The 115,343-nt window shown below is 40.8% G+C and carries 77 protein-coding genes and 1 pseudogene (1 of these 78 running past the window's edge); 26 read left to right on the forward strand and 52 right to left on the reverse strand.

Going from position 1 to position 115,343, the window contains the following annotated elements; genetic code table 11:
- The 3 genes from V7K50_RS23615 to V7K50_RS23625 all read right to left on the reverse strand — a co-directional run.
- Positions 1–304 (reverse strand): FG-GAP repeat domain-containing protein (locus tag V7K50_RS23615; protein ID WP_334964287.1); only part of this gene is annotated, 304 nt, incomplete at its 3' end.
- Between the two features lie 925 nt (positions 305–1,229).
- Complete coding sequence (locus V7K50_RS23620; protein ID WP_334964289.1) at positions 1,230–1,934, reverse strand: M10 family metallopeptidase C-terminal domain-containing protein; 705 nt, start codon at positions 1,932–1,934, stop codon at positions 1,230–1,232.
- Between the two features lie 338 nt (positions 1,935–2,272).
- Positions 2,273–5,389, reverse strand: a complete 3,117-nt coding sequence (locus V7K50_RS23625) for an MFS transporter (RefSeq protein ID WP_334964291.1) — start codon at positions 5,387–5,389, stop codon at positions 2,273–2,275.
- Between the two features lie 467 nt (positions 5,390–5,856).
- Between V7K50_RS23625 and V7K50_RS23630 the strand changes: the two genes are divergently transcribed.
- From V7K50_RS23630 to V7K50_RS23680, 11 genes are all read left to right on the forward strand, one after another.
- Positions 5,857–7,113 (forward strand): histidine kinase, encoded by a 1,257-nt coding sequence (locus V7K50_RS23630; RefSeq protein WP_334964293.1) that lies wholly within the window; start codon positions 5,857–5,859, stop codon positions 7,111–7,113.
- Between the two features lie 122 nt (positions 7,114–7,235).
- Positions 7,236–7,697 (forward strand): BON domain-containing protein, encoded by a 462-nt coding sequence (locus V7K50_RS23635; RefSeq protein ID WP_334964295.1) that lies wholly within the window; start codon positions 7,236–7,238, stop codon positions 7,695–7,697.
- Positions 7,698–7,878: 181 nt separating this feature from the next.
- Positions 7,879–8,313 (forward strand): CAAD domain-containing protein, encoded by a 435-nt coding sequence (locus V7K50_RS23640; protein WP_334964297.1) that lies wholly within the window; start codon positions 7,879–7,881, stop codon positions 8,311–8,313.
- A 352-nt stretch (positions 8,314–8,665) separates the two neighbouring features.
- The gene (locus tag V7K50_RS23645; RefSeq protein WP_334964299.1) at positions 8,666–9,073 is read left to right on the forward strand and encodes a hypothetical protein; all 408 of its coding nucleotides are present in this window, start codon (positions 8,666–8,668) and stop codon (positions 9,071–9,073) included.
- Between the two features lie 1,368 nt (positions 9,074–10,441).
- Complete coding sequence (locus V7K50_RS23650) at positions 10,442–11,209, forward strand: glycosyltransferase family A protein (RefSeq protein WP_334964301.1); 768 nt, start codon at positions 10,442–10,444, stop codon at positions 11,207–11,209.
- A gap of 35 nt (positions 11,210–11,244) precedes the next feature.
- Entirely contained in the window at positions 11,245–12,900 is a 1,656-nt protein-coding gene (hpsL, locus tag V7K50_RS23655) for a hormogonium polysaccharide biosynthesis protein HpsL (RefSeq protein WP_334964303.1), read from the forward strand.
- A gap of 10 nt (positions 12,901–12,910) precedes the next feature.
- Positions 12,911–14,062 (forward strand): glycosyltransferase family 4 protein, encoded by a 1,152-nt coding sequence (locus tag V7K50_RS23660; protein WP_334964305.1) that lies wholly within the window; start codon positions 12,911–12,913, stop codon positions 14,060–14,062.
- Positions 14,063–14,286: 224 nt separating this feature from the next.
- The gene (gene hpsN, locus V7K50_RS23665) at positions 14,287–15,267 is read left to right on the forward strand and encodes a hormogonium polysaccharide biosynthesis glycosyltransferase HpsN (RefSeq protein WP_334964307.1); all 981 of its coding nucleotides are present in this window, start codon (positions 14,287–14,289) and stop codon (positions 15,265–15,267) included.
- A gap of 52 nt (positions 15,268–15,319) precedes the next feature.
- Entirely contained in the window at positions 15,320–16,495 is a 1,176-nt protein-coding gene (hpsO, locus tag V7K50_RS23670; protein WP_334964309.1) for a hormogonium polysaccharide biosynthesis glycosyltransferase HpsO, read from the forward strand.
- A gap of 90 nt (positions 16,496–16,585) precedes the next feature.
- Complete coding sequence (gene hpsP / locus V7K50_RS23675; RefSeq protein WP_334964311.1) at positions 16,586–17,767, forward strand: hormogonium polysaccharide biosynthesis glycosyltransferase HpsP; 1,182 nt, start codon at positions 16,586–16,588, stop codon at positions 17,765–17,767.
- Positions 17,768–17,937: 170 nt separating this feature from the next.
- Entirely contained in the window at positions 17,938–18,576 is a 639-nt protein-coding gene (locus V7K50_RS23680) for a peroxiredoxin (protein WP_334964313.1), read from the forward strand.
- A 171-nt stretch (positions 18,577–18,747) separates the two neighbouring features.
- Here V7K50_RS23680 and V7K50_RS23685 read toward each other — a convergent pair whose 3' ends face one another.
- From V7K50_RS23685 to V7K50_RS23695, 3 genes are all read right to left on the reverse strand, one after another.
- On the reverse strand, positions 18,748–19,962 hold the full coding sequence (locus V7K50_RS23685; RefSeq protein ID WP_334964315.1) for an RNA-guided endonuclease InsQ/TnpB family protein: 1,215 nt from the start codon (positions 19,960–19,962) through the stop codon (positions 18,748–18,750).
- A gap of 231 nt (positions 19,963–20,193) precedes the next feature.
- Positions 20,194–20,469 (reverse strand): hypothetical protein, encoded by a 276-nt coding sequence (locus V7K50_RS23690; RefSeq protein ID WP_334964317.1) that lies wholly within the window; start codon positions 20,467–20,469, stop codon positions 20,194–20,196.
- 220 nt (positions 20,470–20,689) lie between these two features.
- Complete coding sequence (locus V7K50_RS23695) at positions 20,690–21,157, reverse strand: VOC family protein (RefSeq protein WP_334964319.1); 468 nt, start codon at positions 21,155–21,157, stop codon at positions 20,690–20,692.
- 77 nt (positions 21,158–21,234) lie between these two features.
- Here V7K50_RS23695 and V7K50_RS23700 point away from each other — a divergent pair, with 77 nt between their 5' ends.
- Together V7K50_RS23700 and V7K50_RS23705 are read left to right on the forward strand one after the other, a co-directional pair.
- A complete protein-coding gene (locus V7K50_RS23700) occupies positions 21,235–21,708 on the forward strand; it encodes a DUF4385 domain-containing protein (protein WP_334964321.1) in 474 nt (157 codons plus the stop codon).
- An 87-nt stretch (positions 21,709–21,795) separates the two neighbouring features.
- Positions 21,796–22,572 (forward strand): ABC transporter ATP-binding protein, encoded by a 777-nt coding sequence (locus tag V7K50_RS23705; protein WP_334964323.1) that lies wholly within the window; start codon positions 21,796–21,798, stop codon positions 22,570–22,572.
- A 107-nt stretch (positions 22,573–22,679) separates the two neighbouring features.
- On the opposite strand, the gene V7K50_RS23710 is transcribed toward V7K50_RS23705, so the two are convergent.
- Complete coding sequence (locus V7K50_RS23710; protein ID WP_334964325.1) at positions 22,680–23,342, reverse strand: GIY-YIG nuclease family protein; 663 nt, start codon at positions 23,340–23,342, stop codon at positions 22,680–22,682.
- Between the two features lie 228 nt (positions 23,343–23,570).
- Between V7K50_RS23710 and V7K50_RS23715 the strand changes: the two genes are divergently transcribed.
- Positions 23,571–24,500 (forward strand): carbohydrate ABC transporter permease, encoded by a 930-nt coding sequence (locus V7K50_RS23715; RefSeq protein WP_334964327.1) that lies wholly within the window; start codon positions 23,571–23,573, stop codon positions 24,498–24,500.
- A 190-nt stretch (positions 24,501–24,690) separates the two neighbouring features.
- Here the strand turns inward: V7K50_RS23715 and V7K50_RS23720 are convergent, their stop codons facing one another.
- From V7K50_RS23720 to V7K50_RS23800, 17 genes and pseudogenes are all read right to left on the reverse strand, one after another.
- On the reverse strand, positions 24,691–26,727 hold the full coding sequence (locus V7K50_RS23720) for an acylase (protein ID WP_334964618.1): 2,037 nt from the start codon (positions 26,725–26,727) through the stop codon (positions 24,691–24,693).
- 207 nt (positions 26,728–26,934) lie between these two features.
- Entirely contained in the window at positions 26,935–27,159 is a 225-nt protein-coding gene (locus V7K50_RS23725) for an MbtH family protein (RefSeq protein WP_334964329.1), read from the reverse strand.
- Between the two features lie 211 nt (positions 27,160–27,370).
- The gene (locus V7K50_RS23730; protein WP_334964331.1) at positions 27,371–28,807 is read right to left on the reverse strand and encodes an aspartate aminotransferase family protein; all 1,437 of its coding nucleotides are present in this window, start codon (positions 28,805–28,807) and stop codon (positions 27,371–27,373) included.
- Between the two features lie 124 nt (positions 28,808–28,931).
- Positions 28,932–29,684 carry a class I SAM-dependent DNA methyltransferase gene (locus tag V7K50_RS23735; protein ID WP_334964333.1) on the reverse strand — a complete coding sequence of 251 codons (753 nt, stop codon included), beginning with the start codon at positions 29,682–29,684 and terminating at the stop codon, positions 28,932–28,934.
- A 72-nt stretch (positions 29,685–29,756) separates the two neighbouring features.
- On the reverse strand, positions 29,757–34,130 hold the full coding sequence (locus V7K50_RS23740) for a non-ribosomal peptide synthetase family protein (protein WP_334964335.1): 4,374 nt from the start codon (positions 34,128–34,130) through the stop codon (positions 29,757–29,759).
- A 152-nt stretch (positions 34,131–34,282) separates the two neighbouring features.
- Positions 34,283–35,338: a TauD/TfdA family dioxygenase gene (locus V7K50_RS23745; protein ID WP_334964338.1), complete on the reverse strand. Its 1,056-nt coding sequence runs from the start codon at positions 35,336–35,338 to the stop codon at positions 34,283–34,285.
- Positions 35,339–35,346: 8 nt separating this feature from the next.
- Positions 35,347–36,924 carry a condensation domain-containing protein gene (locus tag V7K50_RS23750; protein WP_334964340.1) on the reverse strand — a complete coding sequence of 526 codons (1,578 nt, stop codon included), beginning with the start codon at positions 36,922–36,924 and terminating at the stop codon, positions 35,347–35,349.
- Between the two features lie 36 nt (positions 36,925–36,960).
- Positions 36,961–42,753: an SDR family oxidoreductase gene (locus V7K50_RS23755; protein WP_334964342.1), complete on the reverse strand. Its 5,793-nt coding sequence runs from the start codon at positions 42,751–42,753 to the stop codon at positions 36,961–36,963.
- A 174-nt stretch (positions 42,754–42,927) separates the two neighbouring features.
- A complete protein-coding gene (locus V7K50_RS23760; RefSeq protein ID WP_334964344.1) occupies positions 42,928–43,905 on the reverse strand; it encodes a cupin-like domain-containing protein in 978 nt (325 codons plus the stop codon).
- A gap of 77 nt (positions 43,906–43,982) precedes the next feature.
- Entirely contained in the window at positions 43,983–49,259 is a 5,277-nt protein-coding gene (locus V7K50_RS23765; protein WP_334964346.1) for an amino acid adenylation domain-containing protein, read from the reverse strand.
- A 450-nt stretch (positions 49,260–49,709) separates the two neighbouring features.
- A pseudogene (locus tag V7K50_RS23770) lies at positions 49,710–52,409 on the reverse strand (type I polyketide synthase); the annotation flags it as partial.
- A gap of 141 nt (positions 52,410–52,550) precedes the next feature.
- A complete protein-coding gene (locus tag V7K50_RS23775; RefSeq protein ID WP_334964348.1) occupies positions 52,551–55,808 on the reverse strand; it encodes a non-ribosomal peptide synthetase in 3,258 nt (1,085 codons plus the stop codon).
- 221 nt (positions 55,809–56,029) lie between these two features.
- Positions 56,030–56,794, reverse strand: a complete 765-nt coding sequence (locus V7K50_RS23780) for a class I SAM-dependent DNA methyltransferase (protein ID WP_334964350.1) — start codon at positions 56,792–56,794, stop codon at positions 56,030–56,032.
- Between the two features lie 38 nt (positions 56,795–56,832).
- The gene (locus tag V7K50_RS23785) at positions 56,833–65,625 is read right to left on the reverse strand and encodes a non-ribosomal peptide synthetase (RefSeq protein WP_334964352.1); all 8,793 of its coding nucleotides are present in this window, start codon (positions 65,623–65,625) and stop codon (positions 56,833–56,835) included.
- 22 nt (positions 65,626–65,647) lie between these two features.
- Positions 65,648–66,697, reverse strand: coding sequence for a TauD/TfdA family dioxygenase (locus V7K50_RS23790; protein WP_334964354.1), 1,050 nt, complete (start codon positions 66,695–66,697; stop codon positions 65,648–65,650).
- A 316-nt stretch (positions 66,698–67,013) separates the two neighbouring features.
- Entirely contained in the window at positions 67,014–67,892 is an 879-nt protein-coding gene (locus V7K50_RS23795) for a hypothetical protein (RefSeq protein ID WP_334964356.1), read from the reverse strand.
- A gap of 204 nt (positions 67,893–68,096) precedes the next feature.
- Positions 68,097–71,609 (reverse strand): condensation domain-containing protein, encoded by a 3,513-nt coding sequence (locus V7K50_RS23800; protein WP_334964358.1) that lies wholly within the window; start codon positions 71,607–71,609, stop codon positions 68,097–68,099.
- Positions 71,610–72,430: 821 nt separating this feature from the next.
- Here V7K50_RS23800 and V7K50_RS23805 point away from each other — a divergent pair.
- From V7K50_RS23805 to V7K50_RS23815, 3 genes are all read left to right on the forward strand, one after another.
- Positions 72,431–75,157 (forward strand): TonB-dependent siderophore receptor, encoded by a 2,727-nt coding sequence (locus tag V7K50_RS23805; RefSeq protein ID WP_334964360.1) that lies wholly within the window; start codon positions 72,431–72,433, stop codon positions 75,155–75,157.
- 113 nt (positions 75,158–75,270) lie between these two features.
- Positions 75,271–76,392, forward strand: a complete 1,122-nt coding sequence (locus tag V7K50_RS23810; RefSeq protein ID WP_334964362.1) for a PepSY-associated TM helix domain-containing protein — start codon at positions 75,271–75,273, stop codon at positions 76,390–76,392.
- Positions 76,393–76,403: 11 nt separating this feature from the next.
- Entirely contained in the window at positions 76,404–77,711 is a 1,308-nt protein-coding gene (locus V7K50_RS23815; RefSeq protein WP_334964364.1) for an MFS transporter, read from the forward strand.
- 181 nt (positions 77,712–77,892) lie between these two features.
- On the opposite strand, the gene V7K50_RS23820 is transcribed toward V7K50_RS23815, so the two are convergent.
- Positions 77,893–78,249, reverse strand: coding sequence for a Spx/MgsR family RNA polymerase-binding regulatory protein (locus V7K50_RS23820; RefSeq protein ID WP_334964366.1), 357 nt, complete (start codon positions 78,247–78,249; stop codon positions 77,893–77,895).
- Positions 78,250–78,515: 266 nt separating this feature from the next.
- Here V7K50_RS23820 and V7K50_RS23825 point away from each other — a divergent pair, with 266 nt between their 5' ends.
- On the forward strand, positions 78,516–78,974 hold the full coding sequence (locus tag V7K50_RS23825) for a sunset domain-containing protein (RefSeq protein WP_334964368.1): 459 nt from the start codon (positions 78,516–78,518) through the stop codon (positions 78,972–78,974).
- A 263-nt stretch (positions 78,975–79,237) separates the two neighbouring features.
- On the forward strand, positions 79,238–79,486 hold the full coding sequence (locus V7K50_RS23830; protein ID WP_334964370.1) for a hypothetical protein: 249 nt from the start codon (positions 79,238–79,240) through the stop codon (positions 79,484–79,486).
- 165 nt (positions 79,487–79,651) lie between these two features.
- Here V7K50_RS23830 and V7K50_RS23835 read toward each other — a convergent pair whose 3' ends face one another.
- The 3 genes from V7K50_RS23835 to V7K50_RS23845 form a co-directional block, all read right to left on the reverse strand.
- A complete protein-coding gene (locus tag V7K50_RS23835; RefSeq protein WP_334964620.1) occupies positions 79,652–79,930 on the reverse strand; it encodes an Hsp20/alpha crystallin family protein in 279 nt (92 codons plus the stop codon).
- Between the two features lie 35 nt (positions 79,931–79,965).
- Positions 79,966–80,568 (reverse strand): hypothetical protein, encoded by a 603-nt coding sequence (locus V7K50_RS23840; protein WP_334964372.1) that lies wholly within the window; start codon positions 80,566–80,568, stop codon positions 79,966–79,968.
- Between the two features lie 82 nt (positions 80,569–80,650).
- A complete protein-coding gene (locus V7K50_RS23845) occupies positions 80,651–81,700 on the reverse strand; it encodes a J domain-containing protein (protein WP_334964374.1) in 1,050 nt (349 codons plus the stop codon).
- Between the two features lie 351 nt (positions 81,701–82,051).
- Between V7K50_RS23845 and V7K50_RS23850 the strand changes: the two genes are divergently transcribed.
- Complete coding sequence (locus tag V7K50_RS23850; protein WP_334964376.1) at positions 82,052–82,888, forward strand: LssY C-terminal domain-containing protein; 837 nt, start codon at positions 82,052–82,054, stop codon at positions 82,886–82,888.
- Between the two features lie 146 nt (positions 82,889–83,034).
- Here the strand turns inward: V7K50_RS23850 and V7K50_RS23855 are convergent, their stop codons facing one another.
- The 13 genes from V7K50_RS23855 to kdpA (V7K50_RS23915) all read right to left on the reverse strand — a co-directional run bounded on the left by V7K50_RS23855 (position 83,035) and on the right by kdpA (V7K50_RS23915) (position 99,611).
- Positions 83,035–83,403: a hypothetical protein gene (locus tag V7K50_RS23855; protein ID WP_334964378.1), complete on the reverse strand. Its 369-nt coding sequence runs from the start codon at positions 83,401–83,403 to the stop codon at positions 83,035–83,037.
- 801 nt (positions 83,404–84,204) lie between these two features.
- The gene (locus V7K50_RS23860; RefSeq protein WP_334964380.1) at positions 84,205–85,938 is read right to left on the reverse strand and encodes an iron uptake porin; all 1,734 of its coding nucleotides are present in this window, start codon (positions 85,936–85,938) and stop codon (positions 84,205–84,207) included.
- Between the two features lie 620 nt (positions 85,939–86,558).
- On the reverse strand, positions 86,559–88,742 hold the full coding sequence (pabB, locus tag V7K50_RS23865; protein WP_334964382.1) for an aminodeoxychorismate synthase component I: 2,184 nt from the start codon (positions 88,740–88,742) through the stop codon (positions 86,559–86,561).
- A 455-nt stretch (positions 88,743–89,197) separates the two neighbouring features.
- Positions 89,198–90,658 (reverse strand): hypothetical protein, encoded by a 1,461-nt coding sequence (locus V7K50_RS23870; protein WP_334964384.1) that lies wholly within the window; start codon positions 90,656–90,658, stop codon positions 89,198–89,200.
- A gap of 83 nt (positions 90,659–90,741) precedes the next feature.
- A complete protein-coding gene (locus V7K50_RS23875) occupies positions 90,742–90,996 on the reverse strand; it encodes a DUF7219 family protein (RefSeq protein ID WP_334964386.1) in 255 nt (84 codons plus the stop codon).
- Complete coding sequence (locus tag V7K50_RS23880; protein ID WP_334964388.1) at positions 90,996–91,547, reverse strand: pentapeptide repeat-containing protein; 552 nt, start codon at positions 91,545–91,547, stop codon at positions 90,996–90,998. Before V7K50_RS23880 ends, V7K50_RS23875 begins: the two co-directional genes overlap by 1 nt.
- A gap of 37 nt (positions 91,548–91,584) precedes the next feature.
- Positions 91,585–93,285, reverse strand: coding sequence for a potassium-transporting ATPase subunit KdpA (gene kdpA, locus V7K50_RS23885; RefSeq protein ID WP_334964622.1), 1,701 nt, complete (start codon positions 93,283–93,285; stop codon positions 91,585–91,587).
- 51 nt (positions 93,286–93,336) lie between these two features.
- The gene (locus V7K50_RS23890; RefSeq protein WP_334964390.1) at positions 93,337–93,735 is read right to left on the reverse strand and encodes a hypothetical protein; all 399 of its coding nucleotides are present in this window, start codon (positions 93,733–93,735) and stop codon (positions 93,337–93,339) included.
- A 50-nt stretch (positions 93,736–93,785) separates the two neighbouring features.
- On the reverse strand, positions 93,786–94,082 hold the full coding sequence (locus V7K50_RS23895) for a TrkA C-terminal domain-containing protein (protein ID WP_334964392.1): 297 nt from the start codon (positions 94,080–94,082) through the stop codon (positions 93,786–93,788).
- Positions 94,083–94,550: 468 nt separating this feature from the next.
- Positions 94,551–95,189 (reverse strand): K(+)-transporting ATPase subunit C, encoded by a 639-nt coding sequence (kdpC, locus tag V7K50_RS23900; protein WP_334964394.1) that lies wholly within the window; start codon positions 95,187–95,189, stop codon positions 94,551–94,553.
- Positions 95,189–95,458, reverse strand: coding sequence for a potassium-transporting ATPase subunit F (locus V7K50_RS23905; protein WP_334964396.1), 270 nt, complete (start codon positions 95,456–95,458; stop codon positions 95,189–95,191). Before V7K50_RS23905 ends, kdpC begins: the two co-directional genes overlap by 1 nt.
- 7 nt (positions 95,459–95,465) lie before the next feature.
- Positions 95,466–97,604 (reverse strand): potassium-transporting ATPase subunit KdpB, encoded by a 2,139-nt coding sequence (gene kdpB, locus V7K50_RS23910; RefSeq protein WP_334964398.1) that lies wholly within the window; start codon positions 97,602–97,604, stop codon positions 95,466–95,468.
- Between the two features lie 261 nt (positions 97,605–97,865).
- Positions 97,866–99,611 (reverse strand): potassium-transporting ATPase subunit KdpA, encoded by a 1,746-nt coding sequence (gene kdpA, locus V7K50_RS23915; RefSeq protein ID WP_334964400.1) that lies wholly within the window; start codon positions 99,609–99,611, stop codon positions 97,866–97,868.
- Positions 99,612–100,398: 787 nt separating this feature from the next.
- On the opposite strand from kdpA (V7K50_RS23915), the gene gloA2 reads away from it, so the two are divergent.
- Positions 100,399–100,785 (forward strand): SMU1112c/YaeR family gloxylase I-like metalloprotein, encoded by a 387-nt coding sequence (gloA2, locus tag V7K50_RS23920; RefSeq protein WP_334964402.1) that lies wholly within the window; start codon positions 100,399–100,401, stop codon positions 100,783–100,785.
- Here the strand turns inward: gloA2 and V7K50_RS23925 are convergent.
- From V7K50_RS23925 to V7K50_RS23955, 7 genes are all read right to left on the reverse strand, one after another.
- Positions 100,742–101,443, reverse strand: a complete 702-nt coding sequence (locus tag V7K50_RS23925) for a nucleotidyltransferase family protein (protein ID WP_334964404.1) — start codon at positions 101,441–101,443, stop codon at positions 100,742–100,744. The genes gloA2 and V7K50_RS23925 overlap by 44 nt on opposite strands.
- A 12-nt stretch (positions 101,444–101,455) precedes the next feature.
- Positions 101,456–102,613, reverse strand: coding sequence for an XdhC family protein (locus V7K50_RS23930; protein WP_334964406.1), 1,158 nt, complete (start codon positions 102,611–102,613; stop codon positions 101,456–101,458).
- Positions 102,614–102,868: 255 nt separating this feature from the next.
- Entirely contained in the window at positions 102,869–104,461 is a 1,593-nt protein-coding gene (locus V7K50_RS23935) for an MFS transporter (protein ID WP_334964408.1), read from the reverse strand.
- Positions 104,462–104,465: 4 nt separating this feature from the next.
- Positions 104,466–105,782 carry a Gfo/Idh/MocA family protein gene (locus tag V7K50_RS23940; RefSeq protein WP_334964410.1) on the reverse strand — a complete coding sequence of 439 codons (1,317 nt, stop codon included), beginning with the start codon at positions 105,780–105,782 and terminating at the stop codon, positions 104,466–104,468.
- Positions 105,783–106,011: 229 nt separating this feature from the next.
- Positions 106,012–106,713: a DUF4142 domain-containing protein gene (locus V7K50_RS23945; RefSeq protein ID WP_334964412.1), complete on the reverse strand. Its 702-nt coding sequence runs from the start codon at positions 106,711–106,713 to the stop codon at positions 106,012–106,014.
- 92 nt (positions 106,714–106,805) lie between these two features.
- Positions 106,806–107,696: an NAD(P)-dependent oxidoreductase gene (locus tag V7K50_RS23950; RefSeq protein ID WP_334964413.1), complete on the reverse strand. Its 891-nt coding sequence runs from the start codon at positions 107,694–107,696 to the stop codon at positions 106,806–106,808.
- Between the two features lie 549 nt (positions 107,697–108,245).
- A complete protein-coding gene (locus tag V7K50_RS23955; RefSeq protein ID WP_334964415.1) occupies positions 108,246–108,389 on the reverse strand; it encodes a hypothetical protein in 144 nt (47 codons plus the stop codon).
- 66 nt (positions 108,390–108,455) lie between these two features.
- On the opposite strand from V7K50_RS23955, the gene V7K50_RS23960 reads away from it, so the two are divergent.
- The 4 genes from V7K50_RS23960 to V7K50_RS23975 all read left to right on the forward strand — a co-directional run bounded on the left by V7K50_RS23960 (position 108,456) and on the right by V7K50_RS23975 (position 109,911).
- The gene (locus tag V7K50_RS23960; RefSeq protein WP_193200542.1) at positions 108,456–108,710 is read left to right on the forward strand and encodes a UPF0175 family protein; all 255 of its coding nucleotides are present in this window, start codon (positions 108,456–108,458) and stop codon (positions 108,708–108,710) included.
- Complete coding sequence (locus V7K50_RS23965) at positions 108,700–108,855, forward strand: hypothetical protein (RefSeq protein WP_334964421.1); 156 nt, start codon at positions 108,700–108,702, stop codon at positions 108,853–108,855. The genes V7K50_RS23960 and V7K50_RS23965 overlap by 11 nt, the downstream gene beginning before the upstream one ends.
- 93 nt (positions 108,856–108,948) lie before the next feature.
- Positions 108,949–109,182, forward strand: coding sequence for a DUF3368 domain-containing protein (locus V7K50_RS23970; RefSeq protein WP_334964423.1), 234 nt, complete (start codon positions 108,949–108,951; stop codon positions 109,180–109,182).
- Positions 109,183–109,539: 357 nt separating this feature from the next.
- Positions 109,540–109,911, forward strand: coding sequence for a hypothetical protein (locus tag V7K50_RS23975; RefSeq protein WP_334964425.1), 372 nt, complete (start codon positions 109,540–109,542; stop codon positions 109,909–109,911).
- A 108-nt stretch (positions 109,912–110,019) separates the two neighbouring features.
- Here the strand turns inward: V7K50_RS23975 and V7K50_RS23980 are convergent, their stop codons facing one another.
- Genes V7K50_RS23980 through V7K50_RS23990 form a run of 3 tightly spaced genes read right to left on the reverse strand, consistent with a single transcriptional unit; the run spans position 110,020 to position 114,114 of the window.
- On the reverse strand, positions 110,020–112,233 hold the full coding sequence (locus tag V7K50_RS23980) for a xanthine dehydrogenase family protein molybdopterin-binding subunit (protein ID WP_334964427.1): 2,214 nt from the start codon (positions 112,231–112,233) through the stop codon (positions 110,020–110,022).
- Positions 112,230–113,213: an FAD binding domain-containing protein gene (locus V7K50_RS23985; RefSeq protein ID WP_334964429.1), complete on the reverse strand. Its 984-nt coding sequence runs from the start codon at positions 113,211–113,213 to the stop codon at positions 112,230–112,232. The genes V7K50_RS23980 and V7K50_RS23985 overlap by 4 nt, the downstream gene beginning before the upstream one ends.
- Entirely contained in the window at positions 113,200–114,114 is a 915-nt protein-coding gene (locus V7K50_RS23990) for a (2Fe-2S)-binding protein (RefSeq protein ID WP_442944659.1), read from the reverse strand. Before V7K50_RS23990 ends, V7K50_RS23985 begins: the two co-directional genes overlap by 14 nt.
- Before the next feature lie 47 nt (positions 114,115–114,161).
- Between V7K50_RS23990 and V7K50_RS23995 the strand changes: the two genes are divergently transcribed.
- Positions 114,162–114,536: a hypothetical protein gene (locus V7K50_RS23995; RefSeq protein ID WP_334964431.1), complete on the forward strand. Its 375-nt coding sequence runs from the start codon at positions 114,162–114,164 to the stop codon at positions 114,534–114,536.
- Between the two features lie 655 nt (positions 114,537–115,191).
- On the opposite strand, the gene V7K50_RS24000 is transcribed toward V7K50_RS23995, so the two are convergent.
- On the reverse strand, positions 115,192–115,343 hold the end of the coding sequence (locus V7K50_RS24000; RefSeq protein WP_334964433.1) for an O-antigen ligase family protein. The gene runs 1,270 nt beyond the window's last position; 152 of the gene's 1,422 nt are visible here — the last part of the coding sequence; its start codon lies off the right edge, out of view; it ends in the stop codon at positions 115,192–115,194.

A 115,343-nucleotide genomic window follows, 5' to 3' on the forward strand; every position in this document is an offset into this window, starting at 1 on the left:
TAATATCAGCTAAACCATCTCCGTTGACATCAGCAACCTGTCGAGGAAAGCGATCAAAGCTAGTCCATCCGCCACCGTTGACATTAAAACTATTACTTGCGACAAATGCCGAACCAAATGTTCCATTGCTTTGACCTAGAGATACAAAGACAGCATCCTGACCAAAACCGATAATATCAGCTAAACCATCTCCGTTGACATCAGCAACCTGTCGAGGAAAGCGATCAAAGCTAGTCCATCCGCCACCGTTGACATTAAAACTATTATTTGCGACAAATGCCGAACCAAATGTTCCACTGCTCATAAAATACTCCTGTAATACACGTCAGTTAAGAATGAAACAGTTTCAAGCATTGAATTTTTTAATTTCACACTTTTATTCAGCAACGCCGAGAAATAACGGGTGGGAAGATATAACTGAACTAGACCTGATTTGAATAGGTCTTTGCTGTTAAGTCTGAAGATTTGAGACGCACTAGATATATATATTGATGCCAACATCATCAATATATATTGTGCCAATAGTCATGTTAGATCCTTGTGCTTTAATCTTCACAGGTTCCAATACTAGGCTGCTAGGTAACAAGCAGATTCTCTCCTAGAAAATTGCATATATTTTAGGACATTTTTGCAGTATTCAGAATAACAATGGTATGATACTACATTTAGTAGTATTTTTTTCTTCTTATAAGAAATAATAAGTAAATTTCTTTTATTCCTATCGGCAGAACCTATCCGAAACCTTTGTTCAGATAAAGTTTTTTAATCTATATGGGAATTACAAGATCGTGATAGTATTGCCTAGGGTAGTTTGTTTTATTACCTGGTTTTTTCATGCATAGATGCCGCGATGAAACCAATGCAAATTGAAATGTGAAAAAATATGGTTATTAGAATAATTTGTAATGCCCCTCTCAACGAGACGCTGGGGGTAGCTTGCTTTTCCCCAATAGTACGCGGACAGGAAAAAGCATGAGCCAACGTAATTAAGTTTTGTGGCGGGGGTCTAAATCCCCGCCATAAAACTTGCCATTTTTGTGCGCTCATCCCCCACTAATTGATTCTGATTACGGTTGTAGTGTCTCCAGCTTTGCACCTGAATTCTTCTTCAATGCTGAACTTGCCTTGAAAATAGGGACTGGGGACTGAGGAATAGGAAGCGGGAAAGACATATTTTCATTCTCTCCTGCCTCCTGGCTCCTGCCTTATTTTCAAGGCAGGTCTATCTATTAAAGGATAAGGTCACTTGCCACTAGTTGTGGCGCTCCTAGAAGCCGAACTTGAAAATCAGCGCCAAGATTGGCATTGATATTAGCTTCGAGGATGCCTCCTTCATAACGGACTTGACCAGCTCCGGTGAATGCTTTTGACCCGATAAAAGTGAAGGCTTGATTGCCCACTTTAATGGAGTTAGCGTCAATCGCAGATAGATCGATTTTGTCACCTCCGAACTTACTCTTTCCAACAAAGTCAGTGATAATATCCCGTGAAACAGGAGTACTATCTGAAACTGAGTTGTACTTGAAAACATCGTTACCTGATCCTCCGGTGAGGACATCGTTGCCACTACCACCAATGAGGACATCGTTGCCATTACCGCCAATGAGGACATCGTTGCCATTACCGCCAGTCAGGACATCGTTGCCATTTCCGCCAATAAGGGTATCTTTGCCATTACCGCCAGTCAGGACATCGTTGCCATTACCACCAACGAGGCTATCGTTGCCATTACCAGCGTTAAGGACATCGTTGCTATTACCACCAACAAGGGTACTGTTGCCATTAATAGTCTTAACGTAAATAGTATTGCCATTAACAGTAGTAGTAGTAGTACTAGTAGTAGTATTGCCATTGCTACTACTAGAAGCAGAAGAACTGGAACTGCCGCTAATGTTCAAGCTGCTAATGCCGAATAAATCTATTGTGAGTGCCATTAATGAGTTTCTCCTAAACTTAGAGGTTAAAAAAACCACTTCATGATCACTTCATGATCGCTTCATGATCACTTCATGATCACCTTATGACCATAAAGTGATCACTTCATGATTACTTTATCATGACTTGATCATCAGAAAACTACGTTGCTGATTAAAAGTATAAATTTCCTTTTCCCAAAGGGGCAAAGGAAACAGTTTTAAGCATCAAAATTGTGCCTATATTTAGGTTATATCGTTGGGGATGATTTATTTTCTTTATAAAAAAAAGTGGCATTCGTTTGTAAAGACTGAATACCACTTTATATTTTCTCAAAATTTCCGATGAGGGAGATATTTTAGCCAGGTAGAGTTATGCCAGTGACAGCGATCGCACCTGCTATTACACTGGCACAAAGGGAAGTTATCGCTGTCCCAAATATCCACCAAGCAGCATTGGCAACGGTTTTTTTGGTTTCTTCGGCTTGCTTTTTAGCTTGCTCTTGGATTGCTTTCAGGCGTTTTTGGGTTTCTTGCTGGATGCGTTCGGCTCGTTGCAGTACACCATCCCGCGCCGCTTCTATTTGGTTGATGATCCTGTTAGCATCTTCCTCAGAAATATCCTCACGAGAACTGATGACAGCAACTAAGGTGTCACGATCGAATTGACTGAGGCGATCGCGCAATGCTTCAAATCCAGCTTGTGGATCGTCGAACACTTTCGCAAAGTCTTGCTTAATTCCTTCATAGTTGAGTTCTGAACGATCCAGCGAGTTGAGATAGTTACGAACTTTGGTAAAAACCCCATCTAGCACTGATTGCACTCTCTGCTGGATCTGCTGGAATTGTTCGACGATGGAACTACGAACAGACTCAATTTGATCCACAATCCGGTTAGCTTCCTCTTCTGAAATATCCTCTCGTTGGGATAATAGCGCCACAATTGTAGAACGATCAAATTTCGAGGCGCGATCGCTTAAATTCCCAATTCCAGCGCGGGGAGAAGATAGGAGTAATTGCAAATCGCGTTTGATTCCTTCTGGGTTGAGTTCTTCTTTATTGGTATTACGTAAGTATTCTTCGAGATTGCCTTCAAAATCTACAGCTTGTTGAGCAGTACGCTTTGCCAACCGTCGTGGCGCTCTCAGAATATCACCAATGGCATCTTGAGCGCGATCGATGATCTGATTAACTTGCTCTTGGCTCAAGTCTCCTCGCTGACTTACGAGTTTAACCAAGGTTTCTCGATCAACATGAGATAAGCGATCGCGCAGTGCTAAGGCTCCACCTTTGGGATCATCGAGTAGTTTTTCCAAATCGCCTTTGATCCCTTCTGGATCAAGTTCTTCCAAGTTGGTATTGCGGAGATATTGGGCGATCGCTTTGGTGGTTTTTTCGTACTGTTCTTTCGCTTGCTGCGGTGCTTGTAAAATACTATCTCGGACTGCTTCGAGCTGATCGAGAGTTTGGTTTACCTGTTCTTCGCTCAAGTCTTGACGCTGACTGAGCAATTGTACCAATGTATCGCGGTCAAATTGGGATAGGCGCGAAGTCAAAAGGCTAATTCCCGCTTGCGGATCGTCTAGCAAAACTCTAAACTCACGTTTGATCGCTTCGGGATTCAGTTCGTCTTTGTTAGTGTTCCGCAGATATTCTTCAACCCTTTGGCGCAGTTCATCAGCTTTCGCCTTTGCTTGTTCTTGCAATTCTCTGGCACTATTCAAGAGATTATCGCGGTTGCGTTCCAGTTGACTAACAATATTATTAGCTTCCTCTTCGCTGATATCTTGACGCTGTTGGAGCAATTGGACAAAAGTATCGCGGTCAAATTGCCCGAAGCGGCTACTTAAATCTTCAAACCCAGCTTTGGGATCTTCCAGCAACTTGGCAAAATCTCGTTCAATCCCTTCAGGATTAAGTTCTTCTTTCCCCGTTGAACGTAGATAATCTTCGATGCGGCTGCGGAAATCTTCCCCTTTTTCGCGCGTTTGAGCCTGTTTTACAGTTTCCAAAACTTCCGAGCGATCGCTTTCCATTTGTTCGGCAATTTCTTTCACCCTGGCTTCGCTGATATCACCCCGTTGCTTCAGCAAGTTGGTAAAATATTCTTGATTTAATTCTTCCAACTCCCGTCTCACAGTTGTCGGATCTGCGTTTACGTCATAGATGACTTCTTTAAATTCATCTACTAGGGTAATTCGGTTAAAGTGCCAAGGAAAGGAATTCAATATGTACTCTTCTACATCTGCTTTAATCGCGTTTTCAAGTGATATTGGCAATTTCGCAGATACTTGCTCAGTTGCTTCCTCTCTAAACTTTTTGAATTGTTCTGTAATTTGGTCAACATCGACATCTTGAACTTTTTCTTTCAGCTTTTGCAACTGAGTTGTAATTTTGTTCACATCGATATTAGAAAGGTTGACTCGCTCCAGAACTGCTGGTGCAGCAGCACTCAAGCCATATCGAATCGCTTGTTTAATCACACCATTGCCACCTCCGACTGTAACCAGTTCTTGAAGCCGTTCACCTAATTGCTCTGAATTCAGTTCTTCGGGAGTGGCAGACTTAAGCAAATTAATTACTTGTTCTGTGGGATTTTTGCGATTTAAAGCTTGTTCCCAAGCACCTTGAAATTGGTCAGCAATGCCATTAATATCTTCTTTCGATAAATCTGTCCGATTACTGATTAAATCAATAAAGGTTTGGCGGTTAATGTTTTGCAATAAATCACTATTCCCAACAGATTGTAAATCTGTATCTTTAAGAAGCTGGTCAAATTGATTGCGAATTTCTTTGATATCCAGCTTTGGTAGTTGCAGAGAACCTAAAGAACTTTTGAGCGTATTTGTAATACCTTCAGTATCAAAACCTGAAGTAAATTCCCGCCGTACTGCGGCTGTAATATCTTCAGCAGTAGAAACTAATTGTTTTTTCGCAGCATTAGCACCGATACCAGCAGTTGCTGTACCCATCAGAGCTTGAAAACCAGAAGTAACAGTATTAGCAATAGAACCAATAAAAGAACCTACCGCCGATGAACCCAACCATATTACCAGTGAGAAATAGGCAGACCAAATGACTACACCGATAATTGCTCCTAAAAATGCACTTTCAATTAAGCTAAGTTTTACTGCTAGAAAACAAGCAATAAATAATGCAATACTAGCGGTTATCAACGCCCAAGCACCAGCTTTATCTTGAACCTTCCGAATTGTCTTACCCAAACCTTCTGATTCATCATTAGAATCTGAGTCAATCTCCCAAGATGAAATTCCGATAGCGAGAGAAAAGTTTGTCAATAACAATTGAAAGGCCAATGCCATCAAAACCCCAGCCAGTAATGCTACCAAGAATTTAGGGCCAGAAAAAAGAAGTGATGTTTCTTCTGGAGTTAGTGCTTCTTGAGCTAAAGTTATCGGCGCTAATCCAAAAGGCAACCAGTTCCATCCCAAAATACTTAAAAAACTTTGAAACATAGGACTTTCTCACTTGCACTCAATTAAAAACCCATTTAGAAAATGGCTTATTTTTTAGCTTAATTATTAGTGATATAAGCTGACACTTTCTTAGGTAATAAGTTTATTGGCCAAAAGTCGTATTTAGAAACTAACTGAGTGACAAATCAAAAGATCCCCGACTTCTTCAAGAAGTCGGGGATCTTTGTCTGTTGGTATTTGGAAGATATAAAGCGATACTTTTGGGTGTGAAATTACCGCTAAAATCTTCAAGGGTAGAATCACTTATATCTAAATATTTTTGTAAACCGAATTAAATTGTAGACTTGAGATGAATTTACTCATTTAGATAAAAACACCTATGTCTAATGATAGAGATAAAAATTCTTCCAAGCGATTGATGAAAGTTAAATAGAAATATGTATTAATAAGGGTTATTAGGAGCTATAGATTAGTGAATAATTTATTTTGGCTGAGGAGAGAAGATAATGGTTGTAGGTTTACATAAACGTGGCGTAGGCGTATTTTCTAATCGTCGAGATGTAGAACATGCGCTACATGAATTGAAAAAAGTCGGCTTTGACATGAACCGAGTCTCTGTCATTACCCAGGATGGAGACAAAGATGATATTGCTGGGGCTGAAGTGCGCGATCGCGTCGGTGATAAATCTGACGATGGCGCTAGAGTCGGAGCAGCTACAGGCGGTGCTTTAGGCGGATTGACTGGCTTATTAGTTGGTCTTGGCACTTTGGCAATTCCGGGAATCGGGCCAATTATGCTGGCTGGAGCCGCAGCAACTACCATAGCTACCACCCTCGCTGGCGCAGGTATTGGCGCAGTCGCCGGTAGTTTGCTTGGTGCATTAATTGGTTTAGGAATTCCCGAAGAACGAGCCAGAGTTTACGACGAACGTGTAAGGCGCGGACACTATTTAGTCATCCTCGATGGCACAGATACAGAAATAGTTAGAGCAGAAGCAATTTTACATCAGCAGGGTGTGGAAGAGTTTGGCATTTTCGACAACCCAGATGCGAGCAATGTAAATGCTGATTATGTCACTCCAACCCCTGTTTATGGTGCTGTTACTAAACGTGCGATCGGGGTATTTTCTCATCGTCGAGATGCAGAAGCAGCAATTACAGAATTACGAGATGCGGGTTTTCCCTTAAATAGAGTCTCCATCATTGCCAAAGATACAAACGGTCAAGGGATCGCTGGTATAGATGTAGACAGAAACGTTGGTACTGGTAATAAAGCAGACGACGGTGCAAAAGCTGGAGCAGCTACAGGCGGAGTTGTAGGCGGCTTGACTGGCTTATTAGTTGGACTTGGAACTTTAGCAATTCCTGGAATCGGACCGGTGATTGCAGGTGGCGCAGTCGCCACAGCTTTGGCGACAACATTGGCTGGTGGTGCCATCGGTGCAGCAGCTGGGAGTATTGTTGGCGCACTGGTTGGCTTGGGAATTCCTGAAGATAGAGCGCGAGTATATAGCGATCGCTTCCAAAGAGGCGACTACTTAGTAATTATCGATGGTACGGAAGCTGAAATCCACCAAGCGGAAGCGATTCTCAAACATCGAGGCATTGAAGAATTTGCGATCTATGATGCTACTGAGATCAGTGAACATCGCCCAGGTTTCGACCGAATAACCCATAATAGCGATCGCACCAATTACTCAACAGAGCCTGATCTAAACGATCCTGCTGTAGTTATTGTTGACCGTCGTGATGAAATACTTTAACCCAAAGTAGTTTTAACTCAGATTAATTCTCCAAAATTGCCGAAGCAATAAGTTGGAAACTTTGCTCCTCACCTCTGCCGCAAATATCAACAAATTTCACTTTCCGATTCAGAATTAAACCTATGCAAAAGCTAACCCCCTTCTTAATTAGCGGTCTTTTGGTTTTTGGTGTCGCTGCTTGTGATAACGCTTCTAAAACAAGTGAATCTGCACCCAATAATGCTAATGATGCTCCCCAAACACCCACAGCACAAGTAACACAAGCATCTCAACAAGACGCACAAAGTGAAGTCCGTAGAAAACAACTGGATGCTGATATTCGCGCCCGAGAACAGCGCAATAATACCACTGGTGGCGATACAACGAGAGCTAAAGGTGATCTAGCAAGTGAAGTTCGCTCCAAGTTAGAGGCAAACATACCCAAGAGTCAACTAACAGTTAATGCCGCAGATGATGGGACTATCACCGTTGGCGGAACTGTGAATAATGCGAAGGAGTTAGCTAAAATTGAACCTTTATCTAAGCAAATTAAAGGTGTCAAAATTGTAGTTGTCAAAGCAACTATTGCCCCACCAAAAAGCTAAGGCAGCTAACAACAAATCAAACCGAGTAGGTAAGCATAAATAAATTTAGATGCTCTTACTCAATATTAGTGGTTAGTTATACTTATAACTGACTACTCATAATTAAAAACTGACGACATCAATAATTATATTTATTGATGTTCAGTTATACAAACTCTTGTAGTGGCCGAAAATAAAAACTATGGAAACCGAACAACAGCAACGTGAATCCATTAACCCTTCCTTATCACAAGGTATGCTAGCACTGGAAGGTACTGATACTGTAAACTTGCCAAAGTTACCACCAGCCTCTGAACCTGAATCTCAATGGCAGCAAATTAGCAGACAAATTTCTCAATTTTTGCAGCAACTGCCCGAATACTTAAGTAGCTTTTTTCAAGACTACAAGCAGCCTCTAATAACCGTTGCTTTAATTTTGGCGGCCATTGTTACAGCTAAGATAGTACTAGCAGTACTAGATGCAATTAATGATATTCCACTACTATCACCGCTCTTTGAGTTAGTTGGAATTGGTTACGCTACTTGGTTTATTTCTCGTTATCTACTGAAGGCTTCAACTCGACAAGAATTAGCTGATGAAATTCAATTCCTGAAAAATCAATTTGTGGGCGAATAAATTTCCTGCCCGTTAAACTAGTAAGCTAAAACACATCTAATCTGCATATTAAAATTTTCTCAACATCTTGTGGGGTGGGCATCTTGCCCACCTTGATTATGCAAGTTAAAATGCCGATTAGCTTAGTCTGTTAAGCAACCAAATTCTGAGTAGAGGCGAACAGTTGTTCGCCCCTAAAAATGAGAATCGCTATCACCTGAATTAATATTCTTATTTTAGATACATCAAAAGATAGAGAACATCACATTATATTTTAATTTAAGTCACTTCTAAAGATAGTAGCTCAGAGATAAAAAACAGCCTAATCTAGTTTTGAAGTTATTTAATACATTCTTTAACGAGGACATAAATTATGGCTAATGAAGCAGTTAATAAAGGTATAGATTCATCTGACCGAGCGGAAGTAGATACCTATGATCGCGGCATTATCCCAGCAGAAACAGCTGCTCGAATGGAAAGAGAAGGAGATAGGTATAAAACACTCCCCACAGAAGAAGGGGAGTCAGATGCATCTACTAATGACCAAACCGATCCAGAAAGTATCCGCACCACTGACGGCTATACCGTAGACAAAGAAGGTTTGTTAAACAACTATGCAGTTGAACCGGAAATGTACTATGAAGAACCGGGTGATGCACGCGAACAAGCAGCAGAAGATACGGCGGAACGTGTTGAAGAACTTGGAGAAATTAATCAGGACGAGGAAGGCAAGTTGACACAAAACGGGGACAAGCGCGGTAGAGGGCCAGGAATAATTTAATTAGCAACGCGTTAACAACGATGTTTTGCTGGGTGCATTGACACCTAATAAGGCTAAATAGGTGGTTTGTAGAGACGTAATGATTGCGTCTCTATTTATATGTATGGGCTAATATTTGCAGAAATATGCTAGAGGATGTTTGAAAAGCCCTCTTCTCAGTACCAAAGCGTTCTAGATCCTCCTAAATATTTTGCCCAATCCCCCAAGTAAGTATTTTCCCGGTCTTTCTTCACAAAATCTTTATATAAAAACTGGTGACAACCCTCATACCTAAAATGATATGCTGTGGTAAGTAGATGCACCCTGATGATCTGGAGAGCTGCTTAAGTGGCTCTCTTTTTTATTTTATTTCTGTGGTATTTACGGATAACTTCATAAAATTATTAGAAATAATTTCAGTAAATGCACCTTGATGATCTGGAGAGCCACTTGGGTTGTTCTCCTTTTTTGCTTTTGTCTTTCGTCATATTGAAGAAGAATTCAGCTATTCTGAATTCACGAGGGGAGCCGGAGACGCTCCGCCAAGGCGTCAGAATCAAGACGCTCGTTGCGCTAAAGCAGATTTCAGGTAAATGAAGTACATATATAAAACCCAAAACCTTGTAGAGACGTAGCACTGCTACGTCTCTACGTGTATTCGATTAGAGCGCAATCTGCTGTAAAGCGTCTCCCCTTCTCGCAAAGGGAGGCGCCTACCGTAGGATGCCCGTTCGCGTAGCGTCTCCTTTCGGAGAAGGGTTGTAGGCAGATGACTCGCTACCGCAACTCTTATACCATTTCTTTGTGAGGCTGCGCCAAATTTTCTTTCTTTGTGTCCAACTCTTACGAGACGCTGCGCGTAGCTTGCTTCGACCTAGGAGTATGCGCCCTTTGCGGTTCATTCCTCATGTAGTTTGGCGCATCTTCATACAGAATTGGTATTAGAGGATGTCTGAGAAGTATCAAATATTTGCTGATCCCCCCTAACCCCCCTTAAAAAAGGGGGGAATAAGAGTCTCAAAGTCCCCCTTTTTAAGGAGGATTTAGGGGGATCTCTAAGCATTCGCTGTATAGAAAAAACTTTTCAGACATCCTCTTAGAGACGCTCTCACCTTCGCTATCAGTCAGGGATTTAGACCCGCGACTGAATTATTGCACCACCAAATCTACGATTTGGTGGGGGTGCAACAACGCCGATTATTCATCCGCTTTTTCGGTCAAAATACCCAACTGAATTCTTACTCCTGACTCCTGACTCCTGAATTCTGTTTGATAAAGGTAAAAACAATTAGGCCAATCGCCAACTGGTGCATTCTTATTGGCAAGTCCTAGCGTCACTCGTAATGTGTTATTATCTACCTCGATATTCTTAGCTATTTGTATAATACAGTGCTTGTTTTTGTTATCCCACTCAAAAGTGCAAAGGCTTCCAATTCCTGGGAGCGTGTTACGCAATTATTTGAAAGATGCATTAAATCAGTTTGTAATCAAACCTCACCTAACTTTCGCGTTATTGTTGTTTGTCACGAAAAGCCCAGAATAGAATTCACTCATTCTCACATCACATATATTACAGTTGATTTTTCCCCTGCCAATGAGACTGACCCTGTAGCAAAGGGGGACACGGATAAAGGGCGTAAAATGTTAAAAGGATTGATTTATGCTCGTCAATTTTCTCCTACTCACACAATGACAGTTGATGCTGACGATTGTGTGAGTCAAAACTTAGCTAAATTTATTCAACAACACCCTGATTCTAATGGATGGTTTATAAATAAAGGTTATAAATATCAGGAAGGTAGTAATTACATATATATAAAAAGAAGCAACTTCTATAAAATGTGCGGCAGTTGTAACATTCTTAGATATGATTTGAATGATTTACCCGAAATCGGTGAATATAATCGTGGCTACGGATACTATAGATATTACATAGACCACGCCAAAGTCAGAGATATTTTAAAGAACAAAGCACAAGACATTAAATCATTACCATTTCCCGGAGCAGTTTATATTTTGGAAACAGGTGAGAATCTTTTTGATAACTCAAAAAGATTGAGATTTAGTATTTTTAATCGCAAATTACTAAATCAATCAGTTAGAGATGAATTCGGATTATACAATCTACAGCAATCCAAAGAAATTTGTCAACTATAATAGATTCTCTGAGAATGATCGGCTACAGTGCCAGTATGCCAAAATTCAAATCAAAATCTCAGCAATCTAAAAACTCGAAAAAGCAGGCTAAAAAGGAAACTTCTACCCTTAGCCTGAAAGAACAGTTAGCCCAAAAGCGCAAAGCAGCCCAAGGGCGTAAACAACTCACTAGTTTACTCACCACCGCCAGCTTTGTTGCTGTCTTCGTTGGTGTTCTGCTTTTTTTCGTCGCTGGAATTAAAGCAGCAGTTCCTGCTGCCTTGGGGATACTCGTGATTTCCCTTTCCTACAAATACCCGCGCCAAGCCCTATATGCCTTCATCGTTTACGTACCTATTGGGGGTACTATCACCTACTACTTGGGCAATAGTCCCATACTCCAATTAGCTAAGGATGCCTTTTATGTTCCAGCCCTAATTGGACTTTGGCAGACTTGCCGAAAACAGGGACTACCCATAATTATTCCCCAAGGCATTAAAATCCCACTTTACATTGTATTGGGTTGCAGTCTGCTAACACTATTGTTTGTTAATGGTGGCCAACAGTTTAACCCGCCTAGCGTCGGATTATTAGAAAAAGCAGAGAAAGAAATACCCTTAGGAATGGGAATTCTGGGACTGAAAGTATTTTTAGGCTATGTCCCCCTGATTGGTTGTGCCTACTATCTAATTCGCGATAAGCGGGATTTTCTATTTTTATCCCGTCTTCAGATTGCCCTGACGCTGATTTGCTGTGTGCTGGGATTGATTCAATACCTGTTACTAATAACTGGTGTATGTCATGGCACTAGAGGTCTTGAAGGAAATGCCCTATTTGTCACATCACTAGATGCCCGGTGTTATTTTGGTGGAGCGCTCTTATATAGTCCCGAAGAAGGAGTTGTTCGCCTACCAGGGACATTTGTAGCCCCTTGGCAGTGGGCATGGTTCTTAATTTCCAGCACCTTTTTTACCTTTGCCACGGGCTTCACCGATCCCTCCCTAATATGGCGGGTGGTCGGCTTAGGTTCTTTAGTTACAGTCTTTATCAATGCTGTAATCTCTGGACAAAGAATTGCCTTAGCTTTAGTACCAACCTGCTTCGTGATTTTGCTATTGCTTACTGGTCAAATTGGCAACCTGAAACGATTTATCCCCATAGGTGTAGGACTTGCCTTGATTTTGGGAATTGCAATGGTGACTAACCCTGTTCTCGTGCAAGAGAGAACCGAGAGTTTTACCAGTCGCTGGGATGCTTCACCACCTCAAGATTTTATCATCCAGCAATTTGCAGAAAATTGGAAAAACGTAGACGGTCCGTTGGGAAGTGGCTTAGGACGAGCAACGAACTCTGCCCGTGCAATGGGTCAAACTAAGCTTGTGGAAACCTATTACCCCAAAGTACTTTTTGAAGTGGGAATTCTTGGAGTACTCGCTTTTTTGGGTTTGGTAACAAGTTTAACAATTATGGGCTTTAAAACCTATCGCTCCATAAAGAACCGTAATTTCCGCAGTTACGGAGCAGCTTTGTGGGTGTTTATATTGTTTATTAGCTACAACACCTACTACTATCCTCTGGATGTCGATCCAGTTGCTGTCTATTATTGGTTTTTTGCGGGAGTTCTTTTTAAATTGCCAGAACTGGAGAAACAAGATAAGGAAGATGCCGACCCTCAGCCCAAAAACCAGAAAAAACGTCTAAAAACAATTTAAATAAAATCAAATGGCAAAAGTTATCATCGGAGGTCAAAAACACCTCAGCATTCCAAACTTACCTCGTAATTCTCGGCATACACTCATCCACCCCAAGCCTTTTCCCGCAGGCAGATATCCGATAGAAAAAATTTGGTATCCTTTAGGCAGCTTTATTGCGTGGCAACCTGTATGGGTAAGATACCAAGCAATTCATTCTTTCAACAAGATTTTATACACAAATAAACCTTGGTTTCTCACCTTTGAGGATCATCGTATTTTATATAGAAATCCTCAAAATCAAGGTGAAGCGGCAATTTATGAGTTATTAAATAATCGTTTGGCATTAGAAAACTGCCAAAAAATTATCGCTATCTCTGATTATGCCAAGTTGAGATTAATTAACCGAATAGTAGGTTGGAAGATAGAAGAAAAAGTAAGTAAGAAAGTGGATGTAATACATCCCAACTTTCCAGTCAGAGTTAACCAATCGAAACTTTATCAAGAACAGCAAAAACTCCAGCTTATATTTATCGGCAATCACATTGCCCGTAAAGGGGGGATTGTTGCTTTAAGACTCGCTAAAAAAGCAGAAAAATTAGGTTTGCCTATTACTCTACATATAATTTCGGGGCTGGGACGTGGTTCAGGAGTACCGACGGATTTTCCCGATGAGACCAAATACATAGAGGATTTAAAGTTACTTAATCTAAATAACGTTGTCTTTCATAAGAATATTTCTAATGAAAAAGTTATTGAGTTATTATCGCAAAGTCATTTTCAATTAATGGCGACATTACATGATACTTATGGCTATAGTATCATCGAAGGATTTTCTGTTGCCACTCCTGCAATTACGACGAATGTCTGCGCTTTACCAGAGTTTGTTCATCACGGGGAAAATGGCTATATTTTAGAATTACCAATTAATGAAATTAGGCACTGGAGTAATTGGCTACATGGAGAGAAAACTAAGAGTAATGAATATTGGGAAATTTTGAATAGCACCTACGATTATTTAGCAGAGCAAGCATTGCAACAAATCATCCAATTTCTTGATAGAAGCGATAAACGAGAACATTATGAATTTTTAAGTGCAGGAGCATTAGCTCAAGCGCAAATTGTCCATAACTCTGAAAAGCAAAATGAGTTATTTGATAATCTCTATGCAGCAGCAGTGTAAACAAGTTCGTAGTCAGGACTTTAGTCCTGATTTTCTAAGCACTAAAGTCCTGACTACAAACTATCAAAACTAGCTTGCCAAAAGCCGGGGAATGGAAGTGAGGTTTTCCAGAACCCGTGAAAAGTCAAAAAATGTAAATTAAAGCAATGGCAGCTTACTGAATTGGATGAAAATTAATTTTTACAAGGCTATTATAGAAGTAGTAAAATTACTTAATAAAAATCATGAATAATTGGCCATTAATTACTGTAGTAATCCCGACTTACGGGCGGGAGGAAGCGCTACGAGATAGTATTGTGGATGTTCTAAAACAGGACTATCCAAATTTTGAAGTTTTAGTTGTAGACCAAACCGCAAAACACCAACCAGAAATTCAAGCTTACCTAGAGGAAATGGCGGATGCAGGTAAAATTAAATGGTTGCGCTTAGATTGGGCGAGTTTGCCAGGGGCGCGGAATTATGCTGTTCGCCGCTCATCTGGTGAAATAATATTATTCATTGATGATGATGTTCAGCTAACCCCTGGATTGTTAGCAGCCCATGTGAAAAACTATTTGCAAAATCCAGAAGTGGGGGCTGTGGCTGGACGGGTATTTGACAGAATGAAATTAGGTGATTCTGGAGGAGATTTAGAGATTGAATATCTGCCTCCCGAAGCTATGGACCCAGGAATTGCTTGGTATCATATTGATTTAGTACATACCACCAAACCCCAGCAAGTGTTGACAACAAGGGGTTGCAATATGTCTTTTCGTAGCGAAATTTTTACTAAGTACGGGCTGAGGTTTGATGAGAGGTTTCGCGGTAGTGCAGTGCGCGAAGAGTCAGATTTTTGTTTGCGGGTGCGACAGACAGGGTATAAAATTTGGTACGACCCCGAAGCCCATTTGGTGCATTTAGGGGAAGAAACCGGGGGTTGTCATGATATTAGTATGCGATCGCTAAAATATCAAGTCACCTTTTACCACAATCATTTCTTACTGGGGCTGAAAAACCTCACTGCGACTCAAGCTTTACGCCTATACGCCCGTTTATTTGACTGTCACGTACTGGGACGCCCACCTTGTCACAAAAGCGGTTCCCCCATCAAAATTGCTACTCGCGCTATTTTCTACACTTTGGGTTTTTTCAAAGCCTTGGGTACTGTTATCCAATCAATATGGAATGATGGGCAAATTTACAGTCGATTGGATGAACAAGTTTAGGCATTTGTCATTGGTCATTAGTCATTAGTGAATAACAAAGAATAAATGAAAAATGAAAATTTTAGTTGCTAGTCACACTTATATCGTAGACCTCAACTGTGAAAAATTACGCGCTTTATCTCAACTGGAACCGGGAGTTGAAGTGACGGTTGTAGTTCCAAAGCGTTGGAAACCAGGTGGTGTACAAAACAAAATTATTGAAACGGAATACCGCGATGAAGGCACATTTAGAATAGTTCCAGTTTCTAATTTCAGTCAAAATCATCAAGGACTTCTTACCTTTGGTGCTGATTTAATATCTTTGTTAAAACAATTTCGTCCCCAAATCATCCAGGTAGAACAAGGCTCTAGAGCATTAGCTTATACTCAAATGATTGCCTTGAATAAACTCTTAGGACTGAAGGCAAAAAATTTGTTTTTTACCTGGTGGAACCTCCCATATAGTCTGAAACTACCAGTTTCTTTATTAGAAAAATATAACCTCAACCATAGCCACGGCATTATTTCTGGCAATCAGGATGGAGCAGAAGTTTTGCGACAACAAGGATATCAAGGGGCAATTAAAGTCATGCCACAACTGGGTGTAGATGAAAGTCTATTTACTCCCAAAGCTCAACCAGAACTAGCAGCTAAGTTGGGCATTAAAAAAGGAGATTTCGTTGTAGGTTTCGTGGGGCGTTTTGTGCAAGAAAAGGGGTTGCTAACACTTTTGCAAGCATTAATCACTTTGAAAAATAAACCTTGGAAATTACTATTACTGGGTAGAGGAGAATTACAAAGCGAATTAATCAAAATAGCGGCAGAAAACAATATTAAAGAACGGTTAATTTTGGTAGAAAGTGTCCCTCATGACGAGGTTGCAAACTATATCAATTTAATGAGTACTTTAGTACTGCCTTCAGAAACAACTGACAAGTTTAAAACCTTAACTTCTGTTGGTTGGAAAGAACAATTTGGTCATGTGCTAATTGAGGCGATGGCTTGCCAAGTGCCTGTAATTGGTTCTGATTCTGGTGAAATTCCCTATGTAATTGGTGATGCTGGTTTAATATTTCCCGAAGGTGATGTTCAAGCTCTTGCTAATTGCTTAGTTCAATTAATAGATAAACCCTATTATGCTCACACTCTCGGTGAAATGGGTCATCAAAAAGCAATGATTAAATACACAAATAAAGCTTTAGCTAAACAGCAATTAGAGTTTTATCGAGAATTGGTTAATAGTCATTAAGAGGATGTTTGAAAATGGCGCTTAGAAGTCACGGCTACACAGACAAAACCCACCTGAGTGGGTTAAAAGCCCTTGATTAATGACAAAAAAATGAAAATATTACAAATTGTCCCCTCAATTTCTCTGATTTACGGCGGCCCCAGTCAAATGGTACTAGGATTAGCTCCCGCGTTGGTAAAAGAGGGAGTGGAAGTGACAATTCTCACAACTGACAGTAATGGTGATAATGGCCAAACACCTCTGGATGTTCCTTTAAATCGCCCAATTAAACAAGATGGCTATGAAATAATTTACTTTCGTTGCGCCCCCTTTCGTCGCTACAAATTTTCCCTAGATTTATTAAATTGGCTAAAACTTCATGCTCACGAGTTTGATATAGCACATATTCATGCTCTATTCTCACCAATAATTAGTGCTGCTGCTATTGTGTGTCGTCAGCAAAAGTTACCTTATATTTTCCGTCCTTTGGGTACTCTCGATCCGGCTGATTTACGGAAGAAAAAGCAATTAAAACAGCTTTATGTCGCAATGATAGAACGTGAAAATTTAGCTGGTGCGGCGGCTATTCATTTTACCACCGATCAAGAAGCTAAAATATCAGAACGCTTTGGAGTATCTACGCCAGATTTGGTAATTCCCTTGGGTGTGATTCCCCCTCAATCTCGTCTTAAAAATATATGTAGTCAGTTGGAAATACCAGAGGATGTACCGTTGGTGCTGTTTATGTCAAGAATTGACCCGAAAAAAGGGTTAAATTTGTTGATTCCGGCGCTAGAGAAGCTGTTAGCGGTTGGTTATAAGTTTCGTTTTGTCTTAGCTGGGACTAATCCCCAAGATCCAGATTACGAACAAAAGATCGGATCTCAAATTCAAAATTCACCACTGCGATCGCACACTACAATTACTGGCTTTGTCACTGGTGAACTCAAAGTTAGTTTACTACAAGCTGCTGATTTATTTGTCTTGCCTTCCTACTACGAAAATTTTGGGATTGCTGTAGCTGAAGCGATGGTAGCAGGTGTACCCGTAGTCATTTCTGACCAAGTGCATATTTGTCAACAGATACGTGATAGTGAGTCGGGTTGGGTGGGCGCAACAGATGTGCAAGTGCTGGTAGAGTTACTGCAAGAAGCTTTGCAAAATCCCGCAGAACGCCAAAGACGGGGATTAAACGCCCAAAGATATGCATTAGAAAATTTTAGCTGGGATGCGATCGCAAAGCAAACAATTCAAGCCTACCAGAAAATTCTGACGAATTCATCCGCGCGATAAAGAGTCCCATTACCTTTTATTAATTTTTACCACCTCGATCCCTAATATCCGAGAGTGCTGACAACCTAACATTTTGTTTCTAACCGCTAAAGCCCGATTGGGGAATAGGGGTTTTGTGTCATGATTGCATACTAGAATATATATGCTTTTCTAACTACAGGGAATCTCACATGGCTCTCCGTCTAGGTGACACAGTACCCAACTTTACGCAAGCCTCAACACACGGCGACATCGATTTTTACGAATGGGCAGGTGACAGCTGGATTGTGCTGTTCTCTCACCCTGCTGATTTTACACCTGTTTGCACAACAGAACTCGGCACAGTTGCCAAGCTCAAACCAGAATTTGACAAGCGCAATGTCAAAGCGATCGCACTCAGCGTTGATGATGTAGAATCTCACAAAGGCTGGGTGGGAGACATTGAAGAAACTCAAAGCACCACCCTTAACTACCCAATTTTGGCAGATGGCGATCGCAAGGTTTCTAACCTTTACGACATGATCCACCCCAATGCTAATGCGGCTGTGACAGTGCGATCGGTTTTTGTGATTGACCCCAAGAAGAAACTCCGTCTGACTTTCACCTACCCTCCCAGCACGGGACGCAACTTTGATGAACTTTTACGGGTGATTGATTCTCTGCAATTGACTGATAATTATAGCGTGGCCACACCAGCTGACTGGAAAGATGGAGAGGATGTCGTAATTGTCCCCTCACTCAAAGATCCAGAAGTACTCAAAGAGAAATTTCCCAAAGGTTACAAGGAAGTTAAACCCTATCTGCGGCTAACTCCTCAGCCTAACAAGTAAATCTGAAAATGATTTCGGATAAAAAAGCAAAGGCGGAAAGTTATTAGCAGTTCTTAGTTGAGTTCAATACATACCTAATCCCCACCCCTTCCCTACCTCTCCCTAACCCTCTCCTACGAGGCTACCGTGTATACACATCTCTGTTCCAAATCAAAATCGTTAGAGATCCCCCTAAATCCATGCCACTTGCTCTACTTGGGGAGACCCCAAGACCGCAGTGGCTCCCCTTAAAAAGGGGGACTTTGAGAGGTTTTTGCCCCCTTTTTTAAGGGGGGTTGGGGGGATCATAAGCTTGTGGAGTAATGTTAGAAGACTTGTGTGTACACCATAGCTCCTACGAGGAGAGGGAAGCGGAAAAACTTTTGTTGCTGTCAGGAGAGTAACCTTTTGGGTGGTAGATGTGTAGAAAAATATGCACCAAGGGATAATGAAGTAAGACTCTTTGGCAGAGCAGAAAATCATGGTCAACCTATCACTCAAGCAGCGAATTCCTCCTTTTTGATTTTTGAGGCAGTGGTCAATAATCAACTTTGCACTTTTGTTGATCCCATCTCTCATTTGATGGTTTCGTTTTCTGGTAACTCGATCTAACCAACTGTCCCAGTAGTCACTTGATTTACCTTCTTTTTTAGTAGATACTCTTTTATTCCAGAGTTGATTGTCAGCTTTTAGTTTTCTTGAGTCAATTAAAAACGAATTTCCTAAAGTGTCTACACAGGCTGCTAAATTATCAGCAGTTCCCAAGTCAATCGATAGGGCTTCACTAAAAGTGAAATCAGCAATTTTTTGCTCAACCAAATAAGATAATTCCAGGTAAAAAGCCCGATTTTTGCATAAAATAGTAAACTCTTTGACCTTTGAGAAATCTAAGTTAATTGGCATCTGGAGAAAGAATTCAGATATCCCAAACCATCTTTTTACTGTCAAACCTAAAGGAAATCTAATTTGATTATTTTCAAGAGTTGGCTTACCCGCGCCAGTGTTGGGAAACGCAACTTTAAAAAGTTTAGATCCTTCGAGATAACTAGGAGGCTTAGGTTTAAAAAGCAACTCACCTTTCAAAAAATAGTTTTTTAATTCTTTGAAGGATCTAAAAGCCTCACTCACTGACATTAGTGTTTGTTGAGCAACTACCGAAGGTAGTGAGCTTGCTAATCTGGTCTTGCTAACAGTTGACTCATATATTAGGTCGAATTTACCAGTGAGTAACTTACCAGTTTTGAAGAGTGTTTGTCTAGCAAAATAGACCCCGGAATTATAGAGTTTCCCTGATTGTTGACAAAGATACTCCAATATCGCTTTAGTATCTTTATCAGGGGATAATAGGACTTGTTGAACTCCCATTAAGGGCTTAATTTTGACCATAGTTTGTATTTTTTTTACCATATCTATGGTCTCATAAGATTATAAATTAATCAAGAAAAACGCAGGCGACTAAAGCCGCACGAGTCGCTTATATCTCAGGTCTAAAGACACTCAGTTTTACGCTTACCGAGAGGTTTATAAAATCCTAGTTCGTAGTGAGTGATGAATCACTCAAAGCAAGGATTATCAGGACTTTAGTCCTGACTACAAACTTGAATTTATTTAGGCCTAGCTATTTATTTTGGCATCAGTCTATTTTTGAATAATGAGACTGGCATTTTTAGTTGCACTATCCCAAACAATCCAATTAATAGAATTATCTAAATCATCGGCGCTATTTGAAACTTTAAAATACAGCTTCTCTGCGCCTTTAGTTTCAATGGCAAAGTCGGCATTTTGGGCATAAACGACTTTAAAACCTTTGTCTCGTAAACAATACATCGCCCAAGCTTTCAATGATTGCTTGTATGCTTCGTGTGGAATTGGCGGTTTTGTAATTGTCTCTTCGATGACTTTAAATATTTGCATGAGTTTAACGCTCATAGTAGATTAACTATTGTCCTTTGTTGTTGCCTAGATCCCCGACTTCTTAAATAAGTCGGGGATCTAAATCCAGTTTCAGTTAAGTGACATTCTACCCTATCGTGTGTTTTATCCAAGCATTTTCAAACATTTTAAGAATAGAATTAAGGTTTAATGTCAGTGCTGTCATAGAAGTACTTCCCGTTTTTTGCTGACAAATAATTATTTAATGAACATCTGGATCGCAACGAATTTCAATCATAAAGCCATCTGGATCGTAAAAATACACACCTCTACCAGTAGGACGAGTGACTGGGCCATGAGCGATCGCTATTTTATTTTCTCTGATCACTGTCACCGCGCGATCGAATAACTGCGGATCTATGTCAAAGGCTAGATGGTAGGCTCTGGTGAAAGTCTTTTCTGGGTCTGGATTTGGTGGTGTTAAATCGGGTGACCCAAATAAATCCAATATCGTCCCATCTGGGGTGATGAAGTTGGCTACTTTCCCGGATGCGACAAGTTCCAGCAGGGTTGTGGGTACTTCCTCGCCTGTAAGTTCATGCAAACCTAAGATTGTGCCATAAAAGTAGCGGGAAGCTTGCATATCCTGGACGTTGAGGGCGATATGATGCACTTTACGCAGATTTCCTGGTGCAAGGACACTGTTCACAGATTGGGTGCTAGATAGCATAGTAGAACCAACTTTTTTTACTAAGATAGAAGTTGAACTTTTTTCTTAAAGTTTATTATTCCTAATAAAAATCTATCATGCCATTTGATTATTCTTTAGATTTTAAAAATATTGATTTTCGCCAACATCCTGAACTCTATCGGGTTGGTAAGGGTGAGCAGGGTGTACTTTTGGTTGAACCATACAAATCAGAAATTCTTCCCTATTGGCGGTTCAAAACTCCTGATATTGCTAAAGAGTCAAGTGAAAAAATCTACTATATGTTCCTTGTTTACCTAGAACAAGATGATTTTGTTGGCGCAGATATGGCACGAAAGTTTATCCAAATGGGTTATACTCGCTCTCGACGTTATGCTAATCATAAAAGTGGTAGAAAATATAAACACAATTCGGAAACTTCCGATTCCAAAAAAGAGATTCTTCCTGATGAAGTAGACCCAGTAAAAGCAGAATCAGCAGCAATATTTAAAGCCAAGTGGATATTAGCAAAGACAAATGATAAATATCAAGAGCTTTTAGTTAAACATAAGCAGATGTACGAGTTACACTAGTACTTTGTCAATGCGTAAGTCCTAAAGAGTGTTAAATAATCCACCCAAATCTTGTAAGATGAAGTTTCTCATTTGGGAATTTTGGAAATGCCATTAGAACTACAAAATCTCACAGGCGGTTATGCCTTAGTGCCAATTGTCCAAGACATTAACCTCACGCTGCAAACAGGAGAATGGTTGAGTTTAGTTGGTGCTAATGGCTCAGGTAAATCTACTTTACTCAAATTGCTGAGTCGTATTTTATCGCCCCAACAGGGAACAGTGCTACTTGATGGCAAAGCAATTCACTCTCAACCGCCAAATCTAGTTGCACAGAAATTGGCATTATTACCGCAACAACAAACGGTTCCCGTTGGCTTAACGGTGCGACAATTAGTAAGTTTAGGACGCACGCCACATCAATCTTGGTGGCAATGGGAATTAAAAGCCCAAGATTGGATCAAAGTGGAAGCTGCAATTAAAAAAACGCAACTAGAAAAATTAAGTGATCGCTTAGTAGAACAACTCTCAGGTGGTGAAAGACAACGGGCTTTTTTAGCTTTAGCATTGGCGCAAGAACCAAAAGTTTTACTATTAGATGAACCGACAACTTTTTTAGATATCAACTATCAATTGCAACTATTAGAACTGCTTAAAGAACTGAATCAGCAACAGGAATTAACTATTGTCACAGTTTTACACGAACTGAATTTAGCAGCTCGGTATAGTTCTCGCATTGCACTATTAAAACAGGGTCGTATTTGGGAAGTTGGTACACCTGAACAAGTTCTGACACCAAGTGCGATCGTTCAAGTTTTCGGTGTAGAATCAGTGATTATTCAGACGCCTGTGGGATTACAAGTTTGTGCTATTTCTGCTGTTTAAGATTCTAGTCTGCTAAAGTTTTCATCATAAAAAACTCTTGGATACCCCATCCTGTAAAGAGATGGAGTATCCAAGTTGGGAAATAACGCGAAAACTCAACACTTATCCTAAGACTTAGTTTCCTGTGTCTGTGCGTCAATAATTATACTCCAGTCATCGTTTTTCACAGCCGCTTCAAGTAGACGCTGACGTTCGGCTATACTCGCATCTGCTGTTTCTGACTCTTTAGAAAGGGTTGTGTCAGCCATTGCTTTCCGCAGTTTTAGCTTTTTCTCCTCGTAGGCTTGAAGTTGGGCTTCTGACATTACTGCCTTAGTAGCTTCGCCTACTGTGCTAGCCCACATTTCGCAATCGGTTGCGTTACCAGGTGGCGTACTTTGGAGTTCTGCTATCCACGCATCTCGCAAATCCTCCATTTCTTGACGCTTGGGGAACTTGAATGCTTGCACACGCACAAAAGTACACTTTTGCTCACCATTTTGGGTGACATGACTGTTTAGCGAAAGCAACACATTTCGAGAATAGCCAATGTACTGGGTGAGGCGTTCTACGTCCAATACTGCGTAAACACCTGCAATTTTTGCATTCTCAGCAGCCGCACACCAAGCTTCAAGGTCAATGATTTCAGCGCTATTGTTTGGCAGTTCAGGAGTTATACTCACCTCAATGGCGGCGTGTTCATCCTCAGAACTGTACAAAAATTCATGTAGTCCACGGTGGTTTATGGGGACATTTTGATGTTCAATTGGCGCGTTGTGCTGAGTTTCCATCGCAGTTGATCTCCGAGTTATAAATTAGCGATCGCAAAGCAAATATATGCCCTTAAAATATTGAAGCTTAAATCTACTCACATTTCCAAATTCTTTAGGACTTACGCAAGAGTTATGGAATAACGAACCGCAGAGGCACAGAGGACACAGAGAAATCAGAGTTTGAGAGATATTTTGCGTAAGTCCTATCCTTGTTCTGACAAAGCCAAAACAACTATTAAACTTCCTATGAATCAATTTACACCTAAAAATTTGATGTTCATCCAACAAAGACTAACCCCTTATTTATTTTTGCTACCTGCCTTAGTTCTTTTGGGGTTAACTGTCTTTTGGCCTGCATTGCAAGCGTTTTACCTCAGCTTTACCAGCTACGAAGATATTGCTCAACCGCCGCAATGGATAGGTTTCGCCAACTTCCTCAAGCTTTGGAAAGATGCAGTTTTTTGGAAAACCTTAGAAAACACTTTTCTATATCTTGTGGGTGTAGTCCCAATTTTAGTAATTGCTCCTTTAGTACTGGCAATTTTGGTAAATCAGAAACTACGGGGGATGAATTGGTTTAGAGCAGCATACTATACCCCAGTAGTAATTTCAATGGTGGTTGCGGGAATAGCTTGGAAATGGCTGTATGCAGAAAACGGATTACTGAATCAGTTGCTAAAAGTTTTAGGTATTTTTCCAGAAGGTATCCCTTGGCTAACTAGTCCAACAAAAATTCTTGGTATTGTACCAATTTCTCTAGCCAGCGTGATGGCTGTCACCGTGTGGAAGGGACTAGGCTACTATATGGTGATTTATTTAGCGGGGTTGCAATCAATTCCCTCTGATGTGTACGAAGCCGCAGCCATTGATGGCTCGGATGGTATTAACAAACACTGGGATATCACCATACCTTTGATGAAACCATATTTAGCATTAGTGGCGGTGATTTCGGCTATTTCTGCGACCAAAGTGTTTGAAGAAGTATACATTATGACTCAAGGAGGACCACTCAATAGCTCGAAAACGATTGTTTATTATCTATATGAGCAAGCCTTCAACAATTTGGAAATTAGCTATGCTTGCACAATTGGACTAGTGCTATTTTTGATAATTTTAGGGTTGTCAATTTTGCGATTAGTTATTAATCAGCAGGGAGACGATAATATCAGAATTTGATATTGGCCACAATGACTAAGTAATGAGTAATAAGTAATAAGTAATGAGTAATAAGTAACAAGTAATGAGTAATAATGAGTAATAAGTTTTTCATCTACTCATTACTTATTACTCATTACTCATTACTTTTCAAGAATCTCAGTCACTTTTAGTGCTGAGAGTGTCAACACTAACTGAACCAGATTGGATTTTAGAATATCTTGCGTTCAGCTAAATGGGATAGAATATCCTGGTGCGATCGCCAAACTTGTCGCAACTGCTTGCGGGCTAAAAATTTCAACTGGTCGCTAACATGGGGTGAACCTGGTTGAGTTGCATTACCGTAACTGGTAAGCGCCATCGCTTTTACAGGTTGAGAAAATTCAATCGCCGCAACATAAGAATCACCAGAAACAGATTTGAAGCGCCCGTCTGACAGTGGAACAAAGTTGAGGACGCGGAAAATACCAAGTCCGCCATCACCACCATTTGCAGGCAAATCGACATCACCAGACTGTAGCCGAAAAACATCTCCCCAGGCTACATCTAGGCTTCCATAAGTTTTTTCCACTTTAGCTGCAACAGTTAAGAGTGTTGTGACTGCACTTTGAGGATTAGCCAAGCCATCAGGTGTAGTCCGTGGAGCGTCTTCACTCCAGGGTTTGCTAAATACACTATCGAAGTCTATCGCATCCACCCAAGCTGCGAATAGTACTGCACCTCGGCTATCTGCATTGGTTTGTCGATCCCAAGCTGATAGTACATCAGCAGTTCGATGAGCTAATTCGCCTCCGTACTTTCGGGCGGCTGGAATTAAGTCATCCAAAAGCCGATCTGCCAGTTCCAGACGTGTTGAATGTTTATCGGAAACCATTTCAGCAAAAGAGATTTTGTCATCCTCTGCTAGCATCCGCACCGAACGTTGCGATCGCAATTCCATTGGCCCGCGCGGTGCCATATAAGGGGGATAATTATCTGGGTTGAGAACCTGGGGAAAGGTTGTTGTCCAAGGTGGGTCATTTGTATTTTGTAACCAGCCGCTTTTGGGATCAATTACGCGCGGTAGATCCTGATATGGATGAGTTTTTGTCCATAAGGTTTTAGATGTGTCGCCAGGAATTAAACCTTGCCAGTATTCAAAATCGCCTTGTTGACGAATTGGCACTTGACCATTAAACAGGTGCATAATATGCCCTTCCCTGTCTGCATACATCACTGTGAACATCGGCAGTTGTAATCGTTGCAGTACAGCTTGAAACTGGGTGAGGTTTTGGGAACGTGCCATATCCCACCACTGTTGTAGTACACCTGGTTGGTCAAGACCCACTACGCGCAGTGCCACAGTTTTACCATCTTTCCGTGAGCTGACTGGCCCGTGGATAGAACTTTCCACTACAAGTTTTTTTGAGCGTAGCGTACCGTCTTTTTGTTTCACTTTCAAAGACAGGGTTTTGGTCTTAAAAGCTCGGACTTGACCATCGAAGCGATAACCACCATCAGCTAGTTTTAGTTCGTAGGCATCCCAGCCATCAAGGGTATTTACTGTATGAGTCCAACCCAAATTATCATTAAAGGCGATCGCTAAAACGGGAATTCCCACCAGTGTAGCTCCGTAAGCATCAATTCCCGGTGCAGTAATTTGTGCTTCATACCACAGAAATAAATCTGACCAAGGCAGGTGGGGATTAGCCAGCAGCATAGCATGACCATTTTCAGAATGTGATGGTGCGATCGCCCAACCATTAGACCCTGCTTGTGACTGATTTTTTGTGACACCTGCGGCTTCTTCTGGATTGACAATAAAAGTAAAATTCATTACCCGCATCAGGTGAGCCAGCACGTCTTCGCCTTTAACTGGTAGCACAATTTCAACTTCATCAGCAATCAAATCCTGATGTTTCTCAGCATAAGTATTAATTCCAGTGGCAAAAGCATCAAGATAACGCCGGAACTTGGGATTTTGTGCTAAGTACCAAGAATGCGATCGTTCTGGTACTCCCATAGTTTGTACCCAACGATCTGATTCTAAATACTTTTCTCCCCAATATTCGGCAGCACGTCCCCGTGCTTGACCGTAGAGATGCAAAAGCAGGTTGCCATGACTCTGCATCTGTGCCCAACCAAAAGCTTGAAAGGCACTTTGGTTATCCTTGCCATAAATATGCGGCACACCATAAGTATCCCAAAGTATTTCAGTTGTTTTTGGCGAAGAACTAAAGCTTTGGTTTCCTACTACCAAAACAAACATGAGGGCGAGTAAAAATGGTAAAACTCTCAAGATATAGTGTTTATTGCCATTCGACTTTAAACCTATAAAACCAAACAACTGTATTTTGCTAATAAACATTAGAGTTAATGAATGGGGATTGTTGAATAATCCCCAATAATTTAGACTGCCAATTTCTCTAGATAGGCTAAAAAAGAGGTAATAACTTATAGCCGCTTCAAACAACGCCTAAGTCTGATGAGCAGATTCTTCCATTTTCTTCTTGAGGCTTAAAGGTCTCATATCTGTCCATACTTCCTTAATATATTCAAGGCATTCTTGCTTAAGACCAGTTTTGCCTGCGTCTCTCCAGCCCAGGGGGTTTTCTCGGTTAGCAAGCCAGATTGAATATTGTTCTTCGTGATTTACGACAACTTTGTAAATTGTCATGTCTTCTGTTTCGTTCTGATACATTTTTATTGCCTGGTAATTGATTATTTATGTTCTCTTAAAACCTGAAAATCTATATTAAACCAGCATTCTATAAATAAAATACCTCTTAATACTATTTAATTCACCTTGATAATTGAAAATACAGAATGCAATAGTTGCCATATTTTAAATACCACCAAAACTGTTAGTTCAAGTATTGATAACTCTAAAATTACAATATCCCAGCTTAAAATTATATAAAGCCACCTTCCCGCAGATTACTGACGCTATCTTTAACGACTTGAATAATGTAGTTAATATCTTCATCTGTATGGGCTGTTGATAAATAACCGCTTACACCTAATAGGTGGACTCCTCTGTCGAGAAGATGATATTTTAACAAGCTCATTGCTACAGAAGCAGCAGAATTTCCCTCAGAAAGCTCTAAAGATGCAGAACCAAATAGTGAGCCAAAATTCGCCATCTGTAGCGGTATTCCATCAGCTGCAAAATAATTATTCAAAGCTGTAACAAATTGCGTTGTCCGTTCATTCAAATTCTGTTGGAGAGAAGACCCCGAATTTTGCATATATATTAGTACAGCTTTTGCAGCAGCCAGCGCTAACGGATGCTTACAAAAAGTACCTGCAAAAAACGTCTTTTTTACCAGAGGATAAGAAGCATCGCCATAATTCCACATACCTCCATCAATTGCATCCATATAAATATTTTTACCAGCAATCACCCCAATTGGTATCCCACCGCCAACAATTTTTCCATAGGTGGCTATGTCTGCTTGTACATCAAAATAAGCTTGGGCGCCACCAGGATGAATCCGAAACCCTGTTACCATTTCATCAAAGATTAAGGTAATTCCAGATTCTTGTGTTATTTTCCTCAATTCCTGAAGAAATTCTCTTGGTTGTAAAGCCGGTCTAGCAGTTTGTACAGGAACTACTAAAACTGCTGCTAATTCTTGCTTATGTGCTTTAATAACTTCTAATGATTGAGGATTGCCATAATCTAAAACTAAAACATCATTGACAAAGTTTTGTAATACTCCAGGTGCTAAGGGTATAGCATATTGATTATCTTCTGCCTTATTTTTTTTAACTAAAGTGCCATCAAAATGACCATGATAAGAACCTGAAAATATGACAACTTTCTGACGTTCTGTAACGGCTCTAGCAATGCGGATAGCGGTCATTACTGCTTCAGTACCAGTATTACTAAAACAAACCCGCTCCATTCCTGTAAGTTGAGAAATTAACTCAGCTACCTCGCCAACAATTTCTGATTGAGGGCCAATTTGAATTCCTTTATCAAGTTGGGCGATTAAGGCTTCTTTAATAAAGGGGGGGTTATGACCAAAGAGATTTATTCCCAACCCCATCATTAAATCTACGTATTCATTTCCATCTACATCCCAGATTTTGGAACCCAGAGAGCGATTAGCAACAATGGGGTAATACATTTCCTTGAAGAGTAAATTGAACTCTCCTAAGTTTTTATCATCAGAGAGAACTGGGCGATAAGATTGGGAAAGATGTTTTGATGTTTTGGTGCGATCGCTATAGCGATTGATAAAATATTGTAAATACTTTTGCTGCTGATTAGTAAGTCCTGCTTTCGCTAACAATTCGGTTAAAATGTCTGATTTTTGATGTAATGTAACTGGTTGTGTATTCATGCAATTATTTCGTATTTTAGGTTAATTTTTATGGACCTACAAATTGTATTTAAAACGACTTGTAAATTGCTTTCAAAGAATGAGGGGTTTACCAAAGCACATTTTTTGATTTTAGAGATTTCTATCAGTGCTTACGGCAAACAAAATAGGTAGTACCAGCTTCTCCAGTTCTTCCAAAATCACGTTCTGCATCATAAAAATTAATTTCGACGAATCCCACACTTGACAGAGCAGAAATCACGTCTTCCTTCGAGTAACATTTTTCTATTACAGTATGGTCAAAACGCCGCCAATTTTTGTTTTCTACTAAACTAAATATTGTAAATTTGACTTGACTAGTTTTTTCTTCTAGGTCATAAGTTCTTAGTGCAGCCCAAGCAAATTCATCTTTGACATTGCCTGATAGAGAACCTTGTAAGAAGTGTTTATACTGCTCTTCCGTATCTAAATCAAAGATAAAAATTCCGTTTGCTAATAGTGCTTTATATACATTATCAAAGACACCTATTAATTCCTCAATATTCATCATATAATTGACGACACAAGTTGCTGAAACAACGCCATCAAACATAGATGGCATTTCAAATGAGCGTGCATCACCAAGTATGAATTTGCCACCAGGGGCATTCTCTTGAGCATAATGTAACATCGACTCGGAGCCATCGAGTGCAGTTACTTTATATTCCTTTAGAAGTAGCTGTTTTGTTAGCTGTCCTGTACCGCAACCTAAGTCAAGAATATGCGCTCCCTTTGGTAAATATGGTAGAAATAATTTTTCTGTGCATAGCAGTGCTTTCTCACCAAGTGAAGGTGCCCAGTCCTCGTTATATAGTCTGGCAATAGGATCGTAACCAACATAACGGTTTGTAGAAGACATAAAATCATTTTCCTTTCTGTATTATGTATGTGTTTTTTTAGAGCAATTAACTCACAGCTATTGCATTTTTATTTATTTAGCTGTTAAATAACCATTTTCAATTAAATATAAAAAGTAAATCTTCAATAACTGCTCATCAATTTCTGGGCAAATGATAGACGAACTAGAAAGACCATTAATTGTATTTTTGGAGTCAAATTGTAGAATCCCTGAGTTAGATGTTTGCTTCTCTGACTCTCTTGCAGGAAAGAATGAAACAAGTGGATATAAAGGATGCTCTAATGAACCTTCAGTAATATTGAGTAATTTTTCTCGCCATTGCTCATAAGAATCTTGATCAATTGAATAACCCAATGAGCGAATATGGTCGATAAGTGTATTTGAGTGGAGGGTTTGAGGATGAACTAAGTGAAAGGTTTTCCCTAAAGATTCTTCCTGTTTCGATAAATGAACTATTGCTTTGCTGACATAATCTACAGGAACTATATTTTCTCTAATATCTATATCTGGCGCACTTCCCAATTGCACACAACCGATTATCAGTTTATACAGAAAGTCATTACTATTAAAGACCCCTATCTGGCTATGTCCCGATATACGTGATGGTCGATAAATAGAGATGGGAATTCCTCTTTCAGCCGCCGTTTGTACTAACTTCTCAGCTACCCATTTAGTTTGACAATATCCGTTATTAGGAAATTCCTTTTCATTCAGACTATCCTGTTCTCTAGCTAATTTAATTCCCGATTCAAGTTTTGCAGATACAACACCAGAACTAGAAATAAAATGTACTGGTTTAGTTTTAATTTTACTAGCTAATTTCAGAATTTCTTGTGTACCCAATACGTTTGTAGATTTCAGGATAGAGTAGGGATAAATATGATGTACCCAAGCACCATTATGGTAGATCACATCAATAGTGCTTGCCAATTGTTGGAATTTTTCAGTTTCTAATCCCAAAAGTGGCTTTGACAAATCGCCAGAAATCAGAATAATTCGGGAACTCCAAAGTTTGTTCCAAATTCCATAAGATTCTAGGTTAATTTGTAGCTTTTTATGACTATCCTGAAGGTTTTTGGAACGAACTAAGCAATAAATATCTGCTTTGGTTTGCTGTAAAAGTTCAGCTAGTAAAAATACTCCTAAAAAACCTGTGGCTCCAGTCAATAGAACAGCACTGGGTTCAAGGATAAACTTAAAGACATTTTGGGGATGAATTGTTGAATCTAAAACAGCTTCAGCTTTGAGATCCAAAAGTGGGTAATCAATTTCTGTTTGACAAACTCGATCAATATTCTCCGCTAAACCCGCTACAGTCGGTTTTTCTAACAAACTGCGTAAAGATATATCTAAGTTGAAAGCTTGTTTAACTTTGCTAAGTAGTTGAGTTGTTAATAAAGAATGTCCACCCAATTCAAAGAAGTTATCGTAAATACTAACTTTCTCAACTTTTAAGACTTCAGCCCAGATTTGAGTCAGCATTTCTTCTACAGGGGTGCGAGGAGAAACAAAATCTCCGATCAAGTCTGCTCTAATTTGCTCTGGTGCGGGTAGGGCTTTTCTATCAACTTTACCATTGGCACTTAGAGGTAATTCTTTTAACAGCACTATAGCCGATGGTATCATGAATTCTGGTAATTTTTCTTTTAAAAAGTTGCGTAGTTCATTAACTGTAATGGCTGATTTTGGCTGGGGAACTACATAAGCAACTAAGCGTTTGTTTCCTGGTACATCTTCACGAGCAATAACTGCTGTTTCTTGCACTCCAGGATATTGATTTAGTGCTGTCTCAATATCGCCTAACTCAATTCGGAAGCCACGAATTTTTACTTGGTTATCAATACGTCCCACAAACTCAATATTACCATCAGTGAGATATTTTGCTAAATCCCCAGTTTTATATAGGCGCATTCCTGGTTTTTCACTAAAGGGATGGGGAATAAATTTCTCAGATGTAATTGCAGATTGATTTAAATAACCTCTAGCTAAACCTTCACCACTAATATAAATTTCGCCAGGAATACCAACAGGAACCGGATGTAAATGAGAATCAAGTATATATATTTGTGTATTGTTTATGGGACAACCAATAGATATTTGAGTTTCTCTTTCTGGGGTATGACAATAATATACACTACTCCAAACAGTTGCTTCTGTCGGTCCGTATTCGTTAAATAAAGATGCTTCTGATTGTAACTGAGAATGATGTTGTACCAATTCTAACGGACAAGATTCACCAGCAACTATGACAGCACTAAGAGAATTTAAATGTTCTGGTTTTGCTTGTTGCAAAATTAGATCATACAGAGAAGGAAGGCTTAATAAATGGGAAATCAGATTTTGGAAAATTAGCTCTATGAGTTTAGGTACTTCCCGTTGCATACCTTCTTCTGGTAAGTGTAGAGTTCCGCCACAACAAAGTGTCCAGAAAATACCCGCAACAGAGCTATCAAATGCAAAGGATGAGAGTAACAAGAAGTTGCTGACAGGTTGTTGATAGTAGGTAATACGTGCAGTTGTTGAATTGACTAAGTTCCGATGTGCGATCGCAACTCCTTTCGGTTTACCCGTAGAGCCAGAAGTATAAATTATATAAGCTAAGTTTTCAGCATCTACTGTTATCAGGGGGTTTTCCTGACTTTCGCGCGTGTAGGCGTAGCCCGCACTTCGGCTGCGCTCAGTGACCGTCGTAGACATCGCTTCCCAATCGGTATCTAAGCAAATTATCTGTGCATTGTGGTTGGGTAAGCCTTCCAGTAAATGCTGCTGAGTCAATAATATAGATACCTGAGTATCTTCTAGCATGAAAGCTAAACGCTCTTGGGGATAGTGCGGATCGAGGGGAACATAAGCACCACCAGCTTTAAGAATGCCCAAAATACCAACAATCATGTCGAGCGAACGCTCGACACAAATTCCCACTAATACTTCTGCACTTACACCCAAATATTGGAGATAATGAGCTAATTGATTTGCCCGTGTATTAAGTTCAGCATAAGTTATTTGCTGATTGTTAAATGCCACAGCAATATTGTTTGGTGTGCGTTCTACTTGTTCTGTAAATAAATCGTGAATGCACTTATTTTGGGGATAATCTGCATTAGTTTGATTGAACTCTAAGAGAAGTTTATTTAGTGTGCGATCGCTTAAAATTTCTAATTCCCATATTGCAGTTTCGGGATGATGTACAGCACTTTCTAATAAATTCTGAAATTGCTCTGCTAAACCTGCAATATCCTCTGAAGAAAATAGATTACAGTCATAATGAAATTCTGTATTTAAATAATCATTCTTCTGTCTACAAGAAAGCTTAATTTTGAAACGCTCAGTACAGCTATCAAGCTTGTAAATAGAAAATAATATATTATCTGCACAATGTTTTGGATCTTCTTCTGTAAAATCAAAACCCACAGGACAAAAAGGCAAAATATCTGATATTTGTTCCCAATTAAAGCACTCTTGCCATTTGTGGATAGATTCTACAGACTCATGAACTTGCTGCAAAAATTGACTAAATTTGAAATTATCTTCTAAATGACAATAAACTGGTAAATATTTAGCAAATAGTCCTAATGCTCCTTTAAGTTCATCATATTTTCTGCCATTAAATTCCCTGGCAACGAGCATTTTTGATTGTCCATTTAGTCGTTGAAGTAAAATCATCCAGCAGGTTAGATAAAAGGTAGAAACAGAAGTATTATACTTGTGAGCTAATATTTCGATATTAGCTACCAGTTCCGGGGTAATGATTGAATTTACTAATTTTGGCTGAAATTTATGTTTTTCAGAGAGCCGGTTTTCAAAAGGAAGCTGGAAAGTGTCAAGAGTAGAGAAGTCTTGCTGTTGCCAATATTCTCTGCCTATTTTCGTTTCTTCTGCTTCTAGTATTTGATTTTGCCATTCTGAAAAGTCTGCATACTGGAGTGGTTCTTTAGATAATTCTTCATCGAATTTTCCTAAATAAGAAGTAGCTAGTTCCCGTACTAAACAATTAAAGGTTACTCTGTCTGCACAGAGAGCAGGTAAACTAATAAACAATAAATGCCGTTCTGGTGAAATATTTACTAGGGATGTATGTAAAACTAAACCTTGTTCAATCTCAAATTTTTGTTGTTCAAATTCATGAAATATTAATTTGATTTTCGCCTCTTGTTCTGGAACTGTAAAATTACTAATATTGCATTTCTTATCTAATATAACCTTCCTATCTGTAATTACCTGTACTGGAATAGTCATTCCAGGTAGACAAATAAAATTGGTGCGGAGAATCTCATAGCGATTGACAATATCTTGCAATGCCAATTCTAAATTATTGACATTAATATTTCCTTCAATCAAAATTATACAATCGCTACGATAAGCCCAAGTTTGATCAATTTGTTGTAGCAACCATAAATGCTCTTGTTGAGGTGAAAGTCTAAAACCCTCGATATTTTCTACTTGCATATTTCTACCTTGGTATTACTATAAATGCTTTGGGGTGTATAAGGCAATACGCTTGGGGAGCCAATGCGTTGAACAGGTTTCCCGACTTAAAGCAAGTGGCGTTTGAGGAACGAAACCCAACATTTTCGGTGGTTTGTTGGGTTTCACGACCTTCAACCCAAGGGTATTGGTGTATAAGGTTCGGCCATCCCCACTAAAACTTTTCTGGGGGGAACAAATGGCTTACGAGCATGGATTGATAACATATTATCTAGCATCAATACATCTCCTTTCTGCCAAGAAAAAGTGACCATTTCTTCTTGATAAGCAGTTCGCAAACTCGCTAAGACTGATGGCTCAATTGCAGAACCATCCCCGTAATATGTGTTAGTTGGTAAATCTTCTTCTGGCAAATTTTTCAATAACGATTCGCGTATCGTTGGTTCCAATGTGGAAACATGAAAAAAAGTTGCGTGATTGAACCAGACCATTTCACCTGTTTGAGGATGTTTGAGAATGGCTGGCCCAACTTGTCGAGTTCTTAAGCGTAAACCGGAGGGGTTGCCATAGGCATCGCCTACTTTCCATTCAACCTCAATTCCATTGTTTTTGCAATACTCTTCTACCTTAATTTTGTCTGTTGTTTGAAATACAGTTTGCCAAGGAAGACCAAATCCATCGCCAAAGTTACGCATATACATAACTTGCTTTTGGATGAAGCGATCGCGGATAATTGGATCAATTCGCTCAAAAACCTTTCGACAGCTACCAATCGGGGTTTCCCCTCCCTCCGGCGCTGGACTCATACAAAAAAAGAAGATTTTCAACGGAAAGGTAGGCGAGTAAGCGTGTTCATTGTGAGGAAAAATACTTTGATCGGCTGGGTAGTCAGTTGAAGTATAAATTCTCCCACCTACTTGAGTTCGCGGAGATGCCCGATAACGATATTCCATCGCTTCTCCACAAATTGCTGCAATAATTTGCTCAAATTCTTCTATGGAATTAACTTTGAAATCACGAAAAAGTATTGCTCCATATTTTAATAATTCAGCTTTCAAATATTCCCGATTATTATTAGCCCAGTTTTGCAGATTAACTCCCTTTACACTAGGCTTAATTACTAAAGGAAAATTAGTATCTGGCTTGAGAAATTCAGTTTTGATTAACTCTTCTGTGGATATATTAACAGCTTTTCGTCTCACATAACCTAGAGATTCAATCTTTGTCATGATTTTTATTATCTGTTATTTGCTCTACGTTTAACGTTGATTAATTTCTGCTCGATAGTATTTTGATAAACTTCTTCTCTAGCGAGATGCTGATTCTTCTCTACTTCATTAAGAATTATTTTTAAGTCACTTAATTTAGTTTCTGGATGCGTTGCAATCTTATTGAGAAGGGTTGCAAAATTATTCGATAACCTAACAATTCTGCCACGATCAAATAAATCAGTGTTATATTCCCATACACCAAATAGTCCCTGATCTGTTTCGTTTAACTCCAATAATAAGTCAAACTGCACTGTTTTGTTTTCCACCTTAAAAGATGTGATAGTTAAACCTGGAAGTTCCAAAGACGGGGTTTGAGTATTTTCCAAAACAATCTTGACTTGAAATAACGGTGTACGGTTCAACTCCCGTTTTGGATTCAGAACATCTACCAATTTATCGAAGGGCAAATCTTGGTGAGCATAAGCTTCCAAAGTCATTTCGCGGACTCGTTCTAATAACTCTAGAAAAGTAGGATTTCCTGATAAATCTGTACGCAATACTAATTGATTAACAAAAAATCCGATCAATTCTTTAGTCTCGGCTTGATTGCGGTTGGCAATATCAGTACCGACAACAATATCTTCTTGATTGGTGTACCAATGCAGCAAAGTCTGAAAAGCTGCTAGCAGAATCATAAACAGTGTGATGCCTTGGCGCTGATTTAGAGTCTTCAGCTTCTCAGATAATGTTTTGGGTAGAACCAGAGCTTCCCTGCCTCCTGAGAAAGTCTGGCTAGGCGTTTGCGGAGCGTCTCGGAGAGAAGCTCCGGGACGCTCCGAAACGCTAGGGAGTTCCAGAACAGGTAGTTTACCGCCTAATTTTCTTTGCCAGTAAGCAAGTTGAGTTTCTAATCGTTCTCCCTGTAACCACTGTCTTTGCCACACAGCAAAGTCTGCATACTGGATGGATAGTTCCGAAAGCGGTGATAGTTTGCCAACAGAAAAAGCTTTGTACAAAGTTGCGATTTCCTGAATCAACACACCTATAGCCCAGCCATCAGCAACAATGTGATGCATAGTCAACAATAATGCATATTCTGCCGCCGCTAATTGCAGTAAAGTAACTCGCAATAAAGGCTCTTTGCTTAGGTTGAAAGGCTGTTGGGCTTCCTCACTCGCCAGTCTCAAAACTTCAGCATCTCTATGCTTTTGAGAAAGTTTTTGTAAATCTAATATTGGTAGTTTGAAGCTCAAATTAGGAGCAATAACTTGTAGAGGTTGTCCATCAACTACTGTGAATGTAGTTCTTAAAACTTCGTGCCGTCTCACAACTTCATCAAAGCTTTGCTCCAGCGCCGCCACATTTAGCGCTCCGACAATATGCATGGGCTGAGAGATATTATAAGCGCTGCTACCAGGTTGTAATTGGTCGATGAACCACAATCTTTGCTGGGCAAAAGATAGAGGGAATAAGTTGGAATCTCGACTTTGAGAGCATATTTTTGATCCTGAAAAAACAATCTCTTTTTTCTTCTGAATGTGTTGTGTAAGAAGCTGAAGTTTCTCTGGAGAAAGACGCGCAATCCGTTGCGAAAGTTCATTCATATTTGCCAATTAAAGAGATTTAAAAAAATTCATTACTTACTTTTGCAAAGCAATTAATGCCTGTACCTCATCTTGTGATAGTTGTTCAATATCTGCTAAAGCTTGAGCTAATTCCTCTAAATTTGTCTGTTCCGCCAGTTTTTGGATAATAACTTCAGCTAAGTCAGCTATATTCGGGCTATTAAAGAAGCCTTTGTAAGAAAGTTCTATTTGAAAAGTTTTACACAGTTCAGAAACTAATTGAGTAGCAAATAAAGAGTCTCCTCCTAACTCAAAGAAGTTGTCGTGAATCCCGACTTTTTCAATACCTAGAAGTTGTTGCCAAATGTCAGCAAGGGTTCGCTCAATTTCATTACTAGGAGCGATATAAGCATTCGCCAAGTTAGGGCGGGGGTGATTAGGTTTGGATTGACGAAGCTGGGCTAATTTCTCTTCCAAAGATTTAGCAGATTCTTTTGCCTTAATTAAGCTGGTAAAATATTGTGTTGATACAATGATTTGAGGAAATGTGCTAGTACTCAGAATACGTTTAAATGCCTCTATGCCCTCAAAATCAACTATTCCTGCTGTTAAATTTTCCCCCGTGATTTCTTGATGGCGGGCTTCAACAGCAATTGCCATTCCGACACTGTTCCATCTATCCCAGTTAATAGATTTAATAAATTTCCATGTTACATATTTAGAGGCGCTGTAGTGAGCAAAGGAGTCAAGGAAGGCATTTGCAGCTGTATAATCTGCCATTCCAGATGTGCCAATAAATGAATTTAGTGATGAACAGAGTACAAAGAAATCCAGGTTATTCTCCTTAAATAGAGTTTCAAGTATTCGTGTTCCTTGCACTTTTGGGGCTAAAGCTTTGGCTACAGTTTCTTTTGTTGTGAGTTGCATCATTCCCCCACCGGAAACTGCGGCGGAATGAATTACTCCATGAATCTCACCAAATTGCTGATTACTTTTGTTAAGCACTGCTGACATCTGCTCAAGGTTGGTAACATCGGCACTAACTACCATTACCTCTGCACCTAATGCTTTCATCGCCTGCAATTTTTGGATCTTTTGGCTAATGCTATCTTGCTGGTTATGAGTCGATAACCATTCAGACCAATTTTCTTGGTCGGGAAAAGCTGAACGCCCCAATAATATTAATTTTGCTTGCACAGTCTGTGCTAAATATTCTGCCAGCAGCAGACCAACACCTCCTAATCCACCAGTGATGAGATACACTCCCTGTTTTCTGAGGCGAAGATTTTCAGTAATGGTTTCATCTAATTGAACAGGTTCAAAATCTTGTACCCAGCGATTACGTCCACGGTAAGCAATAATTTGGTCAGATGTAGGAGTCGTAAGTTCCGCTATTAGGGTTTGGATGAGTTCTTCTTGGCCACTTTCTACAGGAACTACAACATCAATACTACGACAGTTTATATTTGGGTACTCTAGCGGCATAACTTTGCAAGTTCCAAGAACCAGCGCCTTTTCTGGACACAGTATTTCTGAACCTGTTACTTCCTGCAAATTGTTGGAGAGAATACTAATTTCTAAAGCATCTGTTTGATTATTTTCTGTAATAGCTTGTGCTAAAAACAATAGACTCGACCAGCCTAAAGCTTCAATTGCTGAGTTGGTGTAACTATTTGGTGTCACACTCCACAGATGAACAATCCTTTTGGGAATCTTACCCAAACTCCGAAGTTCTTTGAGCAGGGTGTTATAGTCATCATCTTTTTCAGGATTAATCGTATATGTGCGTTGAGGATATTCGCTACTCTGTTGAAATTGCTCTCCAACTTTGACAGTAATAACATCTTGATTCTCAAGTAATAGCCGTTTTACCAAGCTTTCACCCAAGCCGCACTCATCCACAAACACTAACCAGCATCCTGATTTTCCCTCAAGTCCAGGTTGAAAAGACTGCGGTGGCATGGTACGTTTCCAAGAAGGAATGTAAAACCAGTCAGCAATATGTGACTTTTTAGCCAATAAATCTTGGTTCTGTTTTTGCTTCGTGATGGTAAATGCTGTAGTTGCTGAGTCAGTTACCGATGCAGCAATCTGAGCCACCAAAACCTGTTCGCCGAAAGCTTCAGTTTCCGAGACAGCCACTACCTCAACGAACCCATGAGAACGTAGTGCTTCCTGCCATTGCTTTTGTGATAAAAATGGATTACCACGGCTGCGTCCTTCATCCTCTAAAGGATTCATCAGCAGACCATCGGTGAGATCAAAGTCTAATTGTGGTTGAGTTATTTCCCACAATAGCAGAAATCCTCCAGGAGCTAATAGCGATCGCACGTTCTCCAGAGTTTTTGCCATATTCCGGGTTACGTGCAACACATTCACAGCTACCACCACATCAAAACTGTGGTTATTGAACCCTTGTTCAACCGGAGGTTTTTCAATATCTAGAAAACGATACTCAACAAATGGATAAGCGCTAAACCTCTGTCTGGCTTTATTCAAAAACAAACCACCGACATCTGTAAAAGTGTAGTTGGTGCCCTCAGATGGCAACACAGGCAGCAATTCTGTTGTCGCAATACCTCCTCCGCCACCAATTTCTAGAATTCTCAAGTTGACATCTGGCGGTAATAACTTTACCAGATGTTCCACAGCTGTCCGCATGATCCCTTTTAAATGGGTATACAGAGGCAATTCAGAATTGGCAATTTCTGATTTGTTGTCTTTTACTGCAAAGTACAACTCTAAGGGTTCTTTTTCACCAATTAGTACAGCCGGCAGATTCTCGCCACATTCCCGGACGATATTTAGCTCATGGGGTGTATCTACGTATCTGAGTTTAACTTCTTCTATCAGACTATTAATAAAGTCTGTAGAACAGGGAACAAGGTTTGTAAATAAATCCTTTTCTTGTTGTAATTGACCTTGTTCTACGAGTACATCTAAAAAGCGATACAACAATTGCCGATAACGAGGAATAATTTTAAATTGCTCATACAGCGCCTCAAAAGAATATCGTTCATTAAGGTTGCTAAAAGCACCTAGACGCTGGAGGGTGAGGTTTATATAAGCAGTACACAAACTATCTAAGTATTGTTTTTTTAGCAAATAAGTTTGCTCATCCAGTGCGGTGATGCTAGCACGAGCCTGGATTTTACAAGCCTCTACGAGAGATTTACCTAACTCAACTGCCGTTTGTTTTGGCTGTTTTTGGGCTTCAATCCAGTAACGCTGGCGTTCAAACGGATAGGTCGGCAAGGAAATACGATCGCGTTGTTCATGAGCATAAAAACTAGACCAGTCTATTTTGACACCACAAAGCCAGAGTCGCCCCAAGGAGTTGAGTAAAAATGTTACATCTGACTGTTGCTCTTGCGGATGGCGGATTGAAGTTAGTACCACCAGTTGATCTTGATGGTGTTGCTTGACAAAAGTACTTAAAGTTCTTCCTGGCCCAACCTCTAAAAAGATCCGCTCCTGTGTTTTGACTAACTCAGTTATCCCTTGGCTAAAGCGCACTGTTTGCCGTAAATGCTTGACCCAATATTTGGGATCTGTTGCTTCGGCTACAGTGATCCAAGTGCCACTGACGTTGGAGATAAACTCAACCTTCGGGGGATGAAGTTGGAGTTTTTGTAACTGCTCTGTAAATGGCTGGAGAATTGGCTCCATCATAGGAGAATGAAAGGCATGAGAAGTATGCAACTTCCGACAGGCTACACCTTTGGCTTCTAGCTGTTGTTGGAATTGTGCGATCGCTTCACTTACACCAGAAACTACGCAGTATGAAGGCCCATTACTTGCAGCTAAAGACAATTCCCTATTTAGTAATGGTTGTATCTCTGATTCGGGAAGTTGGACAGAAAGCATTTCCCCAGTAGGAAGTTGCTGCATCAGTTTTCCTCGAATTGCGACTAGCATTAGAGCATCTTCCAGCGAGAAAACTCCAGCTAAAGTAGCCGCTACATACTCTCCGATACTGTGACCAATCATCGCCTCTGGGTGTACACCCCATGTCATCCACAATTGAGCTAGGGCGTACTCGATGACAAATAATGCTGGCTGGGCGACAGATGTCTGCTTGAGTTGCTCTGTTGCCTTGGTTGCCTCATTTGGATACAGTATATGGCGTAAATCAAAACCTAGATGTGGTTTCAGCAATTCACAGCAACGATCAACTGCAAGTGTAAAAGTTGGCTCACTTTCGTAGAGTTCTCTACCCATATTCACATACTGTGTTCCTTGCCCAGAAAACATAAACACTATAGGACGATTGCAAGGCTGTTGATATTGAGTGAAAACTCGTTGTGTATCTAAAGTAGAAAGCACCTGTACCGCATCATTGATGTCTTGGCATACCACCATCCGGCGATGCTCAAAAGCTCGACGACCGACACCAAGGGTATGAGCCACATCAGCTAAGTTAATATTAGAATGCTGTTTGAGATGATGAGCCAGATTCGCCGTAGCTGTTTCTAGTGCCGATTCCGTTTTTGCAGAAAGAACTAAGAGATGATATTTCCTCCCCTGCCTCTCCTGCTGCTCCTCCACAGGTGCTTCTTCCAAAATTACATGGGCGTTGGTGCCGCCAATCCCAAAAGAACTGACTCCGGCACGGCGAGGAATCCCGTTTGTTGTCCATTGGGCAAGTTTGGTGTTGACATAAAAAGGACTGTTGGCAAAATCAATCTGCGGATTAGGTTCTTGAAAGTGCAAACTAGGCGGTATTTGTTGATGCTTCAGGGCTAGGACGGTTTTGATTAGACCTGTTACCCCAGCAGCAGCATCTAAATGTCCAATGTTAGTTTTGACTGAGCCAATAGCGCAGAAGCCTTTCTTTTCAGTGCTGGCTCGGAAAGCTTGCGTTAATGCCGCGATTTCAATGGGATCTCCTAATGATGTTCCTGTGCCATGAGCTTCAATATAGGTAATCGTTTCAGGTTCAACCTCGGCAACAACTTGAGCAGTTTGAATTACCTTGGCTTGACCGTCTATTCGTGGTGCTGTGTAGCTAACTTTGAAAGATCCATCATTGTTAATAGCGGAACCTTTGATGAGGGCATGAATGGTATCTCCATCTGCTAGAGCATCCTCTAATCTTTTCAAAACTACGATGCCTACACCTTCGCCACCGACAGTCCCCTGGGCTTGAGCATCAAAAGCGCGGCAATGTCCGTCAGGCGAACTAATTCCCCCTTCTTTATAAAGATAGCCAGTTTTTCTAAAAGAACTGATGGAAACGCCACCTGCCAAAGCCAGATCGCATTCTCCATTTAGTAAGCTTTGAGTGGCTAAATGCACAGCAACTAATGAGGTAGAGCAGGCGGTTTGGACAGTGAAACTCGGCCCCTGTAGATTCAGTTTGTAAGAAACGCGGGTAGTTAAATAATCTTTATCACCTGCGATCGCCAGTTGATGATTATCTATAGATCCAATGATATCTTTGTTTAAATAAACATTCAGTAAGTATCCACTGAAGCTAGCCCCGGCGTAAACTCCAATAGAACCTTGATAATTTTCTGAGTCATAGCCAGCATCTTCAAGGGCAATATATGCACATTCTAAAAATAAACGATGTTGTGGATCGGTAATTTCAGCTTCTCTAGGATTAAAGCCAAAAAATGCAGCATCAAAAAGTTCTACATCTTCTAATACAGCCCGTGCTTTCACAAACTTGGGGTTATTAAGTGTAGCTGCATCTAGCCCATAAGCTAATAGTTCTTCATCAGTAAAAACTGAAATTGACTCTGTACCATTTTGGAGATTTTGCCAAAAGTCATCAACATTTTTAGCCCCAGGAAACCGCCCTGACATGCCAATAATCGCTATTTCGGAACCAGTTCTATGAGCAGATACTGTCTGAGCATTCATGATTTTTTAAAACCTTTAATATTTCAGATTCATTTCATTTTTAGCAAACGCTTTTTTGGGTGAGCTTTACCAGGTATGACTTTTCTAGTTTGAATATTATGCTCACGAAAAGATAATATTTTGTTGACAGTAAGGCTCTGACATCACTGAGCATGAAACTTGGTAAATGCTTTTTTAAAGTAAACCCATAGCAAATAAAGCTCTGCCTAACCATGGGAACTCCAAAATCAATGGTAGGATTTTACCTTTTGTTGAATATTCTTGATTAATACAGGAGTAAACTATTTCTGAACTCCACTCATTTATCATGTTGGCGTTCATGGAGATGCTATTTTCAAGGTTTTTTACATGATGCCACCACTTTGGTGGTATGTAAATTATTTCTCCCGGTTCTAGTATAACTTCTACTGGGTTGGCGTTAGCATAAAGGGGAAAATTTTCTACATCCCCGTTAAAGGTTTCATCTTTTCCATAGGATAAAATATCCTTTTGATCTGGTATTAAGTCTGGTGTAAACAATACAATTTTTTTTCGTCCATCAATTAGTGCCACCCATGCAGGGGAATCTAAGATATCAGAGTGAAGACCTATCGATGTATCTTTACCTCCTATATAGAGATCATACAAATCCAGGCGATATTTTATTAAAAGCTTTTGTGGTAGTTTTTGTAACCAATCAGGAAAGTAAACAGGAATTTTGTAATCCTCATAAAGCTTAGGATTAGAAGAAATCCTCAAGCTTCGTAGATACAAAAAGTTATCACAAGCATCAGCACTCATCTGATCTAAATACTGAGCAACAGTCATGTCTACCTGAGTCTGATTCCTAACATCTGTCACAAGAAAATTGGTTGAACTGTACTCTGACCTAAAAAAATCTATAGTCCACTTTGTCATGGCTTTCCAATTTTTCATCGAGTCAGTTATGATGACAGGTTTGCCAATATTTGCATAATCTCGAACAAACTCTTCATAGGAGAGATTGCTGCGACGCTCAACAGAAGAAATTGGCGTCCATATCAACTTGTATTTGTTCTTACGCCACATTCTTTTCAGCACATATATAATTAAACGTGTGCTAAAAAACAATGTCACAAGCATCAAACTAAACAAAATTAGATTAGATAAATAAATCGGTGATTGTATAGTCATATAACTTCATTAAAAATCATCAGTTGTTACCTAAATTTGCTATTTATAAGCTTGGACTTAATAATAATTTTTAAAAATTATTCATTAAATCCTAAACTCTTGCTAATTGACTTCATTTTTTGCAGGCGTTTTTTTTGATTAGCTTTACCATCTTTGAGCTTATCAACTTGAATATCAGTTTTTTGAAAGGACGTTTTTTGATTTTTGATTGTGTTCAAATATTCTGCTAAAGAGCTTATAGTTGGATATCTAAACATATCGAGCATTGATAAATCGGTTTTGAATATTTCGCGTAATTGGCTATTAACTTTAACCATAAGTAATGAATGACCCCCGAGTTCAAAAAAGTTGTCGTGAATGCCGATATTCTCGATATTGAGAACTTTTTGCCAAATTGTAGCGATCGCTTGTTCTATCTCAGTTTGTGGCATCACATAAGCAGCTTCTAGCTCTGGGCGGAGAGTTTCTGGTGCTGGCAAAGCTTGGCGGTTTACCTTGCCGTTCGATGTCAGTGGTAGCACCTCCAGCATCATAAAGACCGATGGCACCATATACTCTGGCAGATGCTTTAAAAGGAAGTTACGTAGTTCACTGGTTGTCAGTGTTTGCTTGTTGCAGGGAACAACATAGACCACCAAGTTCTTGTCACCAGGTTGGGTTTCCTGAGCCACTACCACAGTCTCCCGCACACCTGGGTGTTGAGCTAGCATCGCCTCAATCTCCCCTAGTTCAATGCGGAAACCACGGATTTTAACCTGATGGTCAATGCGTCCTAAGTATTCAATATCTCCATTGGGTAGATAGCGGGCTAAGTCGCCTGATTTATAAAGGCGTGCGTTTGGTTTATCACTAAAGGAATGTGGGATAAACCTAATGGCGGTGAGTTCTGGTCGATTTAAATAACCTCGTGCCACACCAGCACCACCAATGTACATTTCACCCGTAACTCCAATAGGTACTGGCTGTCCATGTTGATCCAACAAGTAAATTTGCAAGTCAGGAATTGGACACCCAATAACACTCCGTGGAGCAATTTCTAAGTCTGCCATCGTCAATGGACGATATGTCACATGCACAGTTGTTTCTGTAATACCGTACATATTGACTAACTGTGGAAACCGATCGCCATGTCGTTCAAACCAAGGTCTTAAGCTTTGAAGTTCTAGAGCTTCTCCACCGAAAATGACCAGTCGTAGGCTCAACTTTTTGCTATCTCCCAACAATTCCTCTGCTTGTATGAGTTGACGGAAAGCTGAGGGTGTCTGGTTGAGTACTGTCACTTGCTGGGTTGACAAGAATTTGTAGAAATCTTCAGGTGAACGACTTAACGAGTACGGTACTATAACTAACTGTCCACCAAACAACAGGGCACCCCAGAGTTCCCAAACTGAAAAATCAAAGGCAATTGAATGAAAAAGTGAAAATACATCCTCTTGGTTGAAATGATACCAGGACTCAGTTGCTGCCAATAGACGTACAACATTGGCATGATTGACTAAGACACCTTTAGGCTGGCCTGTTGAGCCTGATGTGTAGATTATATAAGCTAGGTTATCACTTCTATAATTACTAATTAAATTTTGTTGACTTTCCTGAACTCTACTTTCCCAATCTGTATCTAGACAGACAACCCTGGTGTGATTTTTCGGCAAATTCTCTATCAAGCACTGCTGGGTCAGCAGTATTGCTATCTGTGCGTCCTGCAATATGAAAACTAATCTTTCGGGGGGATATGCTGGATCGAGTGGCACATAAGCGCCACCAGCTTTGAGAATACCTAAAATTCCTATGACCATTTCGAGCGATCGCTCCACACAAATCCCTACCAATACCTCTGGTTTGACCCCAAGTTGTTGTAGGTAATGCGCCAATTGATTTGCGCGGTGATTTAGCTCTCGATAGGTGAGGTGTTGGTCTTCAAAGGTTACAGCAATTGCATCAGGCGATCGCTCTACTTGAGCCTCAAATAACTCATGAATACAATACTCTCCAGGATAGTCAGTTTGAGTATTGTTCCATTCCACCAACAACTGATGCTGTTGAGTTTGTGTCAATATAGGCAATTCTGCAAGGGGTTGCTCTGGGTTGGCGACAACACCTTCTAACAAGGTTACGTAATGTCCGAGCCAGCGCTGAATTGTTTGGGTATCAAATAAATCGGTATTATACTCCAGTTCTATTACTAGTTCACTGTCTGTCTGAAGAATATTTAAATTAATATCTAGCTTAGTAGCACTGGTAGCATTTTTAGCTACTTCAAACTCTTGTTTTAAAGATTTGGACTCCAATTGAGCTTTGTCCAAATTAAACCCTGTGGTAAAAAGAGGGGTGCGGCTAGGGTCTCGTGGTAACTTTAAATTTTCAATTAGTTTAATAAAAGGATAAATTTGATACTCGTAAGCATCTAGCAAGACCTGCTGGATTGAACTCAAATAGTCTGCAAATCCGGGATTACCAATAACTTGGCTGCGTATGGGTAATAGATTAACACAGTGACCAACCAGATATTCATCTGCGATCGCAGATTGTCCAGCCGAAGCAATCCCAACAACGATATCTTGTTGATTCGTCAATCGTTGTAATAAAGTTATAAATGCTGTTAAAAGAATCGTAAATAAAGTATAACCACGTTGTAAACTTAAGCTTTTCAAAGCATTATACAGGGTGGAATCAAGGATAAGATTTTCTCGCGCTCCAGTGTAGGTAAATATCGCTGGTCGAGGATGGTCGGTTGGTAATTCCAATATAGGCACTGAATTGGCAAATTGATTCAGCCAATAAACTTCAGCTTTAGCCATTTCTGGACTTTGCTGCATTTCTACTTGCCACAGAGCATACTCACTCCATTTCATCGGTTGTGGAAGTTGGCTAGCAACACCTAGGCACTCTGCTGAATAAATTGCTGCTAGTTCTCGTAACAAAATACTAATTGACCAACCATCAGCAACAATGTGATGATTTGTCAAAATTACAAGATGATGATCTTCCTGCAACTTAACTATATGGCAGTTCAGTAATGGCCCTTTTTCTAAATGGAAAATTTGTTGAGCTTCTCGTACTAATAAATCCGATAGCTCTGCTTCTCGTTGACTTTTATCTAAAGTGGAAAAATCACTGAGAGGAATGTCTATAGTCAAAGTGGAATGAATTAATTGATTATCCCCCTCTGGGCTAAAAGTAGTTCGCAGTGCTTCGTGACGATTGATAATTTCCTGAACAGCCTGACGGACTGCCAATAAATTCCCAGTCCCTCGCAGATGGATAGACCTGGATTCGTTATAGGCGCGCGAAACTTCATCTCCCATCTGTGCTAAAAACCACAATTCTTTTTGTGCTGCCGTTAGGGGAATTTTGAGCGCTGTTGAAATCGGCGCAGGTGGTAATAATTCTCCTTGTTGCATTTCTACTACACTTTCTTTGACAGCCCTAATTACGTGTTCAATATCTGCATCGGTATGCGCCGTAGACAGATAAAATGTACGTCCTTCCCAGACATAAACGCCTTTTTCCAGTAAATGGTAGAAAAACAACTGACCAAACTTGAGGGGAGATGAGGCGATGAAACGAAACAGCGAACCAAAATGGACTACTTTAATTGGAACTTGCCTTTGTTGAAAGTAACTATTAAGAGTCTGGGCTAATTTCGTTGTTTTTTCAGATAATTCCTGCTGTAATTTCGGGCCACTGTTTTTAATATGATTGAGTGCAGCCCAAGCCGCAGCCATTACCAAAGGATGTTTGAAAAAAGTACCTGCAAATACTGTGGTTTCCGCTTGAGGATAAGATTCATCTCCATAGTTCCACATTCCACCGTCAAGGGTATCCATCAAAGCTGCCTTACCAGCTATGACTCCTATTGGCATCCCAGCCGCAACGGTTTTACCATAAGTAGTCAAATCTGCTTGAATATTCCACAATCCCTGAATCCCACCTGGATGCATCCGAAAGCCGGTAATCACTTCGTCAAAAATTAATACGGTTCCGGTTACTTGAGTTAATTGTCTAAGTTCAAGCAGAAACTCTTGAGGTTGCAAATCTGGGCGACTGCTTTGTATCGGTTCCACCAAAACTGCCGCCAGTTCGTGAGCATGAGTTTTCAGAATCTCTAGGGATTCAGGCTGCCCATAGTCAAGTACAATGACATCATCAGCAATGTCTGATGGAATACCTATAGCTCTGGGGATAGAACGCCGCTTTCCTTCGCTAGTTGTTACTCCTCTTACCAAAATCCCATCATAGATACCGTGATAAGAACCAGCAAATAAAGCAATCTTAGAGCGTCTTGTGGTAGCCCGTGCTAGGCGGATTGCTCCCATAACTGCTTCTGTGCCATCGTTACAAAAAGCTGCCCGTTCCGCGCCTGTCAACTCACAAATTAACTCTGCAACCTGACCGGCAAGACGCGATTGTGGGCCGTGTAATATACCTTGTTTTATTTGTTCTTGAATAGCTTCGATGACAAAAGATGGTGAATGACCAAATAAAAGCGCACCAAACCCCATAGAAATGTCTACATACTCTTGGCCATCAACATCCCAGAGCCTCGCTCCCTCACCACGCTGTCCATGAATGGGATACAACATCTCTTTAATGGAGGGTAGGAAGCCTGTTATTGCCCTGCTATTGGCATGGTAGGAACGATAAGCTTGAGTAAGTCGTTTAGATTCGGGAGTAAGCTTGACAAAACGTGCAATTAAAGCATCTAAATGTTTTTGTTGAGGGGGAGTTAACAGAGTCTTTGATTGTAACTGAAGAGGCTCAATTCTTTGGTGTATGAGTTGTTGATTAGACTCAGCCGGAATCGCTGATGAACTTTCTGGAAAACCAGAGTTATTAATTAAAGATTGAGCAACTTGTCTTACCTCATGCTCAACAGGGGGAGATAGGATTGCTTTTTGTAAAGATAATATCTTTTTAGATGAACCTGCTTTTTGCAAAATCTCTAGCTGTTTGGACATCAACTGAAGCTGCTGTTCGATTACCTGTTCGAGTACTGTACCTGTTACAGATTTTTCACCTTCTTGCTGCAATTTTTGTCTATCTGAAGTCTTTATATCAAGTGTTTGTTCATAGGGAAAAGGCTCTAGAATCAGATTTTCGGAAGGTAGTTTTTGAACTATATGAGTTACTAAGGCATGAATTGTTGATAAATCTTCAAGTAATAAGCGAAAAGGAACATCAATACCTAAATCTTGTTGAATCGCCCGGTTAATTTGCAATAAAATTAGTGAGTCAACACCCATTTGGAGAAAAGGAGTATAAATATCAATTCCAGATGATTTCACTCCCAATGACTCACTAACAATGGATTTAAGTCTTGATACTAATTTTTTATATTGAGAATCTTTATTCATAATATTTTACATTTATTGAAATTATTGCTAGCTAAAAAATAAATAACTCTTATATGACAATACGGTTGGGTTAAGGCTAGTACTATGAGTCAAGGTCATTTTTTTAACGTAGACGCTTCTCTACGAGACGCTACGCGAACGGCTTCCCGCAGGGTACCGCAGAGGCGCAGAGGACACAGAGAGAGGAGGAGGAAAAAATTGCTTAACTGAACTGTATTGGGTTATATGAAACTACATATCTTTTTCTAATAGTTCTAGCTGTTGAAACATAATAGAGATTTGACTAGTTATTATTTTTTTGGCAGGATGATCCCGGTGTTCATTTTTTTTACTTAGATTGAGGATATTATTTTGCTGAGATTCAACAAGCAAATGTTGTGATTTCTCTCCCAAATAATTTGGCTGACTACTAATTTGTTCATTGTCTAACTTTTGGTGATTATGAGAATTTTTTGCATTCAATCGATTTAAATCATTAGTTTTAGCAGACTCAACCCAGTATTTTTTTCGTTCAAAAGGGTAAGTTGGTAAAGGAATTCGGTGACGTTTTTGATTGGCATAAAATCCTGACCAATCCACTTGTATTCCATACAGCCATAAATGTCCCAGAGTATTTAATAAGAATGCAACATCAGATTGTTGCTCATGAGGATGACCTATAGAGCCAAGTACCAACTTTCCCTGGAATTTTTGCTTAGTTAAAGTACTTAAAGTATGACCAGAGCCAACTTCTAAAAAAATCCGATTTGGCTGTTTGCACAATTCACTAATACCATCAGCAAAGCGTACTGATGACCGCAAATGTTTAGCCCAATAACTGTTATCTGTTGCCTCCTCTGGAGTAATCCAAGTGCCAGTTACGTTAGATAAAAAAGGAATTTTTGGGTGATTAAGATTGACTTTTGCTAAGAATTTGGTAAACGGCTCAATAATAGAGTCCATCATTTGAGAATGAAAGGCGTGGGAGGTATGGAGAGAACGGCAATCAATCCCTTGCTCAGTTAAGCGGTTTTGCAAATCTTCAATCTCTGTGCTTGGGCCAGAAACTACACAACGCTCTGGTGCGTTAATTGCTGCTAAGGAAAGTTGCTCACCTAGCATTTGCATAACTTTTTTTTCGGGTAGCGCTACAGCCAGCATTTTGCCTGAAGGTAGTTGCTGCATCAGTTGCCCACGAGTAGCAACTAGCATCAATACATCTGCTAAAGAAAATACTCCAGCTAAACAAGCGGCAACATATTCTCCTATACTGTGACCAATCATTGCACTAGGACACACTCCCCTCGATAACCACAACTCTGCTAAAGCATATTCAATTACGAACAATGCCGACTGGGTAATATAAGTTTGTGTCAACTGCTGTGTCGCCCATTGAGTTTGTTCTTGGCTGGGATAGAGAATAGTACGTAAGTCTAACCCTAAAATAGCTTTGAGTTGTTCACAGCAATCATCAACTTTTTTCCGGAAAATTGGCTCAGTTTGGTACAATTCTCGACCCATATTTACATACTGAGATCCTTGACCGGGAAACATAAACACAACTTCTGGTTCAGCTGGTTCTTGATAGTGCGTGAAAACTCGTTGCGGGTCTTTTGTCTCTAAAACTTTGATTGCATCATCAATATCTTGACAAACTACCATCCGACGATAATCAAAAGCTCGACGACCTACTTTAAGAGTGTAAGCAACATCAGCTAAGTTTAAATCGGGATGCTGTTTGAGGTGATTAGCCAGATTTGCCGTAGCTGCCTCTAATGCTGATTCCGTTTTCGCAGAAACAACTAACAGATGATATTTCCTTCCCTGCACCCCCTGCTCCACTACCGGGGCTTCTTCTAAAATTACATGAGCATTAGTGCCGCCAATACCAAAGGAACTAACCCCTGCACGCCTGGGATGTCCGTTTGATTTCCATTCTGAAAGCTTGTCGTTAACGTAAAAGGGACTGTTAGCAAAATCAATCTGGGGATTAGGCTTTTGAAAGTGCAGACTTGGTGGTATTTGCTTGTGTTTAAGTGCAAGAACTGTCTTGATTAAACCTGCTACACCAGATGCGGTATCTAGGTGGCCGATATTCGTTTTTACCGAACCAATGGCGCAGAAATTCTTTTTCTGAGTTCTGGCGCGAAAAGATTTAGTTAACGCGGCAATTTCAATGGGATCTCCTAAAACTGTGCCGGTGCCATGAGCCTCTACATAACTGACCATATCGGGTTCAATTCTGCTGATGGCAAGAGCTTCAGCAATGACTTTGGCTTGACCATCGATACTAGGAGCTGTATAGCCAATTTTGGCAGAACCATCATTATTAATGGCAGAACCTTTAATTACAGCATGAATATGATCTCCATTAGCGATCGCATCGGCTAATCGTTTTAAAATGACTATACCGACACCATCACCGTTAACAGTTCCTTGTGCCTTGGCATCAAAGGCGCGGCAATGTCCATCGGGTGACAAAATTCCCCCCTCTTGATAAGCATAGCCAGTCTTTTTTAAGTTAGTTATAGAAACTCCACCTGCTAAGACTAAATCACATTCACGATCTATTAAGCTTTGGCAGGCTAAATGAACCGCAACTAATGAACTAGAGCATCCAGTTTGGACAGTGATAGCTGAACCCTTTAAATCTAATTTATAAGCAACTCGCGTAGTCAAATTATCTGTACGATTATGATGTCTAATTTGGTCAAGACCAATTAAGTTTATTAATTCGGGATTAGAAAAAAGATTGAATAAAAAGTAACTACTAATACTGGCACTACCATAAACGCTAATTCGACCTTGATAAGTTTTAGAATCATAGCCAGCACTTTCCAAAGCCTCCCAAGCTGTTTCCAAAAATAGGCGCTGCTGTGGGTCTATTATTTCTGCTGTTTTAGGAGAATAATCAAAAAATGCAGCATCAAATAGTTCTATATCTTCCAATACAGCATTTGCTTTGACATAATTTGGGTTATTCAGTGTAGTTGCATCTACCCCTATAGATTCTAGCTCTTGGTCTGAAAAAAATGAAATTGCTTCCAAACCATCTTTGAGATTCTGCCAAAATCTGTCCAAGTTACTAGCTTTAGGAAAGCGCCCAGACATACCGATAATAGCTATATCTAAATCGCTTATTTGATTCTCATTAAAGTCTTCATTTTTCATTGGTTTCAGTACTTCGTCAAATAATTTTACCGAAAAAATGGGTTTAGAGCTACGTGCTTCTAGCACGGCTTTAAAGTAATGAGTAATAAGTAATAAGTAATAAGTGAATATTCTTACTCATTACTCATTACTCATTACTCATTACCTGGATTGCGCTCTTGACTGCCTGGAAGCAGTTCGGCTCTCGGCGCGTTGAGTGCTTTCTTCAAAAGAAGATATTTTAGTCTGCTTTCGCGTTAAATATTTAGCTAAAGAGTTAATAGTTGGATATTCAAATAAATTAATTACAGATATATTGTTGCAGAAAATTTCTCGGAGTTTGGCGTGAGCTTGAACAAGCAGTAATGAATGACCACCGATATCAAAGAAGTTATCATAAATGCCCACTTTCTCAACAGGAAGCATCTGTTGCCAGATATTAGCGATCGCTCGCTCTACCTCAGTTTGTGGTGGTTCATAAGTTGTTGCCAATTCTGGGCGATCGCTATTTGATTCTGGGAGTGCATTACGATTAACTTTACCATTAGATGTTAGTGGCAAAGTCTTCAAGATGACGAAAGTTGAGGGCATCATGTATTCTGGCAGTTTCTCTCTGAGGAATCTTTGCAGTTCGCTAACACTGAGTGTTTGTTTAGGAACAACATAGGCTATTAAGGATTTGTTCTCATTGTCTTCTCGAACAGAAACTACAGCCTGTTGCACTTGCAGATGTTGACACAGTACGCTTTCAATTTCTCCAAGTTCAATGCGGAAGCCCCTAATTTTTACCTGGTGATCAACTCGCCCAATGAATTCAATATTGCCGTCAGGTAAGTAACGAGCGATGTCACCAGTTTTGTATAAACGCGAACCCATCTCTGCAAAAGGATTAGGAATAAACTTTTCTGCCGTTATATCAGGCCGATTCAGATAACCCCTAGCTAATGCCGCACCGCCGATGTACAGTTCACCAGTTACGCCAATGGGTACTGGTTGCAGTTGCTGATCCAGCAAATAAATCTGCGTATTGGCAAGTGGACGACCAAGGGGTACTGTCTGTGTATTAATTTGCTGATTTTCAACTGCAAAGGTAGTAACCCCCACGGTGGCTTCTGTAGGGCCGTAGTGATTGAAAATTAAGTTGGATGGCGCTTGCTGCCGAATCTGCTCAATAAGTTGCCAATTTGCAGCTTCGCCACCCAAAATTAGCTGCTGGCGCGGCAAGATGGAATCGGATGGTGCAGAGGCAAGAAGAGTGGCAAGATGGGAGGGGACAATTTTAAGACAGTCGATGGGATGGGTGCGGCAGTATTTTGCCAAGGTTGCTGAGTCAGTAGCACACTCGATAGATAAGATGTGCAGACATCCGCCAGTACAAAGAGCAGTAAAGATTCCGGTGTTACCCAAGTCAGCAGCTAAGGTGGAAACAGTGGCGAAGTTAGTTGTTGTTGATAAGTCTAACCTCTGTGTAATTCCGTGAAGGTAATTCAGCAGTTGTCGGTGTTCGATCGCAACTCCTTTCGGTTTACCAGTAGAGCCGGAGGTGAACAAGACATAAACTAAATTCTGGGTTGTGACTTCACTGATGGGATTTTCATCTTGGCGATCGCCAATGATATCCCAATCTGTATCTAAGCAGACTATTTGCCCTACATCTGTTGGCAGGTTATCGACTAATCGCTGTTGTGTCAAGATCACTGGTATTTCCATATCCTGCAATCGGCTAGCAAAACCTTCTTTGGGTAAGGTTGGATCTAGCGGTAGATAGGCTCCACCAGCTTTCAGGATGCCCAAAAGTCCAATAATCATCAAGAGCGATCGCTCTGTGCAAAGTCCGACTAAAACTTCCGGTTTGACTCCGCGTTGCTGTAAATAATTAGCAAGTTGATTGGCTTTGCTGTTCAACTCTGCATAAGTTAGTTGCTGATCTTCAAAGACAACGGCAATTTTATTTGGTGTTTTTTGTACTTGGGCTTCAAATATTTGGTGAATGCATTTGTCTTGTAAATTGTCAAGATGTGTTTGGTTAAATTCTAGTAGTAATTGCTGGCGATCGCTAAAGTTCAGAATCTCTAATCGGCTAATTTTCTCTTGGGGATTAGCCGTTACGCTCGTTAATAAAGTTTGAAATTGTCTGGCTATACGTTCAATAGTATCGGCTGCAAAGTAATTGATATCGTAGTAAAACTCTGTAGTTAAATAATGCTCGCGTTGAGTACAAGTGAGTTTTATTTTAAATTGTTCAATACAACTGTAATATTTCTCAAGAGAAAATGATACATTGCCAGCAACGAGTTTTTCTGGTAGTTGCTCAAACTCGAAACCGATAGGAAAAGCTAGTTGCTCGTGATTTTCTATCGGTTTTGGCACAAAATAATCTTGCCATTCTGCACCAGCTTCTATAGTCTGATTGGCTAGTTCTACAACTTCTTGAAAGCGCAAATCTGGTGTCAAATGGCTGTTAATTGGCAACCAAGTAGCAACGAGTCCTAATAAGTTGTATAGTTCTTCATAGTCTCTGCGATCGCTAGCCATCCCAATAACGATATCTGGCTGTCCTGTCAGTCGCCAAATCAGTGTTTGCCAGCAAGCTAGTAAGATGATAGCAGTGGAAGTATCATATTTTTGAGCTAAGTTGGCAATTTTGGCTGTCACATCAGGGGTAATATCTAATCCATAGCAGTTTACCTCAAACTTTGATGGCTGTAATGGCTGGCTTTCAAAAGGTAACTTCAAGGAAGCGAGTGGAGAAAGCTTTTGCTGATGCCAGTATTTTTTAGCTGTTTCTGCATCCTCATCTAAGAGTAATTGATTCTGCCATTCTGAGAATTGCAGATATTGTACAACTTCTTCTGATACTCTCTCACCTTCTAAACAGGCAGGATATGAATTGCTGATTTCAGTTACCAGATTCTTGAGTGTCCAAGCATCAGCACAAAGTGAAGGTAGACTAATAAGTAAAATATACTTTTCTACTGATAGCGTCAGTAGAGATATATGCAACAGTGTTCCTTGCTCAAAGTTAAAATTAAGGGCTGCTGCTTGGAAAATATCTACAATTTTGCTTGAGATTTCTTTGGGTTCACAATGACTAAGATTGATGTTATCCCACGATAGAATACTACTATTTTTTACATCCATCACAGGAATTTTCATTCCAGGTAGACAATGAAAATTTGTACGCAAAATTCCATGTCGAATCATGACTTGTTGTAAAGCAGCTTTTAATACTTCTTGTTTGAGATTGCCTTCAATAAGAATGGCACATTGAGCAAAATAAGCTGAACTATATTGCTGTAATGACCAAATACGCTTCTGTTGAGGGGAAAGCCGAAAACCCTGAATTATTTGATTTGGCATATATTTATCATTATTCTTTACCAAGAAAACACTATCTCGCTGAGTTAAGCTAATCGCCATTCATTTTTCCACAATGATTCGCTTGTAGTAAACGGCTCTAGCTCTGCTTTTATGCAACTTAAATGCCGATTAGCTTATATAGCAATGGACAAGGAGGTTAGGACATTAACTGATGATAAAACCATATAAAAAGACTTTCAACCCAGTCCCTAGTCCCCAGCGATGCACTGAGCTGTTGGCGCAGCCTCTCGTAGAGAAGTGTCCCCAGTCCCCTGCTATACCTACTTATTTAGCGGTTTACGACAAACGAAGCAGGTAGTTTCAGATGCTTTATCTACTCCCAAATCACGGTTTATATCATAGATGTTAATTTCTGTAAATCCTGCATTTTCCAGAGCCGATTTAACCTCTGCTTCTGAATGCAGTTTTAAGTAAAAACTTTTATCCGAACGTTCCCAGATGCCATTTATCAATTGTAATCTGGTAGTGTCTTTCCGACCTATTTTATTTTCTATATCGTAGCTTAAAATATCAACCCAGACATTATCATCATTGACACCTCCAGCAGACTCACTATTTTTCCAACTTGATTCACCAAATTCTTTTATATACAATTCAAAAGCAAAAATACCGTTTTCCAATAAAGCATTATAAACATTTTGCAATGCCTCCTGTAATTCTTCAGTGTTGAGGACATAATTCAAAACACCATCTGTCGAAATAATTGCATGAAAAGTTGGCGGTAATTTAAAAAAGCGGACATCATCTAGAATAAATTTAGCATCTGGCGCATTCTCACGAGCAACATTAAGCATTCCTTCAGAGCTATCAAGCCCAGTTACTTGATAACCTCTTTTTAGGAGCCGTTGGGCAATTTGTCCTGTCCCACAACCAAGGTCAAAAATATGCGCTCCTCCGGGAATATTTTTGAGGATTAATTTGTCTATACACTCCAGCGCCATGTCGTGGCGTTCTAGTAGACTTTTCAAGTCGTACATGGAAGCGATCGCATCATGATTAGTATTGCGTTCTTTTGAAGATATCAAGTATTTACCCTCCTTGTTAATGGAATTTATTTCTATTTCTAAAATTTTGATTTCTGAATCATTTCTGCCATTGCTACAACAAGTTTGCGATCACCTATATATGGATTTCGCCCGTGAGCAGTCAGCATATTATCTAACATCAAAATATCGTTTTGTTGCCAAGTAAAGCTAGTCTGAGACTGCTGATAAACTTCATTTATTTCTGCAATAGCTGAGTCTTCTATGGGAGTACCATCTCCGTAATAAACATTACGTGGTAGCTTTTTATCTCCAAATGTAGACAATAAAGATTCTCGAACTTCTGCATCTAAATAGGCTATATGGTGTAACTGAATTTGATTAAAAAATACAGGTTCACTCGTTTTTGGATGTATTGCTAAAGCTGGACGAACTTGGCGCGTAATTAGACTGTTATTATCATACCATTCAAAATCAATATTAGCATGATAACAATAATTTTCTACGGGAGATTTGTCATTGGTACGAAAGAAATTTTGCCAGCTTACATCTAGACCATTAGTGTAGTGACGGACATACATTAATTGTTTTTTAGCTAATCTTTCTCGCAGCTTAGGATTGATGATATTGTAAGCTTTACGACAGTCGATAATCGGCGTTTCTCCACCTTGTTCTGCTGGTTGGATGCAGAAAAACCAAATTTTCAGAGGCCACTGATCTAAATGAGAGCTTTCATTATGAAAAAGGATTGCTTTATCAGGTGGATAAGGAGTGGAACCATAAACTTTACCACCTTCACCAGTGCGGGGTAAGTCGCCATATTCAGCAAATAAATTGGGACAAATTGTTTGAGCGAAGTTTTCAAACTCTGAAACCGATCTTAGATTAAAACCTCTAAATAAAATCGCTCCGTGTTTTAATAACTCTGTTTCGAGATATTCTCGATTATTCTCTAACCAAGATAGTAAGTCGACTTCTGTGATATTTGGTTGAATTACAAGAGGAAAATTTTGTCCTGATTGTAGGTAAGATGTTTTTATTAATTGCTCTGCTTTTAAACTAACGGCTTTGGGAACAACGCTCATTAATTTTTGTCTTTTAGCAGCTTTACGCTCCTGTTGTTGCATAGTTTGTTGTGCCTTCTCTGCTTCTGTAAGCATTTCTAATGTATTGATGTGGCTTTGAGGTTGACTGATAATACTATTGATTAATGTTTGCCAACTATTTGTAAATAGAGTGATAGTATCTGCGGCAAATAAATCAGCATTATATTGCCATTTACCTACTATACCTTGCTCAGTTTCTGTGATAAATAAGGCTAAATCGAATCTGGCATATCGGGTTTCTAGTTCTAGTACATTTAAGCTAATTCCTGGTAATTTTAAAGCTGCTATCGGTGTATTTTGCAGGACAAATAATACCTGGAAGAAGGGAATAGTGTTATTTAAATGACGCTCAGGTTGTAATTCTCTAACTAATTCATCAAAGGGTAAATCTTGATGAGTATAAGCTGATAATGTCTGGGTACGGACACGTTGCAATAACTCTAGGAAAGTGGGATTATAACTTAAGTCAGTGCGTAGAACTAATAAATTAATGAAAAAGCCAATTAATGGTTCAATTTCTGCTTGGTTGCGGTTGGCCACATCAGTACCAACAACAATATCATCTTGACTGCTATAGCGTTGCAGTAAAATTTTAAAGCTTGCCAGCAATGTCATAAATAAGGTTACATTTTCTTGCTGGGCAATCGACTGCACTTCTTGCACCACTGACGCAGGTATCACAAAACTATAACTAGCACCCCGGTTAGTTTTCACTTCTGCACGGGGACAGATTGTGGGTAGTTGCAGTACAGGTAAGTTTGCTAATTGCTGCTTCCAGTAACTAAGTAAAGCTTCTCGTCTTTCACCTTGCAAGTCTTGACGTTGCCAAACTGCAAAGTCTGCATATTGGATGGGTAATTCTGGTAATTTGACGGTTTCTCCGGTGGTAAAAGCTGCGTATAAAGGTGCAATTTCGATCATTAGTAGCCCCATTGACCAACCATCAGTAATGATGTGGTGCATTGTGAATAACAAAATGTGTTCTGTTTCTGCCAATTGCAGTAAACTAGCTCGCATTAGAGGCCCATTACTCAAGTCAAATGGTTGAGCTTGTTCTTCTAAGATAAACTTAGGAACTAATTCCTCTGCTGAAGTTGGAGAAGAACTTAAATCTACTAAAGATAATTGCAAATTCCAGCTAGGAGCAATAATTTGGACTGGTTGCCCATCTAGGATATTAAAGGTAGTGCGTAAAACTTCATGACGTTTGATGATTTCGTTAATGCTTTTCTCTAGTGCTTCGACATTTAGCTGTCCATTGAGACGCAACACCACCGGGAAGTTGTAGATTGTACTACCAGGTTGTAACTGTTCAAGGAACCAAAGACGCTGTTGAGAAAAGGAAAGAGGAACGTGATTTAGTTGCGATCGCTTGGGAATAATTTGCTGTTGTTGAGATGGAGCGCTGATCATGGCTTCAACAATCTTCGCCAAGCTTTTAACAGTGGGAGATGTGAAGAGTTTTGGTAGAGGTAAATCTATATTAAAACTGGTGCGGATTCTGACTACTAGTTGCATGGCCGTGAGTGAATTACCACCCAATTGAAATAAGTTATCTTCCCGACTCACTTCTTCTACGGCCAGCAAATCTTGCCAGATATGGGCGATCGCTCTCTCAGTCTCGGTTGCCGGTACAGCATCACTAGTCTGCACTTGGTGACGCAGATTTTCGGGCGCAGGTAAGGAGCGGCGGTCTACTTTACCATTAGAGGTTAATGGTAAGGCATTTAGAAGCATATACGCAGCAGGTAGCATATACTCTGGGAGCTTCTGCTGTAAAAAGTTGCCTAATCGGGAAGACAAATCACCATCAGCAGGTAAAGCCTCTGGAGAATTCAGGACAATATAAGCTACCAATTGCTTATGATCTTGAGATTTACCCACGGTATTAACTACTACATCTTTGATGGCTGGATATTGCTGTATGGCGCTTTCAATTTCTCCTAGTTCAATGCGGTAGCCGTTGACTTTGACTTGAAAATCTTCACGTCCTAAAAACTCAATATTGCCATCGGGTAAATATCGTCCCAAGTCCCCAGTTTTATATAAACGCTCTTGAGTATCGGGATGAATAATAAAGCTGGCATTGGTCTTATCTGGATTTTTCCAGTAACCTTGAGCTAATCCAATCCCACCAATGTAAAGTTGTCCCGGAACCCAGACAGGACGCAGTTCAAAGGCGGCATCAAGTACATAAAAACGCTGATTAACCATTGGCCGACCGTAGGGAATGCTTTTCCAGGTCGGATCAACTGTCGTAATCGGATAAATAATTGACCAGATTGAGGCTTCTGTTGCCCCACCCAAACTAATAACTTGAGCATTTTCCCAAATCATCCGAATTTGAGCAGGTAAATTCAGAGGTAGCCAGTCCCCACTAAGTAAAACTAGGCGTAAGCAAGAATCTAACAATGTTTGGCGATCGCCTACATACTCCAATAGCATCTGCATCAAAGCGGGGACAGAGTTCCAGATGGTAACTTGATGTTGCACCAGCAATTTGACCCAATGTTCTGGGTTCTTGGCTGCATCAGCATCAGGAATGATGATTGTTGCTCCAGCTGCTAAAGTACCAAAAATGTCATACATCGACAGGTCAAAACTCAGAGATGAAAGGGCAAGTATCCGGTCTGTAGAGGTGACATGAAAACGGCGGTTAATGTCAACAATGGTGTTTACAGCGCCTTGATGGTCAATCATCACCCCTTTAGGCAATCCTGTAGAGCCGGAAGTGTAAATAATATAAGCTAAGGAGGTAGGAGAAGGGATAAAGGGAGGTGGAAAATCAGCAACAGAGGGTTCTAAGATGTCTGCACAGATGCGGTTGATGTTGTTTGGCCAGTCTAAAGTAGAGTCAAGCCATGATTGAGTAATTACCTGCTCAATTTCTGCTTCTTGAAGAAGGTAGCAACGGCGCTCTGCAGGCAGTTTGGGATCGATAGGTACATAAGCTGCACCAGCCGCCAAGATGCCCAAAGCAGCAACAATTTGTTCCCAGCCTTTATCCATAACGATCGCTACTTGTTGCTCAGGACAAACCCCTAATTGACGTAATTTTTGGGCTATATGTAAAGAGCGATCGCTTAATTCCTGATAACTCAGAGTGCGATCGCCAGCGATCGCAGCAGCTTTGTCTGCATATACACGAACTCGATCAAAAAATAAGTTGTGTAGTGCAGGAGTCTTTTCAATTACTGCATCAGTATCATTAATTCTGAGAATTAGTTCCTGCTGTTTTGCTGGCAACAATTGCCTTGTCTTGGTGTGCCAGATTTCCTCCTCATTAGCCAAACCGATCACAAAATTGCAATATATAGAAAAAGCATCATCCAATAATCCAGATGGGAAGATTTCTTCGACGGCATTCCAGTAAAAAACTAACTCACCTGCAACTTCTGAAACTACATGATCTAAGTAAACTTGCGGTGTTTGGCTGCTGCTGTACACACATTCTCCCAGCCAATCTAAGGGTGAGGTTGAATCACTCTGAGCATCTTGAGATAGAGTACTTGTAAAGACTACTGGCATTATTGCCCTTAAACTTCTTTCTTGTATCTGTACCAATTCCCGCAAAACTTGCACACCACTGACATAACGATGATCTAAATCATCCCAAAGCTGTTGTTGAATGCGTTGCGCTCGAACTGTAAAAGAATTGATTTCTGAATTATCTACTGCTAGCAGATTTAATGTTGTGAAATCACCGACAATTTGATTAATTTGGGGATGTAATGGCAGACGATTAAACAGGGTTAAATTGATAGTAAATTGTGGGCTTTTACTCCACATTGTCAATATTTCCGCATAGGCAGCTAACAAAATTATTGAAGGTGTGACACCAATTTGCCTTGCTTTATTTTGCAATCTTAGCCAAGCATCGGCTGCTAATTTTCCTGTGCGACGCTGAAAACGAGGGTTGTTAATAGCAACTAAATTCTTTGCCAAAGGTAATTCGGGAGATGATGGTAATGTGAGAATTCGACTTTGCCAATACTCTAAGGCGCGGCTATAAAGTTCGGTATTACGCAAAGCAATTTCACCTAATACGTAATCTCTAAATGAAATTTCTAGCGCCTTTAAAGGTGTATCTGGGTTTTGTACTAGTTCAGCCAATTCTCGACCGATAATTTGGTAACTCCAAGCATCACCAATCAATAAATCAAAACTTAAGTACAGTCTAATCTTGTTTTCAGGGAGTCTAGTAGCACAAATCTCGAATAGAGGCCATTTGTCAGCAGGTAGGACTTGATGCGACATGCGATCGCGGATTTCTGTCAATCGAAATTCTCTGATTTCCTCGCTTTCTCCCCGCAAATCTAAAACTTTGATTTCATAATCTGGCACTTGCGGTAAAATTCGCTGTTGCCCATTAGGTTGCACTATTGCCCGCAGCATATCATGACGTTCAATTAGTCGCTGCCAAGCTGTGTTAAATCTATCTAAGTCTAAATTTAAACAGTCAATTTCTCTATAAGCATGAGTGGCAACATTGCTCAAATCAAAAGCCCCATTCCTCCCAATCCAATATGCTTGTTGAATGTCTGTGAGGGAGAAAGATTGGTAACGTTCTTCTAGATTGGGTACGATTGATAGGTGAAGTACACTATCAATCCGATCCTGAGTGTTAGCAATATGTTCTGCTATGCCAGCTACAGTAGGACTATCAAATAAACTCCGCAAAGGTAATTCTATTTGCAATGCTTCCCGCATCTGATAAATTACCTGAGTTGCTAATAGCGAGTGACCACCCAATTCAAAAAAATTATCGTAAATCCCTACTTTTTGCACATTCAATAACTCTTGCCAAATTCCTGCTATTACCTCTTCTATCTGATTACGAGGGGCGACAAATTTTGTCTCTAAATGGTCTCTTCCTTGTTGAAGTGTCGGTAATAAATTTCGGTTTACCTTACCATTTGGCGTTAAGGGTAAAGCTTCTAGCGTTATAAAGCTAGAAGGTAGCATATAGTTAGGGAGATGATTTTTCAGGAAGTTATTTAAATCACTTAATTTTAAATTTGTGGTTTGATGTGCAACTAAATAAGCAACTAAATGTTTATCACCGTGTTCATTTTCTTGCGCTATGACTACAGCTTCTCGCACCTGTGCATATTCAGTTAATACTGCTTCAATTTCTGATAATTCAATCCGAAAACCACGAATTTTAACTTGATAATCACTACGTCCAATAAATTCTATTGTCCCATCTGGTAAATAACGTCCTAAATCACCTGTTTTATACAGTCTTGCTCCTGGTTCGTGGCTAAAAGAATTAGGAATAAATCTCTGAGCAGTTAGTTCAGGATGCTGCATATAGCATCGGGCTAACCCTGTACCACCAATATATATTTCGCCCTTGATTCCAATAGGAGTTAACTGTAAGTTATTGTCTAGAATATAAACTTGTGTGTTAGCAATTGATTTACCAAGAGGAACTGTTTTAGTTTTTAAATTTACTTCTGTAATTAAATAGGTCATGACACCAACAGTACTTTCTGTGGGGCCATAATGGTTAAATATCTGGCAATTGGGTGCATAATGGCGAATTTGCTCAATTAACTGCCAGTTAGCAGCTTCACCACCTAAAATTAGTCGTTGACGAGGCAGGATAGATTGAGGTGTGGGAGATAGTAGAAGAGAGCTAAGGTGAGAAGGAACAATTTTCAGGCAATCTATCGGATATTTGTGGCAATATTCTGTTAAGGCAACTGGATCGGTAGCGCGATCGTAAGAGATGATATGTAGACATCCTCCTGTGCAAAGAGCAGGGAAGAGAACGGTGTTGCCTAAGTCTGCGGCCAGGGTGGAAACTAATGCAAAATTGTAAGCAGAATTGGTAGGTAATTTTAAATTATCAATGATGGCATGGACATAGTTAAGAATTTGCTGATGTTCAATGGCAACTCCTTTGGGTTTGCCTGTGGAACCCGAGGTAAATAATATATAAGCTAGATGATTATTGTTTACCTTACTCCTCAGATTAATATCACTTTCAGTAGAAATTCTTTGCCAGATTGTATCCAAGCAAATAACTTGCAGTTGTTCTTGATTAGCAACTTCTACTAGTCTATTCGCTACACAAGTATTAGTAATCAAAAATAAAGCTTGGATATCTTGTAAACGTGATGCTAAACTCTTGGCTGGTAGTTCTGAATCTAAGGGTATGTATGCTCCACCAGCTTTGAGAATGCCTAAAATACCAACAATCATGTCAATAGAACGCTCTAGGCAAATTCCCACCAGTACCTCTGGTTTAACTCCTTGTTTTTGCAAGTAGTGAGCTAATTGATTTGCCCTTTGATTCAGTTGTTGATATGTCAGTTTTTCTTCTTCAAAGACTGCGGCAATTTGATGAGGTGTTTTTTCAACTTGTGCCTCAAAGAGTTGGTGAATTAATAAACTTTGAGAATAATCTTGCTGGTTATTATTGTTATCATAGAGGAGCTTTTTTCTTTCGATATCGCTGATAATTTCTAAATCAGAAATTGCTGACTCTGGATGAGCGATCGCACTAGCTAATAAAGTTTGATATTGTCTAGCTAAAGTTTCAATATATTTTGAATTAAATAAGGTTGAATTATACTGAAATTCTGCAATTAATTTGTCATTTTGACGAGTACATCTTAGTTTAATATTAAATCTTTCAATACAAGAGTATTGCTGATAAATCGAAAATTTAGTATCAGCATTTACATACTTAGCTGATTGTTCTAAAAATTCAAAGCATAAAGGTGAAAAACGTGAATTAAGCGGCGCTAAATATGCTATATTCTCCCAGCTAAAATAATTATGATATTTGAAGGTATCAGCCAGGTTATTTTTAAATAAAATTTCTAAAAATCTACTTTCTTTGTCTAGCTCAATATTAAGTGGTAAATATTTAGCAAATAAACCTATAGCACCTTCTAATTCTTGGTAATTACGTCCATCACAACCAATCCCAATAATTACATTTGATTGCTGGGTAATCCGCCAGATGAAAATTTGCCAGCAAGCTAATAAAACATTAAAGATAGAAGTATTATATTTCTGAACTAGTATTTCTAGTTCTACCACTAGTTCTGGAGTTATAGTGATAGATTGTATTTGCGGCTTAAATGTTGATTCTAAGGCAGTTTCTTGTTCACAAGGTAACTTTAAGGTTGCTAAAGCAGCAATATTTTGTTTAAGCCAATAATCTCTCCCCACTTCTGTATCTTCTGCCTCTAACAATTCGTTTTGCCATTCAGCTAAATCTGCATATTGTAGCGGTTCATTATCTAGCTCTGTTCCCTCGAAACATGCTCTATAAGATTGGCTAATTTCTCGCACCAAAACATTTAGTGATGCTGTATCTGCACAAAGGGCAGGCAAACAGATAAGTAAAATATACTTTTCTGAAGATAAAGTAACTAAAGATAAGCGCAACAAAAAATCATGTTGTAAATTAAATACTTCTTGGCTAAATTGCTCAAATAAGCTTGATAATAATTCTTCTTGCTGTTGATGGCTGCAACTACTAAAGTCGTAATTTTCACCCCAAGTAATATTGTTATTTGTAATTACTTGCAATGGGATAGACATCTCTGGCAAGCAATGAAAATTAGTCCGAAGTATTTCATGACGATTCACAACCTGCTCTAAGGCTTGCTTCAAGATTTTGATATCTATAATGCCTTCAATTAAAACAGCACATTGTGAACGATAAGGAAGGCTATTAATTTCTTGTAATTGCCACAAATATTTTTGCTGAGGCGAGAGGCGAAAGCCTTGTATTTCTTCTAACATGAATAATTCTCCGTAATTGGCACTAAATATTGTGAATACTAAATACTTCTGACATACCAACCGCCACTTTTCTTGTTCCTATAAATGGCTGTCTTCCGTGGGCTGTGAGCATATTGTCGAGCATTAAAATATCTCCAGTCTGCCAGGGAAAAATCACAGTTTCTTGTTGATAGATTGTCCGAATTGCATTTAAAACTCCCAGTTCAATTGGTGAACCATCACCATAATAGGTATTGTGTGGTAAATCTTCTTCGGAAAATTCTGCTAACAATGCAGTGCGAATCTTTGCATCTAAAGTTGTGACATGGAAGAAAGTAGCATGATTAAACCAAACAGTTTCATTCGTTTTGGGATGTATAGCAACGGCTTGTCTATGGGTACGGGTTCGCAAGCGATTTCCTTGTTTCCACTCGAATTCAATATTATTGCTACGGCAAAATTCTTCTACTTCGACTGGGTTTGTGGTTTGAAAGACAGTTTGCCAAGGTAAGCCAAAACCATCGCCGAAGTTACGGACGTACATCACGCCTTTTTCAATGAAGCGATCGCTAATTTTTGGGTTAATCTGTTCTAATAGTCTCCGCGTATCAGCGATAGGAGTTTCTCCGCCTTGCTGTGCTGGTGTAACACAATGAAAGAAAATTTTTAAAGGCCAGCTAGCAGCATAAGAGTTCTCACTATGCAGAAAGATACTTTGGTCAGCAGGATAGTCAGTAGACGTATAGATTTTACCTTGGATTGCACTACGAGGAGAAGAGCGATCGACATATTCCGATAGTTCCCCAGAAACCGTCTGAATAAATTTCTCAAACTCAACCAAATCTAAAAGATGAAAGTTACGAAATAAAATGCCCCCATGCTTGAGCAAATAACTTTTAATTAGGTCTTGATTATTTGCAGCCCAAGAGATTAAATTTATCCCCTGTACCACAGGCTCAATCAGCAGAGGTAAAAAACTGTCTAAAACTAAAGGTGTTGCTTTAATTAGTTCTGTCTGGGAAAAATTGACAGATTTTCGTTTAACAGACCGTAATTCGTTGAGGCTAAGTTTTGGGGACTCTGAAATTGACATAATTTTGCTCCACCAATTCCCTTTAGCTTTTAATATTGGCAATAAGGCGTTACTGAATACATCCGCGACTGAATTGTTAGACCACCAAATTGAAAATTTGGTGGGGGTCTTAAGCTGTTGCGCCTTTAATTTGTTTGCATTAATATTTGTTCAGTATGATTGTGGGGTGGCATCTTGCCCGCCCTGAGAATGCAAGTTATATACGTAACAGCTTAAACCCGATTATTCAGACGCGACGCTCGATTACTCGCCAGTTGTACAGAATACCCAACTGAATTCTGACTCCTGAATTCTGTTCGATAAAATGAGGATATATTCATTTGTTTCCTTGTTGCTCAACTTTAGAAAACTCTAGTTCCAAATCGTCCAATGACTTTACACCAAGTGTTTCTAAAACGAATGGATGTAATGTATTATTCTCAATAATATTGCTACCTTCGTTATTGTTGCCTTTATAAGTAATTACTAAGTTATGGTAAAAGTGCATGGCAACAATATGTTTATCGAAATAGGATGGAGAGTAGCCAGGATTCAAAAATTCTTGATAGTTTAATCCATCAGCTAGTCTTTTGTACATAGCCATTATGGTGTCAGAAGCATTTAAATCAAGGCTACCACCAACGTTCACATGATTAGCCAAAAAAACACTTTTTTCGCTTAGTTTTGACCATTTCTCTCCTAGACTAGGCCAATAAGATATATGAGTATTTTCTTCTGCATAAATACCACCATCGTTAAGCAAAGGAAACAGAATATTAAATGTTTTTATGCGATGCTCATTTACTGAGCTACCATCAACAATAATAATATCCATTTGTCCGGTTTTAGCTATAACTTTTTCGAGGAAATATTTATCCTCTTGACTACCTTGAAATATTTGAATCCGACTGGACTCTAATGACTTTTTCTCTACGATATCAATACCATAAATCATGCTGTTTGGGAAATAGCTTCTCCACATTCTTAAGGAATCGCCTCCAGCTTCTGGATCATCATAACCCCCTATACCAATCTCAAGTATCTTTAGTTTTTTCAGCCTCAAAGGAGCAAAATGCTTTTGATAATGTTGAGCAAATCGATGATTGTCACCCCATTTAGCATCGTCATATAGAGACGACAATTTTATTAAATTATTGCGGTAAATTAATTTTTTTAAATGATGCTGTAAATTCTGGAAAACCTGGATTAATTTCATTGATCTAACTCCCTATTTTTAAATTACCTTTGCAGCATTTTTATCTTATTTGAACTAATTAAATGAGCTTAAATCCCCCAGTTCTGTAATCGGCAAGTTTTTTCTTGGGGTTCAAATCCCCAGACGCGACGCTCGATTACTCGCTAATACAAAATTTAATTACGTATTACGAACTTGTGCCGAGCGAAGTCGAGGTATTACGAATTATTTAATGACTTTACGCTTGATGAATTTCAGCTTTTCCAAGGAAGTGTATTCCATTTGTTTCTCTTTAATTTTCTGCTGCTTTCTGTCAGATACAACAAGGATTTTAGCTAACTCACTCAGTCTAATATCTGGTTGTTCAACAACATTGCGTAGCAATATTTCAAAATGACCAATCATTCGTTTAATTGTCTTGGCATCAAACAAATCTGTTTTGTACTCCAATGAGCCATTAAAACCTTCCGAACTTTCCCAAATACTGAATTTCAAATCAAACTTGGATGTGCCGCTATCAACCTCCAGGGGGTGCAAGGTCAAATCTGGAAGCTCTATAGATGGAATGGGAGCATTTTGCAGAATAAACATTACTTGAAACAGTGGATTGTAGCTTAAGTCCCGCTCCGGTTGCAATTCTTCCACTAACTTTTCAAAAGGTAATTCTTGGTGAGCATAAGCGCCTAAAGCCACTTCGCGTACCCGCGCTAACAACGCCCGAAAACTCGGATTACCGGATAGATTGGTACGCAACACGAGGGTATTGATAAAAAACCCTATTAGCCCTTGAGTTTCTGCTCTAGTGCGACCCGCAACAGGCGAACCAACTAAGATTTCCTGTTGATTTGTATAACAGTACAACAACGTCTTAAATACTGCGATGAGTGTCATAAACTGAGTGACACCCTCTCGCTGATTTAATTCTTTTACTGCCTCACTCAGAGCTTTGGGAAACGCTAGAAATTGTTTTTTCCCAGTGAAGGTTTGTATAGCTGGTCGGGGTCTGTCTGTAGTCAGTTGCAGTACTGATAGATTACCGTTTAACTGCTGTTTCCAGTAATCAAGTTGGGTATGAAGAATCTCTCCTTGCAGCCATTTTCTCTGCCAATCAGCAAAATCTGCGTATTGGATAGGAAGTTTAGCAAGTGATGAGGGTAAACCATCAGAAATAGCTTGGTAAATCGCTGCTAGTTCTTGAATCAGAATACCAATAGACCAACCATCTGCAATAATGTGGTGCATGGTAAAGAGCAATATATGCTCCTCTGGTTTCAAATACAGAAGTTGAACTCGCAGCAGTGGCGACTCTGATAAATCAAAGGGTTTTTGAGCAAACTCCGTGGCGACGCGCAAAGCCTCAGCTAAGGTTGCTTCTGGTAATTCCAGGACTGGTAGTGTCAACTTCACGTTTGGAGCAATCACCTGAACTGGTCGCCCTTTGATAGCTAAAAAGCTAGTTCGCAAGGCTTCGTGACGCTCCACGACTTCGTTCAGACTTTGTTCTAATATTGTCTGATCAAGCTTCCCAGTTAAACGTACTGCAATGGGAACGTTATAGAAGGGGTTATCAGGTTCTAACTGATTAAGAAACCACAAGCGCTCTTGAGAAAGACATAGGGGTAATTCTTGATTGCGAGAAATGGGCTTTAGTGGTGGTTCTGAGGGTTCTTTTGTTGTTAATTGAGGCAGAATTTGCATTGCTAGCAGAACAACACTAGCATCATGGAAAAAATCCTCGACGGATATTGTTACCCCAAAGTCTACTTGAATTCGATTTTTTAAATCGAAGACTATTAAGGAATCAAGTCCCAAACTATTTAGTGGTTGCTCTGGCTTGACTTGTGATACTTCAACTTTTAATATCTGAGCAATTTGTTTTTGTAAGTAAGATATCAGCAATGGTAGGCGTGCTTCTGGTGCTGTTGCCATAATTGCTTCACGGCTCAGATTCGTCTGGTTCTCAAAGTCATCTGCACTATCTAAGATACTCTGGCTGATAACTTCTAGCTTGTTTGCCAAAAAATTTGCTTTTGTTGCACGGCGTTGAATTTTACCGCTAGAAGTTTTGGGAATACTACCTGCTTTGATTAAGATTACTGCATATACTTGCACCTCATGTACTTCTGCAACCGCCTGACGAATTGCTGTAGTAACTTCTTCAAAATTCGGTTTGGCACGAAACTCTAATTCCTGGACTACTACTAGCCGTTCTTCATGAGCAACTTCTACTGCAAAAGCTGCACAGCTACTTAAACGCAACGATGAATGACTGCGTTCTGTAGTTAGTTCGATGTCTTGTGGGTAAAGATTACGACCTCTGATGATAATTAAATCTTTGGCTCTACCTGTAATGAAGAGTTCTCCATTGTGCAAAAACCCTAAGTCGCCAGTACGTAAAAATGGCCCTGATGCTGTGCTAACTTCTGTGTCTTGAAGATAGGCGTGGAATATTTGCTCTGTCTCTTCTTGACGATGCCAATAACCTTGTCCAACACTAGAACCTGATACCCAAATTTCTCCAACTTCGTCAGGTTGACAATGGGTAAAAGTCTCTGGGTTGGCGATCGCAATTTGTTGTTGTGGTAAAGTTTGACCACAACTGACAAAACGTTGAATATTTTCACTATCAGTATTTGCTTCAACAACCCGGTTTCTGGAAAGTGCAGATTTGACAACTGTTTTGCAAGGAGGTACAGCTTTCTTGCTCCCGCCAGAAATCATCAGGGTTGCTTCCGCCATCCCATAACACGGGTAAAATGCTTCCGGGCGAAAGCCACACTCTGCAAAAGCCTCTGCAAATCGTTCTAAAGTATCCTGCCGAATCGGTTCAGCCCCATTAAAGGCAACACTCCAACTACTTAAATCAAGGGTTTCTTTTTGCTCAGGGGTAATCTTTTCAATGCACAATTCATAAGCAAAGTTAGGACTACCGCTAGTAGTACCTCTGTAACGAGAAATTGCCTGCAACCAGCGATAAGGCCGTTGTAAAAAAGCCGTGGGGGACATGAAGATGCAAGGAAATCCCCCATACAAAGGTTGCAAAATGCCACCAATCAGCCCCATATCATGGTAGACCGGTAGCCAAGAAACAAATTTACTACTAGGAGAATGTTCCATAATTTGGTAAGTCATGGCGGCATTGTGGAGCAAATTGCCGTGACTGAGCATGACTCCCTTGGGTTTCCCTGTAGAACCAGATGTATATTGCAGAAAACCTAAGGTATCTGGATTGATTTTAGTTGGTTGCCAAACATCTTCTACACCTGGCGCTATATCATCTGTAGTCAACCACTTGAGACTTTCTAGGTTTGTTGCTTGTGCAAATATGGATTGTAATGTGGGGAGCATCGCTGTTGTGGTCAGAGCAATGCTAGGTTGTGCATCTGTAGTAATAGCGCTTATTCTGGGTGTTTTGCGTTGATTGCGAGGTGGATAAGCCGGAACTGCAACAACTCCAGCGTATAGACAACCAAAAAAAGCAGTTAAGTAATCTAGTCCAGGTGGATAAAGTAATAAGGCTCGTTCTCCATTTAAGTTTAAAGCTTGGAGTCGAGATGCGATCGCCCAAGAGCGCCGATGGAGTTGTTCATAAGTCAGTGTTGATTGTTGGGTTTCTCCATCTTCAAGGAAGGTGAAAGCAATTGTATCTGGCTGCGTCAAGCTTCTTTGATGGAGAAGATCGACAACAGTGAAACAGTTACGGTTAATTTCTTTGAAGTCCTTGATTTCTATAGCCATTTGACTTTCCAGAACTAGATGCACTCTTGCTTAAACACTGCTGCAACACATTCAACTTGTATCCTGGCAAAATGAGAACGCGGATATCGATCGCATTTCACAGGTAAGTTTTCATCCCACAATTGGGACTTTCTACTAGCTAAGGCTTTTGACCTCTTTTAGGAGAACCTAAACAAGGGAGTCTTTAGGGAAATAATAGACGCTATTGCAAATCTCAACTCAATAAAATCTGAGTAATTTTATTGAGAGCTATTTTCAACTACTTTGCTTACTTTAGAGGAGACTATCTCTTTATGCAACTAGTAATTGATAGGGAATACTTATTAATCAAAGCAAAAAAATTAGGTTTTATTTTCAATAAACGCTGTTTTTGGTCAGCGATCGCAGCAAATGATCAGGTTTCCGCCTCTAAAAAGGCATTACTCGTCAGAGATTGGAAACGAGAGAAGCTCTCTGAGTTTGCTATGAACTGCCTTTACACCAATAGTTGCCACTGCAACCGGACTTTTATATTCAATTGCAGTGTATAAAATATACCTTTTCTTACCGAGTTAATTATTTAAAGGTCTTTCAAATGCTTACATAAAAAGCATTTTGCCTAAAAATATCTCTCTTATAGACGTATCATTTTAAACAAATGTACTTAGAATAGGATCTGTCTTATGGCTTTAGAGACTGAAAAAAATGATAATAACTCTCAAATATATTGCGATATATTCTCACTTTACTTTATGGCTAAAATAGTTTAATTTCAGATTTGAAATGAAAAAATTTTTATTAAGCTCTAAGACTACTAGTAGAGCGTGAGGATCTGAATTGGAATGAAACTGACAAAATTGCTTCCCTACCTGTTGTTAACAAGCTCTTTGACTGTATCGATCGCAACTGCTGCTAGAAGTGAAGAAGTAGGGATAGGTGTATCAGAGCATCCCAAGTCAACTCCCACAGATGCTAATTCCAATCAACCATTCACTGTCGAACCAATCAAAGAGATTCAGCGAATCAGTGAGCTAGTGCATCCTGCCAAAAATGCAGGAGTAAGTCAGATAGAACATCCAGCGAAGAACGCCTCCTTGTTAGTGCAGTCGCCAACATCACCAAACACACCACAAACTGAAGTTATACAAGTTACCTCAGTTAAAGCAAATCCCACTGTTAAAGGTCTGGAGATTATTTTGCAGACAACCAAAGGGGAACAGTTGCAACTAGTCAATCGCAGTGCTGCTAGCAATTTCATCACTGATATTCCCAATGCTCAACTGCGTTTAGCGAGTGGCGAAGCATTCACATTCCGCTCTGAAAAACCAATTGCGGGTATAAGTGAGATAACAGTTACTAACTTTGATGCCAATACTATTCGAGTGACAGTGATTGGTGAAGGGAGTGTACCAACAGTCGAGTTGTTTGATAGTCCGAATGAGGGTCTTATCTTCTCTGTGGCTAGTGCAGCATCGTCCGCCCAACAACCGCAAACTCAACCAACTCCTGAACAACAAAAGCCAGGGAATCAAACACAGCAAACTCAACCATCAACTTCGAGTGATGAACCGATTGAGTTGGTCGTAACGGGTGAACAAGATGGATATAGTGTACCAGATAGCACAACTGCGACTAAAACTGATACTCCTCAACGTGACATTCCCCAATCAATTCAAGTTATTCCCCAACAAGTTATCAAGGATCAGCAAATCACCCGGATTAGCGATGTTGCACGCAATGTCAGTGGTGTCTCACTACAAGGTAGTTATGGTGCTAACACAGATGCTTATATTATCCGGGGGTTTGTAACGTTCAATAGTTTGAGAAATGGTTTCCAAGCTGGAGATAACTATATCGATCCTAACAGCATTGAACGAGTTGAAGTTCTCAAAGGTCCGGCTTCAGTGCTATATGGTCAGTTTGAACCAGGTGGTGTGGTCAATTATGTCACCAAACAACCCCTTGCAACTCCCTATTATGCAAGTGAATTTACAGTGGGAAGTCACAGTGATTACAAATCCTCAATCGATATTTCTGGACCACTTACCCCTGACCAAAAGTTGTTATATCGCTTGAATGTTGGCTATGAAAATTTTGGGAGTTTTATCGATTTTGTTCACGGGCAATATTTATCAATATCGCCGGTATTGTCCTATAAGATCAGCGATAATACAAACTTGACTTTAGAATATGAGCATACTGCTCAAAACCGAACATTTTATGATGGGTTGCTACCGATTCGTGAATCTTTTCAAGTTCCCATCAGTCGTTTTTTAGGAGAACCAAGTGCCGATAAGTACAATGTTGACTCTAATGCATTTTACTTGACTTTAGATCATACCTTCAGCGAAAATTTACGGCTGCGTAGTGCCTTTTCAGCATACCTTACTACTTCTGATAATAATAACGTTGTCCGACCAAACTCACTGGAAGCGGATGGTCAGACAGTATCGCGAACGCTTGCTGGAGGTGCCGGTTCCAGTCAAACATTTGATCTGCAAAATGAATTAATCAGCAAGTTCAAAACTGGTTCCATTAATCATCAGCTGCTCCTGGGTTTAGAGTTAGGTTGGCAAAACGTTTTTTATGATTACCTTCGCACTGCGGCTCCTGGGATTAATCTTTTCAATCCAGTATATGGTGCGCCACTGCCAACCAGTTTCGTCGATACAGCTCAGCAAACAGAGTCTTATACCGACACTGTAGGTATTTACTTGCAAGATCAGGTGACATTACTTTCTAATTTGAAGCTACTGGTTGGTGGAAGATATGATTTTGTCAGCTACAACGATAGAGGCACAGACTTGAATAACAATGGTGCACTGGCTTATACAAATAACTTTTACGATGAAGCTTTTTCACCCCGTCTAGGACTGGTTTACCAACCGATAAAACCAATCTCCCTATACGCCAGTTATAGCGAGTCTTTTGTACCCAACAATACCAGAACAGCTAGCCAAGTTGCATTAAAACCTGCTCGTGGAACCCAGTATGAAGCCGGAATTAAAACCGAGTTATTTGATGGTAAGCTTGCGGCAACACTTGCAGCATACGAGATTAGAAAAACTAACGTACCTACAACCGATCCAAATAATACTGATTACTCAATTGCAGCTGGAGAAGTCAAGAGTCAAGGTATTGAATTCGATATTTCTGGGCGAATTTTGCCCGGTTGGAATGTGATTGCATCCTTTGCCCATAACGATACCTATGTCAGCCAAAACAGCCAAGATAATCAACTGCCTGTGGGTAATAGATTGGTTGGTGTGCCAAGAAATACTGCTAGCTTTTGGACAACCTATGAAATTCAAAGTGGTTCCTTCAAAGGATTGGGATTTGGTGGAGGACTGTTTTTTGTCGGCGATGTCGAAGCCAATCTCCCAAATGATGGAGTTGTTATTCCTTCTTACGTCAGAACTGATGCCTCTATTTTCTATAAAAAAGAAAATTGGCGATTTGGTCTCAACTTTAAGAATCTTTTCGACACCACATATTACTATTCTCAAGGTTACTATGTGCGTCCCGGAGATCCCCTGACTGTTCTGGCGACAATTTCCGTACAGTTTTGATTCCACCCTAACCCTTACCAATGCATTGGGGAGTTGAGGAGGGAGTCTAATTCTTCCCCCCAATGATCGGAAGGATTGAGAGCGGTAAAAATCCAACTTATAAAGTGGCGATTATGAATCGGAAAAAATTACGCTCTATCGTTTTTTACCTGCACAGATATATCGGCTTTTTTGTTGGACTATTGCTAATTGTCATTGGGGTAACAGGGAGCTTGTTAGTGTTCGAGCAAGATTTGGATCACCTTATGATTAGTCAACAGTATGGACACATTACTCCCCAACAGGTGCAGTTATCCGCAGAGTCTGTAGTGAATACAATTGAGGCGAAGTATCCCGCGCGAGGTGATTTCCATCTTTTTCGGATTTATTTGCCAGATAGTCCTTCTTCTCCCTATGTGGGGCAGTTGTCATCAACTGATGTGCAAAGGAAAGAGGTTTTTGTCAACCCTTATACAGGCAAAATTATCGGTGAGCGCATAACGGATAAAACCCTAATTGGTCTAATACTGAATTTGCACTACAGCTTGATGGCAGGCCAAATGGGAACTGTAATTGTTGGCATTGCTGCTTTTTTAATGTGTATACTCACCATCACAGGTTTAGTTCTCTGGCCTGGTTGGCGCAGATTGATTACAGGCTTCAAAATCAAGTTTGATGCTCATCCCAAGCGGGTGAATTTTGACATTCACAAAGTGGCTGGCATTATCACTGTAGTTTTTTTATTCTTTACTAGCTTTACAGGCTTTTGCTGGAACTTCTACGATTTGACTGAGCCGATTATTTACGCTGTTACATTCACCCAAAAACTATCCGAGCCAGTATCCAAGCCAATTCCTAGTAAATCAACCTTAGGATTGACAGAACAACTTAAAATTGCCGATGCTGCCTTATCTGGTGCTGTTACCAAAAGCATTTATTTTCCTAGTAAACCAGAAGAGGCTCTACGAATTAACATGAAGCTACCGCAGGAAAGTTCATATGACGCTAATAGTAATGTTTATCTCGACCAGTACAGTGGTGTGGTTTTGCGAGTTGATAATGCTTTGAAGATGTCATTGGGCGATCGCGTTCTCAACTCTTTTATTCCCCTACACTACGGTACATTTGGTGGTTTATTTACCCGCATTCTCTACGTATTTGTCGGCTTATCACCATTGATTTTATTTATAACTGGCTTTGTCATGTACCGACATCGCTACCAGGAAAAGTCTGTCCGCGATAAACCTATAGTTTAAGACTCATACAAGTGCGTATCTTCATTATTATTTGGCTTGGTCAAACCGTTTCTCTGATTGGTAGTGGGATGACTGGCTTCGCATTCACTATCTGGGTATGGGAACTAACACATCAGGTTACAGCAATAACGTTGTTTGGTTTGTTTGCACAACTACCACAAATGTTGATTGCCCCTATAGCTGGGTTAATTGTAGATCGTTGGAACCGTAAATATCTGATGATCGCTGGGGATACAGTGAGTGGGATTTTAGCGATCGCTGTTTTACTACTTTATTCAACTAGTCATCTGCAATTATGGCATTTATACGTAGCTGTCGCTATCCAAGGTACTTTTGGGGTAGTTCAAGAACTGGCTTACTCAACATCCATATCTATGATGATGCCCAAGCAGCACTACAGTCGTGTTAGCAGTCTGAGATTTTTAGCTGATTACGGTTCTAGTATCATCGCGCCAACACTGGCAGGCATCCTCTACTCAGTTATCGGGCTTGTTGGTATATTATTTATCGATATTGTAACTTTTGTATTCGCTGTCACCACAATTTTAGGAGTACATATTCCACAACCTAGTATGACAACAGTAAACACTCAAACTTTCACTAATTGGAAGCAGGAGATTTACTTGGGTTGGCATTACATTGCTGTACGTCCCAGTTTGTTTGCCATGCTAGTGTTAGCATTTGCATTTACATTTGCCTATGACTTTGGACTCTCAATCTCTTCACCGATGGTTCTAGCACTGACTGGCAATAACACTAAGATATTAGGCACTTTAGCCTCAGCAGCCGGAATTGGTGGAATAGTTGGGGTATTGCTCACCACTACCTGGGGTGGTTTCAAGCGTCGTATAGATGGGGTGCTACTTGGTATAATTGGTGTTAGTTTGGGCAAAATTGTCTTTGGTATAGCTAAGACACCATTAATTTGGATTCCAGCCCAATTCTGTTCATCTCTAAATTTTCCCATACTTGGCAGTTCCTGTGATGCTATCTGGCTAACCAAGGTTAATCCTCAGATCCAAGGACGTGTTTTTGCGACTTTAAAGGTTGTAACGGTGGTTGCTTCAGCAGTTGCTTACTTGATAGCTGGGCCACTTGCCGACTACATTTTTGAACCTGCAATGATGCCAGATGGTAGTCTTGCACCTATATTGGGCTGGATATTCGGCACGGGAAAAGGTTCAGGTATGGCAGTTTTGTACTTCATCTGTTCGCTAGGTATGTTACTTATTGGCTTAAGTGGATATGCTTTTCGTACTTTGCGTGACGTAGAAACCATACTGCCCGATTATGATGCTACTACAGCAGGGCAGAAATAGAGTTCACCGTGCTGGTGTTACATCTGGGATTAGTGAAAGTTTGGGATCAAAAGCATCAGGATTGGTGGTTTTCCCCTCCGTTTTTATTGCTGGAGGGGGTTTTATGACTTTTGCAATCTCTTTTTGAGGTTGCGATCGCAGAGTACGGTGTTGAAGAAAGATAAGGCTTTGGGTAAGTGGTTTACGCTAAATCTAATTTTTCTCGGACTATTCCTTCATTTCTAAAGCCTACCAGTACTGCTGTTCCATCTTTGACTAAAAGGGGACGTTTGAGCAGCATGGCGTCGTGACTGAATGCCTCAATCCACTGTTCATCAGTCCAAATCTTCTTTTCATCTCCTAAAGCCCGGTAGGATTGGCCAGAGGTATTTCGCATGGGGGCAAAGCCCAAAGACTTTACCCAGCTCTGGATCTGCTCACGGGTTGGCGGAGTATCTTTGGTGTTGATGAACTCATAGTCAATGTTGTTGTGTTGGAGCCACGTCAAAGCTTTTTTGCAAGTGCCGCAGTTGGGAATGCCGTAGACTTGAATAGACATAAAGTAATTAAGCAACAATCTCCATATATGACATAGTTGGCGTAACTTCTGCCACCAATGCTCCTGCCCTTGAATATCTGCGGTAGAAATTACAGGTTAGCGATCGCTCAATTACTTGTCTCTCATGAATTTTACACTATTTTTAACCCCGCCTAATACCACGCTTGACAATTTCCCCTTTTACTTAACTTGTCACCAATGGAGTAATGAAGTCAGTATCGGGTAAAATATTGGGAATTAAATATTAGAATTAGAGAATTAACCGCATGAACAATCAACTTAAACCTCGTCACCTGAGCATTGTAGTGACGTTATTTACAGTACTGATGCTCGGTAGCTGTGGTAAAAAACCTGAAGAATCTACTAGTACTACACCTCAAACACCAACTGCTGTTGCTCCAGCTAGTCCTGCCTCTAATACAGCAGCTAGTCCTGTCCCGACTACAGCAGCTAGTCTTATCCCTGGAAATACAACTTCTAGCTCTAAAAAGCCAGCATTGGCGGGGAATAAAACACCAGTTTTAGCAGCAGCACAAAATCTAGGGGTGAAACCACAAAGCGAAACAACTTGCCCAAGTGATGCACTGGTAAAAGGCAAGATTACCAAGAAAAGAGGCAACATTTATCATGTTCCTAAAACCTTAGATTATGAAAAAGTAAAACCGGATATTTGTTTTAAAGATACTAATACAGCACAACTTGCTGGTTTCCGTGCGCCTAAGTGATCTAAACAGGGCAAAGGCAGTTGTTTTAAAACTGACCAAATCAATACATCCTGCTTTCGCTCCTCTTGCTACGTAAGTAGGAAGTGTAGTAAATAAATAGTGGCACTGATTGATGAGCGATTGTGCAAACTGCCTGCTGAAAAGCAATCGCACTCAGTGACTTTAGTCATGTTTAACTGGTGACATTTGCTAGATATCTTTTCTTGATTATGCAGAATATATTGGCAATATACAAGTTAAGTAAAACAAGGATTAAAGGATATATGAACCGCTTAAAATCTATTCTTCTTGGTGGTTTATTAGCTTCTGTTTCAATTGCTGCTCTTTCAACTCATGCTAATGCTTCTGTTGTGAATTTTCGCAATGAACATTTAAATACTAATACTATTGCTTTTAATAACGCTAAACTAATTCGTGAGCGTCAATTGCATGAACAGCAGCTTCGTGAACAAAAAGCTCGTGAACAAAAGGCTCGTGAATTATGTGAGCGCCAAGCTCGTCTTCATCACTAAAATTTGAATTTTTACTCGCTTTGCGATCGCCCCCACCCAATCAAGCCAGGAAAAAAGCGTAGGCGCAGCCGCAAAAAGTAGACATCGCATACAAAAGAGCTTGGTCATCTCATAACCAAGCTCTTAGCTATCTCAATCAATCATTGGAGGTAGAGTAATTTCAGACTATGTAGCAGGAAGTTCAAGATTAACCTTGACAACTTTGTTCTTTTCTTGCTCGGATTTGGGCAGTGTCAAATTCAAGATACCGTCTTTATAATCTGCGGTGACATTGGTATTTTGAACCCTAGCAGGTAGAGGAATTACACGTTGGAATTTGCCATAGTAGAATTCGCTCTTGGTAGTGCCATTGTTTTCGGTTTTAGTTTCAGACTTGCGTTCACCGCTAATGTGAACATTACATTGGTGAAATTCCGCTTCTGTCCTTACTGTGGTTTTCCCTATAAGGAGTCTGTTAATTCTGGTGTGACTTGAAAATTTTAAAAGTCATTATTTATAAAGGGAACTATGGATGGTGAAAACTTTTTTAGCGATGGGTAAAATTCTAACCTCGCAGCATAATCATCTGTTTGTGAGACTGACAGTTCAATTGTTTGCTGTTCTTTTTCATCAAAAAGCAACTGAATTTGATAATTTGTCCAGAATTGCTCACCTAGCTCATCTTCTAAATCAAAAAGCTGTTGTTCATCTCCCCATATATTTGACCAAAGGACTATCTTATTAGCCCGAAAATGATTTTGACCTGTTGTATCTGCAATGACAAAATATGCTTCAACATTTAAATCAAATCCCAAGTCATCGGCTTCTGTCTCTGCTATTTGACAGTTAACCACTATTAAGGTATCGGGGTTAACGTTTACTACCTGCTCTTGGCGCTTTAATAATTCTTGAAGCACGAAATTAGGTAATAACTGAGAACTCTCCTCAATTAGTTGTTTTTGAGTTTCTGGTGAGTAACGAGTTTTTAATTCTTGGGTTATTAGATTTAAGATATCACTCGTGGCTAAATTGACAACTATCTTTTTATTTGTGGAATTAAGGAAACATCCGTGATTAAGATTAATATGTTCTTTAATTGACATAGTTCTGTAAAATCCTTTGAATTTGATTAGATGAGCGGCAAGTCTACAAACCAAGCTAAAACTTGTTAAGAAAAATGAATTCCTATCTCATTAATTCTGACAACATCTGCTCAAGAATATCTGACATAATTTCCTCGTCTAAGGAGTGCAGAGTTGGTGGTCCACCAAGAAATTCTTTGATAGTGATCTTCTGTTCTCTAAAGTCCTTGACAAAATCCCGAATCTGAGAAACAACGTTAATTTGATTGTTTATTGTTTCTACCATAATAGCCATTGAGTCAATGCCTTTTTTAGCAGCTTTGCGAGAATCAGAAACCATAGATCCTTCGGGAGTATTTTTTACCAAACGTAGTTCGCGTTTCAAATTTTCATATTGAGTCAGGAGAATTTGATTTTGATGTTCTATCGTTCGACATTTACGAGTTAAATCATCTTCGCTATTAAGATCAATAATTTCTCCCACTTGGTGAAGTCGCTCAATTTCTAGAAGTCTTGCCAAATCGCCTTCTTGGTAGGCTTGATTGATTGATTTCATGATTTCTGTATGATCTGTCTGTGTCTCGCTGTCTTTTACCTTGTCAGGGTGGAAGATTTCAGCTAACCTCAGAAATGTTTCACGAATTTTTCTCTTATCCTCTGTTCTAGTTACAGACTGAGATTCTACAGATTCTTGTGCTTGCCAATGTTGATGGCGACCTTCAGCAGTTTCCCTGGAAAAATCTGATTCTGGTTCGGGGTTGTCAAACAATTCGTCTAACTCTTTATTGAATTGTTTGCCATTTGGTTTGAGACTAATGATTCCTGTCAACTGGAGATTGAGGTAAACTGCCTCTATGTTTTTTAGAGTTTGTTTCCCAAACTTTCTAGTAGTAAAGATTTCATCAAATAGAGCATGAATATCCTGGTCTAACTCAGCCATTTTTTGAAAGCTGGGACTAGCTTGATGAAATATTTCTGTGGCGAAAATTCGCGTCTGTTCAACAAAGTTATTCAGTTCTGTCCGTTTTCTCTTAATCTGCTTGAGTAGCGATTGGTGTGATTTTTCTAGAAACTGTAAGCGGATATGTAATTGAGAGAGAGCCAGTGGAGTTGTAACAGTCGAGTGGGATGAAGGTGGGGTTTTTCGAGTCATAGAAGATTTATGCTTTTTCAAGGGAAAAAACTCTAACGACAATTGACACCTTAATGATGATACCTGAATATGTACTGAGATTAATTTTCTGGAGATAGCTGTGCTTGTAATTGCTGCACTTGTTCTACTGTTAAATCTGTTACCATGTTAGCCGTATGATTACTTCAATAGACATCTCCGAAAAAGAATTGTTTTGACGTAGCAGTGCTACGTCAAAACAAGGGTTCTGGGTAACGCATATTTAATTTGTGGAAATGTCTAATGAACACTTGCAAAGTTTTTTCACAACATTGTTGACAAGAGTGCGATGATTAATTGAAAAAGTCAATATAGCTTGGTCGCCGAATTCAAATGCAACAAGCCCATAACTCAAATAGTGATGCCCGCCCCAAACATCGACATTGGTTTTGGTATATTTTTGGGACGTTAGTTGGTTTATTCGGCTTATATGGACTGGTGAGTTATATCGTTTTACCAGCGCTGTGGCGTCACTACGAACATAACCCCAACCTGGAACATTCTCCGAAAACGACGCAAACGGCAGAAGGGATCTCTGGAGATCCTTTGAATATTGGATTTGTGGGTACAACAGCAGAAGTGGTGCAGACGCTACTGGCAGCAGGCTGGTATCCGGCAGACCCGATCACCTTACGCTCAAGTGTTGGAATTGCTAAAAGTGTTCTCCTCAAGGATTCTTACCCAACTGCACCTGTAAGTAATTTATATCTGTGGGGACGCAAACAGGATTTAGCTTTTGAACTACCTATAGGAAACAATGCCAAAACTAGACATCACGTTCGCTTGTGGCAATCAAACAACCTGAATGCTGATAGTAGACCCTTATGGTTAGGTTCAGCAACATTTGACCAAAGCGTGGAACTTAGCCACCGCACAGGACAGATTACTCACCATATTAATGCAGACATTGATGAAGAAAGAGATAACGTAATTAAAAGTATTGATTTGACACACCAGATTGCCCAATTATATCAAGTCACAGGTATAGGGGCTACATGGGTTGGTCGTAACGGAGGAGGTGACAGATATTATACAGATGGCGAACTAACTATTTGTGTACTTTCAATGAATAATATTGCTCAAACAAAACCATCAACTTATTCACCATCACCAGAGCCTGTTCAGTTCAAAAATCAACTGTGGTCATGGCTGCGACACTATTTTAAATAGCTCAACTCAAGAAAACAGGATAATTTTATGCTGTTACATCTCCAATTTAAAAATATGCAGTTTTGCGTTGATCGCGTAGAGTGTAACTCGATGGATGGGCTTCGTACCTCAGCCCATCCTACCGCGCTTGAGTGCAAAGGACATTCTTATCTCGGTTTGCAGGTTGTGGTAAGTTCTACATTGTAGAAAGTTCCTGGTTTGGGATTAATTGAACGCAACTCCTGGATAAAAGCATTAAATCTTGTATTGCTTATGCCGAAGCCAGCTTCAGCACAAGCAGATAAACCTCCTTCGATGGGAATAGATCCGACACTGGGACTATATACAATGAATTTATCGACGGTGCTAGTGCCGACTGCAAACCCGATAACCTGGCGAACTGTTCGCAAAACGGCATTATCTAAGGAACCACCAATACTGCCAATACTGATATTAACCGCACGACTTTCAGCCACAGCCGGCGCACTAATGGACAATACTGCCCCGACAATCATGAAACAGGTGAACTTTTTCATTTTCCTCTCCTCCAAAAAATTGAAAAACTAATAATTAGGTTTAGTTACATAATCAAGGCGGGCAAGATGCTCACCCCACAAGATGCTGAAAAAATTTTAATATGCAAATTAGATGTGTTTTAGCTTATCAAACACTTACCAAATTACTGAAGTCTGCCAAATCCTTGCTCTTGACAATCCTGAACTAAGGGGAAAGGGCGGGTGCTGGGCGATTGTCAGTGCAGTGAACGAGTTCAGTTGCACCGTGAGAATGTGGAATTGTGAGTACGCCGTTGGGTTGGATGCTCTAATCTTGTCTGCTCTGCTTCACTTAAAGCTGGTAAATCTGCCATCCCTTCGGTAAAAAATTGACTATCACCACTCAGTCTTAACCCCAGTTTTTCCTCGACTTGGCGAAGGGTGGTAATTTTTTACCCTGTATACACAAGTCCTAAAAACCAAGCTGATAGGACTTTCCTCGTTCCCAGGCAAAGCCTGGGAACGCATTCATTGAGACTCTAACTCAATGTCTGACAGGAGGCAGCAGCCCCTAATCAGGCATTCCCATGCAGAACATGGGAACGAGATAAACGAAAAAACAATGGAAAATCAAGCTTTTTTCGACTTGTGTATAGTCCACATAACTAATTATGCGGACATGATATAGGGAGTCATTTACGGTCTCTAACTGTACTAAGCTAATCGGCATTCAAGTTGCATATTCAGGGCGGGCAAGATGCCCACCCCACAAGATATTGAGGAAATTTTAATATGCAAGTTAGATGTGTTTTAGCTTACCTTACAGCAAATGGTTGTAAACCTTTAGAAGGTGAAGGTAGTTCTTAGGGTACCAATGATTGCATCATCGTTGTTGCCATTAAGTTGACCAGGATTGGTTAACCAAATTACCCCAGGAGTAATAGAAATGTTGTCGCTCACGCGATACTTATAGAAACCTTCAAAGTGGTATGGCTTATCACCAGCGCTACCTCCAACATAAGGTTCAACACCTGCGAAAATTCCTAAAACATTGCCCTTCTTACCAAAGTCTGGCAGAGCTACCCCAGCTCCATAACTCCAAACTTCACCATTATTATTCACACCAAGTCCTGTGATGTCGCTGTAAACCGCAAAGCCACTAATAGAGATTTTGTCACTAGGTTTAAAAGCAGCCTCAAAACCGTAGGAATCACTTAAATATGGATTAGTACCATTTACAAAGTTGGCTTGTGCAGTACCGACTACACCAGTTGTTGTACTCGCAGAGCCGGCATCGAATAAAACAGTACCTGCATTATGATAACCGTGGACATAGGTTGCAGCTAAGGTGATGCGATCGCCTATTTTTAAGTTCAACTGTCCTAAAGCAGCATAGTTACCATCGAATAAACCCGTATTTAGTCCAGGGTTATTCGCCTGAGATCCCAAGTAACCAAAGGTTAATGAAGGTTGGAAGCCACCTTTCCCTTTACCAAAGGGTAAGTTAACGCCGATACCAGCACCGCCGCCAATCCGATAGATGGGGCTTTCAGAAGCAAAGGTAGACAAAGCACCGTTACCCCCATCATAATCCTCAAAGTATGGGTTGACGGTAGGAACGTAATCACTTTGAATACCTCCACTAGCAGCTACATAAATTTGGGAGTTGCCAAGGGGGAAGTAATAGGATAACCAGTCTATATAAACACCGTTGTTGGTGGAAGGTGACAGATTAAAGGTTTGAGTCCCTTCAAATGTGCCATTTCGTAAAGCCAAGGGATTTGCGTTACCAGCTGCAAGCCTAGTATGCAAAGTATCTTTACCTGTAAAGCTGGTTTGCAAGTCTAAACGCACCCTGTCTTGGAAAACAGTATTGTTGTTGTCGTTGTTGCCAAAGTTGTCGGTGACAGCAAAAATTGCTTCACCAACCAGCTTGGTTGTAGTCGAAAATTGATGTGCTTCTAGTTCAGCAGTCCGTGTTTCTAGAGAATCTACTCGACCACGCAGAGTTGCCAGTTCTCCCGAAAATTCCTCTTGCAAACGCTGGAGGGTTGACAAATCCTGTTTTGTCACCAAGCCCGAAGTTGCTGTCGCAATCAGTTCATTAACCCGATCTAAACAAGCATTCAAACCTGCGGCAAACTCATAACGAGTCAGTGCCCGATTGCCACGATAAGTGGAATTTGGGTATCCTGCGATACAACCATAGCGTTCAACCAGGGATTGCAAAGCTTGGAATGCCCAGTCAGTCGGTTGTACATCAGAAAACTGAGAAACTGATGTGACTTGAGATAGTGAATTCTGGTTATTGCCTTCGCTGCTGTAGCTGTTAACCTGTTCTAAAACTTTATTATCATCAGTCTTTTGGGCAACCAACTGGCGATTAACTTTTGGTTGCTCTGTTTGAATGAATATTGAAGCAGCAGAAGCTATTGGTGCTTCTGTTTGAGTAATTTTTGCCTTTGTATCTTCAGAAGAGCTTGCTACTTCAGTCGCCATAGCTCTAGCGGAAACCAACACTGTCACTCCCAAAACTACTGGACTTAGTACCAGAGTTTTCCACAATAGATAAGACATTTTTTATTTTCCTTTTCCAAAAAATACCCGAAATCAGTGGGCTGAAGAAAAAGAGAATAAGCGATTATTCTACTTATTAAAAATCTTATCAGATTGCTGTTACCTCAGCTATATCTAAGAGAATTTTCCCGGATGAAGAATCGTAAAGTTTTGCAGAAGGCTTGTTTGCCAAAGATAACGGTTATACAGGATTTTAGCTCAAACTTTTGGCATTTATTGACTTTATCTTCTTGTTTTTAGCCATGATTTGTGGTAAAAACTTTTTTCTTTAAATTATTCCTGAATCAATAAAGTGTGTTTATGAATGAGGCTTTAATTATCAATACACATCTCCGAAAAAGAATTGTAGAGACGTAGCACTGCTACGTCTCTACAAGGGTTCTGGGTAACACATATTTAATTTATGGAGATGTCTAGTAATTATTGATGATTAATTTTTTTGACCCTCCACTCTGCGGAATGTCGGATATAAATCAATGCCGTTCATTTCAGCCCAAAATCCTTGATATAGAAAGCCTAAAAAAAACGTGTAGGTTCGGTTGAGGAACGAAACCCAACCTACGAATATTCTTAACCGAGCAGTATGGATACACATTTCCATCCTTGTTTAACCCCCTGATTTACGCGGTTAATTTTTCATAACTATCAACAGTTGTTGTTTCTAATCCCAGAATGTAATACATATCTGCTTCAGATGTTCCGTGCATCGTCAGAACCAGAGCATCGATTAAGGCTTTGGCTTTAAGCAGCGTTTCCTGAAACTCCATTTCCGGCTCAGAAAGTGCTACGATGCCGCCACCGATACCAATGGAAGTTTGATCAGGAGTTAAAACAGCAGTGCGAATGACAATATTTAAGTCGGCTGAACCATTCAAACCCAAAAAGCCGATCGCACCTGAATACACTCCCCGCGCCTCTTGTTCGAGGCGATCGATGATTTGCATGGTGCGAATTTTGGGCGCACCAGTCATTGAACCTCCGGGAAATGAAGCCCGTATGCAATCTACCGCTTGTAAGTCTGAACGTAACCGTCCGCGTACCGTTGTCACCAACTGATGTACTGTTGAGTATGTTTCGACATCCATTAATTTTGGTACGTGGACACTACCAATTTTACAAACTCGTCCCAAATCATTGCGTAACAAATCGACAATCATCAGATTTTCAGCCCGATCTTTTTCGCTGTTGCGTAGCCTCTCACGGAGGACGAAATCGGCTTCGGGGGTTTCTCCTCGGTGTAGAGTTCCCTTAATGGGCTTAGTTTCTATCCATCCTTGACGATCAATTCGTAGAAACCTTTCTGGAGATGAACAGGCGATAGCTACGCTCGCCGCAGGCATCGCAATCTCACCAAAGCGTAAAAATGCAGAGTAAGGAGCAGGATTGATTTTACGTAATGTGCGATAGAAGGTCAATGGATCGGGGATTGTATCGGTGTAAAGCTGATTCGTCAGGCAAACTTGATAGGTTTCCCCTTCGTGAATTTCATCCAAGCACTGGTGAATATCTTGAATGTAATTTTGGTAATTGCGACTCAAACTGAATTTAACTGGCTGACAATTTTCCTGGGGTATAAGAGAAGAAAGAGGATTTAAAGTTTCGAGTTGTTGTTGGATAGTATCAAACCAAGTTTCTACCTGTTCTGTTTGTCCCTTTTTGATTAATTGCAGCAAATAAAGACACTGTTCTTGATGATCGATAGCAATCATGCGATCGGCAAGTAAGAAAATTGCATCAGGTAATGGTGAAGAATGCACCACTGACGATCCACACTCGGCTTTAACTTCATAGCCAAAATAGCCAACAAACCCACAATTAAAATCAAAAGGTAACTCATCAGATTGACAAAATCGGCAGTCTATTTCTCGCTTCAAATACTCAAAAATACTTTCGCTGCGACGAGTCACGGTATCTGACTGGGTGATGATAATTTCTTGGGTTTGGGTATGATATCGCACCAATAGACTGTTTACCCCGCTTCCATCACCCATAAATGAAAAGCGAGATAGACCAAATTCCACGCGACTGCTATCTAACCAAAAAGCATTCGGTGTATCCTCAAATAGTTGTACAAATATTTGTTCTGTATTTGGGCAGATATCTAATTTACGCGTATATAATTCAAATTTTTCTTCCTGTTCTTGGCAGGGTTCATCTATAGCAGGAGTAACAGATTCATATCCAATGCGATACTGTTTTTCTGGACTTCTTGAGAATTTTTCTGTAAATTGCAGCGTAATATCTCGAAAGTTTTCTAGTAATTTTTGTCCATATTCTGTACAGATAGATTCTGGGTGAAACTGCACACCCCAAAAAGGTAAATAGCGATGACGCAATCCCATCACCAATCCTTCTTCAGTCCAAGCAATTTTTTCTAGACACTCAGGTAGTTCATCAGCAACTAACAATGAGTGATAACGCACCACAGAAAACTGATTGGGAATGCCTTGGAATAATTTTGAATTATTATGATAAATTTTACTGAGTCTACCATGTCGAACTTCCGGTGCATGAATCACTCTTCCACCATGTAAATAGCCAAGCCCTTGATGCCCCAGACAAACTCCCAGCAATGGCACATCCACATTCTCAATTATTTGCCGGCAGACTCCAAAATCTTCTGATCTTTCTGGACGACCGGGGCCAGGTGAAATTACAATGTTGTCAAATGTAATTTCTTTCAATTCATCCCAGTTAAGCTGATCGTTACGAATTACCAGAGGTAGTTCCCCATTTATCTCGGCAATCATCTGGTAAAGATTAAATGTATAAGAGTCATAGTTATCAATAATTAGCGTTTGCATACATAGTCAATTATCTAGCACATAGAACATTTTTGCATCTAGAATAGCACCTAGATAATACCAATTCTATGTGAGGCTGTGCTTTATTGATGTAGGGGCAATTCATGAATTGCCCCTACATATTCAGGACTTACGCACAGGTAACGGAAAATCGAACCACAGAGGACGCAGAGTACACGGAGGAATAGGAGTTTAAGAAGTTTCTTGCGTAATACCAATTCTGTATCAAGATGCGCTAAACCATGCTTAAGTACAAGAAAGGAAAACGAATCGTAAAGTCCGCAAAGGACACAAAGTAAAGAAAGAAGTTAAAAGGGTTTGGCGGAGCCTCACAAAGAGATGGTATAAGTCCTAATATTGTGATTTGGCGTAAGTTCTATAGGCGCATCTTCAAAAAGAAAGGGTTTAAGAAAATTTTCCCGCATGAATGATGGCTTGTTTGCCAAAAGTCACATTTATACGAGAATTTCACTCGATCTTGTGCCATTTCTAGACTTTATCTTCTTGTTTTTAACCCGGATTTGTGGTAAGTCCTTTTTGTCTTTGTAAAAGTAACAGATTTCTACTAGAGTTGGCCAGATTTCTAGAGAACCGTGAAATTGGCTAATGACATCATCGATAATTCTGGAAACATTTTGCTGAAAGAAGTCTGGTTCAAATCCGTAAAATACTCTCGATAAATTCTCAGCAAATAATTGCAGAGACAGCTTACGTTCTTCATTCTGGGCAGATATTGAGGCTTTGATTACCTGTCTGTGGATAGCAGCGATTTTTTCCAGTATTTCCTCAGAGTCCTGCAATGTTACCTCGCCAGAATAATCAAACTTGATTCCCAAGTCATCAAGATGATAAACACTGCTTTTAATCTTCCTTTTGAGGAGGCTACATATTTCCTCATTAAAGAGTTCACTAGCGAGAGGGTTACGCATATAGTTATTTCTAATATGATTTTGGACAGCATCAACGTGTGCAGCCACAATCCCCTCTTGCTGTATCCAAATTCTATAGATATAATCTTCAAACCTGAGTCTAGTTGGGAAAAATGGTGGTAAACCTAGCTGGTTATCATATCCAGCTACTCCACAATCCATTCTCCAGTTTTTGTTAGTAATAACAGGTCTAAAATTAGTAAGAATATAAAAATCATTTAGGTCATTTGGACTAATTTGATTTTCATCATTGAGATACATGTGAATAAAATCAAGTGTATCGATATCATTAGTTCCGGTGCGAAAGGTCTGGGCAATTTTGACGATGGCATTATTCAATACTCTTCCTGGTTGTAATACCAGGCTGTTCTCTCGAAAATAACCCTTAGTGGTGTTGGTTTCTAAATCCATTGCTGTATCAACAACCAATTCTCCAGCCTCGAAGTTTTCTGGTACATGGCTGGCTTTTTGACCGAGAACATCACCAAAAGCTGTGAGTAAGTCAAAAGATTTATGGACGTAGCCACCTTGTTGGTTAGACTTAATTAATTTTCCTCGACATATTTCATCACCTGATAAAGATTCTGGGCTAGTTTCAATTAATGCATCTGGTCGCATATCGTCATCGGCACTAACCATTAAATGTCCAAGGGTATACATCAGCGTGAAGTTGCGATTTCCTCCATAGCTGGGTCGAAATAAGTTTTTGACTAGTGATTCTAGCTTGCGATCGCGCAGTCTTTCGTTTAAAAATGTAATAAACTGCTCTTTCTCTTGGGGTCCGACATAAAACAAGTCATTGACGGTCTTAGTCTGTTCTAAAAGTGGGTAATATTTCTCGTGGTTGGCAATGCTGGAATCATCAAAGACGATCATTTTTACAGCATGACCATTTGCCCAGAAATTCTCATCATACTTTTCGATGGTCTGTGCTACATCTCTCAGTCGATGAGTTGGAATCACAAATATTGTCTCTTTCTGTTTCATAAAATTTGTTCAGGTTTATCAAGTAACATGTCAAAAATTCAAGGTGATCAGCCAATGACTACATCTAGGATTAGTCAACTAAATTAAACTGATAAATCGCTACCAATTCCTAATTTATTTTTACTCACCTCCAACTGTTTCCAAAGTACTTCAATTTTACTTAAAGCTTCTTCTGGAGATAGTTTGCCGCCAGTCTCTAAACTAGTGATGTAGCTAATTCTTTGAGCAAATTCTTGGAGGTTGGCATTAAAAACTAAGTTCTTTGGCTCAAATTTACCGTGATAGCGATCGCGCGGGTAGAGAAAGCTATTTTTATCTTCATAATTAGGCTGTAGCATTAATTTATTCCTGATGAAAAGTTGGAGTTGTTAACTATTGCTGATCGATGGCAGCGACTTGATATCAGCCCATTTGGTAATACTGTTTCGCAGAGATTGACAGAATTATAACCCTGGATATCATTGTTTTTTGAAGCTTTGATAAGATTTGCATAACTAAGATTTGCATTTCTAAAATCGGTTCCTTCTAGGTTGGATGCTGACAAGTTAGCCTTTTGTAAATCAGCATCACTTAGCAATGTATTCTTGAGGATAGCTCCAGTTAAATCGGCTCCTTGTAGATTTGCTTGCCGAATATCTGCCCACTCTAAATTTGCATACCGGAGATTAGCATTTTTCAGGTTAGCTCCCTGAAGATTTGCCGATCGCAAGTCAACTCGCTCTAAGTTCGCTCCCGAAAAGTTCACGGACGATAAATTACAACTGAAACATTTTCTTGTTTCTTGAAGCTGTTGAATTCCATGTTGTCGAAGCAAATCATTACCTTGGCTAACCAAGGAGGGAGTCAGGACAAATGGTATCGGAATTAAAAGTCGAAAAAGGGGATTCATAAATACAAACTCTAGTCGAAAAGTGAGAAATTAAAGGTTATTTTCCTATGGCAATTTGGAAGGCTTCAGCAACAGGACCTAATACCAAAACAGGAAAAAATGTTAATGCTCCTAGAATCAAAATGGTGGCAGCAGTCACGCTCGTAAATAGTTTGGTATCTGTATTTAGGGTGGCAATTGAGGCAGCTACGGGTTGTTTGCACGCCAGGCTATCTGCTAGCAGTAACAAAGCAACGATCGGAATAAACCGTCCCATCCAGAGGGTAAATGCTGTTGTCAGGTTCCACCACAAAGCAGTCGGCGCAGGTTGGGTGTCTGCCAAGCCTTCAAAACCGGAACCGTTGCCGGCAGCTGCCGATGCATACTCATAAATCACCTGGGTAAAACCATGAAAGCCAGGATTGCTCATACCTGCAAGTTGTTCAGGAAAAGCTAGGGTAATAGCACTGGGGAGTAAAATCAATAACGGGTGGATCAGAATAATTACGCTTGCTAGGGTAATTTCCCGTTTTTCGATTTTTCGTCCCAAAAACTCTGGGGTTCGTCCCACAATTAAACCAGTCAGGAACACTGCCAAAAACATATACACCACCAAAGAAGCTGCCCCAGTGCCCATCGCTCCCCAAATCACTTGCAAAAACAAGTTGAGCAAAGCACAAAATCCACCTGAGGGCATCAGCGAGTCGAAGGCACCGTTAGCCGAACCAGTCATGGTTGCTGTTGTGGTGATGGCGAATAACGCAGTTTCTGCCCAACCCAACCGGACTTCTTTACCTTCCAAATTGGGCTGCTGACTACCTAGCAGGGCATTGACGGCGGGATTGCCCTGATATTCTCCGATCGCAGTTACGCTAATTAAGACTACAAAAATGGCAAATACCATCCACAATAGTCGGCGACTCTGTTTTAAGTTCCCGATGAAGATGCCGTAGGTATGAAGTAATGCTGTGGGAACCAGTAACATTGCCACCACTTGCACCAAATTTGTACCGCCATTGGGATTTTCAAAAGGATGAGCCGAGTTGCCACCAAAGAAGGCTCCACCGTTCTCACCCAGCATTTTGATGCTTTCAAAGTGGGCAATGGGGCCACGAGCGATCGCCTGAGTTGCTCCCTCTAAGGTGGTAAGATTTACAGTCCCGTTTAGGGTTTCGGGCACACCACCCAACATCAACAACACTGTACTGACAATAGCTAAGGGTAGCAATACTCGCGTCATCGAGCGAGTCAAATCGACATAAAAGTTGCCCAATTGTCTACCTGTTAAGCCGCGAATGAAGGCAATTCCCACCGCTAATCCCGTAGCAGGTGCAACAAACATTAAGAAGCCCAAGGCGGTGATCTGGCTCAGATAGGACATTGTGCTTTCTGGCACATAATGTTGCAAATCGGCAGCAACTAAAAATGAAATGGTGGAGTGTAACGCTGTGTCCCAAGTGGGTATGCCTAAATTGGTGGGATTCAATGGTAGTAAGCTTTGAAACATCAGCAGTAGTAGCGCCAAAGCTGCCATTGCTGTATTGCTCAGTAGAACAGCGATCGCATAAGTTTTTCCAGTCATGCTCTCTTGTGGTTCAATACCCATAAGCAGATAAATTAACCGCTCCAATGGGTTCATCACTGCATCGAGACAAGTTCTTTCCATGAAAAAGACTTCAGCTAGGTAGTGTCCGACGATTGGTACTGACACGACAACTAGGAACAGAGTGAGGAAGATTTGCACAAAACCTTGGAGCATAATTGAGAAGCATGACATCAAGCGATCGCTATAGTGTAGCGATAAACTCACCTATTTAGGGCTATAGTCAGAGCAATTGAGTGCTTGTTTCGTGAGAGCAATAGCGGGCTGTACTGCACACTTTAGATAACGGTTGTTGTTAAAAAACTGGCAGTTTTCACAGGGATATTGCTGTAAATGTTTGGAGCTTACTATCTCGTCTTTATATAGTGCTGCATTTCCTGGGGGATTTTCTAGCGCTTTGGAGAAAGATGAAACAAGATAAACGACCATTGCCCAAACAATCATGAAGGAAATGTGAGCCAAAAATATTGCTACAAAGGGGATGTCTCCGTTGTGTGGTTTGGTGTCATTCTGTGTTATCTTCACCAGGTTCGCTTCTAGGAGAGTGGACTGGTTAACACTTTTTTGGGCTGATACATCAAGTCGGAAAATCTCCGAAGTATGCATATTAAAAACCTTTAGTTAATCGAAGTCATATTCCGTAAATTTCATCTAAATTAAACAGCTTCTAGTAAGCAATTGTTGAGGGAATAGTAAACAGAATGAATTTTCTTGAGAGTGACTTTGAGAGCGGGAATCATCATGGGATGGGTTGCTATTGCTAAAATATAGTCTCCAGCAAAAATAGTCGGATTATCTGTCGTTGAGATTACTTGACTCTCTCTTAAAATCCCTAGAAAAACGCATCGGTCGGGTAAGTGAATTTCAGTTAAATTAAGACCGCAGTAAACGCTATTGTCTTCGATTAAAACACCAAACAGGCTTGGATCTAAAAGTTTTTTGTTTTCTAGCATGAAACATATTTTAACTCTAATAATATTGTCCAATATTTTAAAGATAAATATGTTTTTCCAGAGATATATTTTAAGGGTATATAAAATGTATTAAGCGAATAAAATATATGTTTATTGATTAGTTAAGTAGGTATATATTTAGAGATATAGTTATGATATAGAACAACAGGTTTTAGTTAAATAACGAACCGCAGAGGCGCAGAGAACACAGAGGAAGAGAGAAGGATTTTACCATGTTGATGTGGTGGACTGCTAGATGTGGAACAGTTGTAGGGGCACAGCATTGCTGTGCCCCTACCGCGTGGTCTATTTAACTGAAAATATCTGTAAAGTAATCCAATACGGTTCAGTTAAGGCTAAGACCCTTTTTTAACGAACCGCAAAGGACGCAAAGGACGCAAAGTAAGAGAAGAAAGATAAGGAAGAGAAGCTTAACTGAACTGTATTGTATTGATAAGTAATCTGGGTTTATTTCTTAATCTGATCGAGAGCTAAATTCAGCTTTAAAACATTAACTCCAGGTTCGCCAAAGATGCCGAGAAAGCGACCATCGGTATTTTGAGAAATCAAAGTTTCCAGTTGGTTCGGCTGAACTCCCCGGGACTTAGCTACTCGTGCAATTTGCGCTGCGGCGGCTTCAGGGGTAATGTGGGGGTCAAGGCTGGAAGCAGAACTGTAGACTAAATCGCCAGTGGGCTGCACACCTGCTTTTTTCAGACGAGGCAAGTCACCTTCAATTTTTTTGGTGGGATCGGGGTCATCTTTACCTTTGATCCGTTCTAGTAATGCGGGATTACTGGGAGCCAAATTACTAGCACCAGAAACTCCAGTTTTCAAAACTCCGCCATCGTCTTTTTTGGGATCGGCTGTGCTGTAGCTGGTGCTACTGGGACGACTGTTAAAATAGCGATCGCTAGTAAAAGGTTGACCAATTAAAGCAGAACCCACAACTTGACCGGCGCTATTTTTCAGTAGACTACCATTTGCTTGAAACGGAAACACAGTCTGCCCAATGGCAATCATCGCAAAAGGATAAATAATTGCTCCGATTACCCAGAGTACCAAGGTAGAACGAATAGCTCTACTAGCTTCGCGTGCAAAACTCATTAAAATTTCTCCGGTACAAACATGACAAAAAATAAATAGATGGAAAGCCCTAGCGTCGTCAGTCCTAACAATCCCAATCCCCAAGATTGACTGCGAGAAAGTTCTTCACCAGTAGCGGCATAGACTAGAGGTGCAACCACTAGGTTGAAACACATCGCCAAGAACAAATACAGTGGTAGCTTTTGTCTACGCCATTGATACCAGATTTCAGTTATTGCTTCTAATACTTGGGATGCAACGATCGTGCGTCGGAGATGAACGAGTTTCATAATCAATTTAAGACAAAGGTAGGATAATATCTATCAGTTTGATGGCAATGAAGGGAGCAATGATGCCGCCAAGGCCATAGATTAAGATGTTGCGACGTAGCAGTTGATCTGCTGTTAAAGGTAAGAACTTCACCCCTTTGAGTGCTAGGGGAATTAATGCGGGAATAATCAGGGCGTTGTAAATCAGCGCCGAGATGATCGCAGATTGGGCACTCTTTAATCCCATAATATTCAGTGCGCCGATGCCAGCAGCTGCAAAGATCGTGGGAATGATGGCAAAATATTTGGCGATATCGTTAGCGATGGAGAATGTTGTCAATGCTCCACGGGTAATTAGCAACTGTTTACCTATGGTTACTAAGTCAATTAGCTTCGTGGGGTCAGAGTCTAAATCCACCATGTTAGCAGCTTCTTTGGCAGCTTGCGTCCCAGAGTTCATTGCCACACCTACGTTTGCTTGAGCGAGGGCAGGTGCATCATTAGTACCATCTCCCGTCATTGCTACTAGCTTACCCTGAGATTGTTCGGAGCGAATCACCTCAATTTTATCTTCTGGAGTCGCTTCGGCAATAAAATCATCAACCCCAGCTTCTTCAGCAATTACTGAAGCGGTAATTCGGTTGTCACCTGTAAGCATGACGGTGCGAACACCCATGCGGCGGAGTTGGTCAAATCGTTCCCGCAGTCCAGGTTTCACAATATCTTTGAGGTAAATAACCCCATAAATATCGGCATCTTGGCAGACAGCTAAGGGTGTACCGCCTAAGCGGGAAACTCGCTCATAAGCTGCGTCTATATCATCAGGAACCTGGCCGCCACGAGAACGGACAAACCCTTTAATGGCATCTACCGCTCCTTTGCGAATTTGTTTACCATCAGGTAGATTCGTGCCGCTCATCCGGGTTTTTGCCGAAAATTCCACACCTTCGGCTTTGTCGATATTGAAGTCTACCCCAGCTTGAGACTTTTCTGCTAATATGACAATTGATTTGCCTTCTGGGGTTTCGTCAAACAAGCTAGCAGCTAGGGAAACTCGCGCCACATCTATTAGTGAGTGCTTATTCAAGGGAATAAACTCGTCAGCCATGCGATTACCCAAGGTGATCGTGCCAGTTTTATCCAGTACCAGGGTATTGATGTCGCCGCAGGCTTCTACTGCTCGACCAGAGGTAGCGATGACATTAAATTGGGCAACTCTGTCCATTCCAGCGATGCCGATCGCACTGAGCAAACCACCAATAGTTGTGGGAATCAAAGCTACCAGTAGCGAGATGAGAATAGCAACGCTAGCACCTGCACGCAAACTGTTTCCTGCCTCAGGGCCAAAGGCTGTGCTGATAAAGGTGGCAATGTAGCCAACGAAGGGAGGGATTGTTGACACCACAATCAAAAACACCTGTGTTAGTACTGCTAGCAATACCGTCAAGGCAATTTCGTTGGGAGTCTTGGTGCGTTGTGCCCCTTCTACTAGGGCAATCATGCGATCGATAAACCCTTGACCAGGATCAGCACTAATGCGAATTGTCAACTCGTCAGAGAGTAGGCGTGTACCTCCTGTCACCGAACTGGCAATATCTGTACCTGGTTGCTTCAGTACAGGGGCAGATTCTCCAGTAATGGCAGACTCATCTACTGAGCCAATACCTTTAATTACATCCCCATCGGCGGGAATCATGTTATTTGCAACCACCTGGACTAAATCGCCCCGTCGCAGTTCCGTAGAATTGACTTGTACTATAGAACCATCGGGGAGGATTTTGTTAGCGATCGTGTCCGATCGCGTCGATCTGAGTGAATCAGCCTGTGCTTTACCGCGTCCTTCAGCTACGGCTTCGGCAAAGTTGGCAAAAACGAGGGTGAAAAAGAGAATGAAGGTAATCAACCCGTTTAACAGACGTTGTTGATTGATATCTGCATGAATTGTGCCAAACAGATTTGGGTTAAGGGTAACCAGGAAGGTGACAATTGTCCCTACCCAAACAACAAACATAACTGGGTTTCTGACAGTAATTCGAGGATCGAGCTTGAGAAATGACTCACGAATTGCTCTCTGGTAAAGTCCCCGCATATCAGCTTTGGGGGTGTGTCTGCGCGAGTCACGAGTTCCAGATGGAATACGTGAAGGAGAATCAGCAGTAGTTGGCATACATTAAAGGATGGGGATTGGGGATTGGGGATTGGTTATTGGGGTTGGGGCATGGGGCATTGGGCATTGCTTACCTGACTTTTCACGGTATCTGGAAAACCTCTCTCTAAATCTCTCTCCTAAAAGGAGAGAGACTTTGAATTTTCCCCCTTCCCTTGCAGGGAAGGGGGTTAGGGGGTTAGGTTTTTCGTGGATTTTCCAGATAAGATAACGTGAAAAGTCAGCATTGCTTACACCCTCATCTCCCTCACTCCCCACTTTCTAGCCGATACCTTTGGAGATAAAGAAAGCTTCACCGATGGGGCCCAATGCCAGCACTGGGAAGAATGTTAGTGCGCCTAAGATTAAAATTACACCTGCGGTGACACCTGTAAATAGTCCGGTGTCGGTTCGTAATGTACCAGTTGTGTAGGGAACAGCTTGCTTACGAGACATACTATCGGCTAGGAGCAGCAGACCGATGATGGGGATATAGCGTCCAGCCAGTAAACTGAAGCAGGTACTCAGGTTCCACCATAGGGCGGTTACGGTTGTTTTTGTGCCTGTGGCGATCGCTAAGGGAGATGGTTGTGAATCTCCTAAACCTTCAAAACCAGAGCCGTTATTAGCAGCAGCTGAGGCATATTCGTAGATTACCTGAGAAAATCCGTGAAAGCCAGGATTGCTAATACCTGAGAGTTGATCGGCAAAAGCTAAGGCGATTCCCCCCGGTATCAAAATGGCGATGGGGTGAACCAGCAAAATCAGGAAGCTAGCAAGGACGACTTCACGCTTTTCAATCTTGCGTCCCAGAAATTCTGGCGTGCGTCCCACCATCAAACCTGTGACGAATACCGCCAGAATGCTATAGGCAAACAAGTAAGCTGTTCCTGTACCCTGTCCACCCCACATGATTTGCAGGAACATATTGGAGAGAAATATAAAACCGCCGGCGGGCATAAAGGAGTCGTGGAAACTGTTGACAGCGCCGCACATGGTGCCAGTCGTACTTACCGCAAATAATGCAGATTGTGCCCAACCAAAGCGGACTTCTTTACCCTCTAGGTTCGGTTGCTGACTGCCCAAAAGCGCATTTACAGCCGGATTACCGTTGTATTCTCCAATGGCGGTGACAATCAAAAATCCCAGAAAAATAACACCGACCATACCGTAGAGTAACCAGGCTTGTTTGATGTTATTTGCAAATAACCCATAAGTATAAATCAGAGACGTGGGAATTGAAAGCATTGCCACGATCTGAATTAAGTTAGAAAATGCGTTGGGATTTTCAAAGGGGTGTGCTGAGTTGATAGCGAAAAAGCCGCCGCCGTTTTCTCCTAGTTGCTTGATAATTTCAAAATGAGCAACTGGGCCAAGAGCGATCGCCTGACTAATGTTAGGGTCTTCTAAGGTGGGAAACACTGCTGGCCCCGCCAAGGTTTCTGGCACACCAAGGGCCATGAAGACGATGCCGCCGATAATACTAATGGGCAGTAAAATTCGGGTAATTGAGCGAATCAGGTCTACGTAGAAATTGCCCAAGGATCTACCAGTCAAACCGCGAATAAAGGCGATCGCTACTGCAATCCCCGTTGCAGCTGAAGTGAACATGTGGTAGCCTAGCCCCAGCATTTGACTACCGTAGCTCAAGTAGGTTTCACCAGAATAGTGCTGCTGGTTGGTATTGGTAATAAAGGAAATGGTAGTGTGTACGATAGTATCCCAGGTTGGGGCAGCTATCTTAGTTGGGTTAAGCGGTAGCCATTCCTGATTAGCGATCAGGAAGAAAATCAGCAACATCATGACTACATTGCTGTACAGGATTGCTCGCGCATACTGCCAACCCGTCATATTTTCTTGGGCTTGAACGCCAACCAAAGAGTAAAGCAATCGCTCAAGGGGATTCAAAATCACATCGAGAAAAGTTCTTTGCTCTAGGAATACACGCGCCATATAGCGCCCAAAAAAGGGAGTAATTACTACCACAATTAGTAGCGTTAATCCAATTTGAATCCATCCTTCTAGCATGAGTCAATCCAACTCCAATATGAGTAAATTTGAGATTAAGAGCAGATATTTTATTGCTATGAATCGGAAAAGTTTATGAAGTATATCGGCATCTTTATTAAGTAACTAACCTATAATTATGGGCTTTCCCAATCAATCATGGAGCTTTTTGTGAAAGAATACAAGGTATAAATTGATATTTAAACTAGGCTATATAAGAAATATATTTTTCTATATACATAAATCTTCAGAGCGTTTATCTTGATATATATCTGCAAGTATAGAAGAACATCTGAATACTAAAAAAATAGCTATTTGGCGCTAAAACTACTAAATTAAGACCAGCCCTTTCAAGGTGACTCGTAACATCTCTGTTTTTCTCTTTGCGCTGCGCGTAGCAAGATCCCCGGAGCAGTACAAGTCGGGTCACCGCAAGGGCACACTGACAACTCTATTGCCTCTGCGGTTTAAAAGTAATTTATTTAACCGCAGAGACAAGGCAGCGCGGTCTTGGGGGTTTCCCCGATGAGCGACTGCCGCGCAGAGAACACAGAGTTAAGAGATTAAAGAGGAATTTTTTGAGCAAAATTTTTACTCACCTTGAAAGGGCTAGTCCTATAAATATACAGGGTTCATCACGCTTAGGTAGCAAAAATCTAGGGTAGACTCTTCTTTCAAATACCATTTATCGCCTTACTTGTCAATGCTTTTAATGATGGTGGGAAGATTAAACAATTATTAAATAAACTTACTAATAAGTAATAAAAAATCATAAAATATTTTATTAAAATAAAACTGGATACAATTTATGAAAATTACTGCTATTCATCATATTGCTATTATTTGTTCTGACTACGATCGCTCCAAAAGTTTTTATGTAGAAATTTTAGGCTTTTCGATTATTCAAGAGACTTTTCGCGCCGAAAGAAGTTCTTATAAATTAGATTTAAAAGTGGCAGGAAATGCTCAAATAGAGTTATTCTCTTTCCCCAATCCTCCCGAACGCCCTAGTAAACCAGAGGCTTGTGGTTTAAGGCATATTGCTTTTCAAGTTGACGATGTTGAACAAACTGTTTTTTATTTAAAATCAAAAGGACTAGAAGTAGAAAATATCAGAGTTGATGAAATTACAGGTAAAAAATTTACTTTCTTTAAAGACCCTGATAATTTGCCATTAGAGATTTATGAACATTAGGCTTCAATACGCTACGAGTAGAATCAGTAGCTCTGGTAATTGATAGCAATTGTTCATAATCTTTTGGTGTGTCAATATCGATATCCCCTAGAGGAAACGGAATGGAAAACACTTCATTCAGGTTATTATTAATAACTTTTTTTGCTCCTGAAGTTTCTTTCAAAGCAGCAAGTTCTGAAAAAAATATCTGACTAAATAGAGCGGGTACACCTAATGTACCCGCATATTCGCAAACAATAATCGATTTTTTTGTCGAATAATATGCGTCAACCAGTTGATTAATAATTTGGTGAGAAACAAATGGCTGATCGCAAAGTGTAATAACTACTGCTTCTATTTGTTGAGGAAGATTATTTAACAATTCAATACCACTCTTGATTGAAGCACTCATTCCACAAGCCCAATCTGAGTTATTAACTACTGTAACGGGAAGCTGCTTAATTTCGGGATGAATCTGTTCTGCATTGGCTCCCAGTACTACTACCACAGGTTGACAAACTGAAGCGATCGCCATTTCTGTAATATATTGCAAAAAACTACGTCCTTGGTAAAGCAGTAGTTGTTTCGGTGTACCCATGCGAGTCGATGCACCAGCAGCAAGAACCATAATAGCTATGGTTGATTTTTCATTGTCTATTTGCTCAGTGTTAAATTCCATAATAGATAAAAATTATGTGGTAAGTTGCAAGTTTAAGTTGCTTTCATCACATTGGTGAATTGGTTGATTGCGATTTTTGAGAAAATTACCACTGCGGTTTGTTAGCACCGCTTGAATTTCTGCAATAATCGCGATCGCTATTCCTTCAGGTGTATCTGCACCAATATCAATGCCAATGGGGCCATGCAATCTTTTTAATTGTTCAGTATTATAAAATATTTCTTGCAATCGCAAATCTTCAAGCAATCTTTCAGTACGGGATTTTGGCCCTAAAACCCCTATGTATGGTGCAGGAGATGGCAACAACATTTTCAAAATTTCTAGGTCATCAAGGTAATTATGCGTCATCACCACTGCAACTGTGTGAGCATCGATAAATACCTGTTTATGTACAACTTCTCGTCGGCTAAGAATGACATCACAAGCTATTGGAAATCGCGCTCTAGTTGCCTCATTAGCTCGACAATCGACTACAGTAACGTGCCAACCTAATGCTTGAGCAAACTGGGCTACGGGTACAGCGTCATAACCTGCACCAAATATTAGTAAAGGTATGGGTGGTTGAATAACTTCGATGAAAACTTCCGCACTACCTAAAGGTAACTGATAGTTATTTACCCTTGACTTTTGATTAGCAAAGACTGCTTGACTATCTGTAAGCAGAGATTGAATTAAATTGGTATCTTTGATGTCAGTGATAATTTTACCATCAGGATACAGCAGTAAGCGCGACCCAATTTTGACATTTACTGCACCTTCCAAGGCAAAGACTGTAGCAATAATACCCAAATGTTTTTGATGAAAGCACTCTTGTGTAAATGCGATCGCATTTGGTGTGCTTTCTCTCTCCAGACGTTCGATGAGAACTTGCACTATCCCATTGCATCCCAAACCAAAGCCCCAAAGAATATCTTCCGAGGCGGTGTTATCGTAAGTAACAACAATTGGTTCGCCGTCTGACATTCGTTGTTGAGTATGCTCAAATACGTCGTTCTCTAAGCAACCAGCGCTAATTGTTCCGATTATCCGACCTGTATTTGTCATCAACATTTTAGCACCCGGTCGGCGATAGGTTGAACCTTGAGTTTTGACTACAGTGGCCAGGAAAGTAATTTCACCACTTTTTTGACTTGACTCGAAGCTTTCTAAGATTGCTTGTAATTCATTCATTTGATTGCTTATTTTTCTGTTGCTAGCAGTTTGTCAGTTTGAGCAAGCAGTCCCAATGAAAACAATGGTCTTTTCTCATTTCGTGCTTCTCATACCATTTCTTTATAAGGCTGCGCCAAACCCTTTTAATTTCTTTGTTTATTTCTTTGTTTCTTTCTTTCTTTCTTTGTGTCCTTTGCGTACTTTGCGGTTCGTTTTTCTTTCTTCTTTCTTGTACTTAAATATGGTTTAGCGCATCTTCATACATAATTGGTATTAGGATTGGTGAGCATAAATCATGTGAGAAATAACTGGGGGTTCATCGCCTTGATGAAAGGCAAAAACCTTTTCACGAATCTCTCGATCTGCCACTGTAAACCGTTCATACTGACGTAAATGATCCACCCAAGACTCGACGATAAATGTCTCTAAATAGCGATTCGGCTGAGATGTATCATGAAAGATGCCCCAGCGAATTGCACCATCTCGTAGTCGCACCACTCGCAGAACATGAATTGCTGCTATAAATTCTTCTGCTTGCTCTGGGTCAATACAATATTCAAGTGTGACTAAAACTGGCCCTTCTTCTGGTTGCAATTCAATTACTACTAGCGGTTCTGCCCGCCGTAATGCCGGAGCTAAATCAAGTTTTCCTGATAGCAACGGGTAACGCTGCGCTGTGAATGTTCCCCCGACTAAGCCGATGGCAGCAACGAATAAGGCACTCGGCGTTCCCCAATGTTCTGCCGCCGCACCCCAAATAATACTACCAATTGCTGAACCTCCTTGAAATACCATTTGATAAGTTCCTAGCGCCCGCGCCTGTACCCAAGCCGGAACAGCAAGCTGAACTGTAATATTCAAGCTGGATGTCATACTTGTCCAGGCAATTCCAGCCGCCACCAAAGCTAGCAACACCAAAGGTACGTTGTGAAGGAATGCCAGAATTAATATAGCGATCGCAAACACCAGAGTTGCTATAATCACAACTCCATCGGCTGTAAGATGTTGACGCACTTGTGGCATCAAAATCGCCCCGATAATCGCCCCAAATCCAAAACTACCGAGTAATAAACCATAGCCACCTGCTCCTTGTCGCAAATCCTGCTGTGCCACTAAAGGCAACAATGCAAACAAAGCACTGGTACAACTAGTTAAAACACCCCCTCGAATTAACACGGCTTGCAGGGCTGAAGAGAAACGGACATAGCGTATACCAGCCCGCATAGAACCTAATACTCGCTCTGCGGGGAGGGCACTTTCGTAAAATGGTTTGCGTTGCCAACGATAAAGGATGATAATTACCCCAATAAAAGAGAGGGCATTAATCAAAAAGACGACTCCCGCATTGGCTGCCACTAATATAAAACCTGCGATCGCAGGCCCAACGGCTCTTGCAATATTAAACCCAGCACTATTTAAAGCAATGGCGGCCATCAGTTCCGATCGCGGTACTAATTCTGGGACAATGGCTTGCCAAGCTGGGCCATTCATTGCCGCTCCCAAGTTAAGGAAAAACGTCAGCGCCAATAGTGACCACGGTGTAATTCTACCTGCAAAAATTAATCCACTCAACATGAGTGCAGCAATCAGCATCCAAACTTGCCAAAATATTAGTAACCGACGGCGATCAAAAATATCTGCTGTTGCACCTGCTGGTAATCCTAACAGCAGCACCGGTAAAGTTGCGGCTGTTTGCATGAGTGCCACCAATAGGGGAGAGGTGGTGAGAGAAGTCATTAACCAAGCTCCCGCCGTGTCCTCCATCCAACCGCCAATGTTGGAGACAATTGAGGCAATCCAGCGATCGCGAAACAAAGATTTACGGAGCGGACTCCAAGCAGAGGTTGTCATGACTGCGGTATGCACATATTTACTTCACCATTCTGGGAGCAGAGCCACGAGTGACATCCAATCCTGACACACGAGGTAGAGCGATCGTTTTGCCTGTTTGTGCGGCTTCGTAAATCAACGCGATCAGTTTTTGGTCTTGCAAACCTTCTTCCCCAGGGGTATGGGGTTGCTTATTCTGAATCACACAATCTGCAAAATGATCGATTTCTAAAGCAAACTGATTTTTCTCACCTATCCGCACTTCGCTGATGTTTTCTGCCATGCTATTGGTTGGCGATTTACGCGAAACCATCATCCGCAAACCGTTGTAGGAGAACGCCGGATCGAGTTGTGCCCAAGCATCAGAGCCGAAAATGCGAAACCGCCGCCCTTCGTGAAAGCCGTAGCTAGTGGAGCAAATGCCTAATATCCCACTGGGAAACCGCAGCTGGAAGGTGACACTTTCTTCTACTTCTTTGAAGCGCGGATCGCCAGGAGTGGTGAAGATTTGGGCACTAATTGCGATGGGTTCCTCTCCCGTCAAATAGCGAGTTGCATTCAAGCAATAAATTCCCACATCTGGTAAAGAGCCACCTCCAGCTAAAGCGCGTTTCAATCGCCACTGGTTTAAGTCACCGCCTTGGTTTTGCCCGTTATCTGCCTGAATTACCTTCACAGTTCCCAATTCTTTGCTGCGGATCATTTGAATCATGGCGCGATGGTGCGGTTCGTATTGGCAGCGATAAGCAATCATCAGCTTGCGATCGGCTTGTTTACACGCGTCGATCATCTGCTGACAATCTTCTACTGTGGTTGCCATCGGCTTCTCACAAAGAATGTGCTTTCCTGCTTTCGCACCACGCACCGTATATTCCCGGTGCATACTGTTAGGTAATACAATATAGATTACATCAACGTCTGAATTGTTGCGGAGATTATCGTAATTCTGATAGTTGTAAACGTTCTCCGGTTTGATGCCATACTGCTGTGCAACTTGATTTGCTTTGCCAGCATCGCCACTAACTAATGCAGTTGGCTTTGCTAATTTACATTCTGCAAAAGCAGGCATGATTTCTTCTAATGCCAGTCTGCCAAGTCCGACGATCGCAAATCCCAACCGTCGTTCTGGGGGTAATGCAGTTGGTGGCCCTCCTGTCTCAACTTCGGTGTTTTGCGAGATGGGCGGAAACTGAATCTGAGGCGGCAACTGGCCTCCACGTGGGATGGCTTGCCCAGTTGGTTGTTGAGCAACAACTTCTTCGCCCATACTACCAATTGCGGCGGCTGAAATGGCTCCTAATCCCGCAGTAGTCAGAATCTGACGACGAGAAAATTCTCCTTTAAACAATTCAGGCATCGTGATTTTTTAATGATGAAATGATCAAATTTTGGACTTAAGTACAGCAATTCCTTGCAAATTAAATTTGGCGATACCCTGCAATGCCAATGCATCAACCTGCAAGCACCTCGTTCCCAGCCTCCAGGCTGGGAATGTATTCCGAGAGGTTCTACCTCTTGTCAACAAAGAAGAAACGCCAGCCCCCCCAGAATGTGTTCCCAGCCTCCAGTCAACTGAACAGTATGCCTTACGGGGTACTGGTTGGAGTCGGGGTACTGGTTGAAGTCGGGGTACTGGTTGAAGTTGGGCTGCTAGTTGAGCTTCCAGGATTAACAATAGACTGAGCGTGTTGCAGGTGATCTTGGAGGGTTGGTAGCGCTTGAGCCGCAAATGCTTTTACATCTGAATCTTTTCCCTGTTGAGCTTCATTCTGAAATGCGGAGATATCTTTTTTATGAGCTTGAAGCATCACATTTATATATTGGCGATCGAAGTTAGCACCAGAAGCTTTGGATAAGCGTTGCTGGACTTGCTGATTTGTTCTGCCGATAGTAGTTGGCAGCGTCACACCTTTTTGAGTTGCCAACTGTTTGAGTTGATTGTTCACCACGGTGTGATCTTGAACCATGCGCTGTCCAAACTGTTTTACCGCCTCTCTAGCTCCCTTTTGTGATGCTAGTTGTCCTAGTTCAACTTCTGCTAAACCATCTTGAGCGGCTGATCTGATGAATTGTCTGTCTGAAGAACTGAGGTTATTTTGCCCTGATCCAGTTGGGGATGCAGTTGGTGATGCAGTTGATGATGGACTCTCAGTTGCTTGCACAGGTTGAGTTGTAGCAGGTGGAACTTCCGATGTATTTTGGTCATGGGGAGTAGTTGGTGTGCAACCAGTCGCCAGAGATAAGGCGATCGCTACTATCCCAGTAGAATATATTTTGAACTTGGACATAATCAATGCTTTCCTTAAGTAGAGTTGTATGTTGCAAGGTAAAATAAAAAACAAGCGCCATCAGCACAGTTAAGTAAGCTACAAACAAACAGTTATGATTTAATGGTTACTCCTGCTTCTAACTCCAAAGCTTTGATTAATGCCGAGGCATTTTCTTCTCCCCATCCTTGATTAACTGCTGTCTTTATTGTTTCTCTGACAACTGCCGCAGCAGGCGTGGGAGAATTTAAATCTTGGGCAAATCGAGCGATTAAATTGGCATCTTTCAGCAGATGCTTTAAAGCAAAACTCGGTGTAAAGTCTCGATTCAACAGCATCTTGCCCATACCGTCAAAAATCGGAGAGCGAAAATCTACCACATGCAGGACATCAAGAACGTCTTGTGGATTTAGTCCGGCTTTGGTTGCCAAAATCAGCGCTTCCCCTAAAGCTTCAATTTGGGTTGCCACAATGGAGTTACCAATGAGTTTCATTGATGCGCCTTTGCCAGTGTCACCCAGGTAATGGATCGTTTCGCTTAACGGCTCTAAAAGTGGTTTGACTTGCTCAAATACCTCCCGCTTGCCACCAACCACAATCCACAATCCCCCATTTGCAGATTCGTTTTTACTGCCGAAAACAGGGGCATCAAGAAATTCAACGTGCTTTTGGGCATAAGCTGCGGCTTCTTTGCGGGAGGTGTCAGGATGAACTGTACTCATGTCGATGGCAATTTGTCCCGATTGCACCTTTGATAAAATGCCATCTTGCCCAAAGACAACTTCTTCAACAGCATTATCATTGGCTAGCGAGTACATAATCACCTCGGCATTTTCTACAGCTTGTGCAGGTGTTTGTGCTTGGGTTGCACCTTGTTCGACTAGAGGCTTACAAGGCTCTGGGCTGCGATTCCAAACCCGCAGATCGTAACCAGCTTTGAGCAAGTTGGTTGCCATACCACTGCCCATGATGCCAAGTCCTAAATATGCAATGCGTTTGCTCATGATGTTCTCACATAGTGTTTTACTTCCAAAAAGCAGAAGCAGTTTTTAACAAGCTGCGTCTACTGATTTCCATAATTGTCTCCTACAAGCAACAACAGGAATGAGCCAAATAGTATCATGGCAATTTGGCTCAGAGAATCTAACTAAAGTGTGTTTTGAAACATACTCCGCAAGATGCATTCACAATGCAAGTCGATGTATTCACAATGCAAGTCAATGCATTATGAATGCTTACCTTTTGTTTAAGCTTGCCCAATTTAAAACTTTATCAAGAAAGATAGGAGTGAAAGGGCAGGAGGAAAACAGCCTCTAAGAGGATGTTTGAAAAGTCCTCTTCTCGGTATCAAATATTTTTTTACCCCACCCTAACCCTCCCCTTATCAAGGGGAGGGAACCGGATTTTATTGTTTCCCCCCTTTATAAGGGGGGATTAAGGGGGGTTCGGAAAAATTATGCAATCTTTTTAAGAGAAGCATATCGCTAACTGATCTGCACCCTTCTCACAAAATCACACCAAATTGATGCTACACAACAGTTGTAGTTTAAATTTTAGCAGCGATCGCCATCAATTGTAACTTGAAAAGGTGATCGCTCCCTGATATCTAAAGTACAGTGAAAAATAGAGCGTAGGCGTAGCCCGTTGTAGACATCGCTTACCCATTTCAAGTTCCAAACACCAAATTTGAGGTTCAAAGGTTCAATCTTAGCGCTCTTGACTCTAAACAGAGGAATGCTCTCTAATAAACTGAGGATAAATTTATGCGAACAGTACCAATTCAATTACCAGAAACAGTATTTTCAGCACTTCGTAAAAATCCTGAAGAATTTATCCAAGAAATGCGAATTGCAGCAGCAGTTAAATGGTATGAATTAGGTGACATTTCACAAGCCAAAGCAGCAGAGATTGCTGGACTAACTCGTGCTGAATTTATTAATGCCTTATCACGCTACCAAGTAGATTTTATGCAATATACTGCCCAAGAGTTAGCTCAGGAACTGGCAAATGTCGATTAATCGTGTAATTATTAACTCTTCACCTTTGATTGTTCTGTTGAAAAGTCAACAAGCAAATTTAATTCCACAATTATTCACAGAAGTTTTAGTTCCATTAGGTGTTTTTGAAGAAGTCACAACAAAAGATGATGTTGCATCAACATAATTACCCAGTATTTCTTGGACACAAATAGTAGAAGTTAATACTATTGCTCCTGTTGTAGCAGCTTGGGATTTAGGGAACGGAGAATCACAAGTATTGAGTTTGGCACTAAAAACTTCAGACTGTGCCGCTATTGTTGACGATAGGGCAGCACGGCGTTGTGGTCAAGCTTTAGGTATTACTACTATCGGAACAGGAGGTTTGCTGATATTAGCAAAAAAACCTGGAATAATCCCAAGCATATCTCCTGGAATTCAAGCTTTGCGTGACGCTGGTTTGTGGTTATCCGATAATTTGGTCAATTTGCTCAAAGAACAAGCAGGGGAATAGCGATCGCCCATCAATTGTAACCTCAAACAGCGATCGCCATTGCGATCGCGCTACTTGCTAATTAGTGTCGTCTTACGGTTTTGTAATTGCATCGGTCTGTTATGCCAATACATTGGTCTGTTATGCCAATACATCGGTCTGTTATGCCAATGCATCGACCTGTTATGTTAATACATCGGTCTGTTATGCCAATACATCGACCTGTTATGTCAATACATCGACCTGTTATGCCAATACATTGACCTGTTATCTTAAACTATCCTTTGTAACCTTGCCCTATCTGAAAATCTCATCTTACTGATAACTTTTTTTGTTGTAATGGGTACATTAAATGTACAATTTACTAAGTATGTATGTATGCCTCCCCAAAATACAACAAACCGTTTGCGTCCTCAAGCCATTAGTCAAGATATTGACTCATTCCACGGTTTACAAACCGTCAGCAACTACAATACAACTCGTGCTGATGCCTCAGCTGCAAACTTACAGGAAGTTTATCAGGCGATGTTGATTTCTCAGCAAACCGAAACCGAGAAACTAGCTTTATACCGTGCGGCTGCTGATGCTGCCCGATTAGCAGAGTGGGAATTTCATAATGCTGTATTAGCGATGAAAGAAGTTGTACGCGGGCAATATGGCTCAGATAGCGATCAAGCTCAAGCAGTAGGACTGAAGAAAAAATCAGACCGCAAACGTCCTTCGCGTAAAAAGCAAGTTGCGATGGCGTAACCGCCTGCTGGAAGCGATCGCAAGTTAATCAACTTAATTGAGTTTGAAAATTAGCGATGCCTACGGCTGGCTACGCGTAGGCATTTGCAGTATTTGGCGTTGCAATATCTACAGCAATTTATCTAATGTAATTGGCAAATCACGGACGCGCTTACCTGTGGCATGATAAACAGCGTTAGCGATCGCTGCCGCAGTGCCGGTAATCCCAATTTCACCAACTCCCTTAACACCAAGCGGGTTGATATGTGGATCGTGTTCATCGACAAACAACACCTGAATATCGGGAACGTCTGCATTTACTGGTACGTGATACTCAGCTAAATCATGATTAACAACGCGTCCTAGATTCGGGTCTATTACCGTATGTTCCATTAACGCCATACCAATGCCATAAATAATCCCACCAATCAGCTGACTGTTGGCTGTTTTAGCATTGAGGATGCGTCCAACACCAAAAGTTCCCACCCAACGCGATACTCGCACTTCACCCAAATCAGGCTCAACGCGAACTTCGGCAAACTGTGCCCCAAATGCGTGCATTGAGAACTTTTTTTGTTCGTCTCCCAACTTGGCATCTGCACGGGCTTCGATCATTTTCATTCCATGCCGTGCCAAGATAGCCTGATATGTTTCGCTTACAGACGATTTATTTTTTAACAAAAAGCTGCCATCTTGGGCAATCACATCTTCAGGATTGGAACTATAAAGGGGTGATTTTTGATCGGCGAGTGCTAGTTGCAAAAGCTGACTGCGAGCTTGATTTCCCGCTAAATGCACGGCTGAACTGACACTGGCGGCAGTTTGCGAACCACCAGAAACGGGGGTTTCTGGCATCTTGGTATCGCCTAGTTCAAAGCGAACTTTGTCAACTGGTAGACCGAGTGCCTCAGCTGCAACTTGAGTCATTACAGTATAAGTCCCTGTGCCAATATCTTGCGAACCACTCTGTACAACGGCTGTACCGTCTGCCATAATCTGAGCGATCGCCGATGCCGGGGAACGATTGGTAGGATAAGTAGCTGTCGCCATCCCCCAACCAATTAAATAATTGCCGTCTCGCATCGAACGGGGCTTGGGATTGCGCTTTTGCCAACCAAACTTTTCTGCCCCTAATTTGTAACACTCTCTGAGTGACTTGCTTGACCAAGGCAGTTTTTTACTAGGATCGACTTCAGCATAGTTACGCAGACGTAACTCGATGGGATCGATATTGAGCGCATAAGCTAGTTCGTCCATTGCCGATTCTAAGGCAAACGACCCAGAAGCTTCGCCTGGTGCCCGCATAAAGGTTGGTGTACCCTGATCCAGCTGAACCAGACGGTGACTGGTTTCGATCTGCGGGCAAGCGTAAATCATGCGGGCGCTTTTACCAACAGGTTCGATAAATTCATCAAAAGTTGAAGTTTGGGAAGTGCCAGCGTGTCGGAGTGCAGTCAATTTGCCCTCGCGGGTTGCACCGAGAGAAACTTGTTGAATTGTCTCTGGTCGGAAGCCGACAGGCCCATACATCTGTATCCGTCCCAAAACTAATTTTACTGGGCGATTAACTTGCTTTGCGGCCATCGCTGCTAGTGGCACGTGCGACCAAGCCGATCCTTTACAACCGAAGCCACCGCCCACAAAGTAAGACATAATGCGGACATTCTTGGGATCGATTCCCAATGCCCCCGCAACTTTTTGTTGAACCTGAAAGATTCCCTGAGTTGCGTCATACAGCAGCAGTTGATCGCCTTGCCAAACTGCTGTTGTGGCATGAGGCTCCATCGGATTGTGATTTTCGATCGGTGTCGTATAAGTTTGCTCGACGCGGACAGCCGCCGCCGCTAGTCCCTGGCTGACATTGCCGTGCGCTGAATCGGGCGGCTCCTCTTTGGGGATTTTACCTTTAGGTAAGTATGCCTTAGCGAGGTTTTCCCGCATATTAATGGTTGGTTTCTCTTCGTCATAACGAACTTGCACCAGTGAGGCAGCATACATAGCTCGTTCAAAGGTATCAGCAACTACAACACCTATGTGCTGACCGCTATACAAGACAACGTTATCTTGCAACACTTGCAGCTTGCGACCGCCGCCCTTTTCTCCAGACGCTTTGGGCGCGTTGAGGTGGGTAATAACTGCTAACACACCTGGTACTCGCTCCGCCGCCTTTGTATCGATTTGGGCTATTTTCCCTTTGGCGATCGTGCTTTGAATTGTCACGCCATAAGTCATTTTTGCTACCGGAAACTCAGCCGCGTAACGTGCGCCACCAGTTACCTTCAGGTATCCATCAACTCGATTGAGCGGTTTGCCGACAACTGTATTTGTGTCCCCTGTATTCATGCCATCCCTCCTACCGTGAAGAGCGCTTTCACAATTGTGCGTTTAGTCAGTTCGACTTTAAAGCCGTTGTATTTTTGAGGTTTAGCTCCGGCGATCGCAGCCAATGCTGCTGCTTGAAATGTTTTCTGGTTTGCGGGCTTGTTCAAAAGTGCTTTTTCCGCTTCAAAGGCACGCCAAGGCTTTGTTCCTACGCCACCAAGGGCAATGCGTGCCGAGCGAATGATGCCATTTTGAATATCTAATGCCGCCGCCACCGATGTCATTGCAAAAGCATAGGAGGCGCGATCGCGGACTTTTAAATAGTGCGATCGCTTCCCAAAGGTTGAAGCAGGTAAGTCAACAGCAACAATTAACTCTCCGTGTTCTAAAACCGTCTCTCTTTCTGGTGTATTACCCGGTACGAGATGAAAATCTACAAGGGGAATGCTGCGCTCTCCTTTGGGCCCCTGTGTTTGCACAACGGCATCAAGTGCCACCATTGCCACCGCCATATCAGAAGGATGGGTGGCAATACAGCGATCGCTACCGCCAAGAATCGCGTGAATGCGGTTGTAGCCCTCAATTGCCGCACAACCTGAACCGGGAACGCGCTTGTTACAAGGCATCGAAGTGTCGCGGAAGTAGTAACACCGGGTACGTTGCAGCAAATTTCCGCCCACCGTCGCCATATTTCGCAGTTGCGGTGATGCCCCAGACAGCAACGCCTCTGATAGCACAGGATAACGCTCTTGAATGATCGGATTATAAGCAACATCGCTATTGCTTGCCATTGCTCCAATTCGCACACCGTTACCCTGTACTTCTATCTTGGTTAGCGGTAGTGGGTTAATGTCAACCAACTCTCTTGGGGTCTGCACATTCAGCTTCATCAAATCGATGAGGCTAGTACCACCAGCGATATACGAAGCTTGGGCATCTGGAGCTACCAAAGCCACAGCATTTTCTGCTTGTCCTGCTTTCTTATAGCTAAACGGCTGCATCTTTTTTTCCCTCTAAGACATCGCGGACAGCAGCCACGATATTTGGATAAGCACCGCAACGGCAGATATTGCCGCTCATTAGTTCCCGAATGTCGGCATCTGATTTAGCGTGTCCCTCGTTCACCAAACCCACCGCCGAGCAAATCTGTCCTGGTGTGCAGTAGCCACACTGAAACGCATCGCGGGACAGAAACGCAGCTTGCATCGGGTGCAGATTGTTTCCTTGTTCCAACCCTTCAATAGTTGCAATTTTTGCGTCGGTGTGCATAATCGCAAATGTCAGGCATGAATTAATCCGTTTTCCATCAATCAGCACTGTGCAAGCACCGCATTGTCCATGATCGCAACCTTTTTTAGTCCCAATTAGTCCGATGTATTCCCGAAGCGCATCAAGTAAAGTAACACGTGGTTCAATCTGCAAACTATGTGCTGTTCCGTTCACTTGCAACGTCACTTGCATCGTCTCAGGTGTCGAAGTTTTCAATATGGGAATAGTTTTTTTGGCTTGAGTTTGTGCTACAGTTTTCTCTACAAAATTACTGATCGTCGCTGTTACTGTGCTGATAATCATCAATTGACCTAACTTGCGGCGTCTTAGGACAAACCTCATCTGTTTACTCCATTCTGTTTTTGTTGAGTAATAATTAATATTGAGTAATTCTCTAGAATTCAACAGGTCGCACCCACGATTGCCCAACTTGCTGCCCTGTTCATAAATGCGTCTCGTAGAAAAATTGGGGAATACTAGACGATCTCGGACTGGGGACTTGTACTGAGCGAAGCCGAAGTATTGGGGGCTGGGTACTGAGCAATAAATTCCTTGATTGTTTTGGTTCGGGTCTGAATCCGCATCCAAATCTTCCCAGTCACCAATCCCTATTCCCCAATGCCCAATCCACATTTCAATTTTTTATAGAAAACCACTTTTTTATCGGCATTTTCCTCAAAATGACATTGTTAATAGAATACAATTTCATCTTGTTATGGTGTCTCTATCAGAAGATTTATGCCATAAGTATTGAGCGATCGCAGACTGTAATAACTCTGCCAAATCACAACAACCTACTGCGAATACTTTATCGGTTGCAAATCTCATTGTGTCTAGTCCAACCCCAGCACCAGCCTCGACCACAAAAAATGCTGCTCATACCAAATCGCCTGAAAAGACGAGCAGTTCAAGTCATTGGTGACTATTACAGTGCGATCGCACATCTTGACTATAAACAAGCTTACTCGGTTTGGGAGAGAAATGGCGCTGCTAGCAAGCAGTCGTTTGAGCAGTTCAAGCAGGGGCTTGCTAACACCACATCTGTTGCTGTATAGGTTGGAAAACCTGGTATACCAGACCCAGGTGCAGGCTCAATTTACATTGAGATTCCGGTTACTGTGACTGCGATCGCCACAAATGGAACTGCACAGAGATTTCGTGGCAGCTATGTACTGCGGCGAGTCAATACAGCTGCGCTCTAATCGAATAAACGTAGAGACGTAGCAGTGCTACGTCTCTACAAGGTTTTGGGTTTTATATATGTACTTCATTAATTGACTAAACTTTAAATCCTTCTCCAGATGACAATAAAACTGACTTTTTTAATCGATTGCAGCACAGTTATCAAAATTTGCAGCGAGAGATATTCGGCAGTACTCAGTTGACTTTTGAGATGTGTTTGGTAGAATTTAGGTAAAATTATCAATCTTATTGGTCTTCTTGACAAAAGTAGACCTATCTTTTTCTACCATAAATTACTGCATTCTTTACCTCATAAGCTTTTTAGGCTATTTCGTCGCCCCGTCAGGTAATTACCTTAACCTCTCACGGATGCGTAAGTCCTAGCGCCTTTAATTTGCACTAATATTTTTTCAAGATGATTGTGGGGTGGGCATCCTGCCCGCCCTTGATCATGCAAGTTGTATACGTAACAGCTTAGTACCTGTTTTTTAGACTTTCTCTATCTTATATTTAATTGTAACCACCTACTTACTGAGAGTGCGCTGAACGTAATGCTGTGCTTGAATCTGACCTAAGTGGAAACTTGCTCCAATCCCAAGAAGCGATCGCTAACATTGAAAACCAGTAGAAGAAAAGTGCTGTATGACTCCAGATATTTTCGGTCAGCATTCCAACCATTG

Source organism: Nostoc sp. (genome assembly GCF_036917135.1).
Lineage (GTDB): Bacteria > Cyanobacteriota > Cyanobacteriia > Cyanobacteriales > Nostocaceae > Nostoc.

What these genes read in the sequence shown, in the direction of transcription:
- V7K50_RS23620 (WP_334964289.1), bottom strand. Translation starts at nt 1,934, where the DNA reads ATGGCACTCACAATAGATTTATTCGGCATTAGCAGCTTGAACATTAGC.
- V7K50_RS23625 (WP_334964291.1), bottom strand. Translation starts at nt 5,389, where the DNA reads ATGTTTCAAAGTTTTTTAAGTATTTTGGGATGGAACTGGTTGCCTTTT.
- V7K50_RS23630 (WP_334964293.1), top strand. Translation starts at nt 5,857, where the DNA reads ATGGTTGTAGGTTTACATAAACGTGGCGTAGGCGTATTTTCTAATCGT.
- V7K50_RS23635 (WP_334964295.1), top strand. Translation starts at nt 7,236, where the DNA reads ATGCAAAAGCTAACCCCCTTCTTAATTAGCGGTCTTTTGGTTTTTGGT.
- V7K50_RS23640 (WP_334964297.1), top strand. Translation starts at nt 7,879, where the DNA reads ATGGAAACCGAACAACAGCAACGTGAATCCATTAACCCTTCCTTATCA.
- V7K50_RS23645 (WP_334964299.1), top strand. Translation starts at nt 8,666, where the DNA reads ATGGCTAATGAAGCAGTTAATAAAGGTATAGATTCATCTGACCGAGCG.
- hpsL (WP_334964303.1), top strand. Translation starts at nt 11,245, where the DNA reads ATGCCAAAATTCAAATCAAAATCTCAGCAATCTAAAAACTCGAAAAAG.
- V7K50_RS23660 (WP_334964305.1), top strand. Translation starts at nt 12,911, where the DNA reads ATGGCAAAAGTTATCATCGGAGGTCAAAAACACCTCAGCATTCCAAAC.
- hpsN (WP_334964307.1), top strand. Translation starts at nt 14,287, where the DNA reads ATGAATAATTGGCCATTAATTACTGTAGTAATCCCGACTTACGGGCGG.
- hpsO (WP_334964309.1), top strand. Translation starts at nt 15,320, where the DNA reads ATGAAAATTTTAGTTGCTAGTCACACTTATATCGTAGACCTCAACTGT.
- hpsP (WP_334964311.1), top strand. Translation starts at nt 16,586, where the DNA reads ATGAAAATATTACAAATTGTCCCCTCAATTTCTCTGATTTACGGCGGC.
- V7K50_RS23680 (WP_334964313.1), top strand. Translation starts at nt 17,938, where the DNA reads ATGGCTCTCCGTCTAGGTGACACAGTACCCAACTTTACGCAAGCCTCA.
- V7K50_RS23685 (WP_334964315.1), bottom strand. Translation starts at nt 19,962, where the DNA reads ATGGTAAAAAAAATACAAACTATGGTCAAAATTAAGCCCTTAATGGGA.
- V7K50_RS23690 (WP_334964317.1), bottom strand. Translation starts at nt 20,469, where the DNA reads ATGCAAATATTTAAAGTCATCGAAGAGACAATTACAAAACCGCCAATT.
- V7K50_RS23695 (WP_334964319.1), bottom strand. Translation starts at nt 21,157, where the DNA reads ATGCTATCTAGCACCCAATCTGTGAACAGTGTCCTTGCACCAGGAAAT.
- V7K50_RS23700 (WP_334964321.1), top strand. Translation starts at nt 21,235, where the DNA reads ATGCCATTTGATTATTCTTTAGATTTTAAAAATATTGATTTTCGCCAA.
- V7K50_RS23705 (WP_334964323.1), top strand. Translation starts at nt 21,796, where the DNA reads ATGCCATTAGAACTACAAAATCTCACAGGCGGTTATGCCTTAGTGCCA.
- V7K50_RS23710 (WP_334964325.1), bottom strand. Translation starts at nt 23,342, where the DNA reads ATGGAAACTCAGCACAACGCGCCAATTGAACATCAAAATGTCCCCATA.
- V7K50_RS23715 (WP_334964327.1), top strand. Translation starts at nt 23,571, where the DNA reads ATGAATCAATTTACACCTAAAAATTTGATGTTCATCCAACAAAGACTA.
- V7K50_RS23720 (WP_334964618.1), bottom strand. Translation starts at nt 26,727, where the DNA reads ATGTTTGTTTTGGTAGTAGGAAACCAAAGCTTTAGTTCTTCGCCAAAA.
- V7K50_RS23725 (WP_334964329.1), bottom strand. Translation starts at nt 27,159, where the DNA reads ATGTATCAGAACGAAACAGAAGACATGACAATTTACAAAGTTGTCGTA.
- V7K50_RS23730 (WP_334964331.1), bottom strand. Translation starts at nt 28,807, where the DNA reads ATGAATACACAACCAGTTACATTACATCAAAAATCAGACATTTTAACC.
- V7K50_RS23735 (WP_334964333.1), bottom strand. Translation starts at nt 29,684, where the DNA reads ATGTCTTCTACAAACCGTTATGTTGGTTACGATCCTATTGCCAGACTA.
- V7K50_RS23740 (WP_334964335.1), bottom strand. Translation starts at nt 34,130, where the DNA reads ATGCAAGTAGAAAATATCGAGGGTTTTAGACTTTCACCTCAACAAGAG.
- V7K50_RS23745 (WP_334964338.1), bottom strand. Translation starts at nt 35,338, where the DNA reads ATGACAAAGATTGAATCTCTAGGTTATGTGAGACGAAAAGCTGTTAAT.
- V7K50_RS23750 (WP_334964340.1), bottom strand. Translation starts at nt 36,924, where the DNA reads ATGAATGAACTTTCGCAACGGATTGCGCGTCTTTCTCCAGAGAAACTT.
- V7K50_RS23755 (WP_334964342.1), bottom strand. Translation starts at nt 42,753, where the DNA reads ATGAATGCTCAGACAGTATCTGCTCATAGAACTGGTTCCGAAATAGCG.
- V7K50_RS23760 (WP_334964344.1), bottom strand. Translation starts at nt 43,905, where the DNA reads ATGACTATACAATCACCGATTTATTTATCTAATCTAATTTTGTTTAGT.
- V7K50_RS23765 (WP_334964346.1), bottom strand. Translation starts at nt 49,259, where the DNA reads ATGAATAAAGATTCTCAATATAAAAAATTAGTATCAAGACTTAAATCC.
- V7K50_RS23775 (WP_334964348.1), bottom strand. Translation starts at nt 55,808, where the DNA reads ATGGCGATTAGCTTAACTCAGCGAGATAGTGTTTTCTTGGTAAAGAAT.
- V7K50_RS23785 (WP_334964352.1), bottom strand. Translation starts at nt 65,625, where the DNA reads ATGTTAGAAGAAATACAAGGCTTTCGCCTCTCGCCTCAGCAAAAATAT.
- V7K50_RS23790 (WP_334964354.1), bottom strand. Translation starts at nt 66,697, where the DNA reads ATGTCAATTTCAGAGTCCCCAAAACTTAGCCTCAACGAATTACGGTCT.
- V7K50_RS23795 (WP_334964356.1), bottom strand. Translation starts at nt 67,892, where the DNA reads ATGAAATTAATCCAGGTTTTCCAGAATTTACAGCATCATTTAAAAAAA.
- V7K50_RS23800 (WP_334964358.1), bottom strand. Translation starts at nt 71,609, where the DNA reads ATGGCTATAGAAATCAAGGACTTCAAAGAAATTAACCGTAACTGTTTC.
- V7K50_RS23805 (WP_334964360.1), top strand. Translation starts at nt 72,431, where the DNA reads ATGAAACTGACAAAATTGCTTCCCTACCTGTTGTTAACAAGCTCTTTG.
- V7K50_RS23810 (WP_334964362.1), top strand. Translation starts at nt 75,271, where the DNA reads ATGAATCGGAAAAAATTACGCTCTATCGTTTTTTACCTGCACAGATAT.
- V7K50_RS23820 (WP_334964366.1), bottom strand. Translation starts at nt 78,249, where the DNA reads ATGTCTATTCAAGTCTACGGCATTCCCAACTGCGGCACTTGCAAAAAA.
- V7K50_RS23825 (WP_334964368.1), top strand. Translation starts at nt 78,516, where the DNA reads ATGAACAATCAACTTAAACCTCGTCACCTGAGCATTGTAGTGACGTTA.
- V7K50_RS23830 (WP_334964370.1), top strand. Translation starts at nt 79,238, where the DNA reads ATGAACCGCTTAAAATCTATTCTTCTTGGTGGTTTATTAGCTTCTGTT.
- V7K50_RS23840 (WP_334964372.1), bottom strand. Translation starts at nt 80,568, where the DNA reads ATGTCAATTAAAGAACATATTAATCTTAATCACGGATGTTTCCTTAAT.
- V7K50_RS23845 (WP_334964374.1), bottom strand. Translation starts at nt 81,700, where the DNA reads ATGACTCGAAAAACCCCACCTTCATCCCACTCGACTGTTACAACTCCA.
- V7K50_RS23850 (WP_334964376.1), top strand. Translation starts at nt 82,052, where the DNA reads ATGCAACAAGCCCATAACTCAAATAGTGATGCCCGCCCCAAACATCGA.
- V7K50_RS23855 (WP_334964378.1), bottom strand. Translation starts at nt 83,403, where the DNA reads ATGAAAAAGTTCACCTGTTTCATGATTGTCGGGGCAGTATTGTCCATT.
- V7K50_RS23860 (WP_334964380.1), bottom strand. Translation starts at nt 85,938, where the DNA reads ATGTCTTATCTATTGTGGAAAACTCTGGTACTAAGTCCAGTAGTTTTG.
- pabB (WP_334964382.1), bottom strand. Translation starts at nt 88,742, where the DNA reads ATGCAAACGCTAATTATTGATAACTATGACTCTTATACATTTAATCTT.
- V7K50_RS23870 (WP_334964384.1), bottom strand. Translation starts at nt 90,658, where the DNA reads ATGAAACAGAAAGAGACAATATTTGTGATTCCAACTCATCGACTGAGA.
- V7K50_RS23875 (WP_334964386.1), bottom strand. Translation starts at nt 90,996, where the DNA reads ATGCTACAGCCTAATTATGAAGATAAAAATAGCTTTCTCTACCCGCGC.
- V7K50_RS23880 (WP_334964388.1), bottom strand. Translation starts at nt 91,547, where the DNA reads ATGAATCCCCTTTTTCGACTTTTAATTCCGATACCATTTGTCCTGACT.
- kdpA (WP_334964622.1), bottom strand. Translation starts at nt 93,285, where the DNA reads ATGCTCCAAGGTTTTGTGCAAATCTTCCTCACTCTGTTCCTAGTTGTC.
- V7K50_RS23890 (WP_334964390.1), bottom strand. Translation starts at nt 93,735, where the DNA reads ATGCATACTTCGGAGATTTTCCGACTTGATGTATCAGCCCAAAAAAGT.
- V7K50_RS23895 (WP_334964392.1), bottom strand. Translation starts at nt 94,082, where the DNA reads ATGCTAGAAAACAAAAAACTTTTAGATCCAAGCCTGTTTGGTGTTTTA.
- kdpC (WP_334964394.1), bottom strand. Translation starts at nt 95,189, where the DNA reads ATGAGTTTTGCACGCGAAGCTAGTAGAGCTATTCGTTCTACCTTGGTA.
- V7K50_RS23905 (WP_334964396.1), bottom strand. Translation starts at nt 95,458, where the DNA reads ATGAAACTCGTTCATCTCCGACGCACGATCGTTGCATCCCAAGTATTA.
- kdpB (WP_334964398.1), bottom strand. Translation starts at nt 97,604, where the DNA reads ATGCCAACTACTGCTGATTCTCCTTCACGTATTCCATCTGGAACTCGT.
- kdpA (WP_334964400.1), bottom strand. Translation starts at nt 99,611, where the DNA reads ATGCTAGAAGGATGGATTCAAATTGGATTAACGCTACTAATTGTGGTA.
- gloA2 (WP_334964402.1), top strand. Translation starts at nt 100,399, where the DNA reads ATGAAAATTACTGCTATTCATCATATTGCTATTATTTGTTCTGACTAC.
- V7K50_RS23925 (WP_334964404.1), bottom strand. Translation starts at nt 101,443, where the DNA reads ATGGAATTTAACACTGAGCAAATAGACAATGAAAAATCAACCATAGCT.
- V7K50_RS23930 (WP_334964406.1), bottom strand. Translation starts at nt 102,613, where the DNA reads ATGAATGAATTACAAGCAATCTTAGAAAGCTTCGAGTCAAGTCAAAAA.
- V7K50_RS23940 (WP_334964410.1), bottom strand. Translation starts at nt 105,782, where the DNA reads ATGCCTGAATTGTTTAAAGGAGAATTTTCTCGTCGTCAGATTCTGACT.
- V7K50_RS23945 (WP_334964412.1), bottom strand. Translation starts at nt 106,713, where the DNA reads ATGTCCAAGTTCAAAATATATTCTACTGGGATAGTAGCGATCGCCTTA.
- V7K50_RS23950 (WP_334964413.1), bottom strand. Translation starts at nt 107,696, where the DNA reads ATGAGCAAACGCATTGCATATTTAGGACTTGGCATCATGGGCAGTGGT.
- V7K50_RS23960 (WP_193200542.1), top strand. Translation starts at nt 108,456, where the DNA reads ATGCGAACAGTACCAATTCAATTACCAGAAACAGTATTTTCAGCACTT.
- V7K50_RS23965 (WP_334964421.1), top strand. Translation starts at nt 108,700, where the DNA reads ATGTCGATTAATCGTGTAATTATTAACTCTTCACCTTTGATTGTTCTG.
- V7K50_RS23975 (WP_334964425.1), top strand. Translation starts at nt 109,540, where the DNA reads ATGCCTCCCCAAAATACAACAAACCGTTTGCGTCCTCAAGCCATTAGT.
- V7K50_RS23980 (WP_334964427.1), bottom strand. Translation starts at nt 112,233, where the DNA reads ATGAATACAGGGGACACAAATACAGTTGTCGGCAAACCGCTCAATCGA.
- V7K50_RS23985 (WP_334964429.1), bottom strand. Translation starts at nt 113,213, where the DNA reads ATGCAGCCGTTTAGCTATAAGAAAGCAGGACAAGCAGAAAATGCTGTG.
- V7K50_RS23990 (WP_442944659.1), bottom strand. Translation starts at nt 114,114, where the DNA reads ATGTGGATTGGGCATTGGGGAATAGGGATTGGTGACTGGGAAGATTTG.
- V7K50_RS23995 (WP_334964431.1), top strand. Translation starts at nt 114,162, where the DNA reads ATGACATTGTTAATAGAATACAATTTCATCTTGTTATGGTGTCTCTAT.